Origin of the sequence: Chryseobacterium sp. 1B4, from assembly GCF_036631475.1 — a bacterium.
Taxonomy (GTDB): domain Bacteria; phylum Bacteroidota; class Bacteroidia; order Flavobacteriales; family Weeksellaceae; genus Chryseobacterium.
This window is the reverse complement of record NZ_JAPNUF010000006.1, coordinates 461,372-576,714: the sequence shown is the minus strand read 5'-3', so window position 1 is coordinate 576,714 and position 115,343 is coordinate 461,372. Positions and strand designations below refer to the sequence as shown.

General features: G+C 37.5%; 102 protein-coding genes, 19 tRNA genes and 18 pseudogenes (1 of these 139 cut by a window edge). 96 read left to right on the top strand and 43 right to left on the bottom strand.

What is annotated here, in order from left to right; translation table 11 throughout:
• Positions 1-560: 560 nt before the first annotated feature.
• The 11 genes and pseudogenes from OWR28_RS26920 to OWR28_RS08870 all read right to left on the bottom strand — a co-directional run.
• A pseudogene (locus OWR28_RS26920) lies at positions 561-827 on the bottom strand (RHS repeat-associated core domain-containing protein); the annotation flags it as partial.
• Positions 828-879: 52 nt separating this feature from the next.
• On the bottom strand, positions 880-1,221 hold the full coding sequence (locus OWR28_RS08915; protein ID WP_332386308.1) for an STM3941 family protein: 342 nt from the start codon (positions 1,219-1,221) through the stop codon (positions 880-882).
• On the bottom strand, positions 1,221-1,409 hold the full coding sequence (locus OWR28_RS08910; RefSeq protein WP_332386307.1) for a hypothetical protein: 189 nt from the start codon (positions 1,407-1,409) through the stop codon (positions 1,221-1,223). Before OWR28_RS08910 ends, OWR28_RS08915 begins: the two co-directional genes overlap by 1 nt.
• A 10-nt stretch (positions 1,410-1,419) precedes the next feature.
• The gene (locus tag OWR28_RS08905; protein WP_332386306.1) at positions 1,420-1,980 is read right to left on the bottom strand and encodes a hypothetical protein; all 561 of its coding nucleotides are present in this window, start codon (positions 1,978-1,980) and stop codon (positions 1,420-1,422) included.
• A gap of 89 nt (positions 1,981-2,069) precedes the next feature.
• The gene (locus OWR28_RS08900) at positions 2,070-4,139 is read right to left on the bottom strand and encodes an RHS repeat-associated core domain-containing protein (protein WP_332386305.1); all 2,070 of its coding nucleotides are present in this window, start codon (positions 4,137-4,139) and stop codon (positions 2,070-2,072) included.
• On the bottom strand, positions 4,061-5,095 hold the full coding sequence (locus tag OWR28_RS08895) for a DUF6443 domain-containing protein (protein WP_332386304.1): 1,035 nt from the start codon (positions 5,093-5,095) through the stop codon (positions 4,061-4,063). Before OWR28_RS08895 ends, OWR28_RS08900 begins: the two co-directional genes overlap by 79 nt.
• 12 nt (positions 5,096-5,107) lie before the next feature.
• Positions 5,108-6,211, bottom strand: coding sequence for an RHS repeat domain-containing protein (locus OWR28_RS08890; RefSeq protein WP_332386303.1), 1,104 nt, complete (start codon positions 6,209-6,211; stop codon positions 5,108-5,110).
• A gap of 178 nt (positions 6,212-6,389) precedes the next feature.
• Positions 6,390-7,805, bottom strand: a complete 1,416-nt coding sequence (locus tag OWR28_RS08885) for a hypothetical protein (protein ID WP_332386302.1) — start codon at positions 7,803-7,805, stop codon at positions 6,390-6,392.
• Between the two features lie 5 nt (positions 7,806-7,810).
• Positions 7,811-8,680 carry a T9SS type A sorting domain-containing protein gene (locus OWR28_RS08880; RefSeq protein ID WP_332386301.1) on the bottom strand — a complete coding sequence of 290 codons (870 nt, stop codon included), beginning with the start codon at positions 8,678-8,680 and terminating at the stop codon, positions 7,811-7,813.
• Complete coding sequence (locus OWR28_RS08875) at positions 8,677-9,411, bottom strand: hypothetical protein (protein ID WP_332386300.1); 735 nt, start codon at positions 9,409-9,411, stop codon at positions 8,677-8,679. The genes OWR28_RS08880 and OWR28_RS08875 overlap by 4 nt, the downstream gene beginning before the upstream one ends.
• A 597-nt stretch (positions 9,412-10,008) precedes the next feature.
• Complete coding sequence (locus OWR28_RS08870; RefSeq protein WP_332386299.1) at positions 10,009-10,179, bottom strand: hypothetical protein; 171 nt, start codon at positions 10,177-10,179, stop codon at positions 10,009-10,011.
• 283 nt (positions 10,180-10,462) lie between these two features.
• Between OWR28_RS08870 and OWR28_RS08865 the strand changes: the two are divergent.
• The 3 genes and pseudogenes from OWR28_RS08865 to OWR28_RS08855 all read left to right on the top strand — a co-directional run bounded on the left by OWR28_RS08865 (position 10,463) and on the right by OWR28_RS08855 (position 12,786).
• Positions 10,463-10,703: pseudogene (locus tag OWR28_RS08865) on the top strand (DUF3871 family protein).
• Between the two features lie 247 nt (positions 10,704-10,950).
• Positions 10,951-11,514, top strand: coding sequence for a hypothetical protein (locus OWR28_RS08860; protein ID WP_332386298.1), 564 nt, complete (start codon positions 10,951-10,953; stop codon positions 11,512-11,514).
• A 222-nt stretch (positions 11,515-11,736) separates the two neighbouring features.
• Entirely contained in the window at positions 11,737-12,786 is a 1,050-nt protein-coding gene (locus OWR28_RS08855) for an MBL fold metallo-hydrolase (protein ID WP_332386297.1), read from the top strand.
• 164 nt (positions 12,787-12,950) lie between these two features.
• Here the strand turns inward: OWR28_RS08855 and OWR28_RS08850 are convergent, their stop codons facing one another.
• Entirely contained in the window at positions 12,951-13,790 is an 840-nt protein-coding gene (locus OWR28_RS08850; protein WP_332386296.1) for a DUF4822 domain-containing protein, read from the bottom strand.
• Positions 13,791-14,044: 254 nt separating this feature from the next.
• On the opposite strand from OWR28_RS08850, the gene OWR28_RS08845 reads away from it, so the two are divergent.
• The 11 genes from OWR28_RS08845 to OWR28_RS08795 all read left to right on the top strand — a co-directional run bounded on the left by OWR28_RS08845 (position 14,045) and on the right by OWR28_RS08795 (position 21,559).
• The gene (locus OWR28_RS08845) at positions 14,045-14,743 is read left to right on the top strand and encodes a DUF434 domain-containing protein (protein ID WP_332386295.1); all 699 of its coding nucleotides are present in this window, start codon (positions 14,045-14,047) and stop codon (positions 14,741-14,743) included.
• A 16-nt stretch (positions 14,744-14,759) separates the two neighbouring features.
• Positions 14,760-15,410, top strand: coding sequence for a tRNase toxin domain-containing protein (locus tag OWR28_RS08840; RefSeq protein WP_332386294.1), 651 nt, complete (start codon positions 14,760-14,762; stop codon positions 15,408-15,410).
• 200 nt (positions 15,411-15,610) lie between these two features.
• Complete coding sequence (locus tag OWR28_RS08835) at positions 15,611-16,975, top strand: SDR family oxidoreductase (RefSeq protein ID WP_332386293.1); 1,365 nt, start codon at positions 15,611-15,613, stop codon at positions 16,973-16,975.
• Between the two features lie 9 nt (positions 16,976-16,984).
• Positions 16,985-17,056: transfer RNA gene (locus tag OWR28_RS08830), tRNA-OTHER, on the top strand.
• 7 nt (positions 17,057-17,063) lie between these two features.
• Positions 17,064-17,135 (top strand) — tRNA-Gly (locus OWR28_RS08825).
• Positions 17,136-17,138: 3 nt separating this feature from the next.
• A tRNA-Asp gene (locus OWR28_RS08820) sits at positions 17,139-17,212 on the top strand.
• A 193-nt stretch (positions 17,213-17,405) separates the two neighbouring features.
• Positions 17,406-17,927 carry a hypothetical protein gene (locus OWR28_RS08815; protein ID WP_332386292.1) on the top strand — a complete coding sequence of 174 codons (522 nt, stop codon included), beginning with the start codon at positions 17,406-17,408 and terminating at the stop codon, positions 17,925-17,927.
• Positions 17,914-19,845, top strand: a complete 1,932-nt coding sequence (locus OWR28_RS08810; RefSeq protein WP_332386291.1) for a hypothetical protein — start codon at positions 17,914-17,916, stop codon at positions 19,843-19,845. The genes OWR28_RS08815 and OWR28_RS08810 overlap by 14 nt, the downstream gene beginning before the upstream one ends.
• 5 nt (positions 19,846-19,850) lie before the next feature.
• Positions 19,851-19,919: transfer RNA gene (locus tag OWR28_RS08805), tRNA-OTHER, on the top strand.
• Between the two features lie 73 nt (positions 19,920-19,992).
• Positions 19,993-20,766 carry a Sir2 family NAD-dependent protein deacetylase gene (locus OWR28_RS08800; protein WP_332386362.1) on the top strand — a complete coding sequence of 258 codons (774 nt, stop codon included), beginning with the start codon at positions 19,993-19,995 and terminating at the stop codon, positions 20,764-20,766.
• 7 nt (positions 20,767-20,773) lie between these two features.
• A complete protein-coding gene (locus tag OWR28_RS08795; RefSeq protein WP_332386290.1) occupies positions 20,774-21,559 on the top strand; it encodes a TatD family hydrolase in 786 nt (261 codons plus the stop codon).
• 126 nt (positions 21,560-21,685) lie between these two features.
• On the opposite strand, the pseudogene deoD reads toward OWR28_RS08795, so the two are convergent.
• A pseudogene (deoD, locus tag OWR28_RS08790) lies at positions 21,686-22,395 on the bottom strand (purine-nucleoside phosphorylase).
• Between the two features lie 262 nt (positions 22,396-22,657).
• Between deoD and OWR28_RS08785 the strand changes: the two are divergent.
• From OWR28_RS08785 to OWR28_RS08640, 29 genes and pseudogenes are all read left to right on the top strand, one after another.
• Positions 22,658-23,050: a VOC family protein gene (locus OWR28_RS08785; RefSeq protein ID WP_332386289.1), complete on the top strand. Its 393-nt coding sequence runs from the start codon at positions 22,658-22,660 to the stop codon at positions 23,048-23,050.
• A 226-nt stretch (positions 23,051-23,276) separates the two neighbouring features.
• Positions 23,277-23,934: pseudogene (locus OWR28_RS08780) on the top strand (conflict system bpX4 domain-containing protein).
• Positions 23,921-24,502, top strand: a complete 582-nt coding sequence (locus OWR28_RS08775; RefSeq protein ID WP_332386288.1) for a DUF4919 domain-containing protein — start codon at positions 23,921-23,923, stop codon at positions 24,500-24,502. The pseudogene OWR28_RS08780 and the gene OWR28_RS08775 overlap by 14 nt, the downstream one beginning before the upstream one ends.
• Positions 24,487-25,647, top strand: a complete 1,161-nt coding sequence (locus OWR28_RS08770; RefSeq protein WP_332386287.1) for an AAA family ATPase — start codon at positions 24,487-24,489, stop codon at positions 25,645-25,647. Before OWR28_RS08775 ends, OWR28_RS08770 begins: the two co-directional genes overlap by 16 nt.
• Positions 25,620-25,874, top strand: a complete 255-nt coding sequence (locus OWR28_RS08765; protein WP_332386286.1) for a hypothetical protein — start codon at positions 25,620-25,622, stop codon at positions 25,872-25,874. The genes OWR28_RS08770 and OWR28_RS08765 overlap by 28 nt, the downstream gene beginning before the upstream one ends.
• 139 nt (positions 25,875-26,013) lie before the next feature.
• The gene (locus tag OWR28_RS08755; RefSeq protein WP_332386285.1) at positions 26,014-26,361 is read left to right on the top strand and encodes a hypothetical protein; all 348 of its coding nucleotides are present in this window, start codon (positions 26,014-26,016) and stop codon (positions 26,359-26,361) included.
• Positions 26,352-26,870: a hypothetical protein gene (locus OWR28_RS08750; RefSeq protein ID WP_332386284.1), complete on the top strand. Its 519-nt coding sequence runs from the start codon at positions 26,352-26,354 to the stop codon at positions 26,868-26,870. The genes OWR28_RS08755 and OWR28_RS08750 overlap by 10 nt, the downstream gene beginning before the upstream one ends.
• Positions 26,833-28,728, top strand: a complete 1,896-nt coding sequence (locus tag OWR28_RS08745) for a hypothetical protein (RefSeq protein ID WP_332386283.1) — start codon at positions 26,833-26,835, stop codon at positions 28,726-28,728. The genes OWR28_RS08750 and OWR28_RS08745 overlap by 38 nt, the downstream gene beginning before the upstream one ends.
• Positions 28,718-30,412, top strand: coding sequence for an APC family permease (locus OWR28_RS08740; RefSeq protein WP_332386282.1), 1,695 nt, complete (start codon positions 28,718-28,720; stop codon positions 30,410-30,412). Before OWR28_RS08745 ends, OWR28_RS08740 begins: the two co-directional genes overlap by 11 nt.
• Complete coding sequence (locus tag OWR28_RS08735; protein WP_332386281.1) at positions 30,405-31,424, top strand: hypothetical protein; 1,020 nt, start codon at positions 30,405-30,407, stop codon at positions 31,422-31,424. Before OWR28_RS08740 ends, OWR28_RS08735 begins: the two co-directional genes overlap by 8 nt.
• 264 nt (positions 31,425-31,688) lie before the next feature.
• The gene (locus tag OWR28_RS08730) at positions 31,689-31,817 is read left to right on the top strand and encodes a penicillin-binding protein (RefSeq protein ID WP_332386280.1); all 129 of its coding nucleotides are present in this window, start codon (positions 31,689-31,691) and stop codon (positions 31,815-31,817) included.
• Positions 31,818-32,393: 576 nt separating this feature from the next.
• Positions 32,394-32,461 (top strand) — tRNA-His (locus OWR28_RS08725).
• An 8-nt stretch (positions 32,462-32,469) separates the two neighbouring features.
• A tRNA-Lys gene (locus tag OWR28_RS08720) sits at positions 32,470-32,543 on the top strand.
• An 8-nt stretch (positions 32,544-32,551) separates the two neighbouring features.
• A tRNA-Arg gene (locus OWR28_RS08715) sits at positions 32,552-32,628 on the top strand.
• A 61-nt stretch (positions 32,629-32,689) separates the two neighbouring features.
• Positions 32,690-32,761: transfer RNA gene (locus OWR28_RS08710), tRNA-Pro, on the top strand.
• Positions 32,762-32,767: 6 nt separating this feature from the next.
• Positions 32,768-32,842, top strand: a tRNA-Glu gene (locus OWR28_RS08705).
• Between the two features lie 2 nt (positions 32,843-32,844).
• Positions 32,845-32,918, top strand: a tRNA-Ile gene (locus OWR28_RS08700).
• A gap of 4 nt (positions 32,919-32,922) precedes the next feature.
• Positions 32,923-32,994 (top strand) — tRNA-Asn (locus tag OWR28_RS08695).
• A 218-nt stretch (positions 32,995-33,212) separates the two neighbouring features.
• A tRNA-Cys gene (locus OWR28_RS08690) sits at positions 33,213-33,294 on the top strand.
• A gap of 207 nt (positions 33,295-33,501) precedes the next feature.
• Positions 33,502-33,588, top strand: a tRNA-Tyr gene (locus OWR28_RS08685).
• A 78-nt stretch (positions 33,589-33,666) separates the two neighbouring features.
• Positions 33,667-33,738, top strand: a tRNA-Glu gene (locus OWR28_RS08680).
• A gap of 363 nt (positions 33,739-34,101) precedes the next feature.
• A tRNA-Leu gene (locus OWR28_RS08675) sits at positions 34,102-34,177 on the top strand.
• Positions 34,178-34,245: 68 nt separating this feature from the next.
• A tRNA-Gln gene (locus OWR28_RS08670) sits at positions 34,246-34,317 on the top strand.
• A gap of 173 nt (positions 34,318-34,490) precedes the next feature.
• Positions 34,491-34,976, top strand: a complete 486-nt coding sequence (locus tag OWR28_RS08665) for a ribonuclease H-like YkuK family protein (protein WP_332386279.1) — start codon at positions 34,491-34,493, stop codon at positions 34,974-34,976.
• Between the two features lie 59 nt (positions 34,977-35,035).
• The gene (locus tag OWR28_RS08660) at positions 35,036-35,407 is read left to right on the top strand and encodes a cyclic-phosphate processing receiver domain-containing protein (RefSeq protein WP_332386278.1); all 372 of its coding nucleotides are present in this window, start codon (positions 35,036-35,038) and stop codon (positions 35,405-35,407) included.
• Positions 35,407-35,970 carry a DinB family protein gene (locus OWR28_RS08655; RefSeq protein ID WP_332386277.1) on the top strand — a complete coding sequence of 188 codons (564 nt, stop codon included), beginning with the start codon at positions 35,407-35,409 and terminating at the stop codon, positions 35,968-35,970. Before OWR28_RS08660 ends, OWR28_RS08655 begins: the two co-directional genes overlap by 1 nt.
• Positions 35,971-35,976: 6 nt before the next feature.
• Positions 35,977-36,993 carry an RNA ligase, Rnl2 family gene (locus OWR28_RS08650; protein ID WP_332386276.1) on the top strand — a complete coding sequence of 339 codons (1,017 nt, stop codon included), beginning with the start codon at positions 35,977-35,979 and terminating at the stop codon, positions 36,991-36,993.
• A gap of 87 nt (positions 36,994-37,080) precedes the next feature.
• Positions 37,081-37,641, top strand: a complete 561-nt coding sequence (locus OWR28_RS08645) for a metallophosphoesterase family protein (protein WP_332386275.1) — start codon at positions 37,081-37,083, stop codon at positions 37,639-37,641.
• Between the two features lie 88 nt (positions 37,642-37,729).
• Positions 37,730-38,281, top strand: a complete 552-nt coding sequence (locus tag OWR28_RS08640; protein ID WP_332386274.1) for a 3'-5' exonuclease — start codon at positions 37,730-37,732, stop codon at positions 38,279-38,281.
• A 49-nt stretch (positions 38,282-38,330) separates the two neighbouring features.
• Here OWR28_RS08640 and OWR28_RS08635 read toward each other — a convergent pair whose 3' ends face one another.
• The 4 genes from OWR28_RS08635 to OWR28_RS08620 are packed head-to-tail and all read right to left on the bottom strand — an operon-like array spanning position 38,331 to position 40,428.
• On the bottom strand, positions 38,331-39,215 hold the full coding sequence (locus OWR28_RS08635) for an alpha/beta fold hydrolase (protein ID WP_332386273.1): 885 nt from the start codon (positions 39,213-39,215) through the stop codon (positions 38,331-38,333).
• Positions 39,216-39,653, bottom strand: a complete 438-nt coding sequence (locus OWR28_RS08630; protein ID WP_332386272.1) for a DUF1330 domain-containing protein — start codon at positions 39,651-39,653, stop codon at positions 39,216-39,218. It lies immediately after the preceding gene.
• Between the two features lie 4 nt (positions 39,654-39,657).
• The gene (locus tag OWR28_RS08625) at positions 39,658-39,996 is read right to left on the bottom strand and encodes a GIY-YIG nuclease family protein (protein ID WP_332386271.1); all 339 of its coding nucleotides are present in this window, start codon (positions 39,994-39,996) and stop codon (positions 39,658-39,660) included.
• Positions 39,997-40,002: 6 nt separating this feature from the next.
• Positions 40,003-40,428 (bottom strand): MarR family winged helix-turn-helix transcriptional regulator, encoded by a 426-nt coding sequence (locus OWR28_RS08620; protein ID WP_332386270.1) that lies wholly within the window; start codon positions 40,426-40,428, stop codon positions 40,003-40,005.
• A gap of 863 nt (positions 40,429-41,291) precedes the next feature.
• Here OWR28_RS08620 and OWR28_RS08615 point away from each other — a divergent pair.
• The 3 genes from OWR28_RS08615 to OWR28_RS08600 all read left to right on the top strand — a co-directional run bounded on the left by OWR28_RS08615 (position 41,292) and on the right by OWR28_RS08600 (position 43,952).
• Complete coding sequence (locus tag OWR28_RS08615; RefSeq protein WP_332386269.1) at positions 41,292-42,128, top strand: DUF6493 family protein; 837 nt, start codon at positions 41,292-41,294, stop codon at positions 42,126-42,128.
• A 736-nt stretch (positions 42,129-42,864) separates the two neighbouring features.
• Positions 42,865-43,665 carry a DUF7824 domain-containing protein gene (locus OWR28_RS08605; RefSeq protein ID WP_332386360.1) on the top strand — a complete coding sequence of 267 codons (801 nt, stop codon included), beginning with the start codon at positions 42,865-42,867 and terminating at the stop codon, positions 43,663-43,665.
• Positions 43,557-43,952, top strand: coding sequence for a DUF7825 domain-containing protein (locus OWR28_RS08600; protein ID WP_332386359.1), 396 nt, complete (start codon positions 43,557-43,559; stop codon positions 43,950-43,952). The genes OWR28_RS08605 and OWR28_RS08600 overlap by 109 nt, the downstream gene beginning before the upstream one ends.
• Before the next feature lie 151 nt (positions 43,953-44,103).
• Here the strand turns inward: OWR28_RS08600 and OWR28_RS08595 are convergent, their stop codons facing one another.
• The gene (locus OWR28_RS08595) at positions 44,104-44,556 is read right to left on the bottom strand and encodes a VOC family protein (protein ID WP_332386268.1); all 453 of its coding nucleotides are present in this window, start codon (positions 44,554-44,556) and stop codon (positions 44,104-44,106) included.
• A 397-nt stretch (positions 44,557-44,953) separates the two neighbouring features.
• Here OWR28_RS08595 and OWR28_RS08590 point away from each other — a divergent pair, with 397 nt between their 5' ends.
• Both OWR28_RS08590 and OWR28_RS08585 read left to right on the top strand, forming a co-directional pair.
• Positions 44,954-45,211 (top strand): hypothetical protein, encoded by a 258-nt coding sequence (locus OWR28_RS08590; RefSeq protein WP_332386267.1) that lies wholly within the window; start codon positions 44,954-44,956, stop codon positions 45,209-45,211.
• Positions 45,148-46,365 carry a TROVE domain-containing protein gene (locus OWR28_RS08585; protein WP_332386266.1) on the top strand — a complete coding sequence of 406 codons (1,218 nt, stop codon included), beginning with the start codon at positions 45,148-45,150 and terminating at the stop codon, positions 46,363-46,365. The genes OWR28_RS08590 and OWR28_RS08585 overlap by 64 nt, the downstream gene beginning before the upstream one ends.
• Positions 46,366-47,711: 1,346 nt before the next feature.
• On the opposite strand, the gene OWR28_RS08580 is transcribed toward OWR28_RS08585, so the two are convergent.
• From OWR28_RS08580 to OWR28_RS08570, 3 genes are read right to left on the bottom strand one after another with little or no spacing between them, the layout of a single operon-like run.
• Positions 47,712-48,050: a helix-turn-helix domain-containing protein gene (locus OWR28_RS08580; protein WP_332386265.1), complete on the bottom strand. Its 339-nt coding sequence runs from the start codon at positions 48,048-48,050 to the stop codon at positions 47,712-47,714.
• Between the two features lie 11 nt (positions 48,051-48,061).
• A complete protein-coding gene (locus OWR28_RS08575) occupies positions 48,062-48,283 on the bottom strand; it encodes a helix-turn-helix domain-containing protein (RefSeq protein WP_332386264.1) in 222 nt (73 codons plus the stop codon).
• Entirely contained in the window at positions 48,280-48,489 is a 210-nt protein-coding gene (locus OWR28_RS08570; RefSeq protein ID WP_332386263.1) for a hypothetical protein, read from the bottom strand. The genes OWR28_RS08575 and OWR28_RS08570 overlap by 4 nt, the downstream gene beginning before the upstream one ends.
• Before the next feature lie 621 nt (positions 48,490-49,110).
• Between OWR28_RS08570 and OWR28_RS08565 the strand changes: the two are divergent.
• A pseudogene (locus tag OWR28_RS08565) lies at positions 49,111-50,628 on the top strand (SulP family inorganic anion transporter).
• Between the two features lie 149 nt (positions 50,629-50,777).
• Here the strand turns inward: OWR28_RS08565 and fusA are convergent.
• Positions 50,778-52,844 (bottom strand): elongation factor G, encoded by a 2,067-nt coding sequence (gene fusA / locus OWR28_RS08560; RefSeq protein ID WP_332386262.1) that lies wholly within the window; start codon positions 52,842-52,844, stop codon positions 50,778-50,780.
• Between the two features lie 609 nt (positions 52,845-53,453).
• Here fusA and OWR28_RS08555 point away from each other — a divergent pair.
• The 9 genes and pseudogenes from OWR28_RS08555 (at position 53,454) to OWR28_RS08515 (ending at position 60,863) form a co-directional block, all read left to right on the top strand.
• Positions 53,454-54,122 carry an HAD-IA family hydrolase gene (locus OWR28_RS08555; RefSeq protein ID WP_332386261.1) on the top strand — a complete coding sequence of 223 codons (669 nt, stop codon included), beginning with the start codon at positions 53,454-53,456 and terminating at the stop codon, positions 54,120-54,122.
• A gap of 8 nt (positions 54,123-54,130) precedes the next feature.
• Positions 54,131-54,954 (top strand): annotated as a pseudogene (locus OWR28_RS08550) (phosphoribosyltransferase family protein).
• A complete protein-coding gene (locus tag OWR28_RS08545) occupies positions 54,944-55,501 on the top strand; it encodes a TerD family protein (protein ID WP_332386260.1) in 558 nt (185 codons plus the stop codon). The pseudogene OWR28_RS08550 and the gene OWR28_RS08545 overlap by 11 nt, the downstream one beginning before the upstream one ends.
• Positions 55,502-55,503: 2 nt before the next feature.
• Positions 55,504-56,679, top strand: a complete 1,176-nt coding sequence (locus OWR28_RS08540) for a toxic anion resistance protein (protein WP_332386259.1) — start codon at positions 55,504-55,506, stop codon at positions 56,677-56,679.
• Between the two features lie 257 nt (positions 56,680-56,936).
• Positions 56,937-57,641: a hypothetical protein gene (locus OWR28_RS08535; RefSeq protein WP_332386258.1), complete on the top strand. Its 705-nt coding sequence runs from the start codon at positions 56,937-56,939 to the stop codon at positions 57,639-57,641.
• 75 nt (positions 57,642-57,716) lie between these two features.
• Positions 57,717-58,324 (top strand): annotated as a pseudogene (locus tag OWR28_RS08530) (TerD family protein).
• Positions 58,325-58,409: 85 nt separating this feature from the next.
• Positions 58,410-59,453, top strand: coding sequence for a TerC/Alx family metal homeostasis membrane protein (locus OWR28_RS08525; RefSeq protein ID WP_332386257.1), 1,044 nt, complete (start codon positions 58,410-58,412; stop codon positions 59,451-59,453).
• Positions 59,454-59,919: 466 nt separating this feature from the next.
• The gene (locus OWR28_RS08520) at positions 59,920-60,426 is read left to right on the top strand and encodes a TetR/AcrR family transcriptional regulator (RefSeq protein ID WP_332386256.1); all 507 of its coding nucleotides are present in this window, start codon (positions 59,920-59,922) and stop codon (positions 60,424-60,426) included.
• Positions 60,427-60,449: 23 nt separating this feature from the next.
• The gene (locus OWR28_RS08515) at positions 60,450-60,863 is read left to right on the top strand and encodes a nuclear transport factor 2 family protein (RefSeq protein WP_332386255.1); all 414 of its coding nucleotides are present in this window, start codon (positions 60,450-60,452) and stop codon (positions 60,861-60,863) included.
• 110 nt (positions 60,864-60,973) lie between these two features.
• On the opposite strand, the gene OWR28_RS08510 is transcribed toward OWR28_RS08515, so the two are convergent.
• A complete protein-coding gene (locus OWR28_RS08510) occupies positions 60,974-61,540 on the bottom strand; it encodes a hypothetical protein (RefSeq protein ID WP_332386254.1) in 567 nt (188 codons plus the stop codon).
• A gap of 29 nt (positions 61,541-61,569) precedes the next feature.
• Positions 61,570-61,935: a hypothetical protein gene (locus OWR28_RS08505; protein ID WP_332386253.1), complete on the bottom strand. Its 366-nt coding sequence runs from the start codon at positions 61,933-61,935 to the stop codon at positions 61,570-61,572.
• A 331-nt stretch (positions 61,936-62,266) separates the two neighbouring features.
• Here OWR28_RS08505 and bamJ point away from each other — a divergent pair, with 331 nt between their 5' ends.
• The 8 genes from bamJ to OWR28_RS08465 all read left to right on the top strand — a co-directional run bounded on the left by bamJ (position 62,267) and on the right by OWR28_RS08465 (position 66,171).
• Positions 62,267-62,701, top strand: coding sequence for a BamJ family beta-barrel-assembly machinery protein (gene bamJ, locus OWR28_RS08500; protein WP_052198510.1), 435 nt, complete (start codon positions 62,267-62,269; stop codon positions 62,699-62,701).
• Positions 62,702-62,863: 162 nt separating this feature from the next.
• Positions 62,864-63,160 (top strand): hypothetical protein, encoded by a 297-nt coding sequence (locus tag OWR28_RS08495; protein ID WP_332386252.1) that lies wholly within the window; start codon positions 62,864-62,866, stop codon positions 63,158-63,160.
• Between the two features lie 104 nt (positions 63,161-63,264).
• Positions 63,265-63,450, top strand: a complete 186-nt coding sequence (locus OWR28_RS08490; protein WP_332386251.1) for a hypothetical protein — start codon at positions 63,265-63,267, stop codon at positions 63,448-63,450.
• Positions 63,451-63,473: 23 nt separating this feature from the next.
• Positions 63,474-63,791 (top strand): hypothetical protein, encoded by a 318-nt coding sequence (locus tag OWR28_RS08485; protein ID WP_332386250.1) that lies wholly within the window; start codon positions 63,474-63,476, stop codon positions 63,789-63,791.
• A 65-nt stretch (positions 63,792-63,856) separates the two neighbouring features.
• The gene (locus OWR28_RS08480) at positions 63,857-64,267 is read left to right on the top strand and encodes an Rrf2 family transcriptional regulator (RefSeq protein WP_332386249.1); all 411 of its coding nucleotides are present in this window, start codon (positions 63,857-63,859) and stop codon (positions 64,265-64,267) included.
• Positions 64,268-64,328: 61 nt separating this feature from the next.
• Positions 64,329-64,982 (top strand): NAD(P)H-binding protein, encoded by a 654-nt coding sequence (locus OWR28_RS08475; RefSeq protein ID WP_332386248.1) that lies wholly within the window; start codon positions 64,329-64,331, stop codon positions 64,980-64,982.
• Between the two features lie 17 nt (positions 64,983-64,999).
• Positions 65,000-65,335, top strand: a complete 336-nt coding sequence (locus OWR28_RS08470; RefSeq protein WP_332386247.1) for an MBL fold metallo-hydrolase — start codon at positions 65,000-65,002, stop codon at positions 65,333-65,335.
• Between the two features lie 23 nt (positions 65,336-65,358).
• The gene (locus OWR28_RS08465; protein ID WP_332386246.1) at positions 65,359-66,171 is read left to right on the top strand and encodes a MoaF-related domain-containing protein; all 813 of its coding nucleotides are present in this window, start codon (positions 65,359-65,361) and stop codon (positions 66,169-66,171) included.
• Between the two features lie 199 nt (positions 66,172-66,370).
• Here OWR28_RS08465 and OWR28_RS08460 read toward each other — a convergent pair.
• Positions 66,371-67,397 (bottom strand): annotated as a pseudogene (locus OWR28_RS08460) (M23 family metallopeptidase).
• 225 nt (positions 67,398-67,622) lie between these two features.
• Between OWR28_RS08460 and OWR28_RS08455 the strand changes: the two are divergent.
• From OWR28_RS08455 to OWR28_RS08440, 4 genes and pseudogenes are all read left to right on the top strand, one after another.
• Entirely contained in the window at positions 67,623-68,663 is a 1,041-nt protein-coding gene (locus tag OWR28_RS08455) for an NAD(P)H-dependent glycerol-3-phosphate dehydrogenase (protein ID WP_050791187.1), read from the top strand.
• Between the two features lie 246 nt (positions 68,664-68,909).
• Positions 68,910-70,414 (top strand): annotated as a pseudogene (mqo, locus tag OWR28_RS08450) (malate dehydrogenase (quinone)).
• Between the two features lie 61 nt (positions 70,415-70,475).
• Entirely contained in the window at positions 70,476-70,874 is a 399-nt protein-coding gene (locus OWR28_RS08445) for a hypothetical protein (RefSeq protein ID WP_332386245.1), read from the top strand.
• 1 nt (position 70,875) lies between these two features.
• Positions 70,876-71,662 (top strand): annotated as a pseudogene (locus OWR28_RS08440) (AadS family aminoglycoside 6-adenylyltransferase); the annotation flags it as partial.
• Between the two features lie 74 nt (positions 71,663-71,736).
• On the opposite strand, the gene OWR28_RS08435 reads toward OWR28_RS08440, so the two are convergent.
• Entirely contained in the window at positions 71,737-73,323 is a 1,587-nt protein-coding gene (locus tag OWR28_RS08435) for a GMC family oxidoreductase N-terminal domain-containing protein (protein ID WP_332386244.1), read from the bottom strand.
• Between the two features lie 130 nt (positions 73,324-73,453).
• Here OWR28_RS08435 and OWR28_RS08430 point away from each other — a divergent pair, with 130 nt between their 5' ends.
• The 4 genes and pseudogenes from OWR28_RS08430 to OWR28_RS08415 all read left to right on the top strand — a co-directional run.
• Entirely contained in the window at positions 73,454-74,071 is a 618-nt protein-coding gene (locus OWR28_RS08430) for a DUF1684 domain-containing protein (RefSeq protein WP_332386243.1), read from the top strand.
• Positions 74,072-74,077: 6 nt separating this feature from the next.
• Positions 74,078-74,551: a GNAT family N-acetyltransferase gene (locus OWR28_RS08425; RefSeq protein ID WP_332386242.1), complete on the top strand. Its 474-nt coding sequence runs from the start codon at positions 74,078-74,080 to the stop codon at positions 74,549-74,551.
• Between the two features lie 72 nt (positions 74,552-74,623).
• Positions 74,624-75,431 (top strand): annotated as a pseudogene (locus tag OWR28_RS08420) (glucose 1-dehydrogenase).
• Positions 75,432-75,525: 94 nt separating this feature from the next.
• Positions 75,526-78,122: pseudogene (locus tag OWR28_RS08415) on the top strand (MGH1-like glycoside hydrolase domain-containing protein); the annotation flags it as partial.
• 92 nt (positions 78,123-78,214) lie between these two features.
• Here OWR28_RS08415 and OWR28_RS08410 read toward each other — a convergent pair.
• From OWR28_RS08410 to OWR28_RS08385, 6 genes and pseudogenes are all read right to left on the bottom strand, one after another.
• A complete protein-coding gene (locus OWR28_RS08410) occupies positions 78,215-78,412 on the bottom strand; it encodes a hypothetical protein (RefSeq protein WP_332386367.1) in 198 nt (65 codons plus the stop codon).
• A gap of 74 nt (positions 78,413-78,486) precedes the next feature.
• Positions 78,487-78,900 carry a DNA repair protein RecO gene (gene recO / locus OWR28_RS08405; protein WP_332386241.1) on the bottom strand — a complete coding sequence of 138 codons (414 nt, stop codon included), beginning with the start codon at positions 78,898-78,900 and terminating at the stop codon, positions 78,487-78,489.
• Complete coding sequence (locus OWR28_RS08400) at positions 78,900-79,253, bottom strand: T9SS type A sorting domain-containing protein (protein WP_332386240.1); 354 nt, start codon at positions 79,251-79,253, stop codon at positions 78,900-78,902. Before OWR28_RS08400 ends, recO begins: the two co-directional genes overlap by 1 nt.
• Positions 79,216-81,159 carry a type IX secretion system anionic LPS delivery protein PorZ gene (gene porZ / locus OWR28_RS08395; RefSeq protein WP_332386239.1) on the bottom strand — a complete coding sequence of 648 codons (1,944 nt, stop codon included), beginning with the start codon at positions 81,157-81,159 and terminating at the stop codon, positions 79,216-79,218. Before porZ ends, OWR28_RS08400 begins: the two co-directional genes overlap by 38 nt.
• Position 81,160: 1 nt before the next feature.
• Positions 81,161-82,109: pseudogene (locus OWR28_RS08390) on the bottom strand (bifunctional metallophosphatase/5'-nucleotidase).
• Positions 82,109-82,867, bottom strand: coding sequence for a 5'-nucleotidase C-terminal domain-containing protein (locus OWR28_RS08385; RefSeq protein WP_332386238.1), 759 nt, complete (start codon positions 82,865-82,867; stop codon positions 82,109-82,111). The pseudogene OWR28_RS08390 and the gene OWR28_RS08385 overlap by 1 nt, the downstream one beginning before the upstream one ends.
• A 105-nt stretch (positions 82,868-82,972) precedes the next feature.
• Here OWR28_RS08385 and dapA point away from each other — a divergent pair, with 105 nt between their 5' ends.
• The 4 genes and pseudogenes from dapA (at position 82,973) to OWR28_RS08365 (ending at position 85,607) form a co-directional block, all read left to right on the top strand.
• Positions 82,973-83,845, top strand: a complete 873-nt coding sequence (gene dapA / locus OWR28_RS08380; RefSeq protein ID WP_332386237.1) for a 4-hydroxy-tetrahydrodipicolinate synthase — start codon at positions 82,973-82,975, stop codon at positions 83,843-83,845.
• Positions 83,846-83,962: 117 nt separating this feature from the next.
• The gene (locus OWR28_RS08375; protein ID WP_332386236.1) at positions 83,963-84,466 is read left to right on the top strand and encodes a GNAT family N-acetyltransferase; all 504 of its coding nucleotides are present in this window, start codon (positions 83,963-83,965) and stop codon (positions 84,464-84,466) included.
• A gap of 296 nt (positions 84,467-84,762) precedes the next feature.
• Positions 84,763-85,343: pseudogene (locus OWR28_RS08370) on the top strand (helix-turn-helix domain-containing protein).
• A 63-nt stretch (positions 85,344-85,406) separates the two neighbouring features.
• Positions 85,407-85,607 (top strand): hypothetical protein, encoded by a 201-nt coding sequence (locus OWR28_RS08365; RefSeq protein ID WP_332386235.1) that lies wholly within the window; start codon positions 85,407-85,409, stop codon positions 85,605-85,607.
• A gap of 776 nt (positions 85,608-86,383) precedes the next feature.
• On the opposite strand, the pseudogene recG reads toward OWR28_RS08365, so the two are convergent.
• From recG to OWR28_RS08335, 6 genes and pseudogenes are all read right to left on the bottom strand, one after another.
• Positions 86,384-88,469, bottom strand: a pseudogene (gene recG / locus OWR28_RS08360) (ATP-dependent DNA helicase RecG).
• Positions 88,470-88,862: 393 nt separating this feature from the next.
• Positions 88,863-89,153 carry a thioredoxin family protein gene (locus OWR28_RS08355; RefSeq protein WP_332386234.1) on the bottom strand — a complete coding sequence of 97 codons (291 nt, stop codon included), beginning with the start codon at positions 89,151-89,153 and terminating at the stop codon, positions 88,863-88,865.
• A 41-nt stretch (positions 89,154-89,194) separates the two neighbouring features.
• Positions 89,195-90,703 (bottom strand): annotated as a pseudogene (locus tag OWR28_RS08350) (peptide MFS transporter).
• 19 nt (positions 90,704-90,722) lie between these two features.
• Positions 90,723-91,718, bottom strand: coding sequence for a PDDEXK nuclease domain-containing protein (locus OWR28_RS08345; RefSeq protein WP_332386233.1), 996 nt, complete (start codon positions 91,716-91,718; stop codon positions 90,723-90,725).
• Between the two features lie 57 nt (positions 91,719-91,775).
• Entirely contained in the window at positions 91,776-93,530 is a 1,755-nt protein-coding gene (locus OWR28_RS08340; RefSeq protein WP_332386232.1) for a peptide MFS transporter, read from the bottom strand.
• A 130-nt stretch (positions 93,531-93,660) separates the two neighbouring features.
• Positions 93,661-95,316, bottom strand: coding sequence for a peptide MFS transporter (locus tag OWR28_RS08335; protein WP_332386231.1), 1,656 nt, complete (start codon positions 95,314-95,316; stop codon positions 93,661-93,663).
• Between the two features lie 266 nt (positions 95,317-95,582).
• Between OWR28_RS08335 and OWR28_RS26915 the strand changes: the two genes are divergently transcribed.
• Together OWR28_RS26915 and OWR28_RS08330 are read left to right on the top strand one after the other, a co-directional pair.
• Complete coding sequence (locus OWR28_RS26915; RefSeq protein ID WP_433987282.1) at positions 95,583-95,765, top strand: bacteriocin-like protein; 183 nt, start codon at positions 95,583-95,585, stop codon at positions 95,763-95,765.
• Positions 95,766-96,399: 634 nt separating this feature from the next.
• Positions 96,400-97,206, top strand: a complete 807-nt coding sequence (locus OWR28_RS08330; RefSeq protein WP_332386230.1) for a GLPGLI family protein — start codon at positions 96,400-96,402, stop codon at positions 97,204-97,206.
• A gap of 125 nt (positions 97,207-97,331) precedes the next feature.
• On the opposite strand, the gene OWR28_RS08325 is transcribed toward OWR28_RS08330, so the two are convergent.
• Positions 97,332-99,461 carry a S9 family peptidase gene (locus OWR28_RS08325; protein ID WP_332386229.1) on the bottom strand — a complete coding sequence of 710 codons (2,130 nt, stop codon included), beginning with the start codon at positions 99,459-99,461 and terminating at the stop codon, positions 97,332-97,334.
• Between the two features lie 120 nt (positions 99,462-99,581).
• Between OWR28_RS08325 and OWR28_RS08320 the strand changes: the two genes are divergently transcribed.
• Genes OWR28_RS08320 through OWR28_RS08310 form a run of 3 tightly spaced genes read left to right on the top strand, consistent with a single transcriptional unit; the run spans position 99,582 to position 100,253 of the window.
• On the top strand, positions 99,582-99,803 hold the full coding sequence (locus tag OWR28_RS08320; protein WP_332386228.1) for a hypothetical protein: 222 nt from the start codon (positions 99,582-99,584) through the stop codon (positions 99,801-99,803).
• A complete protein-coding gene (locus OWR28_RS08315) occupies positions 99,787-100,053 on the top strand; it encodes a hypothetical protein (RefSeq protein WP_332386227.1) in 267 nt (88 codons plus the stop codon). Before OWR28_RS08320 ends, OWR28_RS08315 begins: the two co-directional genes overlap by 17 nt.
• A gap of 11 nt (positions 100,054-100,064) precedes the next feature.
• Complete coding sequence (locus tag OWR28_RS08310; protein WP_002984739.1) at positions 100,065-100,253, top strand: DUF6496 domain-containing protein; 189 nt, start codon at positions 100,065-100,067, stop codon at positions 100,251-100,253.
• A 95-nt stretch (positions 100,254-100,348) separates the two neighbouring features.
• On the opposite strand, the gene glgP is transcribed toward OWR28_RS08310, so the two are convergent.
• A complete protein-coding gene (gene glgP, locus OWR28_RS08305) occupies positions 100,349-102,016 on the bottom strand; it encodes an alpha-glucan family phosphorylase (RefSeq protein WP_332386226.1) in 1,668 nt (555 codons plus the stop codon).
• A gap of 204 nt (positions 102,017-102,220) precedes the next feature.
• Here glgP and OWR28_RS08300 point away from each other — a divergent pair, with 204 nt between their 5' ends.
• The 6 genes and pseudogenes from OWR28_RS08300 (at position 102,221) to OWR28_RS08275 (ending at position 108,973) form a co-directional block, all read left to right on the top strand.
• Positions 102,221-102,706: a hypothetical protein gene (locus OWR28_RS08300; protein ID WP_332386225.1), complete on the top strand. Its 486-nt coding sequence runs from the start codon at positions 102,221-102,223 to the stop codon at positions 102,704-102,706.
• 184 nt (positions 102,707-102,890) lie between these two features.
• On the top strand, positions 102,891-103,016 hold the full coding sequence (locus tag OWR28_RS08295) for a hypothetical protein (RefSeq protein WP_332386224.1): 126 nt from the start codon (positions 102,891-102,893) through the stop codon (positions 103,014-103,016).
• 197 nt (positions 103,017-103,213) lie between these two features.
• Complete coding sequence (locus OWR28_RS08290; RefSeq protein ID WP_332386223.1) at positions 103,214-105,316, top strand: FIDD domain-containing protein; 2,103 nt, start codon at positions 103,214-103,216, stop codon at positions 105,314-105,316.
• An 83-nt stretch (positions 105,317-105,399) separates the two neighbouring features.
• A complete protein-coding gene (locus OWR28_RS08285) occupies positions 105,400-105,990 on the top strand; it encodes a DUF1572 domain-containing protein (RefSeq protein ID WP_332386222.1) in 591 nt (196 codons plus the stop codon).
• A gap of 66 nt (positions 105,991-106,056) precedes the next feature.
• A complete protein-coding gene (gene mtaB / locus OWR28_RS08280; RefSeq protein ID WP_332386221.1) occupies positions 106,057-107,403 on the top strand; it encodes a tRNA (N(6)-L-threonylcarbamoyladenosine(37)-C(2))-methylthiotransferase MtaB in 1,347 nt (448 codons plus the stop codon).
• A gap of 53 nt (positions 107,404-107,456) precedes the next feature.
• Positions 107,457-108,973: pseudogene (locus OWR28_RS08275) on the top strand (FMN-binding glutamate synthase family protein).
• Between the two features lie 75 nt (positions 108,974-109,048).
• Here the strand turns inward: OWR28_RS08275 and OWR28_RS08270 are convergent.
• Complete coding sequence (locus OWR28_RS08270) at positions 109,049-109,798, bottom strand: hypothetical protein (protein WP_332386220.1); 750 nt, start codon at positions 109,796-109,798, stop codon at positions 109,049-109,051.
• Between the two features lie 55 nt (positions 109,799-109,853).
• Here OWR28_RS08270 and OWR28_RS08265 point away from each other — a divergent pair, with 55 nt between their 5' ends.
• Positions 109,854-110,291: an RNA-binding S4 domain-containing protein gene (locus tag OWR28_RS08265; protein WP_332386219.1), complete on the top strand. Its 438-nt coding sequence runs from the start codon at positions 109,854-109,856 to the stop codon at positions 110,289-110,291.
• A gap of 17 nt (positions 110,292-110,308) precedes the next feature.
• Here the strand turns inward: OWR28_RS08265 and OWR28_RS08260 are convergent.
• Positions 110,309-110,823 (bottom strand): annotated as a pseudogene (locus OWR28_RS08260) (shikimate kinase).
• Positions 110,824-110,937: 114 nt separating this feature from the next.
• Here OWR28_RS08260 and OWR28_RS08255 point away from each other — a divergent pair.
• From OWR28_RS08255 to OWR28_RS08245, 3 genes are all read left to right on the top strand, one after another.
• Positions 110,938-111,010 (top strand) — tRNA-Lys (locus tag OWR28_RS08255).
• Between the two features lie 34 nt (positions 111,011-111,044).
• Positions 111,045-111,127: transfer RNA gene (locus OWR28_RS08250), tRNA-Leu, on the top strand.
• A 56-nt stretch (positions 111,128-111,183) separates the two neighbouring features.
• A tRNA-Lys gene (locus tag OWR28_RS08245) sits at positions 111,184-111,256 on the top strand.
• A 174-nt stretch (positions 111,257-111,430) separates the two neighbouring features.
• On the opposite strand, the gene panC is transcribed toward OWR28_RS08245, so the two are convergent.
• Positions 111,431-112,279, bottom strand: coding sequence for a pantoate--beta-alanine ligase (gene panC / locus OWR28_RS08240; RefSeq protein ID WP_332386218.1), 849 nt, complete (start codon positions 112,277-112,279; stop codon positions 111,431-111,433).
• 171 nt (positions 112,280-112,450) lie between these two features.
• Between panC and OWR28_RS08235 the strand changes: the two genes are divergently transcribed.
• The 3 genes in view from OWR28_RS08235 to glmS are tightly spaced (at most 60 nt apart) and all read left to right on the top strand, a layout consistent with a single transcriptional unit that may run on beyond the window.
• Positions 112,451-113,221: a glycogen/starch synthase gene (locus tag OWR28_RS08235; protein ID WP_332386217.1), complete on the top strand. Its 771-nt coding sequence runs from the start codon at positions 112,451-112,453 to the stop codon at positions 113,219-113,221.
• A gap of 13 nt (positions 113,222-113,234) precedes the next feature.
• A complete protein-coding gene (locus OWR28_RS08230; protein WP_332386216.1) occupies positions 113,235-114,857 on the top strand; it encodes a DUF4270 family protein in 1,623 nt (540 codons plus the stop codon).
• Positions 114,858-114,917: 60 nt separating this feature from the next.
• Positions 114,918-115,343, top strand: partial view of a glutamine--fructose-6-phosphate transaminase (isomerizing) gene (glmS, locus tag OWR28_RS08225; RefSeq protein ID WP_332386215.1) — the 5' portion only. Its footprint extends 1,428 nt past the window's final position; only the first 426 of its 1,854 coding nucleotides appear in the window; it begins with the start codon at positions 114,918-114,920; its stop codon lies beyond the right edge, outside the window.

Below are 115,343 nucleotides of genomic sequence, written 5' to 3'. Positions count from 1 at the left end.
GATCTTAAAATCTTTCCTGCTCTAATACCACTAACTGCTGAAAGAAACGTTGAAGCGTTTATTTTGTTTATGTTAGATAATTTATTATACTCATCTATTATCATATTAGCATTTCCTAATTGTCCATTTAAGTGCTTTTCAGTGTCTTTAAAAAAATCTTCCGTTTGATATTTCATTAAAGAATGACTTGCACTTTCTATATCATTCGTAAGTCCTAATAAACCATCTCCAGCGATCTTTAACATATGGCCCATCATTTCCTGAGCTGTTGTAGCATTTCCCAAAGCTCCTCCTGTCCACCAGCTCATATAACCGTTTCGGTTTTTAAGCGAGAAATCTCCTCCGTTTTGTAAAGATTGCATCAGATCAGCGTAGGCCTGTGTCTGTCCAAAAGTAGTTCCGGTTCCGGTATACCCAAACCCTCCAAAATCAGCAGAAGTACCACCGCTTCCGTTAGGAACTTTCTGGTGAGGATTGAAACTGCCTCCTAACATCTGCCACATATAAGAACCTTCTACCAAGTGATTTTCCATTCCTTCGTAAGGAACAGGTACCGCTTTTCTTCCGTCAGGATCGATAAAGCTTATTGGATTGTTTAAAGCATAGGCATAAGGTGAAAATCTTCTTGATGTTTCAGCCAACGGATCTATTACTCCCCAACGTCCGATATCAGCCATATACATCCTGGCACCATAGTCATTCCAGCCGGTTTCCTTTTGTAATTCCTTACCGTTGTATTGATAATTGTAAGATGGGTTTTCGCCTACGTTATTATATCCCAAATGCTTTAATCCAAAAGGGTAGTAGTTGTTTTCTTCAAGAGCTTCATTAGGGACTCAATACTCTAATCTATAATAAACATGCTTAGAAATAGCGCTGCTACTTATTTTTATATTTATGATAAAATTTAAGTATTGTACTTTCTAATTCATCAAAATTAAATGCTAATGTATTTGAAGAAATTGAAATAGGAGTTCCATATGTTTTAAGAGTTCTCCTTAACAATTTCTGTTTTGTAGTATTTTGATTGTTTATATATTTATTAGGATCTTTTACATTAATAATTAAAAATTTTGTAGATACAACGCTAATACTTTTTATTGATGTAATATCATCCCATAAAATCATTCCTACACTAACGTAGCTAGAATTATCAATAATTCCTTTTTCGTTAATAACAAGATTAAATTTACTTGAAAAAATACTTTTTGATAAAAACATTAGGCAAATTCCAAAAATAATATTGCTGCAATACCTGTAATACGTATAAAAGAAGTATTCCTAAATATTGTGGATAAGAATTTATCAGGGTTAATTGCTAGCCACCCACCTAAACATATAAATATTAGTGAGCCTAATAGCATTAAGGTCAATTTTGTATTGCTTCCTTTTATTTCAATTGAATCCATTTTTATTTTTCTATTTGATATTATCTGCTTTATTTAAAAAACCGTCAGCCCAGCCTTCTGCAATCTCTCCTCCCCAAAATCCGCCAACAATACCTCCAACTACACCTCCTATTGCGGCTCCAACAACTGTTCCTTCTGGACCGACAAGAGTTCCTATAATTCCTCCAACTTTACCTAATGCCCATGCTCCTGCTGCTGCGCCTGCCATTCCTCCAACTACACCAGCTGATGCCACCTGAGATCTAACTCCAAACTTCCCACCATCTTGATACATACCATATCCTATTTGTCCAGCACTAATTGCATAGCCTACATAACCAGCTCTTTTGGCATATTTTCCAAGCATTGTAGTAGTTCGCACATAATCGCTTCTTAACCCTATTAACGATCCTCTAGCTCTTCCTGCGTATGCAGTACTTCTCATTTGTCCAAGATTATCAACCCAATATCCGCTATTATATAATGCTGTTCTCTGTTCAGCAAGGTATTTAAATCCTCCTCCAACAGTACTGGCCCCCCAATCTGCCCAGTTTTTATAGGCATCCCAAGGTGTACCGGCATTAAGTTTCATTCTATGAACAACTAATTCTTGTACTCCAAACTCTAATTTTCCATCTACAATTCTACCATATCCTAATTCATCACCATCTGTCCACCAGCTCATATAGCCGTTGTTGGTTTTGAGGAGAAATCTCCTCCGTTTTGTAAAGATTGCATCAGATCTGCGTAGGCCTGTGTCTGTCCAAAAGTGGTTCCGGTTCCGGTATACCCAAACCCTCCAAAATCAGCAGAAGTACCACCGCTTCCGTTAGGAACTTTCTGGTGAGGATTGAAACTACCTCCCGCCATCTGCCACATATAAGACCCTTCTACCAAGTGATTTTCCATTCCTTCGTAAGGAACAGGTACCGCTTTTCTTCCGTCAGGATCGATAAAGCTTATTGGATTGTTTAAAGCATAGGCATACGGTGAAAATCTTCTTGATGTTTCAGCCAACGGATCTATTACTCCCCAACGTCCGATATCAGCCATATACATCCTGGCACCATAGTCATTCCAGCCGGTTTCCTTTTGTAATTCTTTCCCGTTGTACTGGTAATTGTAGGCAGGATTTCCAGTTAAAAAGGTATAGCCCTGATGCTTTAAACCAAAGGGATAATAATTGTTTTCTTCAAGAACTTCTGCGCTGCCAGCTGAGGATCTGGAGTAGCTTACCCGTACATTTCCCAAATGGTCGGTATAGCTGTAAATATACTTATTATTTTCAAAATTATAATAGCCTTCTGCAGTGGGAATAAATTTCAAAACAAGAGGTCCTGCTCCTTTTTTGCTTGTTGTGGTTTCATACTGAAAGCCATCAAGGTATTCAGTAATATCGGATGTAAGTTCTGTGGCAGTTCCCAGGGGATCAAAAGGAGTGTAGTTATACACTTTCTTTACTTTTGTTCCGTCTGCACGGTAGGTATAGATTGTATTTTCATTAATGATGCCTGTACGTGTTTGTAATCCCTTATCAAATTTTATATAATCCGGGAGGTTCAGGAAGTTATAATCAATCTGCAATACCCCTTTGTCCTTATGGCTGGCCATGTTTCCATTGTCATCATAAGAGATCATATTTCCGGATATCTCAGAATAACCGTTGTAATTAGTGGATATATCGGTAACTGAATTCAACCTGTTCCCGGTATAATTGTAGGTAAGATCATCCATAAGGGCAGCCATTCCTGACATTCCTGTATTTCTCTTAAGCGAAGTGATATTGCTTCCGGAATCATATTCCACGGTCTCATTATACAACCCATTCTGCGGTGCAGAGGCATTAGGTTCAGAATAAATTCCTTTCTTTAGCCTGTTTAAAGCATCATATTGGTAATTATACTGCCTTAACACATTATCAGTAGAGGTTTTCCAGCTTACTTCCGTTATATTCCCGTTATATTTTGCCGGGGAATTGGCGGTATTCTGCGGGTTGGTATATTTCAGTTCAAATCCAAACAGTTTGGTTCCCAGCTGTGCCGGATCGTTCAGTTTGGTGAGCATGCCCCGGATATCATAGGCATAATCTATACTTTGCAGGTTGTTTCCAACTTTTTTGTTGCTGATCTGTGAAAGCTCATTATATGTATTTTCCGCCAGCAGTTCCTGTGGCTGGCTGCCTACCTGGTGCCATTTCTTTTTAAGGCGGTTTTTACTGTCATATTCATAAACCTGGCTGATGATTTTCTCTGTATCGGCACTGACTCTTTTGTGATACACCTTGGTTTGTTTCACAACGCCTGCAAAATCAAATTCTGTCTCTGTTTTTGTGTATCCGCCAAGATGATTGATAGAATAAGCACCGATAGCCATGCCTTTGGTATTATAGTAGGCATAGTTTTTAGTCCAGTTATTATCTTCAATATTTTTGATAAGGCTAAGGGTGAGAAAGCCTTTTGTGCTGACAGGAGTTGCATCAGTGATAACATTTTGCCCCAATATGGCTGCCGGAAAAGCAGGATTGAAACTGTAAGCGGGATAGGTATCATAATAATTGACACTTAATACGGTGATATTCCCGGTTGGAAAAGCATTCTGAGTATAGAAAACCTGCATTCCGTTTGCGGTAAATGAAGTATCACTCCTTGATTCATTATTTTCAGCATTTACCGTCACATTGTTGATCGTATTCTGCAGGGTAAGCCGGGAATCATCACTCGAAAAAAACCGGAATACAGCACTCTTCCCCATTTATCATACCTGGTAAACATCCATCCTTTGGCAGAAAAAGTATTGTTCACGGTTCTCAGTTTAGCATCCTGTGTCATAATTACCCTGTCCTGCTGATCATAGATGATGTATTCCCAGCCTTTACCGGGAAGCTTTTTCTCTACCTGCCTTCCCTGGGAATCATAATGATATTGATAACACAGGTTATCCAGCACAGCAGTGGTAAGGGGTGCTGAAGCAGACATCCCGGCAGATGCCAGCGGAGGTATGACATAGGCGAGGTTTCCGAACTCATCATAGAGATAATACGTATCTATGGGTTTTGTTCCGTCGTTTTTCCTTACCAATACGGTTTTACCAGAGCCGTTTGTAAACTCAGTGGTAGTATTGCCGTCTCCATCTGTTGCAATGCTCTTTGAAAGCTGATTGGGAGCATAATCAGGATTGTAGCTCAACGTATAAGAAGTAGCATTGTTCACCCATGAGGTAACAACAGTTATTTTTCTGACCTGATCTCCGGAAGCATTTCCGGAAACGGCAAGCTGTAAAGGGTGGGAAGCCCATGCATTTCCTGCGGGAATCACCTGTTTTACCTGTCCGGAGATATCATTCTGAAATATTTTTTCGGAATATATTTTCTCTGATCCATACACAGCGCCTGCATTGGACAGCGGAGAGGAATAAATAGCTCCGCCCTGTGACCCTTGCTGGGGTACAGGAAGGAAACTTTTTACCTGTCTGTCATAATTGTCATATTCCATATGCTGAACAATATCTTTTCCGGAAGGAGTCGCTCCGATGGAAATTACCTGTTTATTTCTTCCGAATCCATCCACATACTGAACAGCCTCACTTTTTTTGGTACAGGTTTCATCCAGGCAGTTTTTGCTGTATATATAATTTTCTGTAGTGCTCAGTGTCTGGGCATCTATAAACAATGCCAACCCTAAGCTTGCTATTGATAATATTCTTTTCATGATCATGAGTTTTTATTGCTTATAGTTATATTGATATGTTTTCAGTATTTTGCCGTCCTGGTCCGTTACCTTCTCAAGCCTTCCGGCTTTATCATAGGTATACGTTTCTTTTGCTCCGTTAGGGGCTGTTACAGAAGTCATCCCTGTGAAGATATCCCAGGTATAGGTAGTAACGTTGAAGTCTTTCACTGTACTGCTGGTCCGCAGGTTTTCAAGAGCCGTTTTCAGAGCTCCTTCATTTTCCGGAGTTGCAGAATTGGAGGCGGTTACTGCATTCTGTACGGCAGGCAGTGAAATAATCTGAGCATAGGAAGCGCCCTCAATTTTTGCAATAGGTTGGGTATTGTTATATCCATATACAACAGCGGTCGGAATTCCTTTAGGCGTTTTGGTTTCCACGGGATTTCCATAGCTGTCATAATTACTGAAAATTACTTTCGTCTGTGCTGACTGATTCTGCATTTCATATGAATTCACAGAGGTTACCTGAAGTGATGCGGGATTATCATATTTGGTTTCTGCTTTACTGACGAGTTTTCCGTTTATTTTTATTTCCGTATTTAAAGGAGCAGAAAGGATACGGGCATTTACCAGTTTGGTATTATTAAGCTCAGAAGAGTATTTGATGTTTTTTTCAGTTACTGTTCCATCCGGAGTTGTCACTTTTGTATATAGCGGCTCGAAATTAACCGGACTGTAAATGACCTCAGAACTGTTTTCCAATGCGGACCCATCGCTGAAAAATGTTTTTGAAGTTGTCTTTGCAGACTGTGTCCAGGATGATCTGCTTGTCGTTCCGTCACATAGGGTATATTCAGGTGCGTTATTGATTTCAGTAAGTACATAATCCGTATTTTCATTTGAAATCAATTGGTTCTGCGCATTATAGACTTCTTTCTTATACAGTAATCCTCCTGAAACGATATTATAATGAGGTCTTGTCCCATTCCCTGCAAAATCTTTTGGAGTCTTGAAATAATACTGGGTATAGCCAAGATTGTTATTAGAATCTCCATAGATTTCTTTCACATTATTATATAAAATTACAGAATTCAGGTAATCATATTCCTGAGACTGGCAGGTTTCCAGTGTAAAATAGTCTCCACTTGAGTTCAATGCATTGTCAAACGCATTATATTCATAGTTAATACTTTTTTCAGGATATTATCATCATAGTATTGTATTGTTTTTATCCTTGCTGCAACATCTACTTTTTTAGCATTTCTGTAAGGCGGGGGATCTGTCTGGATCATCCCGATGTGAAAATCCCCATTTCCAAAGCCGGTTTTTATTTCTATCGTATAGGTTCCGGGGTTACCAGATATCGGTCCGGACTTCCGTTGCTGGAGATCACGGTGCTCCCTTTTTTAATAACATAGGTAATCTGGTAATTATAAGTGTCAGGATTATCATGAATACCAAGAGTGTATTGGTCTTTATAATACACTTCGGAATCTTTGCTTACAAAGACGGCCCGGGGAGCATCTATCTGGAAAGTGTAAATGCGGCTGGTATTGGTGTCAAAAAACATTGGATTTGAAACAAACCGCTGGATTTCAGGATATTTAATTGTATAATTATCGGCATCTGAGTAATTGACAGCAGTGTAGATTTCATTGGCATCATATTGATACCTGATACGACCTCCTTCTGGCAGCTTCATTTCTGTTAAAGTTCCTATCATTTGTGAAGAAGAATTTAAACTCCCATACTGAAAAGAATAGCCTTCTAATGTATTCTGGTTCTTATCAAGCCTGTACAAGCCGGAAAGAATCCTTTTTTCCTGTGTCTGATCGCTCGTCATATTCATGGTTCCATAATCAAATCTATATTTGGAAACCTGTCTTCCTGAATTATCGAGTAAAGCAATACTCTGTATTTTGTTGGGATCACTGCTTCCGTGATCCTCCCAATACGGCTCATAAACATTTTCAAAGCTGATTTTTCCAAAGATGGTTGTGACTGTTGCCAGGTTACAATTCTGATATTTTACAAATGTTCCGCTATACCTGGTGTCTTTCTGATAGGTAAGCGTTACAATTTCAATATTATTTTCATCCAGAATTTTACTCAGATAAAATGCAGATCTGTAATTGGTGTTATAGCCATCCCTCGAAGCAAGACTGTAATTATCATATATATATTTAAATCCTTTATCATCTGTTATTTTAAATGATTCGAGGATAAGGGTTGCTGTATTGGCAGTTCTGGTAAATTCTATTTTAACATTATTTCCTGAGAGATTATTAAGCGTAAAGGTATTGTTTATCGTATCTCTTACAAATTTAAACTTCCCTGAACTTCCCGGTAAATAGTAATGATATACATCATCGAAGGCATTCTTCTTATAATCAGGTTTGGTGATATTATCATATTTTTCATCAAGCTCATTGTTGATCACCCTGGAAATAAGTCCTACTTTTGAAAGTGACCATCCTAACCCCGTTTCTCCAGCCGGTTTTCCTAAACCAACATTATAGATGTGATAGTTCAGTCCAACAGGAATACTAAGATTCTTATTGCTTGTGGGTAATGTAAACAAGGGCACGGATATTTCCGGAACCCCGGTAGCTAATGAAACGGGAGTATTGGAATAAGAAGCAAAAGAAGAAGCCGAAGGTACCGGATCAGGAGTGGTACCGAAGTTTCTTTCTATCTGAGCCTTGCCCGATCCATACACTAAAATAAATAGTAGTAATATTTTTTTCATTGTATTTATTTCTTAATTAGTTTAGCATTCGCCGTTTTATTGTTATCCGTTTTTATCGTCACCAGATAGGCTCCCTGAACCAAAGCCTGGGTATTAATTTTAGTCACTTTATTCTTCGTTTTAATACTCTGAAGCTGTCTTCCACTCATATCATACAACAGAATATCAGCCTCTTTAAAATCAAAACCGATTTCTATGTAAGCATAATCTGACACCGGATTCGGGTAGATCTTGATATCATATTTTTCAATTAACTGATCAACCTGCTTGTCCCCAAGCTTTACGATCTTCCAGTTCTCTTTACCCAGCTCTTCAGCACTGGTTCCGGCCAGAACAATAGAACCATCCCTGTTGAGTTTTACATCAGAAAGTCTTTCTTCCTTCTTTCTGGATTCTCCTTTGACGTGTTTTCTCCACTGCTCATTGCCATTCTGATCCAGATACAGCATCCAGAAGGTTTCATCATCCGTTTCTATTCTTCCTTCCGCCTGGGTATAACCGCCCAGCAGAATGCCTTTAGAACTCCCGTTTCCGTCTTCCTGCTTCCCGCTTATTACACTCATTCCCATCAGGATATCCCGGTTACCCAAATTGTAAGATTTCTGCCACTGTTCATCACCTCTTTCATTCAAGGAAATCAGCCAAAGGTCTGTTCCTTCTTCAATCCCTACGGTTTTATTTCCTGACCTTTCCGATCTGGATTCCCCGCCAATGATAAAGCCGGTTGAAGTTAAAGCAAGGGTTCTGATATGGTCATCACCTTTTCCTCCGAAATTCTTTTCCCATTCTACTTTTCCGTTTTTGTCAAGCTTTACGATCCAGTAATCGCCTTCGCCGAAGTTGCTGCTGGCTTTGGAATAAGAGTCGATCTTCACGCCACTTCCAGCTTCCCGCTTCCCGCCTTTACTTCAGAACTTCTCGAATAAATACCCAGTAATGCTCCGCCGTCTTTGGTTGGAATCATTTTTTCTACTTCATCCAAGCCTTTTCCTCCTAAAATTACCTGTGAGAGTTCTTTTCCATTTTTATCGATTCTGGTAATCCAGACATCTTTGGAACCGTAACCTCTTGAAGAATTCTGTACATTTCCGGCAACAAAGAATCCTAAATCTGTAGTCTGAATAACTGCCCTGGCTTCTTCATCGGAAGTACTTCCTAGTGTTTTCTGCCATAATTCATCCCCGAATTCATTGATTCTGACCAGCCAGATATCTGATCCTCCTTTGGAATCCTCTTTTTTATCCAACCCTTTTCCTGAATAGCTGGTACCAGCTAAAAGAAATCCACCGTCCTGTGTGGTAACCGTTGCAGAGAGATAATCATGGTTTTGTCCTGAGAAGTATTTTTCCCAGACCTCTTCTCCCTGCTGGTTCAGTTTGATAAGGTGAAAATCGTAACCGTTGTTCTGCTTACTTCCAGCCTCCGGCTTCCCGCTTCCTGACTGTATGGAACTTCCGGTGATAAGATACTGCTGATCAATGGTAGTGGTAACCTGGCTTAGGAAATCCTGCGTAGAGGATTGGATATCTTTCTGCCATACCACTTCCTGGGCATGCATACCCAGGGCTGTACATAAGATGAATGCACTGAGAGAGATTTTTTTCATTCCCGTGTTTTTTAAGTTAATATTGTTTTGTTTTTATAGATCATGGATACATCCAATTCTTTAATGAAGAGGTTGTTTAAACTTTTATCATCATTATTTAAACCACAAAAGATTTAAACCACAAAAGGCATAAAGTTTTAAATACTTCAATTTTTTCAGAGCCCAACCTTATGCATAATAAGTACACGTAAGTTTTCTGAAAATCTTTGATTTTCTTCTGACTTTTCTGTGGTATCATTTTAAACTTACTTAAGCACATTCAAGTGTTTTGTGGCTTTGTAAAGTTTAAACCACTTTAATAATAAATTTTTCAAAACTATTGAAAATAACATTCTTCTGGGGGCATAAAATATTGTATTTCATATGCATGAAAATGTGTACACATTAAACTGGTTTTTGAATATTTTAAAAGCCACTGAAGAATATCCTCCGAATGAATGTAATTGAATAAAAATTTCATAGTTATTGTTTTTTAAGCATGACTTTGACTGATTCATAAAATCCGGCAAATTTAACATTTTTTAACACACCTGTCCGAATATGGCATTGATTTAATACAAAAATATTGCTTTGAAGCGACAGAACCTGTCGTGTTATTTAAAGCATCCCCATTTTATAATAATCCTTACCCATATATTCATCAGATGCTGCAATAATAATAAAGACTTCGATTGTCTGCTTACGGAAAAGCGTAAATTCCTTTAAATCACTCTCAATACCGCTCAGAAATACCCGTAGGCCCTTCGGAAGTGCCTCCAGCCCGTTCAATAAGTGTCTGGAGGGACTTCATGAACGGGCTCCACCCCTTCATGAAGGGGCTGTACCCCCTTGGGTAAGGGGTAAAGGGGGTTGCATAAGGGGGTACCGGGGCTTGTATAATGGGTAGAGACCGTTACCAAAGAGGGTAGAGACTGTTGCTGTACTGCCTGGAGGGGGTAAAGAAGGAGGTAGGGGAGGAAAACGTGGCTTTATTCAATAAATGGACACACTAAGACACATTAAGCCTGCTCTAAAAGTAGCAGGCTTAAAGCTGAAAAACAGAAACTAAAATATTCCTCAGCTAACTTTCAATGATAGTCAGTTCAATACAATAGCTAAAGACTACTATGAAGATGAGAGCTTTTGTAAGGCTGATGATGGAGAGATTAACCTATGGAATGTATAATCTCTTTACACAAGCTAATAAGAGTAGTTATATAGATACTTTCCTTGACAGAAATCTGAATGCTTTTGAATTTACTAAAGGTATTCAGAAAACGCTCAGTGATAATCTAATTATCATTGGTTTTTGAGTTGGGATCTCAGATCAATAGTGATATTTGTAGACAATGTTATCTCCGATACTTACACTACAACGACAGAAAAAACATATACGATTTCATAGTTTTAGTTTAAGTATATCTTATTTTCAATTGGGTACAAAAGAGTCATGGCATTACTATGACTCTTTTATATTATTTACTTTTTTAGTATCTTGAACAGATGCAAGACGATGTAAGAAAAGATTTTTTGCCATTAACATCTGAAACATGGTGGTTCATGACCTGGATAACCAGGACTTTTGGCGGGCTTTTATTGTTGGTGGCATTTCTGCTGGTATTGGGATTACCCGTTATGATCAGTGATAAACTGGCCATATTTAGTATTGTAGCAATGGTATATTATCCGGCTCTTGCTTTCGGTTTATACCGTTTCTTTAGGTATCAGAAGAGACTCAGAAAGAAAGTGATCCGAAAGATAAGGGTTGATAATCAGGGGATTCATTACGAAAGAGCCGATGGGACGATAGATCAAATTCTTTATCATGATCTGGAAAAATATAACCTTCCCGATGTATATGATGTAAGTTTCAGCCCAAGAAACAAGATGTATGTATTGAATGTGAAGCACAAAGGCTCTTCAGCAGACGTAGATTTTGACGGAACAGATGCCGGTTACTGCTATTATTTCGGAAACTTAAAAGCTTTACGAAGAAGATATATTCAGGGAATTGTCCGTTTCCGGCCAGATGTACGCATAAATCCTATGATTTATGAAGTTTATTATATCAATCCTGCTGATTTTACTTTCGATAAAAAAAGTACCGTACAGAATTGGCACTGACTTTTGTTGTCATGACAATAGGCTGCATAGTGTTAGGAGTAATTATGCTTGGACTGGTTAAGTGGATTTTTTAAGAATAGAAAATTAAAATTTCCACAGCCTCTTCATTTTATTTTCACATCTCAGAATCTTATGCTTATATTTATTTTATAGAAAGGTTTCTCAGCCAATAAGATAAAAGAGCATTGCTTTAGAAACGGGGCTGGATTTAAAATAAAATACATGAAAAATTTAAAAAAGCAGCTCGGGCAGTTCCCTGATGAAAAAAGAAAAGAATATTTCAATACACTTCCCAATTATCTCAATGGCAGATTTCAGAATATATTACCGACACCTGCTCTGTTAGAAGGTGAAAGTATGACCAAAGTACTTTTTCATACTTTATGCAAAGTAGAAAATACTTCACCCAAAACGGCACTTCCGTTTGTGGCAACTGATCTGAAAAACCTCCAGTCCGAAGAAAATGTATTGGTTTGGTTCGGGCACAGTTCCTATTTCATACAGGTGGATGGGAAGAAATTTCTGATCGATCCTGTGTTCAGCGGAAATGCTTCCCCGATGCCGGGTTCCATAAAAGCTTTTCAGGGAGCCGATTATTATAAACCGGAACATATGCCGGAGATCGATTTCCTGCTTATCTCCCATGATCACTGGGATCATCTGGATTATAAGACTGTTCAGGAATTAAAAGATAAAGTGGGTAAAGTCATCTGTGGGTTGGGAACCGGCCAGCATTTTGAATACTGGGGCTGGAGTTTTGATAAAATCATCGAGAAAAACTGGTGGGAAAGCATAGACATTGCTGAAGGTTTCAGGATCACTCTTACTCCTGCAAGACATTTTTCCGGAAGATTACTGAACCGTAATATCTCACTCTGGACATCTTTCGTTTTAAAAACCCCGTCAAAAACTCTGTTTTTAGGAGGTGACAGCGGTTATGGAAATCATTTTACAGAAATCGGAAACAAATATGGCCCGTTTGATCTGGCCGTCATGGAAAACGGCCAGTATAATGAAAAGTGGCCCTATATTCATACTTTGCCGGATCAATTGATAACAGAAATAAAGGAACTGAAAGCCAGAAATTTCATTCCTGTACACAATTCCAAATTCAAGCTGGCACAGCATACATGGTATGAGCCTTTGGAGCTGGCATCAAAGCATGCAGAAGAAAATAATATCCCGATAACACTCCCGATGATCGGGGAAAAAGTAAATCTCGATCAGTTAGGATCAGCAAGCTGGAAAAAATGGTGGGAACAATACATATAGTGAAATAAGCAGAAGCTATATAAATTTTCACATCGGTTATTTATAACCATTTAACTTACTGAACTAAAACTAAAGTGTTTTAAATAAAGGTTTGTGGTTTTGTAAATTTAATATAAAAACCTGCCCATCACTGAGCAGGTTCTTCCTTATTATAAAAATAATCACTACAAAGGCTCCTTATGGTTTACCTTCGTATGGATGATGTCGTAAAATACAGACGGGTTGGTGGCATCAGGAGTAATTCTGTAAGTGAACGTAGTTTCGTTCAGGACCAGGATATCCACAACACGGGTAAAAGTAGGCGTAGTAAGTGTTCTCTTTTTTCCGTCCGGAGAAATAGACCATGTTCCTTCAGATCTTACTACATCGTTTAATCCGAAAATTCTGAAAGTTCCGTTGGCCTTGAAGTAAGAGTATCCTACATAACCTGCAACACTGGCGTCACTTAAAGCAACATTATTTCCGCTCTTATCCTTAGCTCCGGTGGTCTCCCATGGAGTGGAAGCAAGGGTAAGCTGTCCGTTAGCAGGTTCAGCATGGGAGGTTCTTGTATGGATAATGTCATAATACAGAGAAGGATCACTCGAGTTAGGATGGATTCTGTAAGTAAACTCATTTCTGTTCAAAACAAGAATTTCAACATCACGGGTGAAAATAGTGGTTCCGTCCGGGTTTAATGCTGCAATAGTCCTTGTTTTTCCCTGCGCATCCACAGACCATGTTCCCATCGATCTCAGCACGTCAGTCAGATTATAAATAGCAAACTTCCCGCCTGCCCTGAAGTAAGCAAAGCCTACATATCCGGCTACGCTGGCATCAGTAAGGGCTACATTGTTTCCATTCTTATCTTTTGCTCCGGTAGTTTCCCATGGAGTAGAAGACAGAACCTGTGAGGGGGTCTGCTGTTCAATACTTATTTCATGATCATCGCCTGAACATGAAACGAAAGATGCTGTTAGCAATACAGCTGCAGACAGGTAACATAATTTTTTCAGTGTATTCATAAGGGAATTTTTAAGTCTTTGCAAACTTATCCCTAATACATATCAATGCATTGTACAAAATATCTCTTTTGTTGTAGAAAACATAACAAATGCCCAATTAGAATGAGAAATAATAGCATTGGCAAACTTCTCTATCAAAGGTTTCCAATTCCCCTCCTTTGGAGGGGTGGCGAAAATTCAAAGAATTTTTGACGGGGTGGTTGAATATTCCCGGATAAAAAATATTTCTTAGCATAAAAACTCTATTTTTGAGTATGAATAACAGAAACCGCGGGAAAAATACAGGGGATGATACCCTGTTCGGTTCAGAGAAACAGATCAGCAAGCTTAAACTGGCGGTTGAAGACATGCTGTATCTGCTGACCAGAGACTATCCGGAAAAAGCAGCAGCTGAACTGGTCGGAAACAGGTACAGACTTAAAACCCGGCAGATACAGGCTCTACGGGGTGCATCCGCTTCTGCTGCACAGCTTCAAAACAGACAGCTGAAACATGTAGATGCTTCAATGTTACAAGGTAAGACCATATACCTGGACGGTTTCAATGTTTTGATTTTGCTGGAAAGTCTGCTTTCCGAAGCCTATATTTTTGAAGGACTGGACGGCTGTTTCCGTGATCTTTCCGGAGTTCATGGAACCTATAAAAGAGTAAACCAAACGCTGAGAGCCGTGGAATTGGTAGCCTCTTTTTACCGGCAAAATCAAATTGAGAAACTGGTATGGATCTTTGACAAACCTGTTTCCAACAGCGGACGGATTAAACAGATTGTCCTTGATTTTGCAGAACAGCAACATCTTAATTGGGAATCGGATCTGCAATATAATCCGGATAAAATTCTGGCAGAAAGTGCAGAAATCATTATTTCCTCCGACGCATGGATTCTGGATCATTGCAAAGCATGGTTTAACCTGATCGGTTATCTGATCAAAGAAGAAAACTCTCTGTTAATCTGATCAAAATGATGTAAATATGAATCTGTTTGAACCCTATATTTCCCTCTTTTCTGAAACATGGAAAAGTAGATACAAAGCCATTTTAGAAAGAGAGCATCTGGAAAATCTGGAAGAAAATATCTTTAAGTTTAAGAAGAATAATCTGGAACAGGATGTACCTTATTTTAACGAAGAAATAATAATCAACCGGGAAGAAAGTTTCGGAAAACTGATTACCATTCTTGAAAGCAACAATTCGGATGAGGTGAAAACAAAACTTCTGGAAGCAATTCCGTTTGAACATTGGCTGAATGTTTTAGGGCAGAGAGTAACCTCTGCAAGCATCCGCGATGAAAACGCTATTCCACCTTTGAAAACCATGCTGATCAATGCCTGTGAAGAGCCTTTCAATAGTGAAATTACCATTGCACAGAGGGCCTGGGAAAAACATATCGGAAGAATGGATGATAACTTCTGGGGAGAAATCAAAGGGAACAATCAGCAGAAGCAGGAAAAAGTAATGGCAAAAATCCATGAAATTCTTGAAAATAAAACCTGGTGGAACGTTTTCTTCCATTACAAGCATCAACTGGTTTTTGAAGTCCGGGAAAAACAGGGCCACGGAATCCGCTGGAGCCACGGAGGGACAAAGCTGATCGGCTTTCTGGAAAAATTTATCAACGAATAAACACAAATCTCTGTGGCATCTGTGAAATTCGTGGGAAAATAAAACTCTCGCAGATTTTGCAGATTCTTTTAAACAATAGCTGCATTTCCTTAGTCGTTGCCTTTAATGGAAGATTTACCTTTCCACTTTTTTATCTTTTTTTAACTACGTAAAAACATTGCGCACTGAGCTTCTAGTTTTGCAGACATAAAACAGAAGCTATGAATCCATCAGATCAAAAATTTTCAAATGAAGAATGGGAAACCTGCCTCAAAGTTTTGAATGCTTTGAAGGAAAACCCTTTCCTGAATCCTGATAATCAAACATTTTCAGGACTGATCACCAAAATTCATAAAAGTGCCAAAAAACAAAGCCGTCATGAGAATTACTCAGAAATGAAGTCCCATGACCTGGCGGTAAATTCCAATTCAGTGTTGATGCAGAAAGCATTGGCAGGGGTTTCTGCTTTTTATGATGATGAAAAGGAAGAAGTGAAATTTACAAAACTTCAGATTCCCAAAAACTGCTACTGCTGTAACCAGAGCTATCAGTATGCACACTCTTTCTATTCCAGATTATGTCCTGCCTGTGCTGAAGAAAACTATGAAAAGCGTTTTGAAACGGCAGATCTTACCGGCAGAAATGTAATCCTTACAGGAGGAAGGGTGAAAGTAGGTTTTGCCACCGCATTGAAGGTTTTAAGAAGCGGGGCCAATCTGGTTTTAACAACCCGTTTTCCGGCACTGGCGATGGAGCTTATGCAGCAGGAAGCAGACTATGACAACTGGAAAGACAGATTGTGGATATACGGTTTGGATCTGAGAAATCTAAAGGCAATTCAGGATTTTATCAACTTTTATCAATTCAATTTTGATACGCTGGATATCCTGATCAATAATGCTGCGCAGACCATAAAATATCCTGATGAATATTACCTTCCGATCATAAAGCGTGAGAAAGAAAAACTGGTGGAATTTAAAAATATTCATACCCTGATCCCGAATCAGACGGAAATTTCAAGTGAAACTACAAAACTGGAGTATGCTCATAACGAAGAAACCCAGGTGGCACTCACCCGTTTTGGACAGCCTGTGGATAACAGAGAAAAAACGAGCTGGAATTCTACGCTGGAAGAAGTTTCATTGTATGAGCTGGTAGAGGTGAATCTCATCAATCATATTGCGCCTTATTTTCTGATCAAAGAACTGAAACCATTGATGAAAAGCTCAGCGTTTAAAGAAAAATTCATCATCAATGTGACCTCATCAGAAGGAATTTTCAGCTACGGAAATAAAACCATTTTCCACCCGCATACCAATATGACAAAAGCAGCGCTGAATATGATGACCCTGACGTCTGCAAAAGAATTTGAGAATGATCAGATCTATATGAGTGCCGTAGACGTGGGATGGATTTCTACAGGAGCAAAAGAAAGCCTCAGAAAGAAACAGTTTGAGATGGGATACATCCCGCCACTGGATTCTGTGGATGGTGCAGCGAGAATTCTGCATCCTGTGATGGAAGGAATAAAAGGAAATTACTTCAGTGGAGTTTTATTGAAAAATTATAAAGTTCATACCTGGTAAAATCCATACGGAGATAATAGTAATAATGGAAAAATACATTTTGCTAAAATGAGTTGCAGGTTCGATTCCTGCTTATCTCCCAACCAGAGAAACGGTAGTTCAAAGGAAGAACACTGACCTTCCACGTCAGAGGCTGCAGGTTCGAATCCTGTCCGTTTCACAGGAGTACATAGTTCAACAGTGAAGAATGCGTCCCTGTCACGGACGAGGCTGCAGGTTCGAGTCCTGCTGTACTCCCAATTTAAATAATGGAGATAATAGTTTAACCGGAAAAATAATTCCTGCACAGAATAGTTGCGTGTTCGAATCACGCTTATCTCCCTAACTGGAAAGTCAGAGTGGTAGTTTAAGACGGAAAAACATATCCACGAAGGATAGGTTGCCGGTTCGATCCCGGTCTCTTTGGCTTTCATTTTAAAATATTAATACCATGCTTAAAGATTTATTGATTTTTTTGAACATCATTGACGAAGTAAAAGTTCCGGTGCCTATGCAGTGGAAGGAAAGAAAACCGGTTGAAAGAACTACAAGGCCAAGAATCCCTAAAACAGAACTGGTTAGAAAAACAGAAGTAATTCCGTTGGAAATTAAACAGGAATCTCTTGAGGATACACTTGTAACCCAAAATGAAAATATACCGGAATACTTTTCAACAGCAAGAGAAAGAAAAAGCAACAGAAATTATCTGAACAGAATCAACGATCTGGCACAATATACAAAAGGGTATAAAGAATACTGTCTGGAAAAAACAAGTAATCAGCACATGCTGAAAGCAGAGGATTATCATATTTATGCTAAAAGCGGCACTACAGAAACATTTCTGATTGCAAAAGATGCTTTTATAACCCATAATGAACATAAAATGCTGCGGATAGAAAGCAATTGCTTTGTAAAGTATATCCAGCAGGAATACAACCCAATAACCCAAATGATTGAAAATGCATACGACTGATACCATACGACGATATAAAATATTCTCCGAAGAAGACTGGGCGAATATTGTTTTTGATGAATATGCTTTGATAGAGGTATATGCTAAAAATATGACCTTTCATTGCACCGAAATATCAGGAAGCCTGCTTTTGCGTGGCGAAGGCTGCCGGTTTCCGGATCTGAAGTACATCAAAGGAAGTCTTTCTATTGATGCTCCGAACTGTGAAATTCCGCTGCTGGAAACGGTGGAAGGACATTTTAAAATGCATTGCCGTACCCAGCTGGACCAGCTTAAAAAAGTAAGCGGTCATTTTAAGTGTATCATCAACTGTACCTTTAAAAATCTAGAAATAATTGGGGGATATGTTTCTGTAAAAAATACTAAGGTATACGCCAGGAACGGTCAGCTGCTGAAGACAAGAGTGGTTATTCCTGTTCAGGACCAGTTCCAGGCTGATGCACTTCTGAAAGACGGTATTTTTGATATCAATATCCATGGAGACAATATTATGATTCCTCACCGGGAAATCCGCGGTAAGATCAATGTTGTGGGTAAAAATATTTCATTCCCCAATCTGGAATTTATTCAGGGTACCCTTAGAATCAGGTGTGACGGGGCATCCGGACACAGGTTTACTCATCATTTTCCTGAGCTGAAAAAGCTGATTGGTAATCTGAGGCTGGACAATACAAGAGTTTTATTCCCGAACCTTCAGGAAACCAGCGGAAATATCAATCTGCAAAATGGCTCTTATGCTAACTTTCAGGCGCTTGAGAAATGCGGAAACGTGGCTGTCAACGGAGGAAGCGGAGTGGCATTTCCGGTGCTGACAGATATTAACGGGAGCTATCAATATTATGGTTCTGAAATCTGCTACCTGCATGCACTTCAATATGTGAAAGGAAGTTTCAATGCGTTTAAAACCATTGCTCCTAATATTGCTGAGATAGGAGATTTGATTATCCATGAAAACGGAGATTTCGGACATCTTCAGAAAATTAACGGGCAAATTCAGATCCCTTATCATGCGGATGTTCGTATAGATTTTAAATCATTGGAATATCTGGGAGAATGGGGCGATTCAAAACAGCAGGAGCTTCAGTTTCCGGCTTTGGGTTGTGTCAACAATTATTTGTATGGTACCTATGAGGGTTTTGAGCAGATCGCAAAGAATATTTATTTTAAAATTAATGACAATATCTATCTTACAAAAGATCAGTTCATTGTCTCAAGGTTACCTTTCCATTTTATTTTACAGGAAAAAGGTCATCCTTTGAGAAAGCTGATTGCGATTTTAAAATTACGGCACAGCAGTTTTCAGAATTTTGAAACCCGTGAATATGAAAGACAGTGGGAAAATTTTGATACTCCGTTTTTTACACAGATTTTAAATAAAATTAAAAGCCTGTGGGATGAAGTGGAACCGATGAAGTTTGAAGAATTCTTTAATGAAGAAAACCGGAACTTTAAACTTTTCTGCTTCAGCTATTATGGAGTTGGGAATCTGATGGAAAAACTGGAGGCCCAAAAAATCAATGAAAAAGAAATTGAAGTTGATTATGTAGAATACGACAAAAACGGAAACCAGAAACTGATCCGAAAGGTCAACCGTTATGAAGTACATGAAGTTGAAAACCGTAAACTGGGAGTCTTCATATGGAGAAGCAGAGCAGAATATTCTTATGCTGTGAAATGCTGGTGTCCATCTACAAAAAAAGAACATTGGCTGTGGATAGAGCAGGAATATAAAAATGATGCTTTGACAGCTATTGCCTCTACCTTCAGAATACACAGTAACCTCATACCCCATATAAAATGTTTAAAAAGACAGGGAGATTTGCTGATCTGCGAATTGAAGGAAAAAATGGCTCCAACAGGAGAAGTAAGACCTTTGACCGCTTCAGAGTACTTTAATCTCCTGAGAGCAGAATCATAAAACAGGAAACAGTAGTTTAACTGGAAAAACCTTCCACTCAAGGAAAGTCGTCGGTTCAAACCCGACCTGTTTCTATTTTTTTACATTAAAAATCATGAAAGAATTAGAATCAATTTTACATAGCATAATCAAAGAGAAAAAGGATATATTACTTTCCTCACCGGAGCCGGAATCTCTGCGGAAAGCGGACTTCCAACATACCGTTCTATTGATGGAATTTGGATCAAAGGAACCAAATATCACCGTCCGGAAGAATTCGGAACATTAAAATATTTCAGACAGGAAACAGAAGAAGTCTGGCAGTACAATCTTTTCTGGAAAAAACTTATTGCTGAAGCTCAACCCAATGAGGGACATCTTGCGCTGGCGGAAATTGAAAATCTTTTGGGCGACAGATTTAAATTAATTACCCAGAATGTAGACGGTCTCCATCAAAGAGCAGGAACCCAAAAGGTTTATGAAATCCACGGAAATAAACAGAAAGTACGCTGCTCAAAAGAATGCAGTGAGCCTATTGACTTCCCGGAAAATGTAAAGCAGAAAGAGTATACGGAAGACCTTAAACCAGAAGATATTGACGGTTTGAAATGTAAAAAATGCGGAAGCTGGCTAAGACCTCATACTTTATGGTTTGATGAGTCTTATAATGAAAAATATTACTACTTTGATACGGCTTATGATATTGCTGATCATACCGATATTTTGTTTGTTATCGGAACTTCAGGATCTACTGCATTGCCTGTCAGTATTGTAGAAACTGTAAAAATCAGAGCCAGGTGGATTGTCCTTGTCAACCCTGAAAGTGATACCTATTTCGATCATATCCTGAAAGGAAGCAAAACACTTTATTCAATTCGGGAAAGCAGTACATCAGCATTGCCGGAGTTAAAAACAATAATTAAGGAAATAATAAAAATGTAAAAAACAAATGAACACTTATATTGATATTGGCATTAATCTGACCAATAAACAGTTCTATAATGAACACGATGAAATTATCAACCGTGCTTTAGATCACGGTGTGGAATATATGATTCTTACGGGAACCAGCGTAAGGGGAAGCAAAGAATCTGCAGAAATTGCACAAGAATATCCGGAAATTCTGTTTTCAACAGCAGGAATTCATCCTCATGATGCCAAATCATTTAACGGAGAAAGTATTGGGGAACTCAGGAAGTTATTGAAACAGGATCATGTGGTTTCAGTAGGAGAGTGCGGACTGGATTTTGACCGGGATTTCTCGCCGAGACCTGTACAGGAAAAATGTTATAAAGCCCAGCTGGAGCTTGCGGTAGAAGTTGATAAACCACTTTTTCTTCATGAAAGATCTGCATTTAAAAGATTTAATGAAATAACAGATGAATATCTTTCCCGGCTACCGGAAGCGGTTGTACACTGCTTTACCGGAACATTGAACGAAGCAAAAACCTATCTTGATAAAGGATTTTATTTAGGATTCACCGGAGCTATCAGCGATGACAGAAGATTCAAACATTTGGAAGAAGTAATACAATACGTACCTCTGGACAGAATCATGATTGAAACAGATGCCCCTTTCATGCTTCCGAAAAATGTGACCAGAATGCAGAACAGGCGAAATGAGCCTTCATTCTTACCTTATGTGGCACAAACAATTGCCCATCTGAAGAAGATCAGCATTTCCGAAGTGGCTGACGAAACTACAGAAACAGCCAGGAATTTTTTCAGATTATAAAAAGAGCTCTACTGATGAAGTAAAGCTCTTTTTTGTAAAATTGCGAAACCGCAAAAAGGCTAAAATATTGTAGAGTAAAAAAACAAATTGCAAATTCGTTTTTTCGCCGTTTTGCTCCTACGCCTTTTATAAACTCTTAACTGCTGATTCCAAAGCCAGTTCCATCATTGGATTCAAAGCTTTTTCTCTCTCGTCAGCAGAAATTTTTTCGTGCGTTGGGATAATGTCAGTTACTGTAAGAATAGTCGCTGCATTTTTTCCTAAATGCTGCGCATTGGCAAATAAACCAAAAGCTTCCATTTCTACTGCAGGACAGTTATATTTTGTAGCAATTTCCGGAGTAGCAGGATCTTTTCTGTAGAAAATATCACTGCTGTGGATGTTGATTGCTTTAGCATTTAAGTCTAATTCTTTAGCCGTATCATTAATGGTATTGAAAATATTTCCCTGGTGAGAAAGGATTTCATCTTCAATTCCCCATGCATATTTGGCGTAGGTACTTTCACTGGCCGCTTTATCAATATTTAAAATATCAAAAAGTTTAAGATCGGTATTGTATGCACCACAAGTCCCGATTCTGATGATGGTGTCTACCTCATACTCTGTAAAAGCTCAAAAGAGTAGATTCCGATACTTGGAAAGCCCATTCCACTCGCTCCTACAGTAATTTCTTTACCTTTATAAAGGCCTGTATAATAAAAGATACCTCTGGTCTTGCTTACCAGTCTGGCATTTTCCAGATAATTTTCAGCAATATACTGTGCACGAAGCGGATCCCCCGGCTGCAATACTACTTTGGCAATTTCTCCTTTTTTTGCACTGATGTGAATACTCATAATGTTATTTTGAATGGGGCAAATATAATAACTTTTAGATTGTTTCAGTCATTGCAGGAATGTAAACAATGAAGCGGCTTGTCATGATCAGAATGCATAAGATGTTATCCATAAGTGCTTTAAATAAGATGATATGAGAAGTCCTTTACATTTTTCAAAACGTAATCCGGTAAATACAGAACAATAAAATAATAATAAAGAGCAGGTATCATGAAAACGGGCTGGCTACATTTGTGGCTGTCAAACAGTAAATATTTAAAATATGAAAATTGAACATATTGCGATTTGGGTGAAAGATCTTGAAAGATCGAGAACATTTTACCAGAAATATTTCGGAGCGGTTTCCAATGAGAAATACCACAATCCGGTTAAAAATTTTCAGTCGTATTTTCTCAGCTTTGATAACGGATGCCGTCTTGAAATCATGACCAGGCCGGACATCAGAGAAAGCGGAAACTCTTACGAATCCCAGCAGTACGGAATCATCCATCTTGCATTCTCTGTGGATAAGAAACAAAAAGTAGATGAACTTACAGAAATACTGAGAAAGGACGGCTATACAGTTGCCGGAGAACCCCGCACCACCGGAGACGGCTATTATGAAAGTGTCATCCTTGATCCGGAAAACAATATTATCGAAATCGTATCACAGTAAACCATAGCGAGGATGCAATTTTTATAGTAAAGAATACATAATGTCAAACCTTATAGGTTTTTAAAACCTATAAGGTTTAATTTTAACACATACTTTTGCTGAAAATCCTTGATTTTCTTGTGCCTTTGCGTTTTCCAACCTTATCACCGGCATAAAGAATCCATATTTAACACGAATCTTTCCCACAAAAATTTTATTCTCAACGAAATAATTTTATTTTTGTTAGATCATGGAAACCCAGTCACCGTTTTTAGACACGATCTTTTTGCTTCGTAAGGAAGAATGCATTACTCTTTTTCAGACTTACAGCAAATCTCCCCCAGGAAGAGGCGGAAGCAGGAGATTATTTTGAAACAGAATTCGAAAAAGAACGGCTTGAATTTTTATCTGACCGGCTTACCTGCAACAAAGAAGCTGCCGTTTGGGCCGCCAAAGTTCTCTATCACAGTGCACAGCTTTATCTCATCAGGGAAAATACAGAAAAAAATATTGAAAAACTTATTCCCGGATTCAATGGAAAAAGGGATATTTCTTCCATCTTATCTGCAGATTTATCGCTGAGGTTTTTACCACAGGTGATTATTGCATTAAATACAGTTGATCCTGAAGATCCTTTGATTGCTATGCTGGAAAATATTCTGACGGAATTTCACTATTCCGGAATAGGGTATGACCTTGATCTTAAAAATGTAAACTGGAAGGAAGAACTGACAGACAATACTTACAGAAAACTATACCTGGAAAGAATTGTTGAAAAAAGAGATTATAAACTGGCCGAAATTCCGTTTATCAATAAACTGCTAACAGCCGAATTCGGAATGCACAAAGATGTATTCTGGCGAGAACTAAAAACTATAACCGAAGACAACAATGAAAACGTATGAGAAAGTATTTGAATTTTTAACAGACCCGACAAAGGAAACATTCCTGAAGTGCCGTGAGCTGGTAATCAGTGATCCGGAATATGATCCTTATTCCGAAGACCTTGAAAACATACAGGATTTGCTCAATGAAGGAAAATTTGAAGAAGTTGCGCAATACGTCAATGTCAATATTCTGCTGAGCCCGAGAGCACATATTTATAAATATTTTGCCTATAAGGAATTGGGTGATGAAAAAGGCAGGAATATTGAAATGACAATAACGCAGATTATTTTTGAATGCCTTGAAAAGACAGGAGACGGAACCAAAGATTCCCCCTATATTATCACAAGAATTTCTGATGAAAGGGATCTGATCAGGCATCACCTCAATAAGCAGGATATATCACAAAGTCTGGTAAAGGACGGAGATAAGATTATGGATGCACTCACGCTGGATGATGGCACACAGCTGCACTTCGATATCAGGATACCTTACCAGAGACTTGCTTTTTCATTCAGTAAAAGGAATGAACAGGCGGAAAATAAAGCAGAAGAGAAACCACAGAAGAAAAAGTGGTGGAAATTTTAATTTTTAAACCAATGAATCAGAATATCAATCAACTCAATACAGTCCTCAACTACGTTAAAGATACTTTTGTAGGCAAAAATGATGTCGTGGATCTGCTGGGGATCTGCCTTTTGGCAAGAGAAAATGCTTTTCTGTACGGACCTCCGGGGACTGCAAAATCGGCTATCGTCAGAACCCTTGCGAAAACAGTGAAAGACGGGAAAAATTTTGAATATTTATTAACCCGCTTTACAGAACCGAACGAGATTTTCGGACCTTTTGATATCAGAAAACTGAAAGAGGGAGAACTTTTGACCAATACGGAAGGAATGATGCCTGAAGCTTCCATGGTTTTTCTGGATGAGATTTTCAATGCAAACTCCGCTATTCTGAATTCCCTCCTGATGGCACTCAATGAAAAAATCTTTAAAAGAGGAAAAGAAACCAAACACTTACCCGCACTGATGTTTGTAGGGGCAAGTAACGTTCTTCCGGAAGATGAAGCGCTGAATGCATTGTTTGACCGTTTTCTGGTGAGAATTAATGTCGATTACGTTAATCCTGAACTTTTACAGCAGGTTCTTCTGGCCGGAAGAAAGCTGGAAAACGAAGAAGAAACGGAAATCCCTGAAATTCATGCTGATGAAATCAGGCAGCTCCAGAATCTGTGCAGGACCATAGATCTTAAGCCGATTTATGAAGTGTATCTGAATACGATTATGACCCTTAGGAATACGGGAATTGCTATTTCAGACCGTAGGGCTGTCAAGCTTCAGAACCTCATTGCAGCAAGTGCCCTGATCTGCGGAAGAAAAGAAGCCGTGCTTTCCGATCTGTGGGTATTAAAGCATATCTGGGATACAGAAGAACAGATTGAAATTCTGGAAGGAATCATCAACAGGACGATTGAAAAAGATGATCATCCGGATTCCCATCCACAGGCAATGCAGAACAAAACACCCAATCCCGAAGAAGTTATGAAAGACGTAAAAATCCTGGTGGAAAAATGGAATGGCGGAATGCTGAGCTTTGAGGAACAGAACGTAATAAAAGATAAACTGAGATACCTGCAGACCCGTTGTGACTGGATCAGAAACCAGGAACAGAAGCAGTATATACAGCAAGAAATTGAAAGCTTATGGCAGAAGATTCTTCAAAGCGTTTAAAAGAATTCTGGGCAGAACTTCCCCGTGCTGATGAAGATTTTCTGGGCTCAATCAGAGACTGGAAAAATGTTCAGATTGCTGTGGATGAAGATATCATCTGGCTCAAAGGCTTTACTGATGAACAGGCCGAAGCTCCGGAAATACAGCAATTACCGGATTTTATCCTGTATGAGCTCCGGGATGGTCTTTTATTCAGGAAAGAAGCTTTGGTTCCCAGCAAAAAATAAGGACAGCATTACTCTGGGCACCTATAGATAAAGCATTACAGCTTACTTTACCTCCTTCCAACCAAAACTATTTTGGAATTCAGGAACAGGTTCAGGTAAGATTAAAGAAAGCAATGAAGAGCAACCGGTAATCGCTTTGTTGAGTAATATATCCGATATCAGGGAAAATATCATTGCATTACCAAAATTTAAGCTTGAAAAAATAAAATGGACGGTGCTGGAGGATAAAGCTCTGTTTGTGGGAACTCCGTTGTTGAGCTTTCCCGGAAAAACCTATTGGACCAAAGACAGGCATCTGCTGCCGGCAGGTCTGGATTTTGAATTTAAAAACCTAAGCACACTGTTACATCAAAAATATAATAATGAGCCGGAAGGATGGCTGCTGTGGGATGAAAACGGAAATTACCTTTCAATAAAGGATGCTGATTTCCGTACTTTATCCGTAAGCTCATTCCGTCTCACAGAAAAATCAAGAGCATGGAATTAAAGGCTTATTTCCAGTCCTATGAAAATTACTTTTGGGAATGGAAAACGGATGAAGATGTTCCCGGTGATTCCGGTTATCATGAAAACAACCTCCTCTCCATTCCCGGAGTAGGAGCCATTGCTTACAGACCTTATGTCATGGAGATTCTGAAAGAGCTTCAGCCACAGGGCTGGCCTCCGTTCGGGGCATTGCTGATGGTTCTGTATGCGATGCAGGACGGATATGCAGATTTCGCAGGACCTTTAAGACGTACAGCAGAGTTTTACAGCGGTGAAGACTTTGAGTTCAATGTGGAAAAGCCAATTGAATTCCTTGAAAAAATACATTCTCTTCCCAAAGTTTATAAACAGAAACAGAACAGAATTGTATTGTTGCAGACTTTATTCAGTAATGGTCATAACAGGGTGGCTTCTCTGTTGGCAGATGTTAATTTAAAAATCTATTATAAAAGACCGCAGGAGCTTTCCATCAGTGCAGAAAAACAAGAGGCAGCCCTCAGTTCTGAATAAAGATCTGAGTGCTTTGAATCTGAATGAAAAATTTCCTACAGTACAGTCTATCATTGATGCCATGAAAGGCCTGATTGATGAACCGGAACTGGATGATGAAGTGCTGGAAGAAGAAACAACAGCAGATACAGATAAAGACTTTATCAAAGAATTAATTGAAGAACCCAAAACATTTCAGGTAGGAAGCCTGATCAAAAGAATATGGAGCGGACTGAAAATCCCGATGCGTCATCTTTCTCCCGGAGAACAGTCTGTCGGAGGTATTTCTGATATGACCAATAAAGGGGATTTTCACAGAATGCTTCTTTCCGAATTTGCCAACGAAGATGACGTCTTCATGAACCGTGTAGCGAATAATGAGGCACTCTATATTCAAAGGGAAATCCCGCCTGAAGAAAATATTTTTGAAAGAATTATCCTGATCGATACTTCCCTCAAAAACTGGGGGACACCAAAGGTATTGGCTTTTGCCTCTGCCATTGCCGTGATCAAACACCCGAAAGCCCATTCCGAGTGTAAAGTTTTTACCTTGGGACAGGCAGCGGTTCCCGTTGCGCTTAATAAAGTGGAAGATGTTGTGGAAAGCCTTAACCAGGTGAGTTCCGTGCTGGAAGTTTCAGCTGCGCTGGAGGCGTTTTTTAATGAAAATCATTCAGAAAAGGATATTGAAGTGTTTTTCATTACCCATCAGGACAACATGGAAGACGAAAAAATGCAGCGGGTGATCCATCAGAACAGAGACAGACTGAAGTTTCTGGTGACCACAACCTCAGATGGTGAGATTAATTTTTACAAACACCACAAAGGAGCAAGAAAGCATATTCAGAAAATAAAACTTCCATTGCAGGAGCTGTGGGCCAATCCGCCGCAACAAAAACAAAGTGTTAATACTTCTAACGGAAAGAAAACAGACCTTCCGCAAAACTATCCGATCCTGTTCCCGACCCCCGTTAATAAGATCGCTGAGTTCCTGTATGAAGGAGAATTTTTCATTCTGAGCTCAAAAAAACAATTGCTGAAGACTTATCTTTCTGATAACTATTATGACAGACACTCTTACGATTATTATAAAACACATCATGGCTGTGAAGTGCTGTTTGATAAGATTTCCATAAAACCGAGAGGACAGTTTGCTCTGGCAAAAAACAGACAGCAGCATTTTATTCTGTGCCAGTATCAGTATGATAAGAGATTGATATCAAAGCTTAATCTTAATACCGGAGAATATTCCGAACAGAATCTTACAGGGATGAACATTCCGATGTTTTATAAACTGATTTATTTTGGACGAAATTTTTATCTGCATAAACCGGATAATTCAACCCATTACAAGATCAATATCGATGGGAATATCTCTGTGGAGACTATCACTTCAAAAGAGAAGGAACTGGAAAAAAATACAGTAAAAGCAGAAGCAGAAGTTGCAAAACTAAAAGGAAGCGGGTTGCGGATTATCAATAATTTCAATAAGATCGGGATCAATCAGTACGGAAATCTGGTTATTTCCGGTAATGAATTGTACAGTGCTTCTGAAAATACGCTGGGTTTTTCCAAAAATAAATATGATTTTCAAATTTTTGCCGAGCAGGACAAAAATAAATTTACATTTCCCGATGGAAGTGAAATGATTACAGATTCCCGCGGGATGCTGACCTTCCGAAGCAGTAACAAGAGCATTGAGGAATTTTTTATTCCCTCTACACTTGGCGGTTTCCTGTCGCTGGCGACCTATACGGAATTTGGAGGATCAGAATATTATCTTCCGGAGCATGCGCTGCTGAAGGTAAGAACAATGGATGATATGTGTGACAGGTTTTTGAAACCATTTATAGAACAGATTCTGGATTATGGAGCTTAGAATAAAACCTTTCCCGAAAAATAACTATCCTAAAAAAGGACTTCTGATCAGAGGCGCTTCACCGGTGGTATGGCTGCAGGAAATGGAAATATTGAATATCGGTTTAAATCAGGTAAGATCATTCGCTATTCCGGCCAACAGTCCCAATGTGCTGTATGGCTGTTTTCTTATTTTTAATGACTATGCTCCACAGGAAATAGGAAGGAACGCTTATTTTCAATGTGTTGATGACAGACTTTTCATTCCTGAAAACACTACTTTTTATCCTAAGATCAATCCGGAAGACTGGGTACAGCTAGATTCACGTTTCCTGATTATGCATCCTGAATTCGGATTGGTAAAGCTTTCGGAAGAAATAGACTGGATCTCAATGATTCAGCAGCCCGGATCCATTAATAAAAGTGTCAGAAGACCTTTGAACGGGGTTTCGATTCCTCAAAAAATAGAAAGCTATACGGTTGAAATGGATGACGAGAAAGTGATGGAAACTTTGCAGCCCAAACAAACCGAAGAAGAATGGATGAACAACCTGCCTTTTGACCTTAAAAAAGTAATGGCCGGGAATAAAAAAGAAATAGAAAAGTATTTACAATATATTGAAAAATATCCCGAGCGGGCAGTAGAATTAGGTATTCCCCTTGACATTATGGGAACTTCCAGAGGAGATGGCTTCGGGAAATTTACCTGGCTGGAAGGATTGTTTGGAGGATCCAATGGAAGAAAGGAAAGTGCGGGAACAAGAAATTTTCGCAGAGTGTTCTGGGCAGTCATTATTGCGGCTATTGTACTAAGGATTGCTTTGCCTTCAGATAAAAAAAGCAAAGAACAGCAGGAAACCGGGCCTTCTTCAGGAACAATTGTGAACAATGCGGTAAAAGCGCCTTCTGATATGATTGCTTTTCAGTCGGGAACTTCGGAAATTGACCTTAAGATCGATTCAATGTATCATCAGGAGAGAAAAGGGTTATCAAAAGAACTGATCAATGCCGGTATCATAGAATCCAAAACAAAAAAAGACAAAGAAAACTATAAAAAAGCCGGTGGCAGAGAAGTAGGCGAAATAGGAAAAGATATTGAAAAGCTTGTTAACAAAGAAAAGCAAAGCAGGGATTCTCTAAAAACCATTTATACCCAAAAAATTACAAAACATCTTGAACAGAAAACGGAAAAGCTCAAACGTAAAATCTCAGATTCCCTGAAGCAGTATACCAAAGGAAAACCGGTAAATGGTGATGTCGTAAAATATCTCCTGAAAAAGAAGAAGGCTTTGATGGCAGATTCTCTGGGAAAACTTTATGGAACCCTGGATATTGTGGATCCCTCTTCGGCCTCAATTGACAAATCGAAAGTAAAAGGGATAGGAACAGAGGGAACTCCGATGGAGGAAAAAGCTCCCGTTTCAGATATTTTATATATGATAATCCTGATGATTGCCGGAGTAGGACTGTATTTATTCCTGTTTAAAAATAAATCCCTCAATGTCGGTGGAGATAATGTACCTGTCTGGGTGAAATTTATTCTCATTACAATTCTTGTAGCAATGCTGGTATACCTGTTTTATCCATTGGTAGAAATGTTTGGGTACAACTGGTTTGTTTGGGTGCTGGTAATCGGAGTGATGCTGATCCTTTACCGCCTTTTCAGAGAAGATAAGACTATTTTAAAATCTGATGACGATGAATAAACAGAAATTTATAGACAAATTCATGGCAGCATTCGTACTGCTGGCGATGTTTAAGGTTATCGGGATTGTTGCACAGCTGTTCCATGAAAGTTTCTGGAGTGTGGTGGGAACATTAGGTATTTTCTTAATTGTAGCTTTCATCATTCTTCTTGTCATTACCTCTTTAAAAGATAAAGAACAAAATAAGAGAAATGCAGCAGGAAGAAAAGGAAGTGGAGGCAGCTTTTATCTCGAAAACTCACTTTTTGACAGAATCCGAAGCAAATACGAAGAACTTGCCGAGAAATACATCGCTGAAAATGATTATAAAAAAGCAGCAAAGGTGTATATGAATCTTCTGCAGGATAATTACAGAGGGGCGAAAACATTGGAAAACGGAGGATTTTACAACGAAGCAGCCGTGGTATATCTTAAAAAACTGCATAATAAATCCGATGCTGCAGCTTGTTATGAAAAGGCCAGGCAATACAAAAAAGCAATCGACCTTTACAAAGAAATGGAGCAGAAAGAAAAAGTAGGAGATCTCTATAAAGAAATCAACGATCTTAAAAATGCCCATTATTACTATCAGATCGTAGCAGATGACTATACAGGAAATAATCAAATGGTGAAAGCTTCTTTGGTATACCGCAACAAAATGGAAAAACCTGAGGAAGCACGGAAAGTACTGCTGAAAGGATGGGAAGAGGACAAAGATGCATTCAACTGTCTGAATAACTATTTTGCCAATATTGTTGATATGAAAAGACTGGAATCTGAAATACAGCATCTGTATGAAAGGGCGCCGGCTCACAAAAAAATTACGTATCTGGATGCCATGAAATATGAATTCAAAAAAGATCCGAAGCTCCATACGGTCACAAGAAATATAGCTTATGAAATCATTGCAGAAAAAGTAGCGACCCGCTCTGAAATTATCAATGAACTGAAATATTTCAACCCGGACGATCAGGTAATTCTTAAGGACATTTCAAGATTCAAGACCGGAAGAAATAAAATGTTCAGAAATTAAATATTCAAAGATTGAAGAATTTATATTTAAAAACGCTTCTGCTTCATCAAATCAATTTTTATTCCTACATGAGATTCTTCCTCGTCAGCGACAATGGTGTAACATTATATAGTCGTCATAAAAAAAGTATTAAATTTTATCGCAGATCAAATCCTTGCGCCCTAAAAGCTCCATTTTTTGCGCTTTTGCGTATATAAAAACCTTCCGGTAATTGTGAATATTATAAAATAATATAAAAAAGATTTATCTTTGCGCCAGAAAATTATGACAATACAAAGAGCACATATCAATGCAGAACTATGCGGAAGTCCTTCTAACAAAGGATTATTCGGGTATGATGAGGTGATATGGAATGAGGCGAAATGTGCTGACTTTGGAAATTATTTACTGTAAACTTGTAAAAAATTAATCAAAATACGACAGAAACGCCTCGAAAAATCGAGGCGTTTTTTGTTTTTTAGGTCAGAAATTATTTAGAATGAAAAAAATAACCATAAACATGAAAATTTTTTAATCAGCAATGAAACTTTAATACAATAAAATAGAGTGATAAGCAACCCGGTGAGAGACAGTCATTTAGGTAATTAAGAGATCTGCAAAAATATTGCGGACAGAAATTCTCTATTCTAAAACCTGAATATAAATATCTGATTATCAATAAATTAATTTGAAAATTTATTTGCGGATTTCAAAAATTCATATTTACTTTGCAACCGAAAATTGAAAGCAACAGGTTTTCAGGATTCAGTTAAAAATAATTTAGAAACAAACAAAAAATAAAATGAAACAATTACATAACATATTCAATCAATATTCAAGACTATTCGGACAGGAGCCGACAGGTGTTGCATGTATTCTTGAAAGTGGAATTGTGGATGAAAGGTGCTTATATACGTGGGTCAGCTAATGATCTCTTACGTCAGAATATATGAAGCGCCTCCCGAAAAGAGGCGCTTTTTTTATGGTTTCTTTAGCTTATTTGGTAAAGCGCCGGTCTGTGGAACCGGAGAACAGGGTTCGATCCCCGGAGATACCCAAAGTATACAATCTCATAGCTCAATTGGTTAGAGCACCGGTCTTTTAAACCGGGGGTTGAAAGTTCAAATCTTTCTGGGATTACAAAAAACGGTTCCGTAGCTCAACTGGAGAGAGCATGGGTTTTCTAAACCCAGGGTTAGAGGTTCGAATCCTCTCGGAATCACCAGGGTTCATGGAAATTTTCCATCCGGCTGTCTCCCGGAAAGAAACGGAAGTGAACCCCAAAGCTGGAAAGATAACGGTGGTTGTTTACCCGTCTTGGACGCGGGAGGTCGCAAGTTCGAATCTTGCTTTCCAGACAAATTGTTCCATTAGCATAGTGGTAAGTGCATTCGGCTTTCTACCGAACGACAAGGGTTCGATCCCCTTATGGAATACCAATGATTTCGTAGCTCAAATGGTTAGAGTATCGGTCTGATACACCGAAGGTTGAAGGTTCGAGTCCTTCCGGAATTACAATGATTTTGTAGCTCAATGGCAGAGCACCGGTCTGTTAAACCGGCAGTTGAAAGTTCGAGTCTTTCCAAAATCGCAGGTAACTAATTGTTAATTGTTTCAGGAGAAAAAGTAAAAGTTTGTCGAGAGCAGAAGATCTTTACGCCAAATACGAAAATACAGACAGGCTTTTCTTCTCTCCGGATGAGTTAAAAATTAAAAAATATCATTTATAAATTTTAGGTAAAAATAAAGTTTGTTGAGCGCAGAAGTTCTTATATCAAACAATTTTAGACAGACTTTATTTTTTAATCTGATGGTTCGCCGAAGTGGAAGAGTCGGGGCGGTCTGCAAAACCGTTGTGTACACTGAGTGGGTTTGAATCCCATAACCATCTCAATATAAAATTATAGGAGATAAAAGAATCTTTCATCAATGATCTTTTATCATCTATAACAGAATATCCTTTATTAATAAAAGAAAAAGGCTGTCGAGCGCAGAAGATCTTTAGTCAAACATTCAATATAAAGACAGGCCTTTTCTTTTTAAAAGGGAAAAAATGAGGAATTACTTGTTATTCATGATTAATTGCTCTTAAAAATCCGGAAGTACGCCGAAGTTGGAGAGTCGGGGCAGACTGTAAATCTGTTGCTTCATTGCTGAGTAGGTTCGAATCCTGCTACTTCCACCAACCACTGATAATGTAATGGCAGCATGCAGGAACTGTACTCTTGTTGTCCGGGTTCGATTCCTGGTTAGTGGGTTAAATGCTCTATTCGTCTAACGGTGAGGACGCCTGCCTTTCGAGCAGAAAACAAGGGTTCGATTCCCTTATAGAGTACTGGATGTGAATAGCTGGTCAATATTGAATGAATATAATACCATGAAAGTTCAGATTTTTTAAAAAATTGGCCAGTTACCATTCACACAAAAAATGAAGAAAAGAGAAAAGGACTGTCAAGAGCAGAAGATCTTTAGTCAATAAAAACAGACAGCCTTTTACTTTTTTAAAAAAGTACATTAGGAAATGAGAAAGGTTTGTCAGGCGCAGAAGATCTTTACAAACACTAACAGGCATTGTTTATAAAACAGACAGAGCTTTCTCAAACCTAAATATAATATGAGTAATTACCAATGAATAATGAGTAATTAAACAGCATAAGAAATTACTTATTACCGATTACTCATTACTCATAAAAACGCTGCGGGAATGGTGGAATGGCAGACACTCTTGACTTAGGATCAGGCTTTTGGGGGTTCGAATCCCTCTTTCCGTACCAAAAATATAAGCAATAAATAATGATAAAAAATTACTCATTACCCATTACTTATTGCTCATGAATTAATCTGATTCATAGTGTAATGGGCAGCACACAAGATTTTGATTCTTGGAGTTTAGGTTCGAGTCCTAATGAATCAACAATTTTACTCTGATAGTGTAATGGCAGCATCTCAGTCCAAAACTGATGGTATTGGTTCGGGTCTGGTTCGGAGTGCAAAAAATAGAAAGTAGAAACTAGAGTTCAAAACAGAACTGCTAGTGATCATTTATCAATTATCAACAATCATTTATGAATTAAAAATGTAGAAAAAATGGAAACGCAACAACAAACATGGCAGAATATGAGTGGAAAAATTTTCCAGCACTCTATCACACAGCTGGTAGAAGAAGCCATCATTCGCGAACAGGCTAACGGACACCGTCTGAAAGTATGTGTGGGATCAGACTCTCATGTATACGGAGAGGCCATCAGTTATGCTACGGCAGTAGTGTTTATTCGTGAGGGAAAAGGAGCGTTTACCTTTATCAGAAAAGAAAGGGAAATACAGAGTATCAGTATCAAGGAGCGAATGCTGAATGAGGTCAACAAATCCGTTGAAATTGCATACGCCATCTGCTCTGTGCTGGATGCTTATGGTGTGGAAATGGAGGTACACGCAGACATTAATACCGATCCGGATTTTAAATCCAATGTAGCACTGAAAGATGCCATGGGATATATTCTGGGCATGGGATATGTGTTTAAAGCAAAACCTTACGCTTTCGCAAGTTCCAATTGTGCTGATATGATGGTGTAATAAAGATTGAAGAGGGATGTCGGAAGCTGGAAGTGTAAAGAGTTTATAAAAATTAAACAATGGAAAAAACAAAAAGATTATTATTTCTGGATGATATAAGATATCCCATTGAGGCCTATCATTATACCAGACAGGATGTTTTCCTCAGAAACGACTGGCATATCGTTCGGAATTACGAGCAGTTTGTCAACAGGATTTTGGAAAAAGGACTTCCGGAGATGATCTCTTTTGACCATGACCTGGCTGATGAACATTATCTGAAACAGGATTCTCAGGAATTTACAGAAAAAACAGGATATGACTGTGCCAAATGGCTGATCGAATATTGTATGGATAATTACCTTGATCTGCCAGAATTTTATTGTCACTCCATGAATCCGGTAGGAAAAGAAAATATTTTAAACCTGCTGCAAAAATTTAAAGAATTGTAATGGACATTTTTAGACTTATCGAAGATATAAAAAGACATCTGAAACTAACATTTAATGAGGTAGACGGATGGTTTGAAAAAGATGGAGAAACTTTGGATCATCAGCCTTTAAACGGAGGCTGGAAGATTCAACAGATTTTAGAGCACATTTATCTTACGAACTTTTATCTGCTGATCCTTATAGAAAAAGGTTCAAAAAAAGCAATGAAGAATTCTTTACATCTTGACCTTGAATCTGAAATAAAAAACTACAGTTTCAATAAAGAAAAATTCGATAAAGTAGGAGAATATGGCGCTTTTGAATGGATAAGACCGGAACATATGGAACCGAAAGGAGAATTATGCTTGGGTGAAATAAGAAATTTAATCAACCAGCAATATCTGCAGTGTATGCATTATCTGGAAGTGATGAAAAATGGGGAAGGGCTTTTGTATAAAACTACCATGACAGTGAATGAACTGGGGAAAATCAATGTATATGAATATATTTATTTTCTGTCACTCCATGCCCAAAGACATGTTACCCAGATGAAGAAAAACGAATCAGAAACAATTAAAAACTAAAACAAAATGATTTTCAAAACATATAATTCTATAGAAAATGCTTACCAGGCCCGTGTGATCGAACAGATCAGAATGCAGGGCTTTGGGGATGAGGTTTTCATCGTACAGGAAAAAGTTCACGGCGCTAATTTCTCTTTCTTTACCGACGGAAAGGAAATTAAAATCGCGAAAAGAACTGCTTTCATTGAAAAAGATGAAAAATTTTTCAATGCCCATCAGATTTTGGAACGCTACAGAAAAAATGTAATAGCAGTATTCCAAAAAGTAAAAACCATCTACCCGGAGGTAGAAACTGTAGTGATCTACGGTGAATTGTTCGGTGGTGGCTACAAACATGAAGAAGTAGAACCGGTAAAAGATGCCGTTAAGGTACAGAAAGGTATTGAATATGCACCTTACAATGAATTTTACGCTTTCGATATTAAACTGAATGGAATTACCTATTTGGATACAGAGGTGGTCAATCAGATTTTTGAAGAGACAGGATTTTTCTATGCTAAAACTTTGTTTAAGGGAACTCTTGAAGAAGCTCTGAAATTCCCTAATGTTTTCAATTCACAAATTCCGGTTTGGCTGGGATTACCTGAATTGGAAGACAATATGTGTGAAGGAACCATTGTAAAAACTTTGAAAACCAACTACTTTGGAAACGGAGCAAGAATCATTCTGAAAAATAAGAATGAAAAATGGGTAGAAAAGTCCAAAATGGTTAAAAAGAAAGCGAAAACCGTTCATAAACAGGTTCACTTCAGCGAAAAAGCTCAGGAGATCTGGGAAGAAATCCAAAAATATTTGACTGTCAACAGATTAAATAATGTGGTCAGCAAAATCGGAGAATTTGAACCTAAAATCATAGGTAAGGTAATTGGCCTTTTTGCTCAGGATATTTTAGAGGATTTCCAGAAAGATTTCCCGGTAGCTTTTGCAGCTATTGAAAAAGAAGAGCAGAAAAGGATCAACAAGAAGTTGAATTCTTTAGTCATTGATTTTATAAAAGAAGAGCTGATGACTCTTAAAGTATAGTTTCGGTAAAAAATACCGAAACTTTTTTATGTATAACCTTAACCGTAAAAGCAATATAATTTTATGGTAATTCAAACAATTAAAAAAATGAAACCCAATATATTTTTTACAGCAGACCATCATTTTGGCCACGGGAATATTATAAAATTTTCAGAGAGACCCTTTGAATCACTGGACCATATGAATGAAGAACTCATAAAAAGATGGAACGAGAAAGTTGAGCCCGGTGATACGGTCTACCATTTAGGAGATATGAGTTTAGGAAAACCGGATTTTACTAAAGAGATTTTAGATCGCTTACATGGCAATATTCATCTGATCAAAGGCAATCATGAAGGAGCGGCTCTCACATATCCTAAGCGATTTGATTCTATCAGAGATTATCATGAACTGAGAATTGATGAACCTGATAACAGTAATGGAAAACAGAAAATTATTCTTTTCCACTACGCTATGCGCACCTGGAATGGCTCCCACCGCGGGGTATGGCAATTATACGGTCACTCGCACGGAACATTGCAGGACGATGAGACGGCACTCAGTTTTGACGTTGGAGTAGACTGCCACAATTTTTATCCGGTTTCCTACGAGGAAGTCAAAGAAATAATGAAGAAGAAAAAATGGACACCTCCATTTGCTCCGAGGTGATTGGCTGTAAACTGAAGCCGGAGGCCGGAAGCAGATTACAGGTGTAAGACTTTCATCTTCCACCTTTTAACAATTAAATTATAAACAAGTGAAAACAACAGAAAATATATTAATAGTAGACCTTGAAGCAACGTGTTGGGAAAACCGCCCGCCAAGAGGCCAGGAAAGTGAGATCATCGAGATCGGTGTATGCATCATGAATGCAAAAACCGGAAAGATCTCCAAAAGTGAGGGGATTTTAATAAAACCCCAGCATTCAAAAGTAAGCCCGTTCTGTACCGGGCTTACCACCATTACCCAGAATATGCTGGATCATGAAGGAATTATGCTGGATGATGCTTTTGATATCCTGAGAGCAGAATATGATTCAGAAGAGCTGACATGGGCCAGTTACGGGAATTATGACCTGAACATGCTTCAGGATCAGGCAAGGAGATTCTACACCGATTATCCGATGAGTGATGACCACATCAATGTGAAGACATTATTCGGTGAAATTCATCCTACCATCAGGAAAAGTGTAGGAATGCAAAGAGCTTTGGGAGAATTGGGCCTTACATTGGAAGGTACACACCACAGAGGAGTAGATGATGCAAAGAATATTGCAAAAATCCTGCATTGGTGCCTGAAGAATTATTAAATAATCCAAAATATATAATGAAGACTGTCTCAAATAATGAGGCAGTCTTTTATTTTGTTAAACCAGATATTGTATTACTGATAGAATCATAAAGTTCCACCGGAATAGAATGTCCCATACCATTTATCAGAATCCATTCAGAATCTGAAATAGAATCCGCAATATCTTTTCCGCAATCAGGGTGAAAAATCAGATCATCTGTTCCGTGAATAATCATGGCTGGAGCAGTTATCTTTTTCAATAGGGCAGGATTATATTGAAAAGAACCCATCGCCAGAAGTTGCCGGATGATGCCGTTTTTTGTTCTTGAACGGGTAAGCTCCTCTTCAAGCAATGCTTTTTCCTGGTTCGGATCAAACAGATATCCGGAGCCGGATATTTTTTCTGCAAAACGGAGTTTCTCACTGAAATATTCTTCTTTATGAAGATCCGGATCAGAAGATGCCTGTGTCATCATAGCCATAATTTCAGAGTCTGGCTTAGGAAGAGAGGGATTCAAAGATGTTGACATGATAATCGTTAATGACAAAACTCTTTCAGGGTAATATGAGGCTAAAATCTGTGAAATAATTCCACCCATGGAACGGCCTGCAATATGGGATTTTTTAATCTTTAAATGATCAAGCAGCCCGATCACATCATTGGCCATATCCATTAATGAATAAGGAATACCTTCTTTACTGAAAGCAGCAAAAACCTCTTCAATGCTTTTATCTGCAGGAATTTCTCGTTTTGCATTAAAGACGGAACTCCCCGAATCCCTGTTATCAAAACGGATTACTCTGAATCCTTTTTCAACCAGAAGGTTACAGAACGCAATATCCCAACGGATCATCTGGCTTCCTAATCCGGAAATCAGGATTATATTCTCTGTGTTTTTCTCACCAAAGACTTCATAACAAAGGTCTACTTCACCAATTCTGACTATTTCCATTTAATCTCTTTTTCCATTCAACAGTATTTCTTCCAGCGGTAAAAGTCTCGAATCTTCAATAGCAGCAATTCTGTGCCCCATAATTTTCATATAGTCTTCATTCTGTTCAAAGCTGAAAAAATCATTCACACTTTTTTGCCTGATCAGCAGGCAAAGGTCCCAGTACTCAGTTTCAGGACCTATCAGAAACATGTCCCCTTTCCCTATAAATAAAATTTCCCCGCCGCTTTCTTTTAAAAATGGCTTGGTTTCTCTGATATAAGTAAAATAAGCATCCCATCCACTGATCTTTTCATCAGGCTTCAGATCAGGATATGCTGAATAATCTGCTTCTTTCCTTAGTTTAATCAGATTCAGATTAATGACTGGCCCCTGTATATTCTTCATAAACAAATGTTTCCCGGCTTCAAAAGTAGGCGATAGATATTTTTCTGACATATTTCTAGTATAATGGTGTGCTGACTCCGGAAATATAAGCTTGTTCGGCCTTTTGTATCTCCTGACGATAGTTGATATATTCATTGTTCTGATCAGGAACAATCGTGACAAATTCAAAGATAAAAGCTTCACTTCCGGATTCTCTCCATTCCTTTTGTAGCTGAGGGTGGGTGAATATTCCACCATTTAAAAGGAATTTCATTTTATTCACCAAAGCTTCAAGATGTAAAGACCCCTGGATATATTGTTTTCCATTTGTAGTATTGGTAACCGCAAGAACCCCCATCGTTGTTTTGTGGTCTTTTGCTTTTTCCCTTAGCTGTTTTTTTGCTGCATTTTTCATTGATGATTATTGTATATTTCCTCCAAGATCAAATAAAAATTCATTTACTGTTTTTAAAGATTTACTCTTCTTGGTAGAAAGGATTTCTTTCGTAATATGCTCGGCGCTTTGTTTTGCCTCTTCAAATATCTTTTTGCCATTCGCCGTAATCACAACATAGCTGACACGGGCATCTCTTTCATTGGTTTCTCTTTCAACCAGACCTGTTTTTTCAAGTGGATTCAATAAACGGGTTACTCCTGATGCTGTAAGTCCTGTTTTTTCAGCAAGATCTATCCTCCGCATCTTACTCTGGGAATAAGAACTGAGAATATAAAGTATAACAAAGTCATTGAGACCCAATCCATGAGCCCCCAGAGAATCAAACCTTCTGGCAATTACGGATTGCAGTTTATTAAGGTTAATTAAAAATAATAATTCATTGCTTATCATTGAAAAGTATTTGATTTGTCAAGTATTTTATTTTGCAAATATATAAAATTTAATGAATTACAATTCATGTTCTACCATTTTAAAGAAAATTAACGTATCCGTCCGGTTAAATGATTTTATAATGTGACAGTAGATTTCCTGAAATTAAGACACCAGATGTTGTCTAAATATCAAAATACAGGGCTTTTAACCCCTTTTAAATAAATATATCTTTAAACAGAGAATTATTTTGCACTGCCAGCGTTGATGGCAGCAGTTGTTTTATTAACTTAATATTTTGTTAAAAAACTCACATTTAAGGGATAATTTACTGTCTGTCAGCCAATATTTTTTAATTTAGCTGATAAGAATGAATTTATGTTTATTGATGGAGATTTTAGGACAATATATTTAAACTGTAAAGAAGAGATTGTACCGTTTTTAAAAAGCCTTCCAAAAGTTAAAAAAGAAACGATTGTTCTTTTCAAAAAATATGTCAATAAAGAACGGAATCAAAATGTGATTTCACTGCCCGCTTCCCGGGTTGGAAATAAAAATGGAAATGGATATGGATTTGAAGCGGCATCTGTTTATTTTGTCGACGGATTCCTGTCTGAAAATTTTTGTTTTTTGAACAGTTTATCAATTCTTATCAAGATGTTTATTACTGTGATTCATCAGGTTCTATATCGGTTGCCTTATTTTTCAGGCTCCGTTTTTGCAACAAAATATTTCAGATATGATATCGTACCCAGTAAAAAGTATATGTTTTTTGATGCATAAATGAGCCAACTTAATAAAGAAGGGCACTTTGTAGTATAGCTTTGAAACTTTAACAGAAAACAAAATAACCTGAAAACAATTATATATCAAATTGAAAGCACATGAAAGAAAGACTTTATGAGATCCTTAATGAGGAAAAAATACATGAGATTATCCCTTTTCTAAAGCAGCTTAGCATTGAGGAAAGAAAAACACTGGTACCGTCTATAAAGAAAATGGACCGGGAGATCAGCAAGATCGTAATGACCAAAAACTCTTACCACACCGCAGGGTCTGTCAATCAGCATTCTATTATTGATATTGCTTCGTTTGTCTGTATGGATAAGAAAAACTTCGGTAAAAATTACTGGAGTCTTTTCCGTAATGCAGAACAGACCGAACAGATTTTGGAGTGGGGCTGTCCGGAATGGTTTTCAGACTTTATCAACGAATCTGTGGAAGCTGACTTTACAGCATTTAATTACAAAGATATTTTAGGATGGACAGAAAAAGGCTATGTACAACCGAAACCCCAATTGCTGGGACATCACCTGAGTAATTATCCGGCCGACCTGGATCATTATCCCGAAACCCTGAATACCCATTTCTGGTACCTGTGTGAATATCCTTCCAAATCCTTACCTTTTCGTAAAGAATGGTTTCCTATTGTTCAGAAACTTATTGCTGAGAAAAAAATTGAAAGAAAAAGATTTCTGAGAGAATGCCTTTTGGCTTCGAACAGAAAATTTAATAAAAATGTCACAGGCTGGTTTATGGATGCATTTACTTCCTTAAAGCCAACGGAAGAGGAATTGTCTGATCTGCAGGAAGAATTGCTTGCAGGCCTGGCATCTCCTCAGTCGAAAGCCGTGAATACCATGTTATCACATCTTAAAAAGATTGTGGGAATTCCTGATTTCAAAAATGAGGAATTTTCACATTACCTTCGGATCTCCTGAGTTCAGAAGTAAAAACAGTAATCGTTTCAAGCTTAGTGCTTACTGAAAAAATATTCCAGAGAAGGAAAGTAAATCCGGAACTGCTGGGAATGGCTTTAAGTACGGCATTTGTGAGCAAAGACGACGGCATACAGTCAAAGGCGGCCAAGATTATCCTGAAATATATTCCTGTTTCCGAAAATATGATTGAGGCACTTTCACATTACTCCGATAATATCCTGACGAATATACGTCCTCTTTTGTCAAAATATATTGAAGAAAAACAGCCGCAGCTGGAGACAATAGCTTCGGAAAAACTATCTTTGACAGCAGACGAAAATGCAGTTAAAGTACTTCAGAATTTTGAAGACCTGATGCTTTATCTTCCTTTGGCTATGGATGACCCGTACAGCCATCATTGTGATATTGCCCTGGCGGGATTTATCCGTTTTGCCGGTGATGTGGATGCCGGATCAGTGAAATTAATAGAACCTGTATTCCTGAAAGCCTGTAAGACAATTTCTAAGTGGGAGGTTCCCTTTCTGAATGTTCTGTTGTGCAATGCCATCATCAATTATGGCTTGGCTCTGCTTGAGCAATATCCTGTTCAGCTTAAAAATCTGGAAAAAATCTACCGGAAGACGGAAGAAGAAGAGGCGGAAAGAGAGTCTTATTTAAATTATCAGAAGAAACTGGGACCAATAGAAAATGTAGGAGCAGATTGTCCTGCCAGAAATGCATTTAAGGAGATTGCGATATATGCTTTTCAAAAATTAAATCCGGAGACAAGATTCCTCTGCTGTTTCCTATTACCCATGCGCCATGCTGGATTTCTCCTGTTACACTGGTGGAGAGACTGGAGGCTTATCAGAAAGCTGGTGCTGAGCCACATCATCTTGATATTCAGCTGGCATTGCAGCGCTGTGCTTTAGATAACACTTCAGAAGCTGTCTTGCAGGCAGAAAAAAGACTGAAAGGGGAATATAAAGACTTATTACTTTTCTTCTTTGGTAAAAATGCTGAACCCAAAGGTGAATTTAAACATCCTTCATGGTGGATGACAGCGGGAATCACACGTTCACCGGAAACTGTGTTTGAAGAATTCAGCAGTTTTGGATATGACAACATTCCTGTAGAATTCCTTTCAGGAGAATACAAGTGGAGAACTATTGACAGCAGAAAAAATTCTTATTATCCTGCAGAGCTGAACATTACCATTCCGAAATACCACCTTGAAAAAAGGAAAGATCCCTTGTTTATGGAGTACTTTGTGGCAGAACAGAAAGAGCTCAATGAAATACCTGCCCTGATGCTGTGTTTTCCGAATACCCCGGCAAATGCTCTGGTAAAAGTAATGAAACACTGCCTTTTCTATTCAGGAATTGCTGAAGTTTATGAAAGAAGTCTGGTTCTGAATACTGCAAATGCACTTTATCAGACCAAAAACCGCTGGATGAAATCGGATATCTGTTTCTGGGAACTATTTTCCTTGACAGTGATAAAACCATCCGGGAAACGGCGGCCAATATGTGGCTTGAACATGTGTCCGGCCAAATAATGGATAATGCCCGTTTAGGAAGGGTGATCGGGCTGCACGAAAGATTGGAGTGGGCACCCGTCAAAAGATTAACGGATCTTATACAGCATCATATGCTGAATGTCAGTAAAAATCATAATATTGCTTTGGAAGAACTGATTTTCAATATATTGATTCAAATGGATACCCCTGTCACCAATCTGAAAAAAATTCTGGAAATCTATCATGAAGTTCTTGCGCTGAATCATTCGGAAGCTCATCACAAGGTAATGAGAAACTTAATAATTGGAAAGAAAATTCCAGTCTGAAAAAAATATGTAATCTCCTCTTAAAAAAATAGAAGCTTTTTGATATATCTTATTGTTGACCAATGCAAAGACGCAAAAACCTTGTTTGATTAAAGAAAAGTTTTAACTGGGTTTTTGTGTCTTTGTTTTGTATGACAGGAAGAATTTGGCATTAATTTTTTGCCTGTTTTATCCATTCTTCATAGCTAAGTACTCCTAATTCAGGTTTACCTTCACCATCAAGGATAGAAATAAATTCAAGCTGGTTTCCGTCCGGGTCATTAAAATAAACAGCCAGCGCAGGCATCCATGCAAATACCATAGGCTCAGCACTGCCATTTTTCAGGAAATTGTATGGTTTTAAGTTTCTATTTTCTAAAAACTTCACTGAGTAATTTAAAATATCCTCCTTACTGCTGGAAAAAGCAAAATGTCTGGTCTGAAGGTTTTCCTTCTGTTCCCACAATCCCAACATAAATTCTTTTCCCTCTCCAACCCATAGAAAAGCAATGGGCCTGTTTTCATCTCTGTGAGCCAGTTTTAGCCCTAATACTTTGGTATAAAACTGTATCGCATTTTCCAAATCACTCACCTGAACATGAGTTTCATATAGTCCTTTAATCATAGCTTTAATTTTAATAAGACAAAGCTAGGCAACGGTTCATGAAAAAAGCGGTACAGGCGATTTCTTAAATGAAATTCAATGATAGAAGGATTTTATGATGCTGAATGATGATGCAGCTGTATTATTTTAACATGCATATAAAACTTTGAAATCTGCGAAAAATAATCTGTTTAAGATTACTCAATAGAGGTTTAGTCCGCCTTATAAACAGTATCCTTCATCCGGCTTTTAGCAAAACTTAAAATCTGTACAAACGGAGAGATTTATTTTGAATGGCCTACACTAAAAATAAAAAACAAAGAAAAATTTTCTACGCAAAAACATTGCGTAATACTGTGTTTACTTTGCATCAGAAATCAGGAGGACTTCTCCATGTTTAACAGTTAAAACAGTAACCATGAAATTTAATTTTTTAAGAAAAGAAAATAAAGTAGTACTGAACTACGAGGGTGCAAAATCCTATGCGATGACACCTGCAGAAGAATTGTATAGTGCTGTTGTTACAACAGGACTGTCAGATGCCAACTATGAAAAGGGAAATGACAGACTGGAAAGAATCCGGTCTCTGATCAAAAAAATGATCCTGAATTTGTGGCAAAACTGGCGGTATATGCAAGGAAAGATATGTACCTGCGTTCCATTCCTTTGGTATTGACTACTGAGCTGGCAAAGCAGACTTCCGGAACAGATCTGGTGAGCAAAACAGTAGATGGAGTCATTCAGAGAGCTGATGAAATTACAGAATTGCTGGCTTATTACCAGCTCGCCAATAAAAGGACGGAAATTAAAAAACTGAACAAACTATCCAAGCAGATTCAGAAAGGTCTGGTGAAATCATTCAACAAGTTTGATGAATACCAGTTTGCAAAATACAACAGAAAAGCAGAAGTAACCCTGAAAGATGCATTATTCCTTGTTCACCCGAAAGCAAAAGACGAAAACCAGCAAATGGTTTTCAATAAAATTGCAAATAATACATTAGAAACTCCTTATACCTGGGAAGTGGAACTTTCTGTTCTGGGACAGACAAAGTTTGCTGATGATGCAGAAAGAAAGCTTGCTTTCAAAAACAAATGGGAAGAACTGATTTTCAGCAATAAATTAGGTTATATGGCAACCATGAGAAACCTGAGAAATATCCTGGATGCAGGAGTGTCTGCTGATGCAATGAATAAAGTCTGTAAATACCTTTCCGATGAAAGAGCCGTCTCCAATTCAAAACAGCTTCCATTCAGATTTCTGGCGGCTTACAGAGAATTGAAAACTATAGATTCTCCTTATCTGTCATCCGTATTGGAAGCACTGGAAGAAGCGGTTGTGGTGAGTGCTAAAAATATTAAGGGTTTTGGTTTTGATACTTCAGTGGTGGTTGCTGCAGATGTCTCAGGCTCTATGCAGAAACCTATTTCTCATAAAAGCAAAATACTGCTGTATGATATTGGCTTATTAATGTCGATGATCCTTCAGTCGCAGTGTAAAAACGTTGTGACAGGTATCTTCGGAGACCGTTGGTTGAGGGTTCCAATGCCTAAAAATGGTATTTTAAGGAATGTGGATGCCTTCTACAAACGGGAAGGTGAAGTAGGATATGCTACCAATGGCTACCGGGTGATTGAAGATCTGATTAAAAGAGGTGAAAAAGTAAACAAAGTAATGTTATTCACCGATACTCAGATGTGGGATAGCACTGGAAACAGAAACTCTTTGAAGACCTGTGGAGCAAATACAAAACTATTGCTCCTCATGCGAAACTGTATATTTTTGACCTGGCAGGTTATGGCAGACAGCCGCTTGATATCAGGAAAATGATGTACACCTTATTGCAGGCTGGTCAGATAAAATTTTCGATGTATTAAACGCTTTGGAAGATAAAAAGTCAGCTGTGAAAATGATTCAGAAAGTAGTGCTGTAACAGGCACTGCTTTTGAAATAAAAACGGGACAGAAATATGACATAGGAAACGGAGGCGTTAAGAAAATAAGCTATACGAACGTTAAGAAAATTCTATTGTTTGAAGCGCGACACAGAAAGTGAAACGAAGAACTAATGTAATATTCGCGCGAGTTTTAGAATTTTTAGAGAGTGCAGGTTATTTTTAGCCGGAGTTTCCAGGTCCTGAACTTTTGGTTCTTTTGCTTCAAGGCAAAACGAACAAAATTTAAATAAAAAATAAAACTACGTAAAAACATTGCGTACATGCAATATAATTTTGCAGTGTTAATAATACTGGTGCCGTTAGAAAGACCTGCTTCGATTCCAAACTGAAAGAGTCTTTCACCAGATTGCCCGGTAACAGACCCATGTCGTTCATAAGAGTTCCATCATCAAACTTTTAATTTGACCCGAATCAAAACTCTTATACCTTGTTACTTGGTTTTTAATAAAAAAAGAACTGCACAAATAGAATGTGCATCAGCAATATAAATTTGTAGAAGAAATAAAAACTAATAACGATGAACAATTAAAATCAAGTGTCGTCTTAGAATCATACTTCGAGATTGAGTAAACATTGGGTCGCAGGTTCGAATCCTGCCTTTTTCCTCGAAAAGGAGAGGTAGCTCAGCGGGTAGAGCAAATGCACGGAAGATTCTGAAAAATATTACCTTGATTTGCATAAAAGAGTGCCGTAGAAAAGACTTACTTCGGTATAATATTGGTTCGACTCCATAACAGATCACGAAAGTGTTCTTGTCAAAGTCTTTTCGAATCTAGCCTCTTTTTTTATTTTTAAAAACCAACAAGTGCCGTAGAAAAATGTTACTTCGCTCATTACGACGGGGTCGCGGGTTCGAGTCCCGTCTCTTCCACAAAAAACACAGTCTATATAGGAAGAGTAGCTCAGCTGGTTAGAGCACGACTGCATTTTTCGTTTATTGCCTTGCTTTCATCATAAAGAAGCCGGAAGTGGAACGTTGAAAGATCTTTGTATCATAATTTTCTATTAAGTCGGAGGAAATCTCAGACTTGCCATCTTTCTTCTTCCACTTCCAGCTTCTTTATATGACCATTTGAAGTGTCGTCAGGAAAAAATTCATCGTACCACAATTTTGGGAGGAATAGCGAAGCCGGTAATTCCGGCAAGGCTATCCGGTTCGACTCCGGCATACGTACAGCCCGTTTTTTCCTTACTATTACCTTTAAAAAATGCTGGTGAATTATTTACCGGCATTTTTCATTGTATCTTCAAGCTCTTCTTCAAACATGACTTTCCATTTTGAAAGCGTAGTTCTGCTTATTTTATATTTTCTCGACATATAGCTTGTGGAATGACCATGTTTTTTCTGGTACTGAAGTAATTTTAGCATAGTCTGCCTGTCGTAGGTTTTGAGTTTTTGATTTTCCCTGGACTGCTTGAACAGTTTCTCATTGAATTTAAGGACATCCTCACTCGTGTTAAGCTTTTCAAGAAGTTCTTTGATTTTTGGATCTTTCAGTTTTTCAGGATGTTCCATCTTTAGCATATCCTGATAAATTCTTTTGTAATTGGGGCGCATGTCTTATCTGTTTATCCGTTTGCATTATCACTCTTCTGAAGCCATCTGTGCAGTGTACTTTTAGGAATAGAATATTCTTTGATGACTTCGCTTTGGGTCATCTCACCGGAAAGAATCCTTTTCATAATGAAGTCTTTGATTTCCTGAGTATAAATATTTTTCCTGAAATAAGGTGTTTTTTCGGACTTTTGATTGTTTTTGTTAACGGCAGAAGGCGGAGCATATAAAATCAAATGGGAGCTGTAGAGCCTGAAAAATCATATTCCAGTAATTTACTCCATCTTAAAAGAAGATCCGTATCCATTGATCTGCTTTCATACATCATTTCAACCGTTTCTTCATCTTTGTTTAAAAATTTGCAGATTCTTTCAATTGTTATTTCAATTTCATCAACCCTTTCCTTAATAAATTTCCCAATATGGATTTCTTTATATAACATTTTTACTGAAAATTATTCTTTTGTTTCAACTTATATATAAAAAAACGAGAATAGGTGAGATATTATTCTGATATGGTAGGAAGTAAGCTGTTAAAATTTGAAATTGATAAGAAATGATAATTATGATTGAATAATAGTTAAACGTATCCGATGAAATTATTCATCTGGAAAATGAATTTTAACTTATCAATAAAACAGGTGGGTAGGAATTACCTTAATATATTGATATATTCTTTCAATGGTTTTTTCTTCTTCTTTTTCAAACTTCTTTTTCCTGCCATTTGTGTGAATAATATATAACCTATTAAGGTTTTTACACAATTCTATGAGTAAGAGCTGCAGATAATCTGACAAACAGCTTTATACACATTGAATCTTAATTAGTACCAAATAATTGCTTATTTGCTTTCAAATGTAGACAAAAATAAAATGTAAAAACAGTTAAAAATATAAAAATTACACTTTATCTGTTTATTTTAAGTAAAATTAACATATTATAAGGGCTAATGTGTGAATTATTTAAAATAATAACTCCCTTACAGTAAAATCATAAAAAGAAAAAATTGTATACCATCCGCACAGTGCATACCTTTGCAAATCAATGAAGAATACACTAAGCTTATTCGATTTTTCGAAAAAATCAATTATAAAAATGAACTGCTGGCAGGTTTTACTTGTAGCAATGACGATGATTCCTGAATCTCTTTCATTTGCTATTCTTGCCGGCCTGTCTCCTCTTACAGGTTTGTATGCGGCTTTTATGATGGGACTTGTGACTGCAGTTTTAGGAGGACGTCCTGGTATGGTTTCCGGTGGGGCCGGAGCAACCATCGTGGTGTTGATTGCTTTGATAAAGTCGCATGGAGTAGAATATCTCTTTGCTACAGTTGCATTAGCCGGGATATTTCAAATGATGGTAGGTATCTTTAAGCTGGGAAAATTTGTGAGGCTTATCCCACAACCTGTTATGTACGGGTTCCTGAACGGATTGGCTATCATTATTTTTATGGCGCAGGTAGAGCAGTTCAAAATAACAGATAGCAGCGGAGCTGTAAACTGGTTGCAGGGAATGCCTTTGTATATCATGGCTGGTTTGACCACACTGACGATTGCTGTCGTTTATTTCTTTCCCAAAATCACAAAAGCCGTTCCCGCTTCTCTCGTAGCCATTATCATTGTATTTGCTGTTGTTCTTGGATTTAATATTCCAACAAAAACGGTTGCTGATATTGCGCATATCAGTGGAAATCTTCCAGGTTTTCACATTCCGAGATTCCTTTTTCCCTGGAAACTTTGCAGATTATTTTTCCTTATGCCTTGATTATGGCGGGAGTAGGTCTTATAGAATCTCTTCTGACCTTATCAATGGTGGATGAAATTACCAATACAAAGGGAAGTGCCAATAAAGAATCCGTAGCACAGGGATTAGCGAATATTACCAATGGTTTCTTTGGCGGAATGGGAGGCTGTGCGATGGTGGCACAGACGTTGGTAAATCTTAATGCAGGTTCCAGGGCAAGGTTGTCAGGAATTGTAGCATCTCTGCTTATTCTGATCATCATTCTGGTTGGAGCCCCCGTGATAGAGAAAATTCCTATGGCTGCTTTAGTCGGAGTGATGATGATGGTTGCCATCAGTACATTCCAGTGGGTGTCCATCAGGATTGTGAATAAAATGCCGAAGTCTGATATTTTTGTTGGAGTTACTGTAGCAGTAATTACGGTGATTTTACATAACCTGGCTTTGGCTGTTTTGGTTGGCGTAATCATTTCAGCATTGGTTTTTGCGTGGGATAACGCTAAAAGAATCCGTGCAAGGAAATATATTGACGAAAATGGAGTGAAATTTTACGAAATATACGGACCGCTGTTCTTTGGTTCAGTAACGGCATTTACAGATAAATTTGATCCTTTGAATGATCCTGATCAAGTGGTTGTTGATTTTAAAGAAAGCCGCATTGTAGATATGAGTGCTATAGATGCACTGGACAAGTTATCCAGACGTTACAAACAGCAAAATAAAATAGTACATCTGCGTCATCTCAGCGAAGACTGCCGGAAAATACTGAAAAATGCAGAAGCTGTAGTAGAAATTAATATTCAGGAAGACCCGACTTATAAGGTGATGCCGGAGAAATAGGGGAGAAGTCAATGAGTGAATTTTGCTTTGCAAGTGAAACGTGAATTCTTTATAGCGCAAAAAGAATTGGCAAGCAGGGCGTATTGACGATTGACCATCCTTCATAAACAAGACAAGGACTGTAAGAAAAATCTACAGTCCTTGCTTGCTTAGGTTATTAATGTATTTGCGATAAAATCAGGCACTAATGCATAGTGCGATAATTTCATGCTGATGGAAGCTCTTCCGCTTGTCAGTGTTCTCAGGTCAGAAATGTATCCGAAAGTTGAAGCTAACGGAACTTCTGCCGCAAAAATCTTTCTTCCCGATTTTTCATCAATAGAAGTAATAATTCCTCTTCTTCTGTTGATGTCTGCTGTGACAGCTCCCGTGTACTCATCAATACTTTGGATCTCCACTTGCATGATCGGTTCCATCAGTTTAGGATGGCACCCTTTTGCTGCTGCTTTGAATCCTTCTCTTGCAGCAATTTCAAAATCTAATGCTGCAGAATCCTGAGCGTGGAAAGAACCGTCAAGAAGGGTAATCTTCATGTTTTCCAAAGGATATCCATTCAAAGGGCCATAATCCATAGCTTCTCTGAAACCTTTTTCAACGGAAGGAATGAATTCGGTAGGAATAACTCCTCCTTTGATCATATTGATGAATTCCAATCCATGTTCATTATTATTTCCAGGCCCGATTTCAAAGGTGATATCAGCGAACTGGCCGCTTCCTCCATTCTGTTTGGAAAGTTTTTCCCTATGAATTTTGGTTGTTGTCAGAATCTCACGGTAAGAGACTTTAGGTTTTCCCTGATTGATTTCAATACCGTGATTCAGACGGATTTTCTCCAAAGTAACCTCAAGATGAAGTTCTCCCAGTCCGCTCAGTAAAGTTTCTCCGGTCTGCGGGTCTCTCTCAACCACCAACGAAGGGTCTTCTTCCTGAATTTTTGCCAGAACCAGCCCGAACGATTTTTCATCTCCGTTTGTTTTCGGCTCAATAGCCACTCTGATAACGGGAGCTGGAATTGTAATGGCTTCCAGAAGTATTGGCTTCTCCGAAGAAGATAAAGAATCTCCGGTTTTGGCATCCTTTATTCCTGTTAAAGCAACAATATCCCCTGCTTTAGCCTCTTCCAGCGATAATGTTTTGTCCGACTGCATTTGTAAAATTCTGGAAATCCTGTAACTTTCGCCTGTTCTTACATTCAATATGGTATCTCCGGATCTGATTCTTCCGGAATACATACGAAGCATAGCCAGCCTTCCCATATGTTTGTCAATTACCACTTTGAAAACAAGTCCTGAAAAAGCAGCTTCCTTATTTCTTTCCAGTGTTACCGTTTCTTCCGTATAAGGATCTCTTCCCTGCAGGTCAGCAAGCTGATCCGGAGCAGGAAGATAGGAGACAACTGCATCTAGAAGAGGCTGTATCCCTTTGTTCTTAAAGGCAGAACCACATAAAACAGGAACAGTTGATCCGGATCTGCAGACTCTTTGTATGGCTTCTGATAGCATTTCAATGGTGATTGTTTGCTCAGTGTCCATAAAAATCTCAAAGAATATCTCGTCATTTTCCGCCAGAGTTTCCATTAACTTTATCCTGTATTCATCTGCTTCGGCAATATAATGACCGGGAACTTCTTTTTCTATAATGGTTTCTCCGTTTTCATCCGCCCAGTATAACGCTTTCATTTTGACCAGATCAATCACTCCTTCAAAATTATTTTCAGCTCCTATCGGAATCTGAATCGTCAATGGAACAGCATTTAGTTTGGTTTTTATCTCATTGAGAACCGCAAAGAAATCTGCCCCAATTCGGTCCATTTTATTGATGAAACAAATCTTGGAGGTTCCGTGTTTGTCAGCCTGGAACCAAACGTTTTCTGTCTGTGGCTGAACTCCTGACGATGCACAGAAAACTGCTACTACACTGTCCAGAACTCTTAGTGAACGCTCTACTTCCACTGCAAAATCAATGTGTCCAGGAGTGTCAATAATATTGATGTTATAAACAGCATTGTTTTTTTTCCATTGGGTAGAAACGGCAGCCGATGAAATGGTAATTCCTCTGTTTCTTTCCTGAATATCTTTATCCATGGTGGTATTTCCCTCGTCTACATTACCTATTTTATGAATAAGTCCCGTGTAATACAAAAGTCTTTCTGATAAAGTTGTTTTGCCTGCATCTACGTGTGCTATAATCCCTATATTTCGTGTGTTATATTTCATTCTGTTTGTTTTAAATTGTTGTTTTTTAGATCTGTGATTAGAAAAGATTCTGAAAAAGGACACAAAATACACTCCGGTCTCCTGGAGCCGGCGAAATATTTTTTTGTATTTTGAATCAAAAGAAAATTTTCAGAGATCTTAACAAATAACAGATGTTACTGGAATTGTTGAAGTCTGAAATCAGGGCAGCAAAAAAGACCTATCCGAATAGACAGGTCTTCAATATATTTTTGGGTATAAAAGATCTAAAGCTATTCAGATAAATATTCAGTGCTGCCAAAGAACACAGCTCTGACAGGATTGCTTAAAGTTATAATATTTATCATTTTTGTTGACATTGTTGTCATTTAATCGGTTGCGAAATTATAATTTTTTTTGATTTCCAAAGAATTTTTGAAAATATTTTCTTTATCACCCCGTAAATCATTTTCTGCAAATTTTATTAAAACCATGGATTTTCATAAAAATATCTTAAAACAGACAACAGACATAATGCTTTTATGATAAAAATTTTATCTTTGGGAAGAATAGTATTGTAAACACTTTTTGATGATTAGAAAATTTTAAATCTTTTTCAAGAAGCTAATAAAAACTTTTAACTTAAAACGATTGAAAACAGATATCGATATTCACAACCACTGTCATTTTTCCTTTGACCTGTGGCTCACTTTAATCAAATCTCACCCTGAATTTAAAGCAAAAAGAGTTGAGCTGTTCTCCTCATTCTTCAATGTAAGCAAGTCAATAGAAGAAGTTGCGAAAACCGTAAAGTATTACGATGATCTTTGTAATTCCATCAATGAAGTAACAGGAGGAAATATTGATACTTTTGAGATCTACCTGATGATTCTTAGCGCTTTGGATGTAGATGTAAAAAAGCTGGATAAAGAAAGTCTCAACGAGTTTTACAACAAAAGTGAAGAGCTATTTCTGGAATATAAGCCCGTTGTGATTTTTGAAAACATTCACGATTTTTTCGAAGATATCAAAAATCAGGGAAAGACTATTAATATTCTAAGCAATACAGGATTTATTAAAGGAAAAACAATGAGAAAATTTCTGATTCATGAAAACCTGGATCAGTACATAGATTTCCATATCTATTCTGATGAAATCAATTGCTCCAAGCCTAATCCGCTTATTTTCCAGGAAGTGAAAAAGAATATTAAAGATCAGGATTTGCCCATGAACCGGATCCTGCATATCGGAGACAATCCGGTAGCAGATTATCAGGGAGCGAAGGACTTTGGCTTCAGTGCACATTTACTTAAACACTAACTATAAACATGAACAAAAGATACAGCTTACACCACATTCATTCGGCGGATGAGTTTACATTCTCACCTGCGGAATACAGTTATTTCAAATATGGCGATAAGTCGTATGCTGAAAAATTTGCAAGAGAATTATTCGACGGATTTATTTCCGAAAATGAGACGCTTTTAAAGACTGATAAAGAGATTGTAGTGCTTCCAAGCCCTTATATGGCAATTCCTACGGCTTCTAATTTTTATGCTTTTACTTTAAAAAGCATCTGGACTTTTATCTGTTTCAACAGGGAAAGAAGTCAAGTGTTTTATCGAAAATCAACCGTAATCATACGTATATCACAGATTATGGCAACCTTAATTTTGAAGACCGCAAAAATCTGATTGCCAATGATACATATTATATCGATAAGGATTTTTTGAGAGGAAAACTTTGTATTTTTATAGACGATATAAAAATTACCGGAAGCCATGAATATACCGTAAACAGAATTCTTGATGAATATAAAGTTGAGGCAGACTTCATGTTTCTGTATTATGCAGAGCTGATGAATTTTGACCTTGATCCTAAGATTGAAAACTTTTTCAATTACTATGCAGTAAAAAATGTAAAACATATCGCAGAAGTGATGAATAAAGAAAGTTTTCAGTTTAATACAAGAATTGTAAAATATATTTTAGGCCTGGATTCAGGTAATTTTGATTATCTTACGTCTAAAGTAAAAAAGGAACAGATGGATCTTCTTCTGGAGCTGGCCATCAGTAACAATTATCATTTAATAAAAGAATACGAAAACAACATCAATACTTTAATACAAACGGAATTATATTATGGCTATTAACTTACAAAAAGGACAAAGAGAAAATATCAACGCACCTAAATTTACTGTAGGTTTAGGATGGGATATCAATAATACTTCTACAGGAACATCTTTCGACCTTGATGCATCATTATTTTTGCTTGGAGAGGACAAGAAATTAATTTCAGATGATCACTTCATTTTTTATAATAACCTTGAATCTCCGGACAAATCTGTAATCCACACGGGAGATAATCTTACAGGAGAAGGAGCAGGTGATGATGAACAGATCAAAATTGATCTTACAAAAATTGATAATGCGGTGAAAGAGATTACAGTAGTTGTAACAATTCATGAAGCAGATTCAAGAAAGCAAAACTTTGGACAGGTAAGAAATTCTTTCATCAGAATTTTCAATACAGATACGAATGAAGAGATCTTAAAATATGAATTAGACGAAGATTTCTCAATCGAAACCGCTGTAGAATTCGGAAGAATCTACAACAGAAACGGAGAATGGAAATTTGAGGCTGTAGGCGCAGGACAGAGAGACGGCCTTGAGAAATTTGTATCAATTTATCAGAAGTAAACATGGACAATCAGGAAAATCAACCCATAGATCCGCTAGGATCAATAGAACCTCTTAAAACCTTTGAACCTACTCCAATGGTTCCGCCAACTCCTGCTCAGCCTGTTCAGAATGCAGCGCCGGGAGTTCTTGTGGACAGAGAGGGAAATGTAAACCTGACGCAGCTGCAGTCAGAAGAGCGCCAGAAGTATGAAGTTCTTGCCAACTCTATTGATGAGGCCAATCCCGGCTCTATTGTAAATTTTGGGGCTGAGCTTCAGAAAACATTATCCAACCAGAGTGACAGCTTCCTGGGAAATGTAAGAAGATCAAACTCAGGAGAAGTAGGAGGACTTATCAATGACCTTTTAGTGGAGCTTAATTATGTAGATGTAGATGAGCTTAACGGAAATAAAGTGAAAAGCTTCCTGAGCAAATTGCCATTCATGAAAAAGGTAATGACCCAGGTAGAGAACTTATTTGCAAAATACGATAAGATCATCAACAATATCGAGCAGATCTCTTATAAAGTAAATGCAGGAATCATCACTTCTACAAAAGACAATGCTGTACTTCAGACTATTTTTGAAAGTAACGTGAATTCTATCAAGCAGATTGAAGAGCTCGTCATTGCAGGGAATATCAGAATGGAAAGAGCAGCAGGTGAGCTTGCCCAGATGGAAGCCAACCCGCAGAACTATCAGGATTATCAGATTGCTGATAAAAGAGATTTCATTGCAAGATTAGACAGAAGAATGGCGGATCTTAAGGTGGTGCGTGTGATTATGATGCAGTCACTTCCGCAGATCAGGCTGGTACAGAATAATAACGTTTCTATTGCTGAAAAAGCACAGACGATTCTTACCACGACACTTCCGGTCTGGAAAAACCAGCTTTCACTGGCTGTGGCAATGTACAGACAGCAGCAGAATATTGAAATCCAGCAGAAAGTTTCTTCCACTACAGAAGAAATCTTAAGAAAGAATGCAGAACGCCTTGGCCAGAATTCTGTGAATGTTGCCAGAGCAAACGAGCAGACTATCGTATCTGTGGAAACATTGAGAGAAACAACATCAATGCTGATCAATACATTGAATGAAGTGAAACAAATCCAGAAACAGGGCGCAGATAACAGAAGAAAACTGGATCAGGATCTTCAGACATTGGAGCATGAACTTAAAGCTAATGTAAGAGGTTAATTTATTGGATACAAAGGTGGGAGATGATGCTGCAACCATATTGTCACAAAGCAAAAGAAGGTTAACCAGGCTTAAGCTTCTCGCTAATTTTTTGAACATATTGACATCATATCAATTTATATCAAAACTGATATTATCCACAATCTGTTCCAGGAAAATACGGCTTTAGATTATAATAAACTTGAACTTTTCCACCTGCAGTATACCGACAGTCTTATAGAACTTCTGACTAAAATTAAAAACAGAAGGAAAATGACATGCTGGCGGTCATTAATGAAATTAACATCAACAATAAATATATTTCAGGTTTTGAAGAAAGACGGGTAGATAACTTTCAGACCGACAGGAAAATGTACAGCGGTGTATTTTCGCAACATCTGAGAAACGTGTATCAGGATCTTACGGAAGACCGCTTTACGGCCAATTGGGATAATGTACTGTACTTTCATCAAAAATATGCCCGGGAATTTTACAGGACGGATGCAGATGAAACACTACTGAAATGCGATTCTTTCCCTTCTTATCAGTACAAGGATTATTCTATTGAAAGAAAATTGCTGGGAAGGCTTAATATACAGGGTTTTAAAGTCCGTTTTGTATGTGGCTACCTTATCGGAACCCGTGATTATGAGCTTTTCAAGATCTTTCAGTCTGATGATTATTTTATTTTCAGTGTGGATGAAAAGAAATTGTATCTTTTCGACAAAGAACTGGATAAGCTGGATATTTCTGAAAATCAGTCTAACCAGAGTTCCATTATTGATCAGCTGAGAAGCAAGAATGAACAGCTGGAACACAGTATGAACGAAAGAAAGCGTGCCCTGCCGGCAGAAGTGGAAACGGTTTTGAAAGATTATATCAGAAACCTGGAAAATATAGATATCATGAGCAAGATATTTGATTTCGATGAAGAAACGAATATCCTGCGGGCAATGCTTAATTTGAATCTGAATAATAATTAAGAGGCAAAATTGCAAACAGTAAAATCGCAAATTTGCCCTTTTGCTAAAAAATAAATAACAACTAAACATAAAAAGATGGCTATCAACTTACAAAAAGGTCAGAGAATTAACCTTAAAAAGAAAATGGAGCTGAACTTTCCCAGGCTTGCGTAGGAATCAACTGGGGAGCAATTGAAAAGAAAGGATTTTTCGGAACTAAAAAAGAAGCAGTAGACTTGGACGGAAGCTGTATTTTATATGATTCAAACAAAAACGTTACGGAAGTAATCTATTTTGGAAATCTTAAATCTAAAAACGGCTCTGTGAGACATAGTGGAGATGACCTTACCGGTGATGTAGACGGCGATGACGGATTGGATAATGAAGTGATTACGGTAGACTTCAGCAATCTGGAACCAAATGTAGAGCATGTGGCAATGGTGCTGAACAGTTACAGAGGCCAGGATTTCGGAACGATTCCTTTTGCTTCTATCCGCATTTATGAAGGAACACCTACCAATGTAAGGGAGGTGTTTGCAAAATATGACATTGCAAACGATGCTTCTTTCAGAGGACATGTTGCCATGGTAATGGGAGTTTTCTATAAGAGAAACGGAGAATGGAAATTCAATGCTATCGGAGATCCTACTGCAGACAGAAAGCTGGAGCAGACAATCCAGACTGTACAGATGAATTATCTATAATCAATTGTCAGTCAGAAAATAAATAGAATAGCAATATTTGTACAATGTACATCTATTGCTTTTATCATATTATAACATAACTCAAGTGGAACATCAAAGTATTTTAGAACTGCACCCTGGTCTGGTGTGGGGATTTGCAGTAACGGTCGTTATCATGCTGCTCCTGGACTTAGGGGTATTTAACAAAAAAAGTCACGAAGTGTCTTCTAAAGAAGCTACCATATGGTCTATTGTATGGATCTCACTTTCTATGGTATTTTCAGGAGTGGTATACTGGGTATTCAATACCGATGGAAGTCCTGAAAGCCATGCTCTGGCAGTAGAGAAATTCACACAATATCAGGCTGCTTACTGGATTGAAAAAGCACTCTCTGTGGATAACTTATTTGTTTTTATCCTGGTTTTTGGCTTCTTCAAAGTTCCGAAATACCTTCATCATAAGGTCCTTTTCTGGGGAATCATCGGTGCACTGATCTTCAGGGCCATATTTATCTTTGCGGGAGTAGGATTGATTAATGTTACGTATCTTCCTGAAATGAATATCTTCGGAGAGGCAGTGAAAATCAATGTTGTTATGACTCTGTTCGGATTATTCCTTGTCTATGCAGGGATCAAATCATGGGGAGACGGTGACGATGATGACGATGAAGATTACAGCAATACAGCAGGAGCAAGGCTGATCAAAAGCTTCTGGAAAGTTTCCGATAACTATGACGGAGATAAATTCTTCACCATTCAGAACGGAATCAAAATGGCGACTCCTCTTTTAGTGGTCGTGGGTGTCATCGAATTTACAGACGTTCTCTTCGCGGTAGATTCTATTCCGGCGATCTTTGCAATCTCAAATGACCCGTTCATCCTTTATACATCAAATATCTTTGCCATTTTAGGATTAAGGTCATTATATTTTCTGTTGGCGAACTTTATTCATATGTTCAGCAAACTTCCATACGGGTTGGCAATTATCCTGTCCTTTATTGGAGTTAAAATGCTTATTGCACCGTGGATTCATATTCCGTCCCCGGTTTCATTGGGAATTGTAGGGGGAGTGCTGGTGATCTCGGTTCTTTTATCCATCATCTTCCCTGAAAAAGAAGAAGAGAAGAAAGAAGAATTGGAAGAAAAATAATCATATTTAAAATATATTATCAAGCCTCTGGAGTATAACTCTGGAGGCTTTTTTGTTGATGAAGTTTTTTGTTGGGAAAGGCCAAGGCGCAAAGACAATAAGCATTGTACTCCTTTTAAGGTGCAAGGACATTTCGACTGCGCTCAATGTGGAATTTTCAACCAGGTTGAATGTTTAAGATGTAAACCTTTTAGTTTCAAAAACCTGTAAGGTTTGAGATAAAGGGAGTCAGATTATCAAAATATCTTCCTCAAAGATACTTACTATGATTTGTATAATTCAGAACCATAGTATTAGCGATAATAAGTTTTATCGGAAATAAAATCCTTGCGTCCTTAATATGCTTTATTAATAAAAATTTAGTGTCTTTGCGCTTTCCTGCATTTCAAAAGTAAATTAAAAATAAAACAGACAGACTGGTCTGTATATTGTTTTTTTCATACATTTGTTCCAGAAAGGAAAGCATATGAAATCACCAAGAGAAAGAATTGTAGAAGTGACCTTTGAATTGTTTGCAAAACAAGGATATAATACTACAGGAATCAACCAGATTATTTCAGAAGCAGAAGTTGCCAAGGCAAGCTTTTATCAACATTTTAAGTCCAAAGAAGATCTTTGTGTAGAGTTTCTGAAGGTGAGACATGGGTATTGGTTTAGTGAACTCAATCAATTTATATCAAAAGGAAATGGTTTACAATCTAAAATCGTCAATGCCTTTGATTTTCTGGTTTATATGAATGAAAAGGAAAACTTCAGAGGCTGCAGCTTTCTGAATATTCTCTCGGAAATACCAATGGATAATACTAAAATACTGAGTGTTATTCAGTCTCATAAAGCAGATCTCAGAAACCTTTTTTTAGAATTGCTGGAGGATCGTGAACTTTCCGATCATATCTACATGCTTTTTGAGAGCAGCATTATAGAAAGCCAGCTTTTTAAATCCAATGAATTGATTGAAAAATCAAAAAAATAGTTATCAATCTAATACAGTAAGTTATGGAACAGAAACATCCGCTTCCGCCTTTCACACTTGAAACGGCACTTGAAAAAATTCAAATGGCAGAAGATGCCTGGAACAGTCAGGATCCCGAAAAGGTTTCCAAAGCATATACCATTGACAGTGAATGGAGAAACAGAGATACATTTGTAAATGGAAGAGAAGAAATTGTAACATTTCTTCAGAAAAAATGGGAAAAAGAACTCAATTATAAACTTAAGAAAGAATATTGGGCACACACCGATAATCGCATTGCCGTCCGCTTTGAATATGAATATCAGACGAAAGATGGAAATTGGTTCAGGGCTTATGGAAATGAAAACTGGGAGTTCGATGAAAACGGTTTGATGGCAAAAAGATATGCAAGCATCAATGATCTGGCAATCAAAGAAGAAGAAAGAAAATTCAGATAAAATAGAATGACTGTTAGTACAACAGTCATTTTTGTTTTTAAAAGCTTTTAAAGCAAACTGAAACGCCAAGTCAATAAATTATCATTCATAACTCATCATTTATCATTATTTTAGGTGTTTTTTCCATGCAGCAATTTATTAATCTTCCTTCTCGTCTGCAGAGAAACCTTATAAGCTTCATCACGCAGTTTCTGTATTTTTCCTACAGGCTGAAAAAATATTTTACTTTCGAAAGGATTGAATGAAAGCAATTCATTGGTACAGTCCCGCGCATCCAGCAAAGAATTTTTATTGATTCTGACCTCACCGATTTTAATAAAAGGAGAATTTTTCCACTCAACATTCAGTCTGTTGATGGGCTGATCTTTCAGGTCATAACAGATCTGTATCAAAACATCAGCTTTAAAATCGTTTGTCTGCAGATAATTTTTTAAAGCATCATTAATCTTTTGCTTTCTTCCTGTATTTTTATCCACAGATTGAGGAGAGAGCTTTATTTTAATGACCTGATCTCCCAAGCGATAAGCACCTATCGAGTAATAATCAAACGACAGAATAAAGTCATTTCTTTTCCTGAAGAGCTTTATCATATTACGGATCATATCGCCGGTACATACGTAAGGAAACATTTTGACTGCCTGAAAAAGCATTGGCAGAAGGCTGCTCCATTTTTTCATATAAAACTTATTGACAGCGGTAAAAAGTTTCAAAAAGTTGAAACAGAATTCATTGGAAACAGCGGGAAATTGACCAATGGATAATTGGCCAGTAATCCTCCGTTTTCATCTTTGATCTGTACCGCAAAACCATAGGCAGGAATATCTTTTCCCGAATTTTTTATTTTCAGCTGGGCATTGGAAAAACGTATAATCAGGTCAAATTTTTCCTTGTCGAAGAAAGGCTGTAGTGATTCCGGGAGATCAGGCTCTATCACAAACGTACCTTTTGCTGCCGCATAGGTTTTGGCATGAGCATTCCTCGTAGCATAATTGACATCACTGATGGAAGAAGACTGTTCAACAAAATCTGCTATTGTTTTTATTGATTTCCAGAAGTTTTTTTTCCTCTTCATTCAGTTCATCAAACTTCTTATTATATTTTATTGGATTTGGCATTTAGTTTTAAATCCAATTATAACGCCAAGTTTCGAAATCTGTGTTAAGCAAGTATTACAATTATTTGAATTTTGTTGAAAAGACCTTTTAAGAAAATAAAAGTAAAGTAATATGATTATTGAATTTTAATAAGTAAAACATTTAACTTGTTGATTACTAATATTAAATTGTTTTTGAATAATAATGTTTTGAAACAAACAGATCAGATATATAATATTTTGGATTTTAACCTTCCATCCTCTCCGTCTTCCAACCTTAAAAAGCCTTATCTTTGTAAAAAATTATCATATGGGAGTAGCAGATATGTTATTTAAACGTAAAAAAGAATTGGCAGAAAAGAACCTGAAAGACGGTAAAGAATATATGGAAGAGTATGGTAAAAGAGAAAGCGTTGTGCAGTTACCAAGCGGCTTGCAATATGAAATCATTACGGAAGGTGACGGCCCGAAACCAGGTCCTAAGTCTACTGTAAAATGCCACTATCATGGAACAACCATTTCCGGTAAAGTATTCGACAGCTCTGTAAAAAGAGGGACTCCGGCTTCTTTTCCTTTGAACAGAGTAATTTCAGGATGGACGGAAGCTCTTCAGCTAATGCCGGTTGGCAGTAAATGGAGACTGATCATTCCTCCGCATCTGGCGTATGGAGATCAGGAAATCAGCAAAGAAATCGGGCCAAACAGTACCCTTGTTTTCGAAGTTGAATTACTGGATATTAAGTAATCCTTCTTAAAAATAGATTAAAAAATTACCTGACTTCAGGTAATTTTTTTTATTTGTGCTATATTCGTATTGATAAATGGTAAGACTGAAGGAGATTGCATCTTGGCAGCAATTTATCAATAAGGCACAAAAAAACGACTGAATGAAAAAACTTTTTACCTTTTGATTGTTTTCGGGCTTCTTACTTCTTGTGTCTCAAAGAAGAATCAGGCTATTCAGCAGAATATACTTACGCTGAAAGACAGCTATTGCAAAGCACCTTTCAAGTATAACTACAGCAATAAAATCCCATCTTATAACGCAGACTCTATCCTGGCTGCCAATAAAGAATTGAAAGAGCTGTTTTCCGATCAGAGTATCCTGATATTGAATGCACTGGATAATCTGGATGAGGTTCACGAAATTATTGACCTTAAAAAGACTCATCCCTTGCTTCGCAGGTTAAAGTTTTACAGTTAAAAACAAAAATAAACAGTAAAATCACGATTGCGCTGACAGAGCTGGATGCTGTAGCCGCAGAATTTGACTGTGAAGGAGAAAGAGTAGCCCAGATCGGAAATTATGTGGATAACCTGAACGCATCAAAAAATAATAAGCTCATCCTTTATTCCATTATTACCGGAGCCGCTGCTTCTATAGCCGGAGGTATTGTTCATGACCAGGGCTGGAGCAATGCGATTGATATCGGAGGAGGGGTTTTAGGAGCGGGTTTTGGTTTGGCAACCCTTAATCCCAAAGGAAAAAAGTAGAGTTTATTCATCAGAGAAATCTTTTGAGAGATATCTGGAAAGAAAAGCTGGAATCTCCCAATTTTCCACCTTTTATCTGGTATATGTATACCGAGAAAAAATTTTCCAACAGGGAAGATCATTCTATCATCGGGAATATGAAGATGAGATGGCTTCACTACCAGTTTGATGATAATAAAGAAGCGGCAGACAAGTCTGTCATTTTCAGTGATGGCGGGTATTACAGGGCAGATGATCTTCACAACCGTGCAGCCATGCTCAATCAGATGCAGTCAGCAACACGTACCATTAATCAGAACATCAATTATCTGCTGCTTGACCTTGACAAATTAATCCTTTAAGAAAAATTTAACTGTAATAAATTTTGTTACATTTAAAAAATGTGTATCTTTGCCCTGTAATTACAATGAACAATACAAGATTTGCTACGGCAGTACATATAATGACATTACTGGCAAAGAGTCCTCAGGAGTGGCTTACTTCTGACTGGATGGCCGGTAGTATCAATGTGAATCCGGTGATTATCCGAAAGGAGATCAGCGTATTGAGAGAAGCAGGTCTGATTATCAGCAGACAGGGAAAAGAAGGAGGAAGCCAGCTTGCAAAAGATGCGGATATGATCACAATCTCTGAGATCTATAAAGCAGTTAAAAATACGGAAGTATTAGGAAAGAAAAATCAGAATCCTAATCCGGCATGCAGTGTCGGGAAGGAAATAAATATCCATTTAAATACCTTATTTGAAGAAACAGATCATTTGGTTATCAATTTTTTAGGAGACAAATCATTACAGGAATTTACCGATCAGTTCGAATAAAATTTTTTTAACCATAAATGTAACAAAATTTATTACAATTTAATTTAAAAAATAAAATGTTATGAAAAAAGTAGCAGTAATTGGTGCAACAGGATTTGTAGGAGCACACGTAGTAACAGAATTGGCAGAAAGAGGATATGCTGTAGAAGCATTGGTAAGAGATGCATCGAAGGTAAAAACGCAGGAAAATGTAACCGCTAAAAGTGTTGATGTAAACAATGTAGATGCATTAGCTGAAGCACTGAAAGGAAATGATGCTGTAATCAGTACATTCAATGCAGGATGGACAAATCCTAATCTTTACAACGATTTCTTAAATGGTTCTCAGAACATTGAAAAAGCAGTGGAACAATCAGGGATAAAAAGACTGATTGTGGTAGGTGGAGCAGGAAGCCTTTACACACCGGATAATGTTCAGATTGTGGATACTCCGGACTTCCCTGAAGCTTACAAACCCGGTGCAACAGCAGCAAGAGATTACTTAAACAAAATCAAGGAAAATAATACTTTGGATTGGACATTCTTCAGCCCTGCCATAGAGATGAACCAGGCCAATGTAGGAGAAAGAACAGGAAAATACAGAACTTCACTGGAAACTCCGGTATTTGATGAAAACGGAAGAAGCCGTCTGTCTGTAGAAGATGTAGCCGTAGCTCTGGTAGATGAATTAGAGCAGAACAATCACATTCGTGAACGTTTCACAGCAGCATACTAATATATAAAAGAACAGAAATGATACAAAAGAAATTATGGTCGTTATTCGCACTGCTGGGCTTTATCAGCGTATTTGCGGGAAACCTCAAAGTAAAAGTATATAATCCGGGAACCAAAGCTATTTTCCCGATTACTTCTACCATTATTTATGGTGATAAAGATGCCATACTGGTAGATGCCCAGTTTCAGAAACAATATGCTGAACAGCTGGTGAAAGAAATAAAGGCAACAGGAAAAAATCTGAAAACCGTTTTTATTTCGCACAGTGACCCCGATTTTTATTTTGGATTGGATGTGATTAAAAAGCTTTTCCTAATGCTAAAATTATCTCAACGGCGCAAACAGCTTACCTGATATCAGCTTCAAAAGATGATAAGATGGGCGTATGGAAACCGCAGCTGAAAGCGGACGCTCCGTCAGAAATTATAGTTCCTGAGGCAGCTGCTTCAATCCCTGATCTTGAAGGGAATAAAATTGAGATCAGACAGAATCCGGAAGACCCTGCACACAGCTTTCTTTGGATCCCTTCCATTAAAACCATTGCCGGCGGAATTTCAGTTTCTGTAGACTCCCATCTATGGATGGCAGACACGCAGAATGTAAAAGCAATTGATCAGTGGATAGGGCAGATTGATGCCATGAAAGCATTGAACCCGGAGCAGGTCATTCCTTCCCATTTTGCAAAACCGTCTACATCTCCACAATCTCTGGATTTTGTGAAGAACTATTTGGAAAATTATAAAAAAGCAGTGACAGAGAACAAAACTTCATCTTCCATTACAGACTTTATGGTTAAAAAGTATCCTGATCTTCCGGGAAAAGAAGAGCTGGAGATGGGAGTAAAGGTTTTCCTTAAAGAAATGGAATGGGATTTAAAATCACCATACCCGGCCATCGGACATAAAATGGAAGTGGATTTTGGAGGTGTAAAATTCCTTCTGGATTTTAAAGACAACAAAACCATGACGTTTACAGGAACAGCAGGAAGTTCAAAAAACAGTACTGACACTGTAGAATATACTGCTGTAGAAGTAGCAAAGAATGTTTTTATGGTATACTGGCATGAGCCTCATCTTGGCTTCAATGTTACCCATATTCAGGATTATAATAAAAATATTGTGTATTCAAATATTGCAGGCCCCGATGGTACGTTTACCCATCCGAAAGGGATTCTTACAATTTTAAAATAAGATAAAAACTACCATTACATGATGGTAGTTTTTATTTTGAACCATTAAGGTTTTTGGAGGATTGAAGCTGCATTAAGGAGATACCAATTAAAGCGGACTCTTCTTAATATTCTTAAAAACTAAATATTCCTTAATGGTTTAAAAAAGATTTGGCCTTCTTGCCCTATGTAAAAAGGCTGTCGGATAGACAGCCTTTTTATTATAAATTCATAAACAATTTCGGGTTTACCGGAGTATTGTTTTTGTGTACTTCATAATGAAGATGAGGTCCTGTGGAACGCCCGGAGTTTCCGGATTTGGCAATGACCTGTCCTACTTTTACTTTATCATTCACTTTTGATACAAGTTCAGATAAATGTCCGTATAATGTAGCCAATCCGTTACCATGGGAAACGATCACACAGTTTCCATAACCGCCTTTCTGCCCTGAGAAAATAACGGTTCCGGCAGCGGCAGCTCTTACATCAGAACCATAAGCAACAGCAATATCGAGTCCTTTGTGAAACTGCATCTGATCAGCTTCAGCAGGTGGATTGTTTTTTTCAGCAACAGTTGTTGGTGTTGTAGTTGTACCCGCAGCAGGTTTGGCAGTTGCCGGAGATGATGTTGAAGCTACAGGAGCCACTTTTGGAGTAACCATCACTTTTACTTTCTTTATTTCCGTAGCTGTCTGTAAGTTCTATGACTTTTTCAACAGGTTCAGCTTTAACTTCAGGTTTTGGTGCTGCAGCGACTGCTGATTTAGCTTCTGCTGGTGCGCCTGATCTTACCGAAGCAAAAACCGTTTTAAACGGAATCGGATTTTTTCTTACGCCAAAGTTAGAAGAAATATAGCCATCTGTAGGCATTCCTAATGGTACCTGCATCAGTTTTTTCTGAAGATCCATCAGATACTGGCTGTATCGGTTAGCTTGTTTGGAAAGATAAATAGAATTTGAAATACTGTCCTGATTAAGCATCATCAGTTTTTCGTTGGTAATGTCTTTGGACTTCAGGAAGGAGTTGAGCTGTGCAACGGTCTGATCTACAAGAGTAAGATCAGTTTTCATTTTCAGATAATCTACACTGTCTTTTTCAGTGTTTATTTTTACAAGATTCACTTCGTAGGTTTTATCATCTCTTTCAGAAAAGAGCTTCGCTATGAAGACACCTTGTGCAAAAACTACTAGTAAAAGCCCTCCCAGGAGAATGTTTACGTTCTTCTTGCTGTTTAGAAATTTTTTCATATTTCTTCTCTTAGTAAATTTAAAACGGTTTTGAAGCTGCAAATTTAATTAAAAATAAGTTTTGTGAGTTATTTTTAATTAAAATTCAGTTTTTTCTGTATTTAACGGTTAATTAGCTGTTTAATTGTGCTGAAGTGTTAATTTTTTCAGAAAATGGCTTTTATCATGGTTTCAAAGCCTGCGTTCCGTCTTTGTTTTAATATCTTTGCAGTTCACATTCCAATTATGGCTAAAAAGAAAATTATTTCAGAATCTTCGAATCCAAAAAAGAATAAAAAGGATATTTCTGTAGGAGTTGTAGGAAGCGGAAGTTTTGCAACCGCTATTGTAAAAATGCTTGTTGAAAACTGCAAAGTAGTACACTGGTGCGTAAGAAATGAATTTGTAAAAGGAGCTATTGAGCTTCGTGGGCATAACCCGACTTATCTTACGGCTGCCCATTTTAATCTTAAAAGTTTAAAGCTGACAACGGACATTAATGAACTGGTTTCTGCCTGTGACGTTATCGTTCTGGCAACTCCGTCTATCTATCTGTCTGATACACTGGATAAGATGACATGTGATTATTCTGATAAGATCTTTGTCTCTGCAATTAAAGGAATTATCCCAAAAGTAAATGATGTGGTAGCCCATTATCTGCGCGATGAATTTAAAATCGGATTCAGAAATCAGGCGGTTATCGCGGGACCTTGTCATGCTGAAGAGGTTGCGATGGAAAGGCTTTCTTATCTTACCATTGCAGCGGCCGAAGATGAAACTGCTGAAAAGCTTGAAGGAATTTTCAGCTCAGACTTTATTAAAGTTCATACAAGCAAAGATATTTTAGGAAACGAATACAGTGCTATTCTTAAAAATATTTTTGCGATCGGGGCGGGTATTGCAAGCGGATTAGGATATGGAGATAACTTTACAGCGGTCTTTGTTTCCAATGCGATCCGTGAAATGGAAACTTTCCTGGAAGCCATCTATGAAGCACCAAGAGATGTGAACGAAAGTGCTTATCTGGGGGACCTTCTGGTAACGGCATATTCACTTTTCTCAAGAAACAGAAACCTTGGAAATCTGATTGGAAAAGGTTATACGGTAAAATCTGCCATTCAGTCTATGAACATGGTTGCAGAAGGATATTATGCTGCAGATTCCATTTATAAAACGGCAAAACAGAAAAATCTTAAGCTGCCGATTATTGATACGGTATATGCCATCCTTTATGAAGGAAAAAATGCCGAAAAGCAGTTTAAAAAACTGACGGCAAAACTGAATTAAAATGAGGCTTATTACCAAATCTTGTTTGTAAAAATAATTAAAACTTAAGCATCCGGTGCTTAAGTTTTTTTGCTCATTTTAATATAAGAACCATCAATGATTTCAATAGCACTTTATTGAAATTTTCGATGGTTTTTTGTTGCGTACTAAAGAAGTGTTTCTGACTCAAAAAATAACGTGTTAAAATCGTTAAACGCGTTCCGGTTTTTAAAACTTTTCCCGAAATTTGAAGTAAAATTTAAAATTATGTCACAATCGCTTACAAGCAGAACACCGAAACCCAAATACGACGTTGTACTGATAGGCGGCGGAATCATGAGCGCCACTTTAGCAACGCTGCTGCATGAATTTGATCCAAATCTTGAAATTGCAATCTTCGAAAGGCTAGGAAGGTTTGCCAAAGAAAGTACAGCAGCATGGAACAACGCCGGAACAGGGCACTCCGCTTTTGTGAGCTAAATTATACTCCGGAAAAGCCAGACGGATCTATTGATATCAGCAAGGCAGAAAGTATTGCAGAACAGTTTGAAATTTCAAAACAATTCTGGGCTTATCTGATTACCAGGGGATATATTCATCAGCCGAAAGAATTCATCAACTCATGTCCGCATATGAGTCTTGTGTTCGGGGAAAAAGATGCAGAATATCTGAAAAAGCGCCACGATAAAATGGCGGAATCTGTTCTGTTCTCAGGAATGGAATTTTCTACAGACCATGATAAACTGAGAGAATGGATTCCATTGGTAATGAGCAAAAGAAATCAGTCTGAAGTAATGGCTGCCACGAAGATGGATATGGGAACTGATGTAAACTTCGGAACACTGACAAGAAAGATGGGAAGACATCTTCTGGAAGATTCCAATGTGGAGGTTTTCCTGTACCATGAGGTAAAGGATATTGATGCCAGAGAGAACGGTCAATGGGAAATGAAGGTAAAAGACAGGATCAACAATCACAAACAGGAAGTGGTTGCTGACTTTGTATTCATTGGTGCCGGAGGATATGCGCTTCCGTTACTGGACAGTTCGGATATTAAAGAAAGTGAAGGATACGGAGGTTTCCCGGTTTCCGGGCAGTGGCTGGTAAGTCATAATCAGGAACTGGTAGAAAAACATCAGGCTAAAGTATATACACAGGCAACGGTAGATGCGCCGCCAATGTCTGTTCCACACCTTGACCTTAGAATCATTGATGGTAAGAAAGCTCTTCTTTTCGGGCCTTTTGCAGGATTCTCCACCAAATTCCTTAAAGAAGGAAGCTACCTTGATCTGCCTGAAAGTGTTAATACCAAAAATCTGAGATCACTCTTCGGAGCATGGTGGCACAATATTCCTTTAACGAAATATCTTATCCAGCAGGTGGCCATGACAAAATCCCAGAGGATGCAGCATTTGCGTGAATTCATCAAAGATGCCAAAGAAGAAGACTGGGAACTAAAGGTCGCAGGACAGAGAGTTCAGATCATTAAGAAAGATGAAAAAGAAGGAGGTAAACTTGAGTTCGGAACTGAAGTGGTTGTGAACAAAAACGGAACAATCGCTTCTCTTCTGGGAGCGTCGCCAGGTGCTTCTACAGCAGTTTATGCCATGCTGAATGTGCTGGAAAAATGCTTCCCGGAAAAACTTCATGGAGAATGGAAAGCAAAACTCCTGGAAATGGTTCCGTCCTATGGACAGAAACTGGCAGAAAATCCTGAGCTTACCCATGAAGTAAGAAATTATACAAAAGAAAAATTAGAATTAGAATATTAACATCAGTAATGAGCAATAAGTAATCATGATTACTTATTGCTCATTATATACTCATAAAAAGGTGGAAGAAGTAATTGTAAAACCGGTCATTGCAAAGGAAATCCTGGAATCTCTTCAGGCGAAAACAGAAGAAGAGAGGCAGGTTATTGTGCACTGTTGCTTCCCGGCTTCTCCGTTTTTGGGAAACCTGATCAGGATCTGGCATTCGACCTATCTTTTTGATAATCAGTCTGACCATAGAAGTAAGCTGATCCACGCAGAAAATATTTCAATTTCACCGTACTGGACACCAGTTCCTTTTATGAAAGATTTTTGGTTTACCCTGATTTTTTCCGGTCTTCCCAAAGATTGCAAAAGCTTTGATCTGAAAGAAGTGATTCCTGAAGAAGGCGGTTTTTGTAGAATCAATCAAAGGAATTCTTCTGACGTATATCGTGTAAAAATATCAGAGTCCTATTAATATGAAAATAAGGGAAGAAAAGCTGGAGCAGATTATTCACTGGGCTGAAAACAATCCTGATATCCGTGCTGTTCTTCTGACCAGTTCATTGGTAAATCCTTATGCGCCTGTAGATGATTTCAGTGATCTGGATGTAGAGCTTGTCTTTAAAAACAAAACGCCTTATGAATCGGACAACGAATGGATAAGTTTCTTTGGCGATCCTATCTCGATGATTGAGGAAGGTGACAGTGTGTTTGGCGGAAAGCATGCCATGAAAATGATTTTGTATAAAGATCATGTGAAAGTTGACTTTAAACTGTATCAGGTCCCGGAATTTATTAAGGAGGTTAACGAAGAAACCCTTCCCGAGGATTGGGATGTGGGATATAAAGTTTTAATCGATAAAGATAAACTGACTGAAGACCTGAAACCACCTACGTACCAGTCAATCATGATTCAGAAACCAACTGAAAAAAAGTTTCAGCAGCTGATGAATGACTTCTGGTGGGATACCACGTATGTAGCAAAATGTTTAAAACGCGGTGATATTTTTTATGCTAAGTTTATGTCTGAAAATGTCCTGAGAACAGATTATCTTGTTCCTCTGATTGAATGGTACATTGCAGAAAATCATAACTGGAACAATATAACCACCAATAAGCACGGCCGGCTTTTTAAACAATACTTATCTGAGGAACTCTGGCATAAAGCAGAAGCTACTTTTTCAGGAAGTAATATCAGAAAACTGGTCAGCACTGTTTGCTTATGCTGATCTGGTACATGAAATGGGTGCTTATTTGGCTGAAAATCTTAATTTTACCTATCCGGAACAGCTGGAAAGCGATATCAGGAATTATCTTTCCGAAATACAATCAATACCTTAATGCAAGAAAAATTCATTTTGCCGGATCAGGTTTTCAATGCAATATTCCGCAATGGCAGTAATGGTAACAAAAGGATTCACACCGATGGTTCCCGGAATTAATGATCCATCCAGCACATATAAATTTTCGTGATCTCTGAGTTTTCCATATTCGTTGGTAGCTTCGCCTAATACACATCCTCCAAGCGGATGATAACAGATATCAGCTCCGAAACCATTATTGAAAAGCAAGTGGCTTCTGGTTCCTCCATTTGCTTTATTCATTTTACGGATAAAGTATTGGGCATTTTCTTTCATTTTAGCGGTATTGCTTTCATCCCAGTTCAGTATCAGGGATTGGCTGGCTTTACTGTAGGCAACTTCTCCCTTTTTATCAACCCTGTTGATCAGCAGATATAAGGCTGTTGCAACATCCATTCCCATAGGCAGTGGAGCTATTTCCGTGAAAAACGGATGTTCGGGATCATCCCAGTTGTCAATTCCTCCCACCGGAATTGTGGATTGTTTTGTGCCTGTACCGCCGGATAAAGGTTTTACCCAGTTTCTTCCCGTCATAAAGTTTCCATTGTTCCCCCAGTTTTTGCCGATTTTTTCATGGATAGGAAATCCGTTTTCTGCATTGGACCGTAACAGAATCTGTAAAGTTCCCATAGTTCCTGCGGAAAGAATCAGTTTTTTACAGTTGACAACCTTATCTGCAACCGGAATGCCGGAAGTATCAATCTGCTGTACACTGAGAGTGTAGCTTTTATCATCATTAAGTTTAAGCGTTTCTACGCGGTGAAGATCAAGAATTTCCAGGTTTCCGGTTTCAAGAGCTTTTCTCAGGTAAGTTTTATCCAGACTGTTCTTCCCGTAATTGTTACCATAAATGACTTCCGTATTAAGAGCAGAACGGGGAACCTCATTCCTGAATTCTTTTTCCATATATTTAAAATCGTAGACGTTCGGTACCCTCATCGTTTTAAAGCCTGCTTTATGAGCCTCTTCTTCACCTACTCTTGTAAACTGATAATAAGGACAGTCTTTCAGAAATTGTTCATCAATAACATTTACCTTGAGTTCCTCCCGCACCAGTGGAAAGTAATGGCTGTAAAATCTTTCAGTATCAAGATCCGGAAAAACTTCTCTGAAATAGCTTTCTTTAGGAGTAACAGCCATTCCGCCATTTACAAGGGAACCTCCGCCAACACCTCTTCCTACCCAGATATTGATGTGCTCAAAATCCAGACGGTCTAATGTTCCGGTAAAAGGAGCCAGAGAAAAAATATTCATAAAAGGAGCAATGCTTTTCTTTTTCAGCCAAGCAGAACTTTTACCGGGCTTCAGCAGATTGGAAAACGGTATTCCTGCTTTTTCCCAGTTAAGACCCATTTCAAGCATCATTACTTTTTGCCCGGCTTCGCAAAGACGCAGTGCAGATACCGCTCCTCCGTAACCGCTGCCAATAATCACAACCGGTGCATCAATAATTTCTCCTGACCGGTTATTTTTTCTTTCTGCAGCATGAAATAATCCGGATTGAAGAAAATAAAAACCTGCTAAAGCCATAGCACTTGTCTGAATGAATTTTTTTCTGTCCATGACCCTTATTTTTCAAAAAGTATGCTAGATCGGAAGACGTTTATGGTATTTAAAACAGATTATACTTTTTATTACAATTTTAACTTTTTGTTGTTATGAAAATTCATAGCTTTACTTATAATTTATACTCATGAAAAAATATATAGTACTCTTTTTACTCCTTCCGTTATGGGCTTTTTCCCAGAAAATGATTTCAAAGGAAGAGAAAGAGGTACAGAAATTTCAAAAGGAACTTAACGCTGAATATTTTAATCCAAAAGAGACCCCGCTAAGAGGTGATAATTTTAAAAATTTCAAAGGACATCCATTTTTTCCCTTTAATGTCAAATATAGGGTAACCGCAGAATTTGTTAAGTCAAAAGATACAAAACCCTTTGAGCTTCCTACTTCATCAGGGAAAACAAAGACGTACCAGGAGTATGGCAAAGCAACATTTACCTTGGATGGTAAGCCTTATACTGTAACGTTATACCAAAGTTTGGCTTTGATTAAGCAGGAAAAATACAAAGACTATCTGTTCCTTCCTTTCCGTGATGCAACCAATGAAAAAGAAACCTATGGAGGAGGAAAATATATGGATCTGAAGATTCCTAAAGGGAACACGATTGTTCTTGATTTTAATAAATCCTATCAGCCTTTCTGCGCTTATAATGCTTACGATTACAACTGTCCTGTTGTTCCGGAGGAAAATAAACTTCCTGTGGAAATCCGTGCAGGCGTAATGTATGAAGATATTTACCATCACTAATAGGATATGATACATTTAGAATTCTTTAAAACAGAAGATCTTTCCGGAGTCAGTTATGCTCTCGACGAAAATCAGATGAGATTTACGGCGACTGCTCAGCAGGCCTTACAAAGTATCAGTGAGCGGGATGATAACAATGCATTTCCCGTAACTATATTTTATAATGACCAGCCTGCAGGCTTCTTTGTACTTGATTTTGGAAAAGATAAATTTGAACTTACTGATAATGAAAACTCAGCTTTGTTACGCTCATTATCTATTAATCCCCGGATGCAGGGCAAAGGAATCGGGAAAGCAGCCATGCTGAAAGTAGAAGATTTTGTCAGAGACCGTTTTAGCCACTGTGACGAAATTGTACTGGCCGTCAACCAGAAAAATGATTCAGCCTATCATATTTATCTTAAGGCAGGGTATATTTACGATGGCAAAACCAGAATCGGCAGAAGCGGGCCTCAATATCTGATGTACAAGAAACTTTAATAAAATTTTAAAATCATAATTTTCATCTGCTGATATCTTTCCATAACTTTGAGTAACGTCAAATTACAAAACATGGAAATATCACTTCGAAATCAGGTGGCTTTGGTAACCGGAGCTTCCAGCGGAATCGGTTCCGGAATAGCAAAATCATTGGCTGCAGCAGGTGCAACGGTTATTGTCAATCATTCTTCAGAAAGATCTACAGACGAAGCCAAAGCAGTTTTGAAAGAAATAACCGATGCCGGCGGACAAGGAATGACCTATCCATGTGATGTTTCAAAGGAAGATCAGGTCGTGAGAATGTTTCAGGATATAGTTTCCGAATATCAAACCGTAGATATCCTGATCAATAATGCAGGAATCAAAGGATGCAAAGTTTACAGAAATGACGCTGGATCAATGGAACGCTGTCATAGGAGTAAACCTGACCGGACAGTTTTTGTGTGCAAGAGAAGCCATTAAAGAATTTCTAAGACGCGGAATAGATACATCCCGTTCTATCGCTTGCGGGAAGATCATCCATATCAGTTCAGTACATGAAATCATCCCATGGGCCGGACATGCCAATTACGCATCCAGTAAAGGTGCTGTAAGAATGCTGATGCAGACCCTTGCCCAGGAATATGGTGCAGATAAAATCCGTGTTAATTCTATTTGCCCCGGAGCTATTCAGACTCCGATTAACAAGAATGCGTGGGATACCCCGGAGGCCCTCAATTCACTTCTTTCCCTTATTCCTTACAACCGGATCGGACAGCCGCAGGATATCGGAAATTTAGCCGTCTTCCTTGCCAGTGATCTTGCCGATTATATTACGGGAACAAGCATTTTTATAGATGGGGGAATGACTACGTTTGAAAGTTTTTCTACGGGAGGATAGCATAGTTTAAAGTTCAAAGTTTCAAGTTTCAAGTTTTGAGCTTATCATCATCAATACATGAATACATTTTACAATTGTACAAAACATCTTATTTATGTCAGAACAGCAGAGAATTGCAGATATTTCATGGAAAAAATGGGGGCCTTATGTCAGCAACCGGGAATGGGGACTTGTCCGCGAAGACTACAGTGAAAACGGAGACGCCTGGAATTATACCAATCATGAAACGGCAGAAGCCAAAACATACCGTTGGGGTGAAGAAGGAATATGCGGAATCTGTGATGATCTCCAGAAGCTGGTATTTTCTATGGGATTCTGGAATAAAAAGGATAAGATGGTGAAAGAACGGTTCTTTGGACTCACCAACGGACAGGGAAATCACGGTGAAGATGTAAAGGAATATTTTTATTACCTGGATTCTACGCCTACGCATTCCTACATGAAGATGCTGTATAAGTATCCTCAGAACGCTTTCCCTTATGAAGATCTGGTAAAAACCAATGCGGAGAGAGGAAAAGGCGATCCGGAATATGAATTGATTGATACAGGGATTTTTGATACCAATGAATATTTTGACATTTTTATTGAATATGCAAAGGAAAGCCAGAATGATATTCTCGTCAGATTAACGGTTGCCAGCAAATCTGAAAAAGAAGCTTCTCTCGTAATTCTTCCGACTGTCTGGTTCAGAAACACCTGGAACTGGGGGTATGATGACTATAAACCTCAACTGTCTGCTGAAGATGCTGACCATATTAAAGTAAATCATCAGGATATTGATATTAAAAATGTGTATGCAAAACAGTCCTTAAAAACCCTGTTTTGTAACAATGAAACCAATAATGAAAAGCTGTATCAATGTTCTAATGAATCAAAGTATTGTAAAGACGGAATCAATAATTTTGTGATGACAGGAAATTCCCAGTCAGTGAATCCACAAAATACAGGTACCAAGGCTTCTTTCTTTATTGATGAAGATTTTAAAGCCGGAGAAACTAAAATATTTGAATTCCGGCTGTCAGACAAAGATTTACATGAGCCGTTTAAAGATTTTGATATACTTTTTCAGGAAAGGCAGAAAGAAGCAGATGAGTTTTATGCGGAGATCCAGAAAGGAATTTCTTCGGATGATGAAAAATGGGTACAAAGACAGGCTTTTGCCGGAATGCTGTGGAATAAAATGTTTTACCATTACAATGTGGAAAAATGGCTAAAAGGTGATCCTGCCGAAATGCCGCCGCCAAAGTCCCGGGAAACAATAAGAAACTTTGATTGGAAGCATCTTAACAACGAACATGTTATTTCCATGCCTGATAAATGGGAATATCCGTGGTATGCAACGTGGGATCTTGCATTTCATACCATCAGCTTTTCATTGATAGATCCGGATTTTGCCAAACATCAGCTGAAACTTTTCCTGTTTGAATGGTATATGCATCCCAACGGGCAGCTTCCTGCTTACGAATGGGACCTGAGTGATGTGAATCCTCCTGTACATGCCTGGGCGGTTTTCAGGGTGTTTAAAATTGATGAATATTTAAAAGATAAGCCCGACCTGGAATTTCTGGAAAGTGCTTTCCAAAAACTTTTGATGAATTTTACCTGGTGGGTTAACAAAAAAGACCTTAACGGTAATAATATCTTTGAAGGTGGGTTTCTGGGACTTGATAATATCGGTGTATTTGACAGAAATTCTGTTTTGCCCAATGGGGAACAGCTGGAACAGTCGGATGGAACAAGCTGGATGGCTATGTTTGCTCTGAATATGATGAGAATCGCACTTGAACTGGCTCTTTACAATAAAGTATATGAAGAAATGGCAATGAAGTTCTTTGAACACTTCCTGTCGATTGCCCATTCATTGGATAATATGGGAGATGAGAATTTCAGTCTTTGGGATGAACAGGACGAATTTTTCTATGATGCGATTACTTCCAGTGACGGAACTCATATGTATCTGAAATTAAGAACTGTCGTTGGGCTGATCCCGATGTTTGCCGTTGAGGTTATAGACGATGAAATGATTGAAAATCTTCCCAATTTCAAGAAAAGAATGAAATGGATACTGGATAATAAACCTGAACTTGCTGCGCTGGTTTCAAGGTGGGAAGTCAAAGGCCATGATTCCAAACACCTTTTATCATTGCTTCGTGGCCACCGTCTGAAAAGACTTTTAAACCGGATGCTGAATCCGGATGAATTTTTGAGTGATTATGGGGTAAGGGCATTATCGAAAGAATACGAAAATAATCCTTATACTTTAACTTTGAATGAAACAGATTATACCGTAAAATATACTCCTGCAGAAAGTGATAGCGGGCTATTTGGTGGAAACAGCAACTGGCGGGGTCCGGTTTGGTTTCCTATCAATTTCCTCATTATCGATAGCCTTCAGCGTTTTTCTTCTATTACAGTCCTGATTTTTTAGTAGAATACCCCACCGGAAGCGGTAATTATTCAAACCTTGATCAGATTGCAGATGCCTTAAACAAGAGGCTTGCGAAGATATTTTTAAAAGATGAAAACGGAAAACGGCCGGTTCACGGTCAGTATGAAAGATTTCAGACCGATCCTGATTTTAAAGATTATATCCTCTTCTACGAATATTTTCATGGAGATAACGGCCGTGGAGTGGGAGCTTCCCATCAGACCGGATGGACAGGGCTTATTGCCAAGATCCTGCAGCCAAGATTTTCCAAAAAGGAGATTGCAGAATCGGAAACTGAAATGCCGGAGGATGCTGAAAAAACAAAAGGGAGTAAACCGCAGATCTGTCTTATAAGCTACTCAAATATCTGCTGGATAATTTCCAGTGAAGCCGGGGTTTTGAAGTCTGTGATATGATAGTGATAATACACTAAAAGACTGTCCAGAAAATCTTTTCTTAATGAAGAATGGATTTTTGTGGCATAAAAATCTTCTGCACAAAGCGCTTCTTTCCATAATGTGGAAATTTCTTCATTGAACAGCTGATGGCACATTCCCGGAGAAAAAGTTCCGGTTTCCGGATCTAAAAATTTTCCTTCGCTTAGTAATGGAGCAACTCCCTGTATTTTTAAAACAGCCAGTAAAAAAAGTAGGTGTGCCTGATAATTTTGTTGGTCAGTTCACTGACAAAATCATCAATACCGGAATAGATCGGAATATTTTTATTCTCATATTTAAGGATATGACTCAGAAAGTCCGAAATAAAGAAAATAACAGTATTGACCTTTATATCTGTATAAATGTCATTGTTTTTTACCAGTTCAAACTTTGAAACAGACGGGATTCCGTTGCCCCGTGATGGATTGACAGAAAAATTGAGCTGGCTCAGCGGCTGCAACAGGGCTTTTTTCTTATTCTTTTTAGAATAAATTCCTTTTAGAAAATAGCTCTGAAACCCCTCTTCTTCTGTAAAACAATGCAATACAGCATCATTTTCTCCGTATTTTATAAATGAAAGTAAAAATCCGTTTTGTGAATTCATTAATTAACCACTCCTATTTTGGCGGTAGCTTTATCAGATCCGTCTTCATTGGTCATCAGGACAAAATAAATTCCTGAAGCTACTCTTTTCCCTTTCTGATTGTTCAGATCCCATTCATAATATCCTCCTCTGGCTACAGCAGAATGCACTACATTTCCTGCAGCATCTACAATTCTTATATTGGTTTTTTCCGCAAGACCTTTAATGGTAACTTTTCCTTTGAAATTGGAATACACAACAGGATTAGGATACACCACAACATCACCGAAATTGGATGTCACATCTGCTACATCTCCCTGGTAGGTTACAATACCGTTATACGTTACAAAATATACTTTTCCTGTTTTTATCAACTTTTATATCAGTAACACTGTTTGTAGGAAGAGGTGAATTTTCCTTTGTAAAATGCTTTATGGTTCTCTGTCCGTCCGAAGACAGGTAGTAAACACCACCACCGTCAACAGATACCCATTTATAATCACCTGCATCCACTGCAATCTGCAGAATTGCTGATTCTCTGAAAAGCTCTTCACCCAAACCATTCTGCTCTATCACTATAGGCTCTACTTTAGGCTGAGCATTTTTTATTTCTGACGCTGCGTTCGGCATGATCCTTAAGCCTTCGTCTGTCCCAATCCAGGCATCACCGGACTTATCAAATGCTACTGATAATATTCCTCCCGAACTGTTGAACCCATTAGAACTGTCCAGGATATAATCCGTATCATCAGAAAGGTTCAATGCGTTTTTATAATCATATACCCAGAAGTTATTGGATCTTGGCAGAGGAGTCCATAGCATATTTTCATAATAAACAGTCTTTTGTATTCCATCACTGGCAAGAACAATTTTCTTGATAAGAAAATCATCACTGGCTTTATCATAGATTCCCATAGATGGGTTTCCGTCATTAAATCCGAAAGATACAAACAAGTTATTCTGCGGGTCTACAGCAAAACCTACAGGACGTCTGTAATAAGGCTGAGCCCCCAGGTTATAATATTTTACCAGTTCAAAATCTTTGCTTGTTGCATTGTATTTCATTCTGTAGACACCATTATCAAACATTGTGTAATTGGTGAACAGTACTTCGTTATTGTTATAAGGGCTTATAATAGCATCCAGGACATTGACATTGCTTGGAGGATTTTTAAGAAAGAATGAAGGGTAGATCCATTCTGTACCATTGAAATAATAAAAACCAGGACTTGGCTTTTGCAATGGAATAGACGGATGGTTATAATTATTTGTTCTGGCACCGGAAGAAACCAGAAGCTGATTATTATCGAAAAGATTAATGTTATAGGCATAGTTAAAATAAGGACCGGAAGGTTTAAAAGTATTGTTACTTTCATCCTTTATCCCTGATAATACTGTTCCTCCTAAAATTTTTCCTCCAGCTGTTATGGCAGTATTACATTCCTCACCAAGGCTTACTGCATTTTGTGACACCCCGTTGATACCATAAGTATAAACCCTGTTATCTGTAACAACAACATTATTGGAGTTTATCACAACATCACGTATATTCTCAAAAGTTGTCGGAAGCTGTATCGGGGCGCCATTGTTGTAAACATATGCCGCTGTTGCAGTTGAATAAACCAGTTCTGATTCTGAATCTATATGTTTAAAAGCTCCGGGTATTTCGGTTGTCCAGGTAGAGTATACCGGGAAAGTCGTGTTCATTTGATGGCTTTTCAATCCTGTATCAGTTACGGAATATACTTTATTCCCGAATATCGTAGCTTCATTACTGGCCTGATAAACCCCGCCGGTTAGGAAAAATGCAGAATCACCAAATTCCTTATTTTGCAGGTTAAATATGGAAACTCCGTACCCCACAGAAATGACAGCCTGATCTCCGGTTATAGAAATGTGGTTGATTTTTTTATTTCCGTTATAACCCGTAGCAATAGGAATATCAACAATATATTTGATTTCCTGTGGGGTAATAACATCCATAGATCCGTTTTCATAACCGATAAGACCTGTTTTAGTCTGAGGATTATAATCGAAAGCTGTGATTCCGATATTGTGAAGACCATTGGCTTTGGACAACTTCGTAATTTCTCCCGTTGATATTGTATAATAGAATATTCCGTTTTCTGTGGCTGCAATGATTTTTCCATTGTCTTCTTTCATTGCCAGGATCTTGTTGTAGGAAAACAGATCTGCCCACTTTTTGGATGAAATAACCTGAGCTTTTGTCAGCTGCAGGGATGCTAAAATACCAAGAGAAATTATAGAGAGTTTTTTCATATTATGCGGTTATGCTGCTATCTATTACCTGATTGTTCCAGGAAATATGCTGTACGTTTTTGTTTGTATCAAAATAAAAATCTATTCTGCCCAAAAGAAGACCTGCCCATCCCACCTGGTTAACAAGTACATTTTTGCCCTGTCTGTTGGTAAAGGATTGAGGTTCCGGTAAGAATGTATGCGTATGGCCTCCAGGATAATATCAATATTTTCTGTGTTAGCCGCTAAAATTTTATCACTTATTTTGTCCGGTTCGTCTCTGTAATCGTAGCCGATGTGCGAAAGACAAATCACCAGGTCACACTTCTGCTCTTTTTTCAGGAAATTTGAATAATGCTGGGCTACATCAATCGGATTGGAATAAGCGGTTTCTCCATACTGTTTTTTACCTACCAGTCCATCCAGCTGAATTCCCACCCCGAAAATTCCCACTTTGATTCCGTTCTTGTTGAATATCTGATAAGGGAAGTTTTCCCATCCAGAACAGTATTCTTAAAATCATAATTGGAACAGATAAAAGGGAATTTCGCATTCGGAAGCACTTTTAAAAATCCGTCAAGGCCATTATCGAAATCATGATTTCCCATAGTGGATGCATCATATTTCATCATGGACATTAATTTGAATTCCAGTTCTCCTCCAAAGAAATTAAAATAAGGAGTTCCCTGGAAAATATCTCCTGAATCAAGAAGAAGCACATTGCTTTCCTGATTTCTGATTTGCTGAATTAAGCTCGCCCTTCTGGCAAAGCCTCCCTGATTAGGGTTTTTTGTATAGCTTGAGTCAAAAGGCTCTATTCTGCTATGCTGATCGTTGGTATGAAGAATAGTCAGTTTATTTGCGGATTTTACATCAAGAATTTTTAATTCTTCCGCCATCATCATATTGGGAGCTAAAGCCATTGCTAAAGATCCGCCTCCTATTGCTTTTAAAAAACTTTTTCTATCCATTATTTCTTCCCGATAAAATTTAAACGAACATCCGAATTGGCGACAACTTCAGGAGATCTTTTAAAATAATCAATAAATAAATCTCTCATTTTAATTCCTGTTGCAATGGATTCTCCTTTGGCAAAGAATTTCATATTGTCTCCTCCCAGCGCAAGATAGTCTGAAGTGGCAATATAATAATCTTTAGCCGGATCTACTGTTTTGCCGTTGATTAACGATTTGATTACCTGTCCGTTCTTTGTTTCAATATATAAATGAGAAACAGGGTTGTTGACCTGCGTTTTTGCATAATACTCAAAAAGTCCCTGTAAATCTGCTCCTTTCATTTTTACAATCACCACTTCATTTTCGAAAGGCATTACCTCAAATACATTTTTCAGTAAAATATCTCCTTTACCGATTGTGGTGCGGATTCCTCCGATATTGATCAGCGCAGCGTCTACGTTTTGCTTAAGATGAGCTTTAATCCATTCATTACCTCCTTCAAACGTATAGTCAGCTAAAAGATTTCCCAGATTGCTGTTATCGCCCTGCTTGGTAAGATCTACACTGGTGTGGGAGATCTTCTGGTTCATCTCTTTATCCAGTTTCTGCTTGTAGGGCTCAATAAATTTTACAAACTCCTCATCATTTTTTAGCTCATTATTAATAGAAATATTTTTCTGGGTCTTCACATTCACAAGCTGCGGCGCAGAGGCCGTTTTGCATGCAGTAAGGGACGCCAGGGCAATTCCTAATAACAAGAATTTATTTTTCATAATCTTTTAGTATATGCAAATATAACTATATGTATAATAAAACATTATTATTTATTACAAATTCTTACTGTAAATGATTAAATTTGGCAAAAATAATTCTAACAGATGAGCATTTTAAAAGGAGTAGGTGTTGCATTGGTAACACCCTTTAATGAAGATTTATCCGTTGACTTCGACAGTTTAACAAAACTGGTTGATTATAATGTCGAAAACGGAACCAATTATTTAGTAGTATTGGGAACTACGGCAGAAGCCGCAACGCTTTCTGCAGAGGAGAAGAAACAGGTAATTGAGCATATCATTAAGGTGAATAATAAACGTCTTCCTTTGGTTTTAGGAATTGGCGGCAACAATACTCTTGAGGTCAAGAAACAGATTGAGGAAGCTGATCTTTCTGCATTTGAAGCAGTACTTTCAGTGTCCCCATATTACAATAAACCCAATCAGGAAGGTCTTTATCAGCATTATAAAGCTCTGGCCTCTACAGGGAAAAATATTATCATTTATAATGTCCCTTCAAGAACAGGGCAGAATATAGAAGCGGATACGACAATTCGCCTTGCAAAAGAATTCCCTAATTTATTTTTAATTAAGGAAGCGGCACCGAATATTTTACAGTATTTTGATATTCTCAGAAAGAAACCTGAAGGATTTTCTTTAGTATCCGGAGACGATGAGTATACCTTGCCTGTAACATTAGCAGGTGGAGACGGAGTGATTTCTGTAATCGCACAGGCGTATCCTAAAGAATTCTCAACGATGGTACAGCTGGCTTTTGAAGGGAAAGTAAAAGAAGCTTATGAAATCCACAACAAGCTGGTTGATATTACCCGCTTGATTTTTGCTGAAGGAAACCCTTGCGGTATTAAAGTAATTCTTGCAGAGAAAGGAATCATTAAAAACTATCTGAGACTTCCTTTGGTAAAGGCATCAGAAGGGCTTCATGCAAAAATTAAGGCTGAAATGGCAACTATTTAATAAAGAAGCCGGCAAAATGAATTTTGACCCTGTTAAAATTCATCAACTGTCATTCAATAATACAAAGGTGGAAAGTCTAGGCTTTTCACTTTTTTAATCACCCTAATATAATCAATCATGAAATTAAGACAGGCAACAGCCGCAGATATTCCTTTGATTCAGGATCTTGCACAAAGATCATGGGAAAATGCATATGCAGACATTCTTTCGAAGGAGCAAATGAAGTTTATGCTTTCCGAAATGTATTCTGAACCTGAGATTCTGAGTCACCTTCAAAACCCACATTATCATTATTATCTTATTCAGGATGAGCTTCATGACAGCTATGAAGGTTTTATCGGGTATGAGCATAATTATGATGAAAATACAACCAAACTGCACCGTATTTATCTGGTTCCCGAAAGTAAAGGGAAAGGATTTGGGAAAGCTGCGCTTCAGTTTCTGAATGAGAAAGTTTCTGAAAACGGAAACAACAGGATAATTCTGAATGTTAACAAATATAATTCTGCCAGAAACTTCTACGAATCCCAGGGATACAGGGTTTATGATGAAGGGGTTTTTGATATCGGGAACGGTTTTGTAATGGATGATTATCTGATGGAATTCCTAATTCACAATTGATTGACTTAAAATTTTGTAACTTTATCCTGTAATTCTATAACAAGTGAGTTCTTTTTTTGATTCATCTTTGTTTCAGAACCAAATCACTTACAACAATACATTCATATGCTTGGTTTTGAGCTGACTCAGCTTTTTATCAGTATATTTTTTTCATCCTTAGTGTTTAAATTCCTGTATTCAACAATACAGGAGTTTTTTCGTATATAAAACAAAATTTAAAAATGTAGGCCTATTTCACTTTTAAATGAAATAATTTGCTATATTTACTAAATAAAATTGGCTTTATATATACTAGGATGAAAATGTATGTTAAATTTGATTTCAATGCCCTCTGCAAAAGGTATTGGACGAAAAACTTAAAGAACACGGGCTGAAGTACAGGCTGCTGAACTTCGGCGAGGTGGAATTCTATGAGCCCCTGACCCAGGAACAGCACAATCTTTTTAAGAAAAACCTTGAAGATTATGGGATTGAGATCATAGAAAGCCAAAAAACCGCTCTTGTACAGAAAATAAAAGATGTTATAGTGGAACTTGTCTTTTCTGATGAAATTATTCCCGTAAAAGCATCTATCTATATTTCTGAGAAACTAAACCACAGTTACGGATATCTTTCCAATCTGTTTTCAGAGGTTGCCTATACCTCTATTGAGAATTTTATTATTCTGCAAAAGATAGAGCATGCAAAAGCATTAATCATAAGAAATAAGCAGAGCCTCACAGAAATTGCCCATAAACTGAATTATTCCAGTGTGGCACATTTGAGTACCCAATTTAAAAATACAACAGGAATTACTCCATCTCAGTTCCAAAAGATTATTGGCAGACGAAGAAGAGTACAGAGCACGGCAATAAACCCTAAAATGCAGTATGAATAAAGAATTTCTGAACGTAATAGTAGCAGATAACGATGAAAACACCTTGATTTTTTTAAAAGTATTTTGAAAGAGTTGAAAATCTCTATAAAAGTTCAATGCTTCAATAACGGTAAAAATCTGATGGAATACCTGAATAATGACGATGCGGTAGTTCCTGAGATTGTTTTTATAAACTATGCAATTCCCGGAAAAGACAGCATGGAATGTCTGGAAGAAATTGATTCGAATTCAAAATTCAATAATATGGTGACTGCGATTTTCTGAACCGATTCCTGAAAATGAAATTGAAGATATTTTTGTAAAAGGAGCCAATATTTTTATGAAAAAACCGGACTGTTTTGAGAAACTGAAAAAGGTGCTTACAGAAATTATTACGATCAATTGGCAATATCATACTTCAGGATTGAATAAGGATAATTTTATACTGAAAGTATGATGAATAAAGGATATGTTAATTTAATATGAACAAATTTAAAATCGTATTTAATGCATACTATTCACAAATAGGTGAAAATTTTATAACTAATCATTAAAATAATATAAAAAGGATCTGAATTAATATACTGACATTTGTAAAAGTAAACTCAGACACAAATTTCATTATAAAGTGGAAGATACAGATGAATGAAGAGTAATTGTTTCTATAACAAAATTATATAAATCACGATGTTAGTAACAAAATGAATTATAATAATTTTCCAATTTTAAAGCACAGAAGATCTTTAAACAAAACGGTACAATCATGAAAACTCAATAAGTAGTTGGAGGTATTTTTATTCGTTTCATTCCCTCATCTCCATCGAAACACAGTTAGTTTTTATAATAAGCAAGTTGGAAAAAATAATTCATTTTGTTTTTTTATAATTTATTTTAATAGTTGTGGCTTTGACTCCATCATTATTATATAAATATTTTCACACCACATCACAAAATATTAAGTCTAAACTATTAAAATAAATTTTTTACAGAGAGCAAAAAGTAATTTCTTCTAAATAACAGTTTTATAAGGGGCCGCAGGAAAATCTTTTTCTGCGGTTTTTTTATGATATTTTACTCCACTTATTTTTTCCTTTATAATATCTGATGTAATAATTTTTGATGATCTGATTATCAGTTCTGGATAGCATGGGATCCGCTTCCAGTATTTTTTCCACCGTATTTTTTGTTGTTTTAATGATCGCTGAATCATGAATGAGATCTAATCTTTTGAAATCCACCACGCCACTTTGCTGGGTACCCAGTATATCCCCCGGACCGCGCAGCTGCATATCCACTTCAGAGATTTTGAACCCATCATTGGTCTCAGTCATAGTCTTGATACGCGTTCTGCTTTCTTTTGATAATTTATCGGAAGTCATCAGGATACAGTAACTCTGTTCTGCTCCTCTTCCTACACGTCCTCTGAGCTGGTGAAGCTGTGAAAGCCCGAACCTTTCTGAGCTTTCGATCACCATTACGGAAGCATTGGGAACGTTTACTCCTACTTCAATAACCGTTGTAGCAACCATTATCTCAGCTTTTCCTGAAGCAAAATAAGCCATGGCAGCATCTTTTTCATCCGGTTTCATTTTTCCGTGAAGCATCGTGACATTGTATTCGGAGAAATAATCCATGACATGCTCCAAACCTTCCATCAGGTTTTTATAATCCAGGGTTTCGGATTCTTCAATCAGAGGATATACAAAATAAACCTGTCTGCCTTTTTTAATTTCATCTTTACAGAAATTATAGACATACAGCCTGTCTTTTTCACGTCTGTGAGCTGTAATAATGGGTTTTCTTCCCACTGGCATCTCATCAATCACAGAAACATCAAGATCAGAATAAAAACTCATGGCCAGGGTTCTTGGAATAGGAGTGGCTGTCATCACCAGAATATGAGGCGGAATCTTATTTTTAGCCCAAAGTTTTGCCCTTTGAGCAACACCGAATCTATGCTGCTCATCGATAATGGCTAATCCAAGATTTTTAAATTTAACCTTATCCTCTAAAACAGCATGGGTTCCGACTAAAATTGAAAGCGCACCATTTTCCAGTTCTTCATGGATAATTCTTCTTTCTGCGGCCTTGGTAGAGCCTGTAAGAAGGCGGATATTGATTCCTGTTTTTTCCAGCAGTTCCTTAATTCCATTATAATGCTGCTGGGCAAGAATTTCAGTTGGAGCCATCAGACAGCTCTGAAAGCCGTTGTCCATTGCAATAAGCATGGTAAGAAGTGCCACCATTGTTTTTCCTGATCCTACATCTCCTTGTAAAAGCCTGTTCATCTGGATCGGCCTTTTCATATCCATCCGGATTTCCTTTAAAACTCTTTTTTGTGCGTTGGTAAGATCAAAAGGAAGGTGATTTTCATAAAAGTCATTAAAATGATCTCCGATAATGGGAAAAGGATTACCATGAGACTGTGTTTTATGATGAAGTTTCTTTAAGCCGTATCCTAGCTGAAAGAAAAATGATTCTTCAAATTTCAATCTGTAATCCGCTTTATCAAAATGTTCCTGGTCTTTTGGGAAATGAACATTCAGGAAAGCATGCTGTCTGGACATGAATTTGAATGTCTTCATCAGATATTCCGGAAAATTTTCCTCGATAAGACCCGGAATCTCTCTGCAGATATTTCTTAAAGCATTCTGAAAAAATCTTTGGTTTAATCCTCTTTTTGTCAGTTTTTCAGAGCTTGGGTATATCGGTTTCAGGCGGGTGTCACCTTCTTTTTTTCTTCAGCCTCTATTTCCGGATGCGGCATGGAAAACTGGCGGTTGAAAACATTGATCTTTCGAAAATATAAACCTCCTTGTTGATCGGAAGCTGATCTTTCAGCCACTTGGAATACTGAAACCAAACCAGATCCATACTGCCGGTATCATCATTGAACTTTGCAGATAATCTCTTGGTTTTACCCGTCTGGATTTCCTGCACCTGAGTGATTTTTCCTTTCAGCTGTATTTCCTGACTGCTTTCCTGCTGAAGCTGGGATATTTTATAAATTTTACTTTTATCCAGATAGCGGATAGGATAGAAGTTCAGCATATCTTCTACGGTAGACAGGCCCAACACGTTTTTAATGAGTTTGGCTCTCTCCGGACCTATTCCTTTTACGTATTCTATGGAAGTTTCTAAAGTCATTTTTTGATTTGTAATCTGGTTTCAACATCTCCAGATCTATATGAAAAAACAAAGGTCCGAATTTCGGTAAAATAAAAAAGACTTCCAAAAAATTGAAAGTCTGTATAATGAATTTTTAGAATTGGACCCGAAAAAGCCGGTTTAAATTCTGAATTAATCTTTGATTTTAGATTTGAACTTTTCTGGTAGTCCTCCCATTGTTCCCTGGTCTTAATCTTTTTGAATACATCTTTTGAGATCAGTTCCAGATAAGGCTCCAGTTCTTTGGCAGACAATTCTCCCTGAAGAATAGTGATAGGATCTCCATGTTCATCCAGAAATACGGTGCTTGGAACAGCGCCTACATTCATGTATTGTGTAAACTCATGCAGAGAATTTCTTCCTTTTTTATGTTCAGTATTTGGGTTGGAAAATGTTCTTCCAAAATCTCAATACTCTTTTTTCTTCTGCGTTGAACTTTACAGGATAGTAATTCTCATTCAGATTCTGTGCAATTACTGAATGCCCGTATGTTTTCTTATCCATAATCTTGCAGGGACCACACCAGTCTGCATAAAAATCAATAAGTATCTTCTTGGGATTTTCTTTCTGAGCTTTTAAAGCTTCCTCAATGGTCATCCACTTTACCTGGGCAAAGTGAAAATTTAATAGAAGTAAGAGAATTATGCTTAAAATTTTCTTCATATTGTGATATTTAGGTAAAAATAAGCATAATTACTTATTTTCTATTTTACATCCTGCATTAATTTTTTCACGTACGGAGATATCAAAATTAATACCACTCCGGCAATTACCGCATACAATCCCAATTGTTTATATCCATCAGTATAAGTGATCAAAGCATCATAGTTGCTGGAACCTCCTTTTGATGTAGCAAGGCTGGCTCCGATAATCCCTGCAACATACTGTCCATACGCTGAAGCAAGGAACCACATTCCCATCATCATTCCCTGAAGATTCTTGGTAGAAAGCTTTGTCATGATAGATAACCCGATAGGAGAGAGGCATAATTCTCCAAGGGTAATGATTAATAATGCCAGCGTGAAGAAGTTCAATGAAGTAATCCCTGAAGATCTGCAAATAGTCTGGTTGCAAATAAGACATAATATCCTAATCCCAGGAAAATAAATCCTAATCCGAATTTGATAATAGTGTTAGGCTCAATCTTTCTTTTGTTCAGCCAGATCCAAAGGAGACCTACAAGCGGAGCAAGGAAAATAATGAAGAATGCTCCCCCTGAGTTATTAACGCCATTAGGATCTAGTCCGAAAAGGTCTTTGTTCAGGTTCTTGGCGGCAAAAATGCTTAAAGAGCCGCCACTTTGCTCGTAAATTCCCCAGAATATGATGGAGAAAATAATGAAAACCAAAGCAGCCCAAAGCTTTTTACGTTCAGAAGCTGTTACTTTAGACATTTCATAGAATAAATAGATTAAGGTCAGTGGTCCGATTGTCCACATAAAATAATCCGTATATTCTGTTTTAGCAACCATTGTCATAATGATAGGCACAAAAACCAGTGACAGTACATATACGCCATATTCTTTCCATTTTGGTATTGGAGCTGTTTTTGTTTCTGCTAAAGGGTGCCCCGGCTGTAACCCGATAGTACCTAATGTTCTTTGTGTAAATACAAAGTTAATTAAGCTTACTACCATTACGATTGAAGCCAGTCCAAAAGCAATATGCCATCTCATTTCTTCTGCAATAATATTGCTTAAAAATTCTCCTTTACCAATAGCAATGCATAAATAACCACCCAGCAATGCGCCAAGGTTAATCCCTGCATAAAAGTGAAAAACCTGCATCAGCTCTTGAATCATTGGGTTTATAAAGCTGCCCCACCATTGAAGAAATATTAGGTTTGAAGAAACCTGTTCCTACTACGGTGAAAGCTATTCCCAGGAAAAAGAATTTATGGGGATCGGTAGCAAGAATTAAACTTCCTACGATCATCAGAAGACCTCCCCAGAACAGGGACTTTCTGAATCCTAAAATTTTATCGGCAAAAAGGCCTCCTACAAAGGTAAAGGCATATACGAACGCTTGTGTGGCACCATATTGAAGGTTGGCTTCTTTTTCATGGAAATTAAGCTGTGAGATCATGAAGAAGACCAGCATTCCACGCATTCCGTAGAAACAGAAGCGTTCCCACATTTCAGAGAAAAACAGGCTCCAGATCTGTCTGGGATATTTTCCTTTGAAATTTTGTATTTCATCTAAAGTTAAGCTCATAATGATATATGATTAAGTTCTAATTAGGGTTTTTATTTTCCTGATCCAGCTCAAAACGGATTCTGTCCTGGTCAATAATTTGTTTTAATTCTTCTTCTTTTGGGAGGTACAGCAGGTATTTGCTGGCAAATAAATTGTTTTTATCATTCAAAACGGAATATTTTACAATAGTCTCATCCTTTTCTGAGCATAGCAAGATTCCGATGGTTGGGTTATCTCCTTCACCGCGTTTCAGATCATCATACATTCTTACATACATATCAATCTGCCCAATATCCTGATGAGAGAGTTCTCCGGTTTTCAGATCAATGATGACAAAGCATTTTAAGATGTAATTATAGAAGACAAGATCGATGTAGAAGTCCGATGTATCCGTAGAAATATGTTGTTGTCTCGCTACGAAAGCAAACCCTTTTCCAAATTCAAGTAAAAATTTTTGAATATGATCAATAATAGCTGTTTCAATTTCCTTTTCAGAGAATTGTTCATCAGCTTTTAAGCCAAGGAATTCAAAAATATAAGGATCTTTTAAAACACTGTGAATACTTTCTGATGAAGATTTTTTATGTTCTAAAACGCGTTCATAAGCCAGAGAATTGATTTGTCTTTTGAGATCTCTTACATTCCAGTTGTTTTGTACTGCTTCATTCAGGTAATAATGTCTTTTGTCTTTATTATCCTGGGCTGAAAGCAACCTGTAATGGGACCAGCTCAATTGTTGAGACAATGTGTCAACAATTGGAAACGCTGTGTAAAACTTTCGCATATTAGACAAGTTCGTATAATCAAACCCTTTTCCAAATTCTAAGGTAAGCTTCTGAGAAAGTTTTTTCAGCGTATACTTTCCGTATTCTGCACGTTCTTTTCCCTGCTGTTCATCTTCAACAATAAGTTTTCCAATCTGCCAGTAGGTAAGCAGTAGAGTAGAGTTCGCTATCCGAAAAACTTTTTCGCGCGACTGCCTAATGATTTCCTTTACGGATTGGAATAAAGAATCTTCGGAAATTTCCATCATACGAAAATAAAAAAACCTCTGACTTGGCAGAGGTTTTATAATATTTTGTTGATACAATTAGTTTACGCCGTGCATCATTTTCTTTAAGATAGGTGAAATTAAACCTAGAATTACAGCAGCAATACCACAAAGTACTACGAATACCATGAAGAATTCAAATAAGTTATGGATTTCGAATCCTACAAAAGTAGGGTTGTGTAATGGTAATTGAGCTTTATCGAAAGCAGCTACCTGATCCGCTGTAAGGGTTACTTTTTTATCTAAAACATCCTGTAGATTAATACCCATTTCTTCAGCTTTCTTGAATTTATCACCTGTTGCAGGGATAAGTGCTCCTAATGAACCTGCCAATGCATAACCTGCAGCGTTAGAAATAAAGAAAACACCGTACAGTAATGAAGCAAATCTTTTTGGTGCCAGTTTACCAACCAATGATAAACCGATCGGGGAAAGACAAAGCTCACCACATGTCTGGATGAAATATAGTAACATTAACCATTTGATGGCTAATAAACCTGAGTTTCCAAGGTCTTTTACGTTATGAGCAATAATGAAATAAGAAAGAGCGATCAATGCCAGTCCCATTGCTTGTTTGAATGGAGATACCGGTTCTTTTCCTTTAGCTCTTAATTTATCCCAGATTAAACTGAAAGGAACAGCCAGAATAACAACGAAGATTCCGTTGAAGATCTGAACCATTGAAGGCGGCATATTCCATCCGAAAATATTTCTGTCAGTTTGGTTATCTGCGATAAATGTTAATGAAGATCCTGCCTGTTCAAACGCAGCCCAGAAGAAAATAATAAAGAAAGATACAATATAGATTACCCAAATTCTCTGTCTTTCCACCTTATTTTCAGCAGAAGACATAATTAGGAAGGCAAGTGAAATACCGGCTGAATAGATGAACGGATAAATGATTCCTTTGATCAGTTGTCCCATTTCTACAGAATTGAATCCAAACTCACCTACAAGAAGGTATCTGAATACAAAGAATAAAATCACAAATATTCCTCCTGTGATTCCTAAAGCCTGCCCAGAGAATTTGGCAGTCTGTGTTTCTCCTTCTTCAAAGTCAGCACTTGTATTATTTTTTGGCAATCCCCCGATAGGTCTTCCCTCCGGAGTTACCACATATTTATTTTTAAGGATAAAGAATGTTACCGTTCCGATAACCATTGCAATAGAAGCCGCTAAGAATCCCCATTTGAAAGCAAAGATATCTCTTACTCCTGTTGCTGCATCTTTTACGTCTCCTACGTATGGACAGATGAACTGCCCCAGGAATGCTCCGATGTTGATCCCCATATAGAAAATAGTAAAGGCAGAATCCAGCTTGGACTTTTCCTGTTTTGGATAAAGGCTTCCTACCATTGAGGAGATATTCGGTTTGAAGAATCCGTTACCAAAAATGATCACGAATAATGCCAGCCACATGATAAGCTTAGCACTGCCAATATCTGCTGAGAAAGTAGAGGCACTGATGAATAATAGGAACTGGCCGATAGCCATTAACGATCCACCAATGATGATAGCGTATCTGTTTCCGATATATTTATCAGCAATAAATCCTCCCAAAAGAGGGGTTAAATAACATAAAGCTAGAAATCCACCATAGATGATCGCTGCATCAGCTTCTTTTATTAATAAGGAATTTACCATGAAGAGCGTCAAAAGTGCTCTCATCCCATAAAAGTTGAAACGCTCCCACATTTCTGTTCCGAAAAGAACCCATAATCCTTTAGGATGCCTGGAATTCTTATTCTCTACAAATTCATCCGGTTTCGGACTCAATGCTTCAATATTATCCATTTCTATTGTTAATTTTTGTTAAGACTGACAAATATAGTTTATTTTGGGTTTTTGGCAAGGTTTTAATTTTATTTTTAAAAAAAAGCTGCGGAGGACTTCCGCAGCTTGCTAATTTGTATAATATCAAGGATTAATGTCCTTTTTCCTTCATAATTTTGTTCAGTCTTTTCAGCATGGAAAGCCCTAAAAGTGTAGCAAATATTAACAAAGCGAAGTTCACAAGGAAATAATTCGTCTTATTTTCATAATTGTACCATGTGCTTGCCAGAATTCCTGAGAGCTTGTTTCCAACGGAGTTGGCCAGGAAGAAACCTCCCATCATCAGGGCTGTAATTCTTGCAGGAGAAAGCTTGGAAACGAAAGAAAGTCCCATTGGAGAAAGACAGAGCTCACCAACGGTGATTACTCCATAGCTGGCAACCAGCCATAACGGAGATACTTTTACAGCACCATTGTCTCCCGCCATTACTGCTAAAACCATCACCAGACAGGAAAGTCCGGAAATAAAAAGTCCTAAAACAATTTTGGTAGGCGTTAAAGGTTCTTTTCCTTTCCTTCTCAGTAATGCCCAGAATCCTACAATAACTGGCGTCAAAGCAATAACCCAGAACGGATTGATAGACTGGAACAATTCTGTATTGTATAAATAGACTTTATTTTCAGGGTTTTTCTCAAGAGCAGCACGCTGTTCAGGAGATATGTTTTTAAAATAAACATCTTTTCCCATTTCCTTTTTAGTCTCTCCGTTATCATCTTTCTGAGAGCGGAACTGATTATCATATACAGGAGTTTCTTTGTCTTTATAGCTTTTCCCATCTACCATATAGATACCTTCCAATGGCTTTTCAAGAGAGGCCGGAACACTTCTGTCCGTATAATAATTGGCCCATCTTGTTAAGGCTGTACCGTTTTGTTTGAAAACAGCCCAGAAGAACATACTGATCAGAAATACGGAAAGCAATGCGCCGATAGATGCTTTTTCATCAGGTTTCGCTTTAAAGTAAAGGGAAGCATAAAAGTAAATAACAGGGATACATGCAAAAATAAAGGCATCCGTACTGTCACTCCCGAAAATATTATCAGGAATAAACCAGCCTATTGCTCCGGCAATAATAGCAGGAACAAATACTTTGATCAGAATTTCTGAAAGCTTGGTATCACCTTCCTGCACAGGCTTCATCTGTGCTGCGTGGATATAATGTTTTCTTCCGACTGTAAATATAACCATCCCGATAAGCATCCCTACTCCGGCAGTGATAAAAGCTTCACCCCAACCGAATTTATTACGCATGAAAGCCGCAATAATATTACAGATAAATGCCCCGATATTGATTCCCATGTAGAAAATATTATACCCGGAATCTTTATTGGCTTTATAGGGTTCTTCAGAATAAAGGTTTCCTAAGAGTGTTGAAATGGTAGGCTTAAAGAAACCGTTTCCGATAATAATTAACGCCAGAGAGGTATAAAATAAAGGCAAATCCTTAAAAACACCCATTCCTATATATCCTGCAGCCATTAAAAAACCTCCGAGATAAATAGATTTAATATACCCTAACACTCTGTCTGCCAGGAATCCTCCGATGAATGGTGTCAGATAGGTTAAGGCAATATAAGTTCCGAAAATGTCATCAGCAGTTTTATCCGGAAGTCCAAGTCCGCCTTTCATACCCGTAGGCTCAATAACATACAGAACAAAGATTCCAAGAATCAGGTAGTACCCGAAACGCTCCCACATTTCTGTAAAAAACAGATAAGGCAGCCCTTTAGGATGTTTAGTCTTCATATAATCAATTTTCAAATTTCCCAAAAATAGGTTTTTAATTTTAATTGATAAAATAAATAATACATTCACAAATGATAAATGAAATGAATGCAAAATTTTAATTCAAAACGAAGTTTTACATTAATGAAATTAATTTGTATAACCTGTATTTGTTTGATAATTAATGATTTACTTGTATGATTTAATCGGAATAATTCTTTTTTGTGTTCTTTTTTTCTACATTTATATATCGTCAATAATGACACATAATCATTTAAAAAAACATTATGAAGAAATTAAAAAAACTTTCGAGGAAAGATTTGAAAATTATTAAAGGAGAGGCTGCAGGAGATGGTAGCAGTGGAGTGTATTATAAATGCTGCTTTAAAATCATCGATATATGCAGTGAATGTAGATATACAAGTTCTACACCTTTATGTGAAAGCAGGGCTTACCCAGTAGTTTGTTAAATAAATGAGTTTTCTTAACAAAAAAGAAACGTTTAATCATCTTATAGAATTGGATAAGCTGTAAAAAGATCCTTTCTATACAAAGAACACCCTTTCAAATTATTGAAAGGGTGTTCTTTGTATCATAGTAAATCTTTCCAATTGTTTCCTTAGAAAAGTTTGTAGGATGAGTATAAGAATAAAATGAATAATACTTTGCTAAACGATGACTGAAATACATATAAAAATTAAATACATGGTATTAGTTAAAGAATTTTGTATAGATGTACACAATATGTATCAGGAGACAATTTAAAATTACACAAAATATGCAAACCGATTTCTTTATGATAAACGGTTTGTTTCCTAGTTTCGAGATGTCAATATTGACACATAAACATTTATTATGAAGAAATTAAAAAAGATTTCGAGAGAAAAGTTAAAAAGTGGAGCTGGTGATATATGTGCACAATGGGGTCTGGAATGTGGTTTTCATTATACGGTCCAAAACGGACAAGTAGTTGAATCACTAACTCATAATGCTTGTATGTAAACTTAAAAAGTTATTTTATATGAGATGCAGTAATGCATCTCATATTGTTCCTGTGCTTTAATATTTTCATTGAGTTTGTTGAACAAGGACTTAATATTTACTATGAAAAAATTATTATTTATTTTACTTTTTCTTTCAAATATTTTATCTGCACAACTTATTTCGTTTGTTTACGAAATTAAGCATAAGCCAAATCCGGATAAAGAAATTTTTGAAACCGGCAACTATTATCTTGATATAATCGGAGGGCAGTCTGCTTTCCGGTCAAAAAAAGAAAGGTATGCTGATTCATTAATGTTGAAAAACGGATATTGGGAAGGCGGACCAAAAACTTCACTTAATCAGCTTTATATTATTAAGAATTTAATAAATAAAAGTATCATCAAATGTATAACAACTCTATCAATGCATGATTTATATAACATCACTATAAATGATAAGCTAAGTTGGGAGATTCTGCCCGAAAGAATGAAATTGGGAGATATGGAATGTCAGAAAGCCACAGTAAAGTATGGTGAAAGAAATTGGATAGCATGGTTCAGTCATAGCATACCCCTACCGGAAGGACCTTATATATTTCATGGATTGCCAGGATTGATCATAAAGATTTCTGATGATAAAAATGATTATGATTTTAGTTTGATAAAGACTATAAATATTGATAAAAATAAAACGTTTTATTTGAGAAAGGGAAAAGAAATAACCTGGGAAACCTATGAAAAGATACAACGGGATTATTATATGGATCCGTTTGCAGAAATCAAGGCAAGAAATATAAAGTATAAAGTAACTGATGAAAAAGGATATCCGGTGGAAATAAGTTTAAAACAGATGACGGAAAGTATTCAAAAACGAATAAGGGAAAACAATAATCCAATTGAACTCAACCATAAAGTCAATTATAATTAAACAGGCTTTAGATGTTTTAAAACTACCTGAATATAAAAAATGCACTCAGCTGAGTGCACTTTATTCCCTTACTTGATTATATAACCCTTTTTTCTACAATTTTAAAAGGTATTTATAGTATTTTATTATAAGTTATTCAAAATAAAATCCGTCATTTTCTGATACAGCTGTGGTCTTGTCTGTCCACCATAAATTCCGTGGTTTTTATCCGGATAAGCCATGAAATCAAATTGTTTTTTATTTTGAATCAAAGCTTCAGAAAACTCCATTGAGTTCTGGAAGTGAACATTATCATCAGCAGTTCCGTGGATTAACAGGAATTTTCCTTTCAACAGATTCGCATATTCTGTAGGAGAGTTTTTATCATATCCATCAGGATTTTCCTGAGGCGTTCTCATAAATCTTTCCGTGTATACTGAGTCATAATATCTCCAGTTGGTTACCGGTGCTACAGCAATTCCCATCTTGAAAACATCTGCTCCTTTCGTCATGGCCAGACTGGTCATATACCCACCAAAGCTCCATCCGAACATTCCGATTCTGCTTTTGTCAATATAAGACTGGTTTCCGAACCACTTTGCTGCAGTGATCTGATCTTCAATCTCATATTTTCCTAAGTTCATATAAGTTACTTTCTTATATTTTGCTCCTTTGTAACCCGTTCCACGCCCGTCTACACAAGCTACAATATATCCTTTTTGTACAAGGTGATTGAACCACATTGCATTGCCATTATCCCAGGAGTTCGCTACCTGCTGAGATCCCGGTCCGGAATACTGGAACATAAATAAAGGATACTTTTTATTCGGATCAAAGTTCTTAGGCTTCATGATCCAGGCATTCATCTGATCACCAACAGCATTGGGGATCGTGATGAATTCTTTTTCAACAAAATTATCAGCTTTTAACTTCTGTAGCTGTTCGTTGTTGTTCTGAAGTTCTTTCACTGTCTTTCCATTACCATCCTTTAAAACATAAGTATAAGGTCTTGAGGCAGTGGAAGAGGTTTCAATAAAATAATTATAGTTTTTGCTGAAATTGGCAGAGTTGTTTCCTTCCGCATTGGAGATCAGCTGAGCTTTTCCGTTTTCGATATTTACTTTGGAAATTACCTTATTAATGCTTCCTTTCTCGGTCGTCTGAACGTAAATTTCTTTAGATTTTGGATTAAATCCATAATAATCGGTTACTTCCCAGTTTCCTTTTGTAATCTGTTTTTTAAGCTTGCCGTCTTTGTCATACCAGTAAAGGTGGCGGTTTCCGTCTCTTTCAGAAGCCCAGAGGAATGAATCGTCTTCAAGGAATTCCAGAGTAGGGCTGTCTGTGTCGATCCATTTTTCATCCGTTTCAGTGAACAACTTCTGAACAGCTCCTGTTTTGGTATTTACTTTTAAAATGTCTGAAGCATTCTGGATTCTTTCGGAAGTAATTAAAACGATTTCATCCGGTTTTGCTGTCTGGAAGACATTCGGAATATAATAGTTTTTGAAAGAGCCTAAGTTCAGCTGCATTGTTTTTCCGTTGTCAAGACGATATAGCTGTGCAGAAACTACAGAGTTTTTCTCGCCTGCTTTCGGATACTTATAGCGCATTTCAGTCGGATAAAGGGTTTTTCCATAGATCGGGATATAGATTTCCGGAACCTGGCTTTCATCAGACTTTACAAATACAATCGCATCAGAATTCTTGGTCCACTCGTATTGTCTTGCGTGTCCGAATTCTTCTTCATACACCCAGTCTGCCAGGCCATTCAGGATTGAATTCTTTTTACCATCGGTAGTAATCTGTGTGATTTTCCCTGAACCAAGATCCTGATAGAAAAGATTATTGTCAGAAATAAAGGCTACTTTCGTTGCATCAGGCGAGAATGTAGGTTCCTGAACCGGCTTTCCTTCATTCAAGCTGATTACTTTCCCGGATTTTAAATCTTTAACATCAAATTTTCCAAGGAAAGAATGTCTGTAAATAGGCTGGCTTCCCAGCTGTAAAAGGATTTTAGATTCATCATCAGAAAAAATATAGCTTTCAAACTTTCCATCTACAAGATTTCCTTCTTTTTGTGAAGTTTTGTAAGAATATTTTGCAATTCCTGATGGTTCAATAACAAGATAGTTTTCCCCGTTTTTCATGGAAGAGATTCCTGCAATCCCCTTTCCACGGTAATATCCTGAATAAATTTTATCTAAAGTGATTTCCTGCGCCGATACATTTTGAAATACTGCCGCCACAGTAAGAGTTAAGAGTAGTTTTTTCATTTCTAACATTAATGGATTTCAAAGATAATAATTTTATTAAATGTGTAAAAAAGCTTTTCAAATAAGCTTTTTGGCAAAAAAATTGAATATCATTAACTATAATCAAATCAAATAATAATTATGGAAACGAATGCATACAACCAGAAACTGAACCGTTATGTAATGAATGATCAGATCGTTTATACAGGTTTTTCCAGTTTTAATGACGCAGAGGAATGCGCCCGTAAAAAAGGAGGAACATTGGTGGAAGTCGTATTCAGAGACGGGAATGATAATCCCGAAATCAATGATGAAGCGGGTTTGATAGAAAAAACTTCATTACTATGTGTATGCAGGCGATGAATATAAATTTATCCATTCCTCAGACCCGGGATTCAGAAAATATGCGGATGAACTGCAGAAAATTAAAGCAAAACAACAGCAGTCTCCGCCGGATGAAAGGTATTTAGCCAATTTTGAAATTGAAAATGCGGAAGACCCGATCATTGTGATCAAGAATGATCATTTTGAGTCGGTAACATCGAGAGAGCGTTCAAAATATTTGAAACATGCCTGTGTTTATGAATTAGGGGTATCCCTGCCAAAATCTTAAAAAATCTTATCATGAGCAAGACTAAATATTCAGAAAAAGCTCAGGACAAAGTAGGAAAAGTTATGCACGAATTCAAGGAAGGAAAACTGAAATCTTCTTCCGGAAAGAAAGTGACAAGCAGAAAACAAGCCGTAGCCATCGGTATTTCTGAAGCGAGGGAAAAAGGCCTTAAAGTGCCTTCTAAGAAAAAAAGTAAATAAACTCAATAAAAAAACCGGAAAATTTTTCCGGGTTTTTTATTGAATGGCAAAATATCAAATATGTTATTCGTTTTTAGCTATTCTGCCTTTTTATTTTACCAGTCCGCTTCAGTATATAGTACTTTGTAATATTCATCCGCCATCCTGTCGCTGTTGAAATGATCTTTTACATCATTCATCGCATTGTGCTGGATTTTTCTCCATTCGTCAGGTCGGTCATAATAGGTAGGAAGTATTTCGTTTTCCAGGATTTCATACAACTTGTTTAAATCGTAATTGTCCTGCTCATAAATACTCATATTCAGATAATCTGCTTTGGGAACTACAAAAGAGTTTTCTCCATGTTTTGCGAATTCCGGGATCCAGCCGTCATCTGTGGATAAATTAACAGAGCCGTTCATTGCAGCCGTCATTCCCGAAGTTCCTGAAGCTTCCCTTGGAACCCTTGGGTTATTAAGCCACACATCAGAACCCTGTTTCAGAGATTTGCTTAAAGAAAGTTCATAACCTGTAAGAACAGCAATATTCTTATGGTTTTTACTTTCTTCAACCAGCGTATTGAATGTAGAAATGGCAGAGTAGTCCATTGGATAGGGCTTTCCTGCCCAGATGATCTGTACCGGATATTTTGGGTTATTCAGGAGTCTGTAGAATCTTTCTTTATCATGTAAAAGAAGCTCTGCTCTTTTATAACCGGCAAATCTTCTCGCCCAGACAATGGTAAAGACATTAGGATTAAATAAGTTCCCTGTCTGATCTGCGACAATGCTGAACAGCTTTTTCTTTAAATACTTTTTACGGAAGTCAAAAGCAGTTGCATCATTTTCATCTTTTGCATTGTATAAAGGTTTATCGGACCAGTATTTAAACTCCTGGGCATTTGTAATAGAGGTAATTTCGCAGATTCCAGGGTATTTATTCCACATTGCTCTGGATACTACACCATGAAGCTGGGAAACCCCATTGGCCATTCTTGCCATTCTTAATGCGCAGAGAGAATGATTGAAACGGTCATCATCAGATCCTTCAATCTTTTTCACTTCTTCCATGCTGTATCCTGAAAAATAAGACATATCATAACATAACCTGAAGCTATGCTTTTCATTACCTGCTTCTTCCGGGGTATGGGTTGTGAAAACCAGTTTTTCCTTAACTTTATTAAGATCTCCGTTATATTTTCTTAAAAGATAAAAAGCTGCAGGCAGTCCGTGAGCTTCATTCAGGTGATAAACGTCTCTTTCAATATTCATTTCATCCAGTAACTTGGCTCCGCCTTTTCCTAATAAAATATATTGTGCAAGCTTTGTGGATTCATTGGCATCATATAATTTGTGGCAGATTGTTTTGGAAACGTGGTCATTTTCCGGAACATCCGTAGAAAGGAAAAACATGGGTGCCGTATTGAAAATTTCAGGGTCCAGATACCATACCTTTACCCAAACCGGAGCACTGTGGATTTCGATTTGAAATTTGATTCCGGTGTCTTCAAGAAAGCTGTACATCTTTCTTGTCCATACCGGCTGTAAGGTCTGATCGTGATTTCTCGCCTGGTCATAATAACCGAACTTCCATAAGATCCCGATGCCAATAAGATCCTGCTTAAGATTGTAAGCGCTTCTCATGTGAGATCCTGCCAGAAAGCCAAGCCCTCCCGAATATATCTTCAGTACCTGCTCAAGAGCAAACTCCATTGAGAAATAAACAGTTTTTTTGGAATATTGAGGATTGATATTGTAGGGTATTCTGAAATTCCTAAAATCCATAAATGTAGGTTTGTGTTTAAAAAAGCAAAGGTATAAATAATGAAAATAAACTTTACATTAATTAATAGATAAATTAATGTAAAAACTAAGCATTGAATTGTTTTTTTACTTATCTTTAAGAGTGTAAATTTTTGATTATCAAAAACTTTTAATGATGAAAGCCAATGGCTGCATGTGTTCTTTAATTAAATAAAAAAATCACACATGAAAAAGACATTTTCTGATGAAGATCTGATCAAGAATCTGAGTTTATATTACCTGAACAGGCATTTGAAAAAAAAGCCCATAGAAAAGTATCATCGTACCATAGACGAATCTCCGCTGCATGACCGTGAAAAATACAGAAAGAAATCTGAGATTCTTCTTCTCAACTCTTTCATGCACCACTTCCCCGAAGTGAAATTTGAAAACCTTACCTGCGAGAGCCCGGACTTTATCGCAAAATTAAACGACAAAAAAATCGGAATAGAACTTACTGAAGTCATCAACCATCTGGAAATGAAAAAAGTGGAAAGCACTTTGAATAAAATGTTCCGTCAGGCAGAAATATTATTAGAACAGGAAGACACTACGAAATATCGTGGTGTTTATTTTTTAGAATTCCATCCGGCAACCAAATTTGATAACCTGGAAGTACAGCAGGAAAACATTATCAGTATTTACAAAAGCATAAAAAAAATAAACCCGTAGGCTGCGTAAAAAGTCTGAGAAAATCTTTCCATCGCAGGAATGTTTTTATCACCCATGAGTACAGCATGAACCTGTTTGATGAGCTCTGTTCGGAAAAGATTCTGGAACTCATTGAAAAAAGAACGAAAAATTTCCTTATTATGACACTTCTGTGGATGAATGCTGGCTGGTTATTGTTTCAGACATGAATTCCATTGCTTCACGATATACTTTTATTCAGGACAAAGAACATCTGAAGGAAGTGAAAAGTCCTTTCCACAAAATATTCCACCTTGAAAATCTTTGTGGAAATATTACAAGTATCAAGTAAAGTGAGTGTTTTTATATGTTTAGTTATTTTGTGTTTTAATTGAAAATAATATAAATAATTTTAAATTATTTCATTTTTTAATTTGTAATAGTTTAAAATTATTGAGATTTTATTGTTTATAATTAAAATATAGGTATATTTGGTGTGCATTGACTATCAGTGTGATGTATAACTAATATAACCATAAACATATATCTATGAGAAAAATTTTACTTTTCATACTTCTATGCCTCTCTCATACTTTCTATGCCCAGGCCGATTGTGCTACTGCACTTTCCGTTTGCGGAAACTCAAATATCACTTACAGTCCTACAGGATATGGTAATATAAAAGAATTGGTCAACTCGGGAAGCTGTATAGACTTTACCGGAGAGCACAACTCAATATGGTATAAAATCACCATTGCTACAGGAGGAACACTCACTTTCGACCTCGTCCCGAACAATCCTGATGCCGATTATGACTGGGCAATTTTTGGTCCTAATGTAACCTGTGGAAGCTTAGGTTCACCAATACGTTGTAATGCTGCAACGGTTATCGGGCCTGGCCCTGCTACAGGCCTGAACATGACAAGCACACTTCTAAGTGCCGCAGGAGGCTCACTGACTCCTTATTGCAAGTATCTTGATGTTTTGCCGGGACAGACTTATTATTTGTTTATTGATAACTGGGTAAGCAGCACCAGTTCCACCACGGCTCCGTTTTCTTTAACATGGGGCGGAACTGCAACACTGGCTTCACCGTTCACGGATCCAAGCATCCAGACCCAGCCATTTAATCCTCCCGGAATTCCGGCAGCCAATCCTGCTGACCCGAGAGAAGTGGTAATATGTTCTCCTACAGCTTTATTTGATTTTTCTACATTATCCTCAGGAATTCTTAACGGGAATCAAAACTTTGGGGTAAGTTACCATGTGAGCCAGAATGATGCCTTAACAGGGAATAATCCGATTACAACCCCTGTCACTGTCAATACAACCACTGTTTATTATTACAGTATCAGTTATACCGACCCTACAAATGCTTCTAATCCGCTTAATAAGTGTAAGCAGGTAGGAACATTTAAATTCAAAAATGGAGCTATAACAGTTAAAAATGTAACATTGACCGAGTGTAACAATAATAATGCAGGCACAGCTTTATTTGATCTGACTACAGCTGACGTTATCGCAAACCCGAATGTCACCAAAAAATATTATCATACGATGGCAGATCTCAATGCCGGTACTAATGAGATTACCAATCCCATGGCATTTGTTTCTGCAGAAGGCGTTATCTATGTGAAGGTGATATCCGAATTCGGTTGCAGCGCTGTAGCACAGATTACCCTGAAGTTTTATCCGGTTGTGGTTGTGAATGAAGCAACCTTAAGATCATGCTTCATTGAATCCAGCCCATCCACGGCTTCTTTCAATCTTGTCAATGCTTCAGTAACAGGACAGACCAATCCGACAAAAAAATATTATCCTTCATTGACAGATGCTCTTAATCAAACTAATGAGATCCTGAATGCCAATAATTATATTGCACCTAACGGATTTGTATATGTAAGGGTTTCGAATGCCCAGGGATGTTACACAATTGCCAGAATTACTTTAGTCGTTATTCCACCGGTATATTCCGATAAACTTAAAGATGTGACGATTTGTGCCGAAGATCAGACAACGCTGGATGCAGGACCTGGATTCAAAAGTTATGAATGGAGTACAGGAGCTACAACTCAAACCATCAAGGCAGGGATAGGAGTATACTGGGTGAAACTTAAAACAGGAGAATGTATCACGACACAAACAGTAAAAGTACTTCCTTCCGAGCAACCGGTTGTTTCCGGTATTGATATTTCGAATAATACCATCACAGTATCTGTAATCGGAGGAACCCCGGCTTATAAATATTCAATAGATAATATCATCTGGCAGGATTCCAATGTTTTCAATAACCTTTCAAGAGGGGATCATAAAGTATATGTAAAAGATGCCTATGATTGTGATCCGATAGAAATCGGAATCGTTGTGCCTAATCTGATCAATGTAATTACTCCTAATGCAGACGGAATAAATGATGTGATCGACTATTCTGCACTGGCCAGTAAACAAAACCTGATCATGAATGTTTTTGACCGGTATGGAAATAAAATCTTCCAGGCAGACAGATCAAATGGTTATAAATGGGATGGTACCCAGGGCGGAAGAAGAGTACCTACAGGAACCTACTGGTATTCTATCACATGGAATGAAAATGATAAAAAGAATACAGCCATTAAATATACAGGCTGGGTTCTGGTGAAAAACAGAGAATAATAATAAAACAGATAGAAAAAACCACTTCAATTTGAAGTGGTTTTATTTTTAAAGTTTTTAATTTAGGTAGCAAAATAGAAAGCATGAAAGACCTGTTCATAAAACGTTTTGAATACTATAAATCACTTGGGGATAAAACCTTTGATCAGCTCACAGACGAGCAGATATTCTGGCAGTATAATGAAGAAAGTAATTCGATTGCTGTAATAGTGAAGCATATTTCCGGCAATATGCTTTCAAGATGGACCAATTTCCTTACTGAAGACGGAGAAAAATCTTATCGTAACCGTGATGATGAGTTTGTCAACTCTTTTACAACTAAAGCAGAAGTCCTTGAGTATTGGGAAAAAGGCTGGACCTGTTTTTTTAATGCTCTTGATAAAATAAATAATGAGAATCTTTATTCAACAATATATATCAGAGGAGAAGGACATTCCGTGATGGATGCCGTTTTTCGTCAGCTGGCTCATTATCCGTACCATATCGGCCAGATCGTTTATATTGCTAAAATGATAAAAAATGAAGATTGGAATACACTTTCTATTGCCAGAAACCGTTCCCAACAGTTTAATACAGAAATGAAAACCAGATTTTCAAGTACAGATCAGGAAAGCAATTCATCACCTGTCTGCTTTCAAAACAGTCCTGAAGTGAGGGACGAATATAAACAATAGATTGAATCAATCTTGCATTCTTATTAAAATTACTATCTTTGCACCCATAAAATTCAGGAGTAACAAATGTCTACTTTTCACAGAACTGCCGCGTTTCATACACTGGGCTGCAAATTAAACTTTGCAGAAACATCTACTATTGCCCGTCAATTAACAGATGCAGGTTATGAGAAGGTAAGTTTTGATGAAAAAGCAAATGTGTATGTTATCAATACATGTTCCGTAACAGAAAATGCTGACCGTGAATGTAAACTTCACGTAAAAAGAGCAATGAAAGCCAATCCGGAAGGACTGGTAGTAATTGTCGGATGTTATGCACAGCTGAAACCTGAAGAAATTTCACAGATTGAAGGCGTTGATCTCGTTTTGGGAGCAAAAGAAAAATTCAATATTCTAAGCTACCTTGATGATTTGGAGAAATCTGAGAACGAAGGTATAGTGCACTCCTGTGAAATTGAAGAAACCGACTTTTTTATCGGAAGCTATTCTATCGGGGACAGAACCAGGGCTTTCCTCAAAGTGCAGGATGGCTGTGATTACAAATGTACCTACTGTACCATTCCGTTAGCAAGAGGAATTTCACGTTCAGATACCATTGAAAATGTTCTTAGAAATGCTAAGGAAATTGCTGCTAAAGATATCAAAGAAATTGTTCTTACAGGAGTAAATATCGGTGATTACGGTAAAGGTGAGTTTGGAAATAAAAGACATGAACATACGTTTCTTGATCTTATTTCAGAGCTGGATAAAGTAGAAGGGATAGAAAGAATCCGTATATCTTCTATTGAACCCAATCTTTTAAAAGATGAAAGCATTGAACTGGTTTCTAAAAGCAGAAGCTTTGTTCCGCATTTTCATATCCCGTTACAATCCGGAAGTGATGATCTTTTGAAAAAGATGAAGCGTCGTTACCTGACTAAACTTTACAACGACAGAGTGAACAAGATCCGCGAGGTTATGCCTGATGCGGCTATCGGTGTAGATGTTATTGTAGGATTCCCGGGAGAAACAGAAGAAAGATTTATGGAAACCTATAATTTCCTGAATGAGCTTCCTATTACCTATCTTCACGTATTTACCTATTCTGAAAGAGAAAATACGGAAGCCGCAGCAATGGACGGAGTAGTTCCTGTGGCGGAACGAAAAAAACGTAATAAAATGCTGAGGATCCTTTCTGAAAAGAAGAAGATGGCATTTTATCAGACACAACTTGGAAAGACGCTTCCTGTTCTTTGGGAGCACGAAAATAAAGACGGGAAAATGTTTGGCTTCACCGAAAACTATGTGAGAGTCCAGAAAGACTTTGATCCTGCATCCGTAAACCAAATCGAATTTCTGAATTTAGAAAAAATCCTGTCAGATGGCACGGTTTCTGTGCAATCTTCCTACCAAAATTTTTTAGCAAAAGCATAGGCTCTTTGCAAAAATTCTACTAAATTTATTTTTAAACTTTAAATACTACATTCATGAGAGATAAGTTTTTATCTTGGGGAATTGTATTAGTAGTTGCTACATGGATTATAGCAATGCTGATCAGAGCGCATTACTGGATACCGACGCTGTTATCCGCAATTTATGCATTGGGTGTTTACAATGCTTACCAATCGAAACATGCTATTTTAAGGAATTTTCCGGTATTGGGATATTTCCGGTATTTTTTCGAGAGTATTTCACCCGAAATGCAGCAATACTTTATTGAAAGGGAAACAGACGGAAAACCGTTTCCAAGAAACCAGCGTTCTGCAGTATACAGACGTGCAAAAAATTTAAGTGATACGGTAGCTTTCGGGACACAGCTTGAAGTGAACCACAGAAAATACGAAGGGATCAAGCATTCTATTTATGCAAAGTCACCATCAGAAGAACTTCCCAGAGTATGGGTTGGCGGTGAGCAGTGTACACAGCCTTACCATGCTTCCTTATTCAATATCTCAGCAATGAGTTTCGGAGCATTGAGTGACAGAGCACAGATCTCACTGAACAGGGGGGCTAAAAAAGGAAACTTTTATCATAACACGGGAGAAGGGGAATTTCGCCTTATCATCTGGAGGGAGGAGATTTATGCTGGCAGATTGGAACAGGGTATTTCGGGTGCCGTGATGATGAAGGAAAATTCAATCCTGAATTATTTACCAAATATTCAACCCTTCCTAATGTGAAAATGATTGAGATCAAATTGTCACAGGGGGCAAAACCAGGCCATGGAGGAGTGCTGCCGGGCGTGAAAAATACTCCGGAAATTGCAGCAATTCGTCACGTAACACCGGGAATGACTGTTATTTCTCCACCATCACATACTGCTTTCTCTGATGCTGCAGGGCTGTTGAGGTTTGTACAGCAGCTGAGAGATCTTTCAGGAGGAAAGCCTGTTGGTTTTAAACTTTGTATCGGTGATACCAAGGAATTTGAGGATATCTGTGTGCAAATGAACGTTTTGAAGATCTATCCGGACTTTATTACTATAGACGGAGCCGAAGGAGGAACAGGAGCAGCACCACCGGAATTTTCTGACGGGGTAGGAATGCCATTGGAGCCAGCTTTAATATTTGTAAACAGGACACTTAACAACTATAATGTAAGAAGTAAATTAAGAGTGATCGCCAGCGGTAAAGTTCTTACCAGTCTTGATATCCTGAGAGCCATTGCAATGGGAGCAGATATGTGTAACAATGCCAGAGGATTTATGTTCTCTTTAGGATGTATCCAGGCGTTGAGATGTAACTCAAACAACTGTCCTACGGGAGTAGCAACACAGGATAAAATGCTTATTAAAGGACTTGATGTAACGGATAAGGCAGAAAGAGTATATCACTTCCATAAAAATACCCTTCACACCTGCAATGAACTTATTGCTGCTGCGGGAAGAAGTTCTTATGAAGAAGTAGATGCCACCATGTTTATGAGGGGAGATGAATTTGACCACCTTGCAGACCTTTATTTCCCGGATATTTTAGGAAATGTAAAACAGAAAGCAAGATCATAATTTATGTTGATAAAAATAAATAGCCCCAAAATCATCATTTTGGGGCTATTTATTTATTGTTATTATATAGTATTGTTACTGTTTTTCTCCGCTAGGTCTGTCTGCTCTTCCATAAATCTGAAAGTTGAACACAAAAGATTTATTTCTGTAAGAAGTATTTAAATACGGATAATGAGGATTTCTTGCAAAAGCAGCTCTGGAGGGAACGATAATGACTCCCTGTAAGTTATAAGGTGTCTCACTGGTAAGGTTATCAAATGCTTTAAATTTCTGTAAAGCTTCTCTGAAACCTGATATTTGATAATAACCTGGTTGTTTTGCCGCATCAGTACCGGCCTCCAGTATTGATTTCTTTACATAATAATACATTGGGTCAATAACAGGAACACCTGTTCCATCAATGGTATTTAAAAAGGCAGCTTTTGCTTGAAATGTGGTGTTTCCATCAGAATTAACAGCCAGGTAAGAGTATGCTCTTCCCATAATTTTGATAATATCATCATCATTAATGGTTTTTGCAGAATCAGCTGGCGTTGGCTGAGCTCCGTTTCTCATAATGTAGATAGTTCCTGAAGGTAGTGTTACGGGACTCAGTTCAGACAGCTTCTTTTCATTATCATCCGCAGTATCCGTAGAACTGAAAGCTTTTATATTACCTTGTGCATCCAGATAATTCTCATCCATGAATTTCTTAATGGCCTGATCATCGTATGTGTTTTGCGTAGCAACATCTTCCGGCTCTACATAGGTTGATACATCATCATCTTTCTTACAAGCAGAAAAACATAAAGATCCTGCAAGGATATATAAAAATATTTTTTTCATTTCAAAAAACTTTAATTACTTTACAAATAATATAACGGCAAAAGTATAAAAAAATATGAGAATAGATAAATTTTTATGGAGCATTCGTTTTTATAAGACGAGAAGTATTGCAGCAGAGGAGATTAAAAAGAACAGAGTTTCTATAGGCACGTCTGCCGTAAAGTCATCTAAAGAGGTAAAAGAAGGGGATACGATTAAAATCCGTAAAAATCAGATTGATTATAAAATAAAGGTAATTCAAATTCCAAAGAGCAGGATAGGAGCTAAGCTGGTACCGCTTCATATCCAGGATGTGACGGATAAAGAACAATACGAATTGCTGAAGCTTCGTAAGATGTCGCAGGATTATTACAGGAATAAAGGTGAGGGAAGGCCTACCAAAAAAGACAGAAGAGAAATGGATGAATATGTAGGAAATGATATCGACTCAGATTTTACAGACTGGGATGATTTCTTCGGAGAGACAGATAGTGAAGACGGGAACGAAGATTAATATAAAGTAAAAAAGCTCTAGAGATAGAGCTTTTCTATTATTTCGTTAACAATATCTTCCGGCTCCCGGGAGTCTGTTCCTACTGTGAACTGCGCTTTGCTGTAAAACTGATTTCTTTCAAATAAGTGTTTGGCAATAAATTCCGGAAGATCTTCATCTGATATATTGGCTATCAGCGGCCTTTTTCTTTCTGTTTTGAAAGTCTTTCTGCCAGTGTTGCTACACCTGTTCTTAAAAAAACACTCTTAGAATTGTGGTTGATGATTTCCATATTATTATAGTACACAGGAGTCCCTCCGCCAAGGCTTAAAACCACATTTTCTTCAGAAGCCAGTATCTCTTCCAGCGCCTCCCTTTCCAGCTTTCTAAAGTAAATCTCTCCCTTTTTCTCAAAAATCTCAGGGATGGTTAATTTATTTCGTCTGGAAATCTCTTTATCGAGATCAATCAGTTTAAAACCGATTTTTTCGCTTAATATTTTGGAAATGTGTGATTTGCCACTTCCCATGTATCCGATCAATGAAATTACCATGAATTTTTTTAAACAAATTTGCGAAAAAGTTTTGAGATAAAGAAAAAGTCATATCTTTGCACCACTTAAAACAAGGGACATTACTTAAATGAAAACTTGTTGTAATAAGTGGCCGACTCGGTAGCTCAGCTGGTAGAGCAATACACTTTTAATGTATGGGTCCTGGGTTCGAATCCCAGCCGGGTCACTAGCAATAAAGATTACTGTCTTGTAATTTTATTGCCTGCGTGGTGAAATTGGTAGACACGCCATCTTGAGGGGGTGGTTTCCTAAGGATGTGCTGGTTCGAGTCCAGTCGCAGGCACTGCAAAGAAAAATTTAATAATTAATATTGAAATTTATTTCATTTTAATTGTGGCCGACTCGGTAGCTCAGCTGGTAGAGCAATACACTTTTAATGTATGGGTCCTGGGTTCGAATCCCAGCCGGGTCACAAGTTTACTGAAAAGTAAATTTTTTCATATTAATATTTTGTGATTTGGTGTTTCAAAGGCTTCCTTCAGGAGGCCTTTGATTTTTGTATGAAATCAGGTTTGTTGTCTTTATTTTGTTCAATAAAAAATCCCCAACTAAAAGCCAGGGATATTATTATGTAAATTCTGAATGATTAATCCAGATGCATATTGTCAATTAATCGTACTCCATCTACCACAACTACAATAAAGGCTCTGAAATTTCTGTCTTTATAGAAAAAATCAGTCTCCTGTAATGTGTTTTCATCGGCAATCAGGAAATATTCCAGCTTCATTCCCGGCTGATCATCAAAAATATCAGCTACTCTTTCCTTGATTTCAGGAATGCTGACGGTCCTGAACCAGTCGTTTACTTTTTTTAAAGTCTCATAGATTACTTTTGAAGCTTCTTTGCGGTCTTCATGAAGTCTTTGGTTCCTGGAGCTTAATGCTAATCCGTTTTCTGCTCTGTAAATAGGAACTCCGGTTATTTTAACAGGAAGATGCTTTTTATCTACCATCTTTTTAATGATAGCGAGCTGCTGGAAATCTTTTTCGCCAAAATAAGCATTGTCTGGCTGTACCTGTCTGAAAAGCTCTTCTACGACAGTTCCCACCCCGTCAAAATGGCCGGGTCTTGATTTTCCTTCCATCTCACTTTCCAATCCATCAAAATCATAGTGCTTACTTTCTGCCTTTTCAGGATAAATATCTGCTACCTCCGGAATATAAACAGCATCTACAAGGCCGGAATTCTGGAGAATGAGTATATCTCTGTTGATATCTCTCGGATATTTTTCCAGATCTTCAGGATTATTGAACTGGGTCGGATTTACAAAAATTGAAGAAATAACAAGGTCATTTTCTTTTTTTGCCTCTTCATACAGAGAAAGGTGGCCTTGGTGTAAGGCTCCCATAGTAGGGGCAAAGCCAATTCTTTTTCCCATTTCTTTCTGTCTTTCAATGAAATCCTGAAGAATTTTCCTGTTTTTTATAACTTCCATAGTTTATTTTAATACTATTTCAAAAATAGTAAAAATATCGCATAATAATATGCGCTTTTATTAATTTGAAAAAGGGAATTATCGTAAAAAAATGTTAATTAAAATAATGTTGGATGTTTTTTTGTAATTTTGCACATTAAAGCATTTTTACAAAAATTAGATAGAAAGTTTATGCCGAATCAAAAAATACTGTACATTACTACAGAGATGTATCCATATCAGGAAGATACAAATATGGCTGCAGTGGTAAACAAAATGGCACTTAAGATGCACCAAGAAGGCAATGATGTAAGAGTTTTTATGCCAAGATTTGGACAAATAAGTGAGAGAAAGTTCCAGCTTCATGAGGTAATCCGCCTTTCAGGGATGAACATTATTATCAATGACCTGGACCAGCCTCTGATCATTAAAGTAGCGTCTCTTCCGGGGGAAAGACTTCAGGTTTACTTTATTGACAATGAAGAATACTTCAAAAGAAAACAATATTATTTCGATGATGAAGGAAATCCTTTCGAAGACAATGACGAAAGAGCTATTTTCTTTGCCAGAGGGGTTATTGAAACCATTAAGAAGCTAAACTGGGTACCGGATGTTATTCATTTAAATGGATGGATGTCCTCTTTTGTTCCAATTTATCTTAAAACGTACTACGAATCAGATACTTATTTCAAAGACGCTAAAATTGTACTTTCTCTTTACAATGAGAAAGATGCTGATCTGGATAAAAAGATCAACGAAAAGCTGCAATTTGATAATATTTCAGGATTAAAGGCGTTAGATAACCCAACGATTAAAAGTTTTGTTATTGAGAGTATGAACTATGTGGATGCCGTTGTGAAGGGAGACGAGTTTCTGGATGAAGACCTGGATAAGGCTTTCAATGAAACCGCAACTCAAAAGTCGGAATATCTTGACATAGATTCTATAAATCAAATTTATTAAAAACACATTTTTAATGACTCATAATCTTAAAAAGACCTTCGCCATACTTTTGATGGCGTTTTTCGGAAGTACATTCCTTCATAACTGTGAACCTGATCCGGATTCTCTTGGTGAGCAGCTGTTTAATGGTGATGCAGTACAAGGCAATGAAATTTCATATCCTGTTATAGCATACAATTACGATAATAAAGATTCCATCAAAAGTGATGCTTCCAGGCTGATCAGCGGACTGAACGAATCGGGTGCCGCTTCTTATGTTGGCGTTCTTGGAGCTTTTACTGAAAACCAGTTCGGAATGCAGAGAGCTTCTTATGTTACTCAGCTGAGAATGCCGGTAGATAACTATGACTTTAACGGAGCGAATCCAAAAGTAGATTCTGTAGTCCTTGTAGTGAGACCACCAGCGAATACAACGGCAAATACTTATTTCTTTGAAAGCGATTCATTGAAAACAAATACATTTGATAAAAGTGATTTCCCGGTAGATGGGGTAGCTACAGCAGTTTCTATTGAGAAGAAAACTTACCCGGTTCGTAAATACGGTAAAGTGGCTTCAAAAACAATGAAAATCAATGTACACGAAGTGACTACGTTCTTAGATGCAAATAATGATGCTTTAAAACGTTCCAATGCATCAATAAGTACTGGTGAACTGTTAGGTTCAGGAGTATTTGACGGTAAAATCAGTTCCGTATCCATTACAAAAAAATCTGATAACTCAGTCGTATTTACAGGAAACCTTGGATTCAGAATGAAGCTGAGCAATACAGACTTTTTCCAGACTCACATTCTTGATAAAAAAGGAAAGCCTGAACTTCAGGATGCTGCTAACTTTATCAGATATTTTAAAGGAATAAAAATTTCTGTGGATGAAACGGATAAATATCTTTATCAGTTCTCTCCTAATGATCTGCAGCTTATCATGTATTATAAATATGATAAAACAGACAACGGAACAACCACAAGACCGCAGACAACACTTAATTTTAATTTAGGAAGTGCTAATGTGCATCTGGGGCTCTATGAATACAGCAGATCCGGTTCGGCTGTTGCATCTGCATTGGCTACGAGTAATCCTAATGATGGTGATGCCAGACTTTTTGTTCAGGGAATGGGTGGCCCTTCTGTGATCGTAAAAATTAAGGATGAAACAATTGCACAGCTTAAGGACATTTTTGTAAAAGATAAAGCGGGTATTGTAAGTGCTAAGATCAGAGTGTACCTGGATCCTGAAACATGGAAAAATACAGGCTCTACTGAAGACCGCAGGTTTACACTTTTAGCTAATACATTAGATTCTGCTGGTAAAATAGATTACAAAAATTTATTATTCACTTCAGATCTGACAACTGGGCTGGGGCTATATTATTATAAAGAAAATCCTGGTTATTATGATTTTGTAGTAACCAAAACAATCAAGGATCTTGTTGAAGAAAAAACAGAAAAAGATCCTGATGGAAATACCAAGCTGATTACTAATAAACCATTAGTAATTACTGCCGGGTCATTTGTTACAAATCCTACAGGAACCCTTTTAGGAGTTCGTAATACGACAAGAGCATTTGACATGAACAGAATTATTCTTACAGGAGTAGATAAAACGAATACCAATCCAAAAGAATCCAGTTACTGGTGACTTATGGGACGAAAAAATAGAAGAAAATAAACAACAAACAACACTAGACAAAATAAAAATATGTGCGGAATAGTAGGATATACAGGTTTTCAAGACGCTTATGAAATTGTAATTAACGGTCTTAGAAGATTGGAATATAGAGGGTATGACAGTGCCGGAATTGTTTTGGAAAGTCCAGATAACAAGCTGGAAGTAGAAAAAACAAAAGGTAAAGTGGAAGATTTGGTGAATATTTCTAAAGAACTGAAAGGAAAGTCTAAAATTGGAATGGGACACACCCGTTGGGCTACCCATGGAGTTCCTAGTGACAGAAATTCCCACCCGCATTTGTCAAACAACGGAAAAATAGCAATTGTACATAATGGTATCATCGAAAACTATGATACGATTAAAACAATGCTTACTGAAAAAGGATTTACTTTCAAATCAGAAACAGATACAGAAGTATTGGTAAACCTTATCCAGTATTTTATGGATCTTAATCCT

Excerpts from the sequence above, each read along its gene's own strand:
- OWR28_RS08900 (WP_332386305.1), bottom strand. The coding sequence starts at position 4,139 with ATGGGGAAGAGTGCTGTATTCCGGTTTTTTTCGAGTGATGATTCCCGG.
- OWR28_RS08285 (WP_332386222.1), top strand. The coding sequence starts at position 105,400 with ATGAAAGACCTGTTCATAAAACGTTTTGAATACTATAAATCACTTGGG.
- OWR28_RS08540 (WP_332386259.1), top strand. The coding sequence starts at position 55,504 with ATGGACAATCAGGAAAATCAACCCATAGATCCGCTAGGATCAATAGAA.
- OWR28_RS08860 (WP_332386298.1), top strand. The coding sequence starts at position 10,951 with ATGACCTGGATAACCAGGACTTTTGGCGGGCTTTTATTGTTGGTGGCA.
- OWR28_RS08300 (WP_332386225.1), top strand. The coding sequence starts at position 102,221 with ATGAAAAAGACATTTTCTGATGAAGATCTGATCAAGAATCTGAGTTTA.
- OWR28_RS08320 (WP_332386228.1), top strand. The coding sequence starts at position 99,582 with ATGGAAACGAATGCATACAACCAGAAACTGAACCGTTATGTAATGAAT.
- OWR28_RS08290 (WP_332386223.1), top strand. The coding sequence starts at position 103,214 with ATGAGAAAAATTTTACTTTTCATACTTCTATGCCTCTCTCATACTTTC.
- OWR28_RS08425 (WP_332386242.1), top strand. The coding sequence starts at position 74,078 with ATGATACATTTAGAATTCTTTAAAACAGAAGATCTTTCCGGAGTCAGT.
- OWR28_RS08435 (WP_332386244.1), bottom strand. The coding sequence starts at position 73,323 with ATGGACAGAAAAAAATTCATTCAGACAAGTGCTATGGCTTTAGCAGGT.
- OWR28_RS08645 (WP_332386275.1), top strand. The coding sequence starts at position 37,081 with ATGAAACCCAATATATTTTTTACAGCAGACCATCATTTTGGCCACGGG.
- OWR28_RS08625 (WP_332386271.1), bottom strand. The coding sequence starts at position 39,996 with ATGAAAAATGCAGCAAAAAAACAGCTAAGGGAAAAAGCAAAAGACCAC.
- OWR28_RS08410 (WP_332386367.1), bottom strand. The coding sequence starts at position 78,412 with ATGTGCCATCAGCTGTTCAATGAAGAAATTTCCACATTATGGAAAGAA.
- OWR28_RS08910 (WP_332386307.1), bottom strand. The coding sequence starts at position 1,409 with ATGGATTCAATTGAAATAAAAGGAAGCAATACAAAATTGACCTTAATG.
- OWR28_RS08340 (WP_332386232.1), bottom strand. The coding sequence starts at position 93,530 with ATGGATAATATTGAAGCATTGAGTCCGAAACCGGATGAATTTGTAGAG.
- OWR28_RS08915 (WP_332386308.1), bottom strand. The coding sequence starts at position 1,221 with ATGTTTTTATCAAAAAGTATTTTTTCAAGTAAATTTAATCTTGTTATT.
- OWR28_RS08455 (WP_050791187.1), top strand. The coding sequence starts at position 67,623 with ATGGCTAAAAAGAAAATTATTTCAGAATCTTCGAATCCAAAAAAGAAT.
- dapA (WP_332386237.1), top strand. The coding sequence starts at position 82,973 with ATGAGCATTTTAAAAGGAGTAGGTGTTGCATTGGTAACACCCTTTAAT.
- recO (WP_332386241.1), bottom strand. The coding sequence starts at position 78,900 with ATGAATTCACAAAACGGATTTTTACTTTCATTTATAAAATACGGAGAA.
- OWR28_RS08845 (WP_332386295.1), top strand. The coding sequence starts at position 14,045 with ATGAATAACAGAAACCGCGGGAAAAATACAGGGGATGATACCCTGTTC.
- OWR28_RS08375 (WP_332386236.1), top strand. The coding sequence starts at position 83,963 with ATGAAATTAAGACAGGCAACAGCCGCAGATATTCCTTTGATTCAGGAT.
- OWR28_RS08785 (WP_332386289.1), top strand. The coding sequence starts at position 22,658 with ATGAAAATTGAACATATTGCGATTTGGGTGAAAGATCTTGAAAGATCG.
- OWR28_RS08595 (WP_332386268.1), bottom strand. The coding sequence starts at position 44,556 with ATGATTAAAGGACTATATGAAACTCATGTTCAGGTGAGTGATTTGGAA.
- OWR28_RS08325 (WP_332386229.1), bottom strand. The coding sequence starts at position 99,461 with ATGAAAAAACTACTCTTAACTCTTACTGTGGCGGCAGTATTTCAAAAT.
- OWR28_RS08345 (WP_332386233.1), bottom strand. The coding sequence starts at position 91,718 with ATGATGGAAATTTCCGAAGATTCTTTATTCCAATCCGTAAAGGAAATC.
- OWR28_RS08905 (WP_332386306.1), bottom strand. The coding sequence starts at position 1,980 with ATGAAACTTAATGCCGGTACACCTTGGGATGCCTATAAAAACTGGGCA.
- glgP (WP_332386226.1), bottom strand. The coding sequence starts at position 102,016 with ATGGATTTTAGGAATTTCAGAATACCCTACAATATCAATCCTCAATAT.
- OWR28_RS08875 (WP_332386300.1), bottom strand. The coding sequence starts at position 9,411 with ATGAAAAAAATCTCTCTCAGTGCATTCATCTTATGTACAGCCCTGGGT.
- fusA (WP_332386262.1), bottom strand. The coding sequence starts at position 52,844 with ATGAAATATAACACACGAAATATAGGGATTATAGCACACGTAGATGCA.
- OWR28_RS08510 (WP_332386254.1), bottom strand. The coding sequence starts at position 61,540 with ATGAAAAAATGGAGCAGCCTTCTGCCAATGCTTTTTCAGGCAGTCAAA.
- OWR28_RS08265 (WP_332386219.1), top strand. The coding sequence starts at position 109,854 with ATGAGAATAGATAAATTTTTATGGAGCATTCGTTTTTATAAGACGAGA.
- OWR28_RS08850 (WP_332386296.1), bottom strand. The coding sequence starts at position 13,790 with ATGAATACACTGAAAAAATTATGTTACCTGTCTGCAGCTGTATTGCTA.
- OWR28_RS08310 (WP_002984739.1), top strand. The coding sequence starts at position 100,065 with ATGAGCAAGACTAAATATTCAGAAAAAGCTCAGGACAAAGTAGGAAAA.
- OWR28_RS08660 (WP_332386278.1), top strand. The coding sequence starts at position 35,036 with ATGGAAAAAACAAAAAGATTATTATTTCTGGATGATATAAGATATCCC.
- OWR28_RS08895 (WP_332386304.1), bottom strand. The coding sequence starts at position 5,095 with ATGAAAAGAATATTATCAATAGCAAGCTTAGGGTTGGCATTGTTTATA.
- OWR28_RS08775 (WP_332386288.1), top strand. The coding sequence starts at position 23,921 with ATGAAAACGTATGAGAAAGTATTTGAATTTTTAACAGACCCGACAAAG.
- OWR28_RS08655 (WP_332386277.1), top strand. The coding sequence starts at position 35,407 with ATGGACATTTTTAGACTTATCGAAGATATAAAAAGACATCTGAAACTA.
- OWR28_RS08475 (WP_332386248.1), top strand. The coding sequence starts at position 64,329 with ATGAAAAAAGTAGCAGTAATTGGTGCAACAGGATTTGTAGGAGCACAC.
- OWR28_RS08765 (WP_332386286.1), top strand. The coding sequence starts at position 25,620 with ATGGCAGAAGATTCTTCAAAGCGTTTAAAAGAATTCTGGGCAGAACTT.
- OWR28_RS08590 (WP_332386267.1), top strand. The coding sequence starts at position 44,954 with ATGAAATTTAATTTTTTAAGAAAAGAAAATAAAGTAGTACTGAACTAC.
- OWR28_RS08465 (WP_332386246.1), top strand. The coding sequence starts at position 65,359 with ATGGGCGTATGGAAACCGCAGCTGAAAGCGGACGCTCCGTCAGAAATT.
- OWR28_RS08430 (WP_332386243.1), top strand. The coding sequence starts at position 73,454 with ATGAAAAAATATATAGTACTCTTTTTACTCCTTCCGTTATGGGCTTTT.
- OWR28_RS08235 (WP_332386217.1), top strand. The coding sequence starts at position 112,451 with ATGCCGAATCAAAAAATACTGTACATTACTACAGAGATGTATCCATAT.
- OWR28_RS08330 (WP_332386230.1), top strand. The coding sequence starts at position 96,400 with ATGAAAAAATTATTATTTATTTTACTTTTTCTTTCAAATATTTTATCT.
- OWR28_RS08545 (WP_332386260.1), top strand. The coding sequence starts at position 54,944 with ATGGCTATTAACTTACAAAAAGGACAAAGAGAAAATATCAACGCACCT.
- OWR28_RS08635 (WP_332386273.1), bottom strand. The coding sequence starts at position 39,215 with ATGGAAATAGTCAGAATTGGTGAAGTAGACCTTTGTTATGAAGTCTTT.
- OWR28_RS08295 (WP_332386224.1), top strand. The coding sequence starts at position 102,891 with ATGAATTCCATTGCTTCACGATATACTTTTATTCAGGACAAAGAACAT.
- OWR28_RS08730 (WP_332386280.1), top strand. The coding sequence starts at position 31,689 with ATGACAATACAAAGAGCACATATCAATGCAGAACTATGCGGAAGTCCT.
- OWR28_RS08795 (WP_332386290.1), top strand. The coding sequence starts at position 20,774 with ATGAACACTTATATTGATATTGGCATTAATCTGACCAATAAACAGTTC.
- OWR28_RS08815 (WP_332386292.1), top strand. The coding sequence starts at position 17,406 with ATGCTTAAAGATTTATTGATTTTTTTGAACATCATTGACGAAGTAAAA.
- OWR28_RS08810 (WP_332386291.1), top strand. The coding sequence starts at position 17,914 with ATGCATACGACTGATACCATACGACGATATAAAATATTCTCCGAAGAA.
- OWR28_RS08480 (WP_332386249.1), top strand. The coding sequence starts at position 63,857 with ATGAACAATACAAGATTTGCTACGGCAGTACATATAATGACATTACTG.
- OWR28_RS08385 (WP_332386238.1), bottom strand. The coding sequence starts at position 82,867 with ATGAAAAATAAATTCTTGTTATTAGGAATTGCCCTGGCGTCCCTTACT.
- OWR28_RS08840 (WP_332386294.1), top strand. The coding sequence starts at position 14,760 with ATGAATCTGTTTGAACCCTATATTTCCCTCTTTTCTGAAACATGGAAA.
- OWR28_RS08515 (WP_332386255.1), top strand. The coding sequence starts at position 60,450 with ATGGAACAGAAACATCCGCTTCCGCCTTTCACACTTGAAACGGCACTT.
- OWR28_RS08335 (WP_332386231.1), bottom strand. The coding sequence starts at position 95,316 with ATGAAGACTAAACATCCTAAAGGGCTGCCTTATCTGTTTTTTACAGAA.
- OWR28_RS08270 (WP_332386220.1), bottom strand. The coding sequence starts at position 109,798 with ATGAAAAAAATATTTTTATATATCCTTGCAGGATCTTTATGTTTTTCT.
- OWR28_RS08665 (WP_332386279.1), top strand. The coding sequence starts at position 34,491 with ATGGAAACGCAACAACAAACATGGCAGAATATGAGTGGAAAAATTTTC.
- OWR28_RS08570 (WP_332386263.1), bottom strand. The coding sequence starts at position 48,489 with ATGTTATATAAAGAAATCCATATTGGGAAATTTATTAAGGAAAGGGTT.
- OWR28_RS08750 (WP_332386284.1), top strand. The coding sequence starts at position 26,352 with ATGGAATTAAAGGCTTATTTCCAGTCCTATGAAAATTACTTTTGGGAA.
- OWR28_RS08630 (WP_332386272.1), bottom strand. The coding sequence starts at position 39,653 with ATGTCAGAAAAATATCTATCGCCTACTTTTGAAGCCGGGAAACATTTG.
- OWR28_RS08535 (WP_332386258.1), top strand. The coding sequence starts at position 56,937 with ATGCTGGCGGTCATTAATGAAATTAACATCAACAATAAATATATTTCA.
- panC (WP_332386218.1), bottom strand. The coding sequence starts at position 112,279 with ATGGAAGTTATAAAAAACAGGAAAATTCTTCAGGATTTCATTGAAAGA.
- OWR28_RS08650 (WP_332386276.1), top strand. The coding sequence starts at position 35,977 with ATGATTTTCAAAACATATAATTCTATAGAAAATGCTTACCAGGCCCGT.
- OWR28_RS08735 (WP_332386281.1), top strand. The coding sequence starts at position 30,405 with ATGAATAAACAGAAATTTATAGACAAATTCATGGCAGCATTCGTACTG.
- OWR28_RS08740 (WP_332386282.1), top strand. The coding sequence starts at position 28,718 with ATGGAGCTTAGAATAAAACCTTTCCCGAAAAATAACTATCCTAAAAAA.
- porZ (WP_332386239.1), bottom strand. The coding sequence starts at position 81,159 with ATGAAAAAACTCTCTATAATTTCTCTTGGTATTTTAGCATCCCTGCAG.
- OWR28_RS08505 (WP_332386253.1), bottom strand. The coding sequence starts at position 61,935 with ATGAAGAGGAAAAAAAACTTCTGGAAATCAATAAAAACAATAGCAGAT.
- OWR28_RS08230 (WP_332386216.1), top strand. The coding sequence starts at position 113,235 with ATGACTCATAATCTTAAAAAGACCTTCGCCATACTTTTGATGGCGTTT.
- OWR28_RS08520 (WP_332386256.1), top strand. The coding sequence starts at position 59,920 with ATGAAATCACCAAGAGAAAGAATTGTAGAAGTGACCTTTGAATTGTTT.
- OWR28_RS26915 (WP_433987282.1), top strand. The coding sequence starts at position 95,583 with ATGAAGAAATTAAAAAAACTTTCGAGGAAAGATTTGAAAATTATTAAA.
- bamJ (WP_052198510.1), top strand. The coding sequence starts at position 62,267 with ATGGGAGTAGCAGATATGTTATTTAAACGTAAAAAAGAATTGGCAGAA.
- OWR28_RS08855 (WP_332386297.1), top strand. The coding sequence starts at position 11,737 with ATGAAAAATTTAAAAAAGCAGCTCGGGCAGTTCCCTGATGAAAAAAGA.
- OWR28_RS08620 (WP_332386270.1), bottom strand. The coding sequence starts at position 40,428 with ATGATAAGCAATGAATTATTATTTTTAATTAACCTTAATAAACTGCAA.
- OWR28_RS08615 (WP_332386269.1), top strand. The coding sequence starts at position 41,292 with ATGAAAGAAAGACTTTATGAGATCCTTAATGAGGAAAAAATACATGAG.
- OWR28_RS08580 (WP_332386265.1), bottom strand. The coding sequence starts at position 48,050 with ATGCGCCCCAATTACAAAAGAATTTATCAGGATATGCTAAAGATGGAA.
- OWR28_RS08355 (WP_332386234.1), bottom strand. The coding sequence starts at position 89,153 with ATGAAGAAAATTTTAAGCATAATTCTCTTACTTCTATTAAATTTTCAC.
- OWR28_RS08885 (WP_332386302.1), bottom strand. The coding sequence starts at position 7,805 with ATGAAAAAAATATTACTACTATTTATTTTAGTGTATGGATCGGGCAAG.
- mtaB (WP_332386221.1), top strand. The coding sequence starts at position 106,057 with ATGTCTACTTTTCACAGAACTGCCGCGTTTCATACACTGGGCTGCAAA.
- OWR28_RS08835 (WP_332386293.1), top strand. The coding sequence starts at position 15,611 with ATGAATCCATCAGATCAAAAATTTTCAAATGAAGAATGGGAAACCTGC.
- OWR28_RS08470 (WP_332386247.1), top strand. The coding sequence starts at position 65,000 with ATGATACAAAAGAAATTATGGTCGTTATTCGCACTGCTGGGCTTTATC.